Source organism: Acinetobacter sp. BEC1-S18-ESBL-01, assembly GCF_014169935.1.
GTDB lineage: Bacteria > Pseudomonadota > Gammaproteobacteria > Pseudomonadales > Moraxellaceae > Acinetobacter > Acinetobacter pittii.
The window spans coordinates 2,187,638-2,302,980 of the sequence record NZ_AP022302.1; the positions used below are offsets into that span (position 1 = coordinate 2,187,638).

108 protein-coding genes and 4 pseudogenes (2 of these 112 running past the window's edge) are annotated in these 115,343 nt (G+C 39.8%); 52 read left to right on the top strand and 60 right to left on the bottom strand.

What is annotated here, in order from left to right; genetic code table 11:
• The 3 genes in view from tauC to tauA are tightly spaced (at most 9 nt apart) and all read right to left on the bottom strand, a layout consistent with a single transcriptional unit that may run on beyond the window.
• Positions 1–80, bottom strand: partial view of a taurine ABC transporter permease TauC gene (tauC, locus tag H7R46_RS10280; protein WP_005069758.1) — the beginning only. It extends 790 nt beyond the left edge of the window; the window shows 80 of its 870 coding nt (coding positions 1–80); the start codon lies at positions 78–80; the stop codon falls past the left edge of the window.
• On the bottom strand, positions 77–871 hold the full coding sequence (locus H7R46_RS10285; RefSeq protein ID WP_005069761.1) for a taurine ABC transporter ATP-binding protein: 795 nt from the start codon (positions 869–871) through the stop codon (positions 77–79). The genes tauC and H7R46_RS10285 overlap by 4 nt, the downstream gene beginning before the upstream one ends.
• A gap of 9 nt (positions 872–880) precedes the next feature.
• Entirely contained in the window at positions 881–1,921 is a 1,041-nt protein-coding gene (gene tauA / locus H7R46_RS10290) for a taurine ABC transporter substrate-binding protein (RefSeq protein WP_025469831.1), read from the bottom strand.
• Positions 1,922–2,362: 441 nt separating this feature from the next.
• Between tauA and H7R46_RS10295 the strand changes: the two genes are divergently transcribed.
• Positions 2,363–3,547 carry a hypothetical protein gene (locus H7R46_RS10295; protein ID WP_005069765.1) on the top strand — a complete coding sequence of 395 codons (1,185 nt, stop codon included), beginning with the start codon at positions 2,363–2,365 and terminating at the stop codon, positions 3,545–3,547.
• Positions 3,548–3,608: 61 nt separating this feature from the next.
• On the opposite strand, the gene H7R46_RS10300 is transcribed toward H7R46_RS10295, so the two are convergent.
• The 4 genes from H7R46_RS10300 to H7R46_RS10315 form a co-directional block, all read right to left on the bottom strand.
• A complete protein-coding gene (locus H7R46_RS10300) occupies positions 3,609–5,075 on the bottom strand; it encodes an MFS transporter (protein WP_005069766.1) in 1,467 nt (488 codons plus the stop codon).
• 194 nt (positions 5,076–5,269) lie between these two features.
• Positions 5,270–6,661 carry an LLM class flavin-dependent oxidoreductase gene (locus H7R46_RS10305; protein ID WP_032012658.1) on the bottom strand — a complete coding sequence of 464 codons (1,392 nt, stop codon included), beginning with the start codon at positions 6,659–6,661 and terminating at the stop codon, positions 5,270–5,272.
• Between the two features lie 177 nt (positions 6,662–6,838).
• Positions 6,839–8,134, bottom strand: coding sequence for an acyl-CoA dehydrogenase family protein (locus H7R46_RS10310; protein ID WP_032012659.1), 1,296 nt, complete (start codon positions 8,132–8,134; stop codon positions 6,839–6,841).
• 134 nt (positions 8,135–8,268) lie between these two features.
• Entirely contained in the window at positions 8,269–9,087 is an 819-nt protein-coding gene (locus H7R46_RS10315; RefSeq protein WP_005069771.1) for a hypothetical protein, read from the bottom strand.
• A 643-nt stretch (positions 9,088–9,730) separates the two neighbouring features.
• On the opposite strand from H7R46_RS10315, the gene H7R46_RS10320 reads away from it, so the two are divergent.
• The 5 genes from H7R46_RS10320 (at position 9,731) to H7R46_RS10340 (ending at position 14,861) form a co-directional block, all read left to right on the top strand.
• On the top strand, positions 9,731–11,176 hold the full coding sequence (locus H7R46_RS10320; protein WP_005069773.1) for a cytochrome ubiquinol oxidase subunit I: 1,446 nt from the start codon (positions 9,731–9,733) through the stop codon (positions 11,174–11,176).
• Complete coding sequence (gene cydB, locus H7R46_RS10325) at positions 11,169–12,176, top strand: cytochrome d ubiquinol oxidase subunit II (RefSeq protein WP_005069775.1); 1,008 nt, start codon at positions 11,169–11,171, stop codon at positions 12,174–12,176. Before H7R46_RS10320 ends, cydB begins: the two co-directional genes overlap by 8 nt.
• Before the next feature lie 15 nt (positions 12,177–12,191).
• Entirely contained in the window at positions 12,192–12,326 is a 135-nt protein-coding gene (locus tag H7R46_RS10330; protein ID WP_031945302.1) for a DUF2474 family protein, read from the top strand.
• Between the two features lie 98 nt (positions 12,327–12,424).
• Positions 12,425–13,843 carry a PLP-dependent aminotransferase family protein gene (locus H7R46_RS10335; RefSeq protein WP_005069776.1) on the top strand — a complete coding sequence of 473 codons (1,419 nt, stop codon included), beginning with the start codon at positions 12,425–12,427 and terminating at the stop codon, positions 13,841–13,843.
• A gap of 100 nt (positions 13,844–13,943) precedes the next feature.
• The gene (locus tag H7R46_RS10340) at positions 13,944–14,861 is read left to right on the top strand and encodes a LysR family transcriptional regulator (RefSeq protein WP_005069777.1); all 918 of its coding nucleotides are present in this window, start codon (positions 13,944–13,946) and stop codon (positions 14,859–14,861) included.
• Positions 14,862–14,915: 54 nt separating this feature from the next.
• Here H7R46_RS10340 and madM read toward each other — a convergent pair whose 3' ends face one another.
• The 10 genes from madM to gcvA all read right to left on the bottom strand — a co-directional run bounded on the left by madM (position 14,916) and on the right by gcvA (position 23,283).
• A complete protein-coding gene (madM, locus tag H7R46_RS10345; RefSeq protein WP_031945303.1) occupies positions 14,916–15,677 on the bottom strand; it encodes a malonate transporter subunit MadM in 762 nt (253 codons plus the stop codon).
• Positions 15,678–15,721: 44 nt separating this feature from the next.
• A complete protein-coding gene (gene madL / locus H7R46_RS10350; protein ID WP_005069782.1) occupies positions 15,722–16,123 on the bottom strand; it encodes a malonate transporter subunit MadL in 402 nt (133 codons plus the stop codon).
• A gap of 53 nt (positions 16,124–16,176) precedes the next feature.
• Positions 16,177–17,112, bottom strand: coding sequence for a malonate decarboxylase subunit epsilon (mdcH, locus tag H7R46_RS10355; RefSeq protein WP_005069784.1), 936 nt, complete (start codon positions 17,110–17,112; stop codon positions 16,177–16,179).
• A 12-nt stretch (positions 17,113–17,124) separates the two neighbouring features.
• Positions 17,125–17,733 (bottom strand): malonate decarboxylase holo-ACP synthase, encoded by a 609-nt coding sequence (locus H7R46_RS10360; RefSeq protein ID WP_068791427.1) that lies wholly within the window; start codon positions 17,731–17,733, stop codon positions 17,125–17,127.
• Positions 17,724–18,551: a biotin-independent malonate decarboxylase subunit gamma gene (mdcE, locus tag H7R46_RS10365; protein ID WP_086260817.1), complete on the bottom strand. Its 828-nt coding sequence runs from the start codon at positions 18,549–18,551 to the stop codon at positions 17,724–17,726. Before mdcE ends, H7R46_RS10360 begins: the two co-directional genes overlap by 10 nt.
• Complete coding sequence (locus tag H7R46_RS10370; RefSeq protein WP_005069791.1) at positions 18,548–19,399, bottom strand: biotin-independent malonate decarboxylase subunit beta; 852 nt, start codon at positions 19,397–19,399, stop codon at positions 18,548–18,550. Before H7R46_RS10370 ends, mdcE begins: the two co-directional genes overlap by 4 nt.
• Positions 19,392–19,691: a malonate decarboxylase subunit delta gene (locus H7R46_RS10375; protein WP_000448955.1), complete on the bottom strand. Its 300-nt coding sequence runs from the start codon at positions 19,689–19,691 to the stop codon at positions 19,392–19,394. The genes H7R46_RS10370 and H7R46_RS10375 overlap by 8 nt, the downstream gene beginning before the upstream one ends.
• A gap of 2 nt (positions 19,692–19,693) precedes the next feature.
• Positions 19,694–20,578, bottom strand: coding sequence for a triphosphoribosyl-dephospho-CoA synthase (locus H7R46_RS10380; RefSeq protein ID WP_005069793.1), 885 nt, complete (start codon positions 20,576–20,578; stop codon positions 19,694–19,696).
• Positions 20,578–22,257 (bottom strand): malonate decarboxylase subunit alpha, encoded by a 1,680-nt coding sequence (gene mdcA / locus H7R46_RS10385; RefSeq protein WP_005069795.1) that lies wholly within the window; start codon positions 22,255–22,257, stop codon positions 20,578–20,580. Before mdcA ends, H7R46_RS10380 begins: the two co-directional genes overlap by 1 nt.
• 111 nt (positions 22,258–22,368) lie before the next feature.
• Entirely contained in the window at positions 22,369–23,283 is a 915-nt protein-coding gene (gene gcvA, locus H7R46_RS10390) for a transcriptional regulator GcvA (protein ID WP_032012663.1), read from the bottom strand.
• 145 nt (positions 23,284–23,428) lie between these two features.
• On the opposite strand from gcvA, the gene H7R46_RS10395 reads away from it, so the two are divergent.
• The 6 genes from H7R46_RS10395 to H7R46_RS10420 all read left to right on the top strand — a co-directional run bounded on the left by H7R46_RS10395 (position 23,429) and on the right by H7R46_RS10420 (position 28,549).
• A complete protein-coding gene (locus H7R46_RS10395; protein WP_005069798.1) occupies positions 23,429–24,199 on the top strand; it encodes an SDR family NAD(P)-dependent oxidoreductase in 771 nt (256 codons plus the stop codon).
• Between the two features lie 42 nt (positions 24,200–24,241).
• Entirely contained in the window at positions 24,242–24,583 is a 342-nt protein-coding gene (locus H7R46_RS10400) for a carboxymuconolactone decarboxylase family protein (protein ID WP_005069801.1), read from the top strand.
• A gap of 71 nt (positions 24,584–24,654) precedes the next feature.
• Positions 24,655–25,329 carry a cupin domain-containing protein gene (locus H7R46_RS10405; RefSeq protein WP_005069805.1) on the top strand — a complete coding sequence of 225 codons (675 nt, stop codon included), beginning with the start codon at positions 24,655–24,657 and terminating at the stop codon, positions 25,327–25,329.
• Between the two features lie 9 nt (positions 25,330–25,338).
• Complete coding sequence (locus H7R46_RS10410; RefSeq protein WP_005069807.1) at positions 25,339–26,526, top strand: MFS transporter; 1,188 nt, start codon at positions 25,339–25,341, stop codon at positions 26,524–26,526.
• A 160-nt stretch (positions 26,527–26,686) separates the two neighbouring features.
• The gene (locus H7R46_RS10415) at positions 26,687–27,517 is read left to right on the top strand and encodes an oxidoreductase (RefSeq protein WP_005069810.1); all 831 of its coding nucleotides are present in this window, start codon (positions 26,687–26,689) and stop codon (positions 27,515–27,517) included.
• Positions 27,518–27,556: 39 nt separating this feature from the next.
• Entirely contained in the window at positions 27,557–28,549 is a 993-nt protein-coding gene (locus tag H7R46_RS10420; protein WP_005069814.1) for an AraC family transcriptional regulator, read from the top strand.
• Positions 28,550–28,552: 3 nt separating this feature from the next.
• Here the strand turns inward: H7R46_RS10420 and H7R46_RS10425 are convergent, their stop codons facing one another.
• Positions 28,553–29,146 carry a GNAT family N-acetyltransferase gene (locus H7R46_RS10425; protein WP_005069817.1) on the bottom strand — a complete coding sequence of 198 codons (594 nt, stop codon included), beginning with the start codon at positions 29,144–29,146 and terminating at the stop codon, positions 28,553–28,555.
• A gap of 42 nt (positions 29,147–29,188) precedes the next feature.
• A complete protein-coding gene (locus H7R46_RS10430; RefSeq protein ID WP_086260816.1) occupies positions 29,189–29,824 on the bottom strand; it encodes an FMN-binding negative transcriptional regulator in 636 nt (211 codons plus the stop codon).
• A gap of 114 nt (positions 29,825–29,938) precedes the next feature.
• On the opposite strand from H7R46_RS10430, the gene H7R46_RS10435 reads away from it, so the two are divergent.
• A complete protein-coding gene (locus H7R46_RS10435; protein WP_182924201.1) occupies positions 29,939–31,429 on the top strand; it encodes a PLP-dependent aminotransferase family protein in 1,491 nt (496 codons plus the stop codon).
• A gap of 7 nt (positions 31,430–31,436) precedes the next feature.
• On the opposite strand, the gene H7R46_RS10440 is transcribed toward H7R46_RS10435, so the two are convergent.
• Together H7R46_RS10440 and H7R46_RS10445 are read right to left on the bottom strand one after the other, a co-directional pair.
• Positions 31,437–32,126, bottom strand: coding sequence for an LrgB family protein (locus tag H7R46_RS10440; protein ID WP_002114481.1), 690 nt, complete (start codon positions 32,124–32,126; stop codon positions 31,437–31,439).
• A gap of 12 nt (positions 32,127–32,138) precedes the next feature.
• Positions 32,139–32,570: a CidA/LrgA family protein gene (locus tag H7R46_RS10445; protein WP_005069824.1), complete on the bottom strand. Its 432-nt coding sequence runs from the start codon at positions 32,568–32,570 to the stop codon at positions 32,139–32,141.
• A gap of 110 nt (positions 32,571–32,680) precedes the next feature.
• Here H7R46_RS10445 and H7R46_RS10450 point away from each other — a divergent pair, with 110 nt between their 5' ends.
• From H7R46_RS10450 to yghU, 3 genes are all read left to right on the top strand, one after another.
• Positions 32,681–33,586: a LysR family transcriptional regulator gene (locus H7R46_RS10450; protein ID WP_005069827.1), complete on the top strand. Its 906-nt coding sequence runs from the start codon at positions 32,681–32,683 to the stop codon at positions 33,584–33,586.
• A 113-nt stretch (positions 33,587–33,699) separates the two neighbouring features.
• Complete coding sequence (yfcF, locus tag H7R46_RS10455) at positions 33,700–34,326, top strand: glutathione transferase (RefSeq protein WP_042783387.1); 627 nt, start codon at positions 33,700–33,702, stop codon at positions 34,324–34,326.
• Positions 34,327–34,358: 32 nt separating this feature from the next.
• Positions 34,359–35,207 (top strand): glutathione-dependent disulfide-bond oxidoreductase, encoded by an 849-nt coding sequence (yghU, locus tag H7R46_RS10460; protein WP_005069831.1) that lies wholly within the window; start codon positions 34,359–34,361, stop codon positions 35,205–35,207.
• 67 nt (positions 35,208–35,274) lie between these two features.
• Here yghU and H7R46_RS10465 read toward each other — a convergent pair whose 3' ends face one another.
• On the bottom strand, positions 35,275–35,682 hold the full coding sequence (locus tag H7R46_RS10465; protein WP_005069834.1) for a DUF2000 domain-containing protein: 408 nt from the start codon (positions 35,680–35,682) through the stop codon (positions 35,275–35,277).
• A 155-nt stretch (positions 35,683–35,837) separates the two neighbouring features.
• Here H7R46_RS10465 and H7R46_RS10470 point away from each other — a divergent pair, with 155 nt between their 5' ends.
• On the top strand, positions 35,838–36,440 hold the full coding sequence (locus tag H7R46_RS10470; protein WP_025469832.1) for a LysE family translocator: 603 nt from the start codon (positions 35,838–35,840) through the stop codon (positions 36,438–36,440).
• Between the two features lie 38 nt (positions 36,441–36,478).
• Here the strand turns inward: H7R46_RS10470 and H7R46_RS10475 are convergent, their stop codons facing one another.
• Together H7R46_RS10475 and H7R46_RS10480 are read right to left on the bottom strand one after the other, a co-directional pair.
• On the bottom strand, positions 36,479–37,297 hold the full coding sequence (locus H7R46_RS10475) for an AraC family transcriptional regulator (protein ID WP_002114483.1): 819 nt from the start codon (positions 37,295–37,297) through the stop codon (positions 36,479–36,481).
• Between the two features lie 59 nt (positions 37,298–37,356).
• Positions 37,357–38,259 (bottom strand): LysR family transcriptional regulator, encoded by a 903-nt coding sequence (locus tag H7R46_RS10480; protein ID WP_005069838.1) that lies wholly within the window; start codon positions 38,257–38,259, stop codon positions 37,357–37,359.
• Positions 38,260–38,384: 125 nt separating this feature from the next.
• Between H7R46_RS10480 and H7R46_RS10485 the strand changes: the two genes are divergently transcribed.
• The 5 genes from H7R46_RS10485 to H7R46_RS10505 all read left to right on the top strand — a co-directional run bounded on the left by H7R46_RS10485 (position 38,385) and on the right by H7R46_RS10505 (position 43,938).
• Positions 38,385–39,122, top strand: coding sequence for an SDR family oxidoreductase (locus tag H7R46_RS10485; protein WP_005069844.1), 738 nt, complete (start codon positions 38,385–38,387; stop codon positions 39,120–39,122).
• A 237-nt stretch (positions 39,123–39,359) separates the two neighbouring features.
• On the top strand, positions 39,360–39,869 hold the full coding sequence (locus H7R46_RS10490; RefSeq protein ID WP_000992245.1) for a rhodanese-like domain-containing protein: 510 nt from the start codon (positions 39,360–39,362) through the stop codon (positions 39,867–39,869).
• Between the two features lie 18 nt (positions 39,870–39,887).
• Positions 39,888–40,829, top strand: a complete 942-nt coding sequence (gene epsC / locus H7R46_RS10495) for a serine O-acetyltransferase EpsC (protein WP_080631121.1) — start codon at positions 39,888–39,890, stop codon at positions 40,827–40,829.
• Positions 40,830–41,069: 240 nt separating this feature from the next.
• A complete protein-coding gene (locus tag H7R46_RS10500; protein ID WP_001107594.1) occupies positions 41,070–42,002 on the top strand; it encodes a family 2A encapsulin nanocompartment shell protein in 933 nt (310 codons plus the stop codon).
• Complete coding sequence (locus tag H7R46_RS10505) at positions 41,977–43,938, top strand: family 2A encapsulin nanocompartment cargo protein cysteine desulfurase (RefSeq protein ID WP_005069850.1); 1,962 nt, start codon at positions 41,977–41,979, stop codon at positions 43,936–43,938. Before H7R46_RS10500 ends, H7R46_RS10505 begins: the two co-directional genes overlap by 26 nt.
• A 643-nt stretch (positions 43,939–44,581) precedes the next feature.
• On the opposite strand, the gene H7R46_RS10510 is transcribed toward H7R46_RS10505, so the two are convergent.
• Positions 44,582–45,220: a LysE family translocator gene (locus H7R46_RS10510; RefSeq protein WP_005069852.1), complete on the bottom strand. Its 639-nt coding sequence runs from the start codon at positions 45,218–45,220 to the stop codon at positions 44,582–44,584.
• A 91-nt stretch (positions 45,221–45,311) separates the two neighbouring features.
• Between H7R46_RS10510 and H7R46_RS10515 the strand changes: the two genes are divergently transcribed.
• Both H7R46_RS10515 and H7R46_RS10520 read left to right on the top strand, forming a co-directional pair.
• Positions 45,312–46,247: a LysR family transcriptional regulator gene (locus H7R46_RS10515; RefSeq protein WP_005069855.1), complete on the top strand. Its 936-nt coding sequence runs from the start codon at positions 45,312–45,314 to the stop codon at positions 46,245–46,247.
• Between the two features lie 76 nt (positions 46,248–46,323).
• Positions 46,324–46,443, top strand: coding sequence for a hypothetical protein (locus tag H7R46_RS10520; RefSeq protein ID WP_002114211.1), 120 nt, complete (start codon positions 46,324–46,326; stop codon positions 46,441–46,443).
• A 50-nt stretch (positions 46,444–46,493) separates the two neighbouring features.
• Here the strand turns inward: H7R46_RS10520 and H7R46_RS10525 are convergent, their stop codons facing one another.
• From H7R46_RS10525 to H7R46_RS10545, 5 genes are all read right to left on the bottom strand, one after another.
• A complete protein-coding gene (locus H7R46_RS10525) occupies positions 46,494–47,360 on the bottom strand; it encodes a cysteine ABC transporter substrate-binding protein (protein WP_000209980.1) in 867 nt (288 codons plus the stop codon).
• Positions 47,361–47,442: 82 nt separating this feature from the next.
• The gene (locus tag H7R46_RS10530) at positions 47,443–48,303 is read right to left on the bottom strand and encodes a transporter substrate-binding domain-containing protein (protein WP_000476783.1); all 861 of its coding nucleotides are present in this window, start codon (positions 48,301–48,303) and stop codon (positions 47,443–47,445) included.
• A 30-nt stretch (positions 48,304–48,333) separates the two neighbouring features.
• Positions 48,334–49,065 carry an amino acid ABC transporter ATP-binding protein gene (locus H7R46_RS10535; protein WP_001130361.1) on the bottom strand — a complete coding sequence of 244 codons (732 nt, stop codon included), beginning with the start codon at positions 49,063–49,065 and terminating at the stop codon, positions 48,334–48,336.
• 2 nt (positions 49,066–49,067) lie between these two features.
• Positions 49,068–49,733, bottom strand: coding sequence for an amino acid ABC transporter permease (locus tag H7R46_RS10540; RefSeq protein WP_005069858.1), 666 nt, complete (start codon positions 49,731–49,733; stop codon positions 49,068–49,070).
• Positions 49,723–50,382 carry an amino acid ABC transporter permease gene (locus H7R46_RS10545; RefSeq protein ID WP_005069861.1) on the bottom strand — a complete coding sequence of 220 codons (660 nt, stop codon included), beginning with the start codon at positions 50,380–50,382 and terminating at the stop codon, positions 49,723–49,725. The genes H7R46_RS10540 and H7R46_RS10545 overlap by 11 nt, the downstream gene beginning before the upstream one ends.
• 64 nt (positions 50,383–50,446) lie before the next feature.
• Between H7R46_RS10545 and H7R46_RS10550 the strand changes: the two genes are divergently transcribed.
• On the top strand, positions 50,447–50,560 hold the full coding sequence (locus H7R46_RS10550) for a hypothetical protein (protein ID WP_079748338.1): 114 nt from the start codon (positions 50,447–50,449) through the stop codon (positions 50,558–50,560).
• A gap of 106 nt (positions 50,561–50,666) precedes the next feature.
• Here H7R46_RS10550 and H7R46_RS10555 read toward each other — a convergent pair whose 3' ends face one another.
• The 3 genes from H7R46_RS10555 to H7R46_RS10565 form a co-directional block, all read right to left on the bottom strand.
• Entirely contained in the window at positions 50,667–50,951 is a 285-nt protein-coding gene (locus tag H7R46_RS10555; RefSeq protein ID WP_005069864.1) for a GNAT family N-acetyltransferase, read from the bottom strand.
• Positions 50,952–51,093: 142 nt separating this feature from the next.
• Positions 51,094–52,053 carry a response regulator transcription factor gene (locus tag H7R46_RS10560; RefSeq protein ID WP_005069867.1) on the bottom strand — a complete coding sequence of 320 codons (960 nt, stop codon included), beginning with the start codon at positions 52,051–52,053 and terminating at the stop codon, positions 51,094–51,096.
• The gene (locus tag H7R46_RS10565) at positions 52,050–55,514 is read right to left on the bottom strand and encodes an ATP-binding protein (RefSeq protein ID WP_025469833.1); all 3,465 of its coding nucleotides are present in this window, start codon (positions 55,512–55,514) and stop codon (positions 52,050–52,052) included. The genes H7R46_RS10560 and H7R46_RS10565 overlap by 4 nt, the downstream gene beginning before the upstream one ends.
• Before the next feature lie 195 nt (positions 55,515–55,709).
• Here H7R46_RS10565 and H7R46_RS10570 point away from each other — a divergent pair, with 195 nt between their 5' ends.
• Positions 55,710–57,326 carry a purine-cytosine permease family protein gene (locus H7R46_RS10570; protein ID WP_002114289.1) on the top strand — a complete coding sequence of 539 codons (1,617 nt, stop codon included), beginning with the start codon at positions 55,710–55,712 and terminating at the stop codon, positions 57,324–57,326.
• A gap of 57 nt (positions 57,327–57,383) precedes the next feature.
• Here the strand turns inward: H7R46_RS10570 and H7R46_RS10575 are convergent, their stop codons facing one another.
• Positions 57,384–57,839: an Lrp/AsnC family transcriptional regulator gene (locus tag H7R46_RS10575; RefSeq protein ID WP_000376211.1), complete on the bottom strand. Its 456-nt coding sequence runs from the start codon at positions 57,837–57,839 to the stop codon at positions 57,384–57,386.
• A gap of 156 nt (positions 57,840–57,995) precedes the next feature.
• Between H7R46_RS10575 and H7R46_RS10580 the strand changes: the two genes are divergently transcribed.
• A complete protein-coding gene (locus H7R46_RS10580) occupies positions 57,996–58,607 on the top strand; it encodes a LysE family translocator (protein ID WP_000885232.1) in 612 nt (203 codons plus the stop codon).
• 70 nt (positions 58,608–58,677) lie between these two features.
• Here H7R46_RS10580 and H7R46_RS10585 read toward each other — a convergent pair whose 3' ends face one another.
• Positions 58,678–59,289 carry a LexA family protein gene (locus tag H7R46_RS10585; RefSeq protein WP_005069871.1) on the bottom strand — a complete coding sequence of 204 codons (612 nt, stop codon included), beginning with the start codon at positions 59,287–59,289 and terminating at the stop codon, positions 58,678–58,680.
• Positions 59,290–59,575: 286 nt separating this feature from the next.
• Between H7R46_RS10585 and H7R46_RS10590 the strand changes: the two genes are divergently transcribed.
• A complete protein-coding gene (locus H7R46_RS10590; RefSeq protein ID WP_002114518.1) occupies positions 59,576–59,809 on the top strand; it encodes a hypothetical protein in 234 nt (77 codons plus the stop codon).
• Between the two features lie 63 nt (positions 59,810–59,872).
• Here H7R46_RS10590 and H7R46_RS19415 read toward each other — a convergent pair whose 3' ends face one another.
• Entirely contained in the window at positions 59,873–61,171 is a 1,299-nt protein-coding gene (locus H7R46_RS19415) for a KGG domain-containing protein (protein WP_005069874.1), read from the bottom strand.
• 474 nt (positions 61,172–61,645) lie between these two features.
• Here H7R46_RS19415 and H7R46_RS10600 point away from each other — a divergent pair, with 474 nt between their 5' ends.
• Together H7R46_RS10600 and H7R46_RS10605 are read left to right on the top strand one after the other, a co-directional pair.
• The gene (locus H7R46_RS10600) at positions 61,646–62,047 is read left to right on the top strand and encodes a DUF6367 family protein (RefSeq protein WP_002114331.1); all 402 of its coding nucleotides are present in this window, start codon (positions 61,646–61,648) and stop codon (positions 62,045–62,047) included.
• A gap of 139 nt (positions 62,048–62,186) precedes the next feature.
• Positions 62,187–63,065 carry an SDR family oxidoreductase gene (locus H7R46_RS10605; RefSeq protein WP_000432004.1) on the top strand — a complete coding sequence of 293 codons (879 nt, stop codon included), beginning with the start codon at positions 62,187–62,189 and terminating at the stop codon, positions 63,063–63,065.
• Between the two features lie 55 nt (positions 63,066–63,120).
• Here the strand turns inward: H7R46_RS10605 and katE are convergent, their stop codons facing one another.
• Both katE and H7R46_RS10615 read right to left on the bottom strand, forming a co-directional pair.
• Positions 63,121–65,265, bottom strand: a complete 2,145-nt coding sequence (katE, locus tag H7R46_RS10610; RefSeq protein WP_080631122.1) for a catalase HPII — start codon at positions 65,263–65,265, stop codon at positions 63,121–63,123.
• A 41-nt stretch (positions 65,266–65,306) separates the two neighbouring features.
• Positions 65,307–66,719, bottom strand: coding sequence for an iron-containing redox enzyme family protein (locus H7R46_RS10615; RefSeq protein WP_005069880.1), 1,413 nt, complete (start codon positions 66,717–66,719; stop codon positions 65,307–65,309).
• Positions 66,720–67,032: 313 nt separating this feature from the next.
• Here H7R46_RS10615 and H7R46_RS10620 point away from each other — a divergent pair, with 313 nt between their 5' ends.
• The 3 genes from H7R46_RS10620 (at position 67,033) to surA1 (ending at position 68,446) form a co-directional block, all read left to right on the top strand.
• Positions 67,033–67,509: a CinA family protein gene (locus tag H7R46_RS10620; protein ID WP_005069882.1), complete on the top strand. Its 477-nt coding sequence runs from the start codon at positions 67,033–67,035 to the stop codon at positions 67,507–67,509.
• A gap of 279 nt (positions 67,510–67,788) precedes the next feature.
• The gene (locus H7R46_RS10625; protein ID WP_005069884.1) at positions 67,789–68,013 is read left to right on the top strand and encodes a hypothetical protein; all 225 of its coding nucleotides are present in this window, start codon (positions 67,789–67,791) and stop codon (positions 68,011–68,013) included.
• A gap of 115 nt (positions 68,014–68,128) precedes the next feature.
• Positions 68,129–68,446 carry a surface antigen protein 1 gene (gene surA1, locus H7R46_RS10630; RefSeq protein ID WP_002114287.1) on the top strand — a complete coding sequence of 106 codons (318 nt, stop codon included), beginning with the start codon at positions 68,129–68,131 and terminating at the stop codon, positions 68,444–68,446.
• Positions 68,447–68,530: 84 nt separating this feature from the next.
• Here surA1 and H7R46_RS10635 read toward each other — a convergent pair whose 3' ends face one another.
• The 3 genes from H7R46_RS10635 to H7R46_RS10645 all read right to left on the bottom strand — a co-directional run bounded on the left by H7R46_RS10635 (position 68,531) and on the right by H7R46_RS10645 (position 69,687).
• Entirely contained in the window at positions 68,531–68,752 is a 222-nt protein-coding gene (locus H7R46_RS10635; RefSeq protein ID WP_002114549.1) for a hypothetical protein, read from the bottom strand.
• Between the two features lie 95 nt (positions 68,753–68,847).
• Positions 68,848–69,276, bottom strand: a complete 429-nt coding sequence (locus H7R46_RS10640) for a hypothetical protein (protein ID WP_005069888.1) — start codon at positions 69,274–69,276, stop codon at positions 68,848–68,850.
• A gap of 264 nt (positions 69,277–69,540) precedes the next feature.
• Positions 69,541–69,687: a hypothetical protein gene (locus H7R46_RS10645; protein ID WP_005069891.1), complete on the bottom strand. Its 147-nt coding sequence runs from the start codon at positions 69,685–69,687 to the stop codon at positions 69,541–69,543.
• A 905-nt stretch (positions 69,688–70,592) separates the two neighbouring features.
• Here H7R46_RS10645 and H7R46_RS19340 point away from each other — a divergent pair.
• Entirely contained in the window at positions 70,593–70,895 is a 303-nt protein-coding gene (locus H7R46_RS19340; RefSeq protein ID WP_016806122.1) for a hypothetical protein, read from the top strand.
• Here H7R46_RS19340 and H7R46_RS10650 read toward each other — a convergent pair.
• Positions 70,888–71,793, bottom strand: coding sequence for a LysR family transcriptional regulator (locus tag H7R46_RS10650; protein ID WP_005069893.1), 906 nt, complete (start codon positions 71,791–71,793; stop codon positions 70,888–70,890). The genes H7R46_RS19340 and H7R46_RS10650 overlap by 8 nt on opposite strands.
• A gap of 111 nt (positions 71,794–71,904) precedes the next feature.
• Here H7R46_RS10650 and H7R46_RS10655 point away from each other — a divergent pair.
• A pseudogene (locus H7R46_RS10655) lies at positions 71,905–73,142 on the top strand (SGNH/GDSL hydrolase family protein).
• 49 nt (positions 73,143–73,191) lie between these two features.
• Here the strand turns inward: H7R46_RS10655 and H7R46_RS10660 are convergent.
• From H7R46_RS10660 to H7R46_RS10675, 4 genes and pseudogenes are all read right to left on the bottom strand, one after another.
• Positions 73,192–74,547, bottom strand: a complete 1,356-nt coding sequence (locus tag H7R46_RS10660; protein WP_005069896.1) for an MFS transporter — start codon at positions 74,545–74,547, stop codon at positions 73,192–73,194.
• Between the two features lie 100 nt (positions 74,548–74,647).
• Entirely contained in the window at positions 74,648–75,931 is a 1,284-nt protein-coding gene (locus H7R46_RS10665) for a DcaP family trimeric outer membrane transporter (protein ID WP_080631210.1), read from the bottom strand.
• Positions 75,932–76,207: 276 nt separating this feature from the next.
• Positions 76,208–76,879 carry a class I SAM-dependent methyltransferase gene (locus H7R46_RS10670; protein WP_005069898.1) on the bottom strand — a complete coding sequence of 224 codons (672 nt, stop codon included), beginning with the start codon at positions 76,877–76,879 and terminating at the stop codon, positions 76,208–76,210.
• Positions 76,880–76,950: 71 nt separating this feature from the next.
• Positions 76,951–78,408: pseudogene (locus H7R46_RS10675) on the bottom strand (AMP-binding protein); the annotation flags it as partial.
• 75 nt (positions 78,409–78,483) lie between these two features.
• Here H7R46_RS10675 and H7R46_RS10680 point away from each other — a divergent pair.
• A complete protein-coding gene (locus tag H7R46_RS10680; RefSeq protein ID WP_000343018.1) occupies positions 78,484–79,692 on the top strand; it encodes an IS256-like element ISAba26 family transposase in 1,209 nt (402 codons plus the stop codon).
• Positions 79,693–79,728: 36 nt separating this feature from the next.
• Here the strand turns inward: H7R46_RS10680 and H7R46_RS10685 are convergent.
• Both H7R46_RS10685 and H7R46_RS10690 read right to left on the bottom strand, forming a co-directional pair.
• Positions 79,729–79,971, bottom strand: a pseudogene (locus H7R46_RS10685) (AMP-binding protein); the annotation flags it as partial.
• Positions 79,972–80,079: 108 nt separating this feature from the next.
• On the bottom strand, positions 80,080–80,697 hold the full coding sequence (locus H7R46_RS10690) for a TetR/AcrR family transcriptional regulator (protein ID WP_002114305.1): 618 nt from the start codon (positions 80,695–80,697) through the stop codon (positions 80,080–80,082).
• 144 nt (positions 80,698–80,841) lie between these two features.
• Here H7R46_RS10690 and H7R46_RS10695 point away from each other — a divergent pair, with 144 nt between their 5' ends.
• The 5 genes from H7R46_RS10695 to H7R46_RS10715 are packed head-to-tail and all read left to right on the top strand — an operon-like array spanning position 80,842 to position 87,358.
• Entirely contained in the window at positions 80,842–82,014 is a 1,173-nt protein-coding gene (locus tag H7R46_RS10695; protein ID WP_005069902.1) for an isovaleryl-CoA dehydrogenase, read from the top strand.
• 24 nt (positions 82,015–82,038) lie between these two features.
• Positions 82,039–83,640, top strand: a complete 1,602-nt coding sequence (locus H7R46_RS10700; RefSeq protein WP_005069906.1) for a carboxyl transferase domain-containing protein — start codon at positions 82,039–82,041, stop codon at positions 83,638–83,640.
• A 9-nt stretch (positions 83,641–83,649) separates the two neighbouring features.
• Positions 83,650–84,453: an enoyl-CoA hydratase/isomerase family protein gene (locus tag H7R46_RS10705; protein ID WP_005069908.1), complete on the top strand. Its 804-nt coding sequence runs from the start codon at positions 83,650–83,652 to the stop codon at positions 84,451–84,453.
• A gap of 11 nt (positions 84,454–84,464) precedes the next feature.
• The gene (locus tag H7R46_RS10710; RefSeq protein WP_086260814.1) at positions 84,465–86,456 is read left to right on the top strand and encodes an acetyl/propionyl/methylcrotonyl-CoA carboxylase subunit alpha; all 1,992 of its coding nucleotides are present in this window, start codon (positions 84,465–84,467) and stop codon (positions 86,454–86,456) included.
• Entirely contained in the window at positions 86,453–87,358 is a 906-nt protein-coding gene (locus H7R46_RS10715; protein ID WP_005069912.1) for a hydroxymethylglutaryl-CoA lyase, read from the top strand. The genes H7R46_RS10710 and H7R46_RS10715 overlap by 4 nt, the downstream gene beginning before the upstream one ends.
• 248 nt (positions 87,359–87,606) lie before the next feature.
• Here the strand turns inward: H7R46_RS10715 and H7R46_RS10720 are convergent, their stop codons facing one another.
• Positions 87,607–88,548, bottom strand: a complete 942-nt coding sequence (locus H7R46_RS10720; protein ID WP_005069913.1) for a LysR family transcriptional regulator — start codon at positions 88,546–88,548, stop codon at positions 87,607–87,609.
• A 204-nt stretch (positions 88,549–88,752) separates the two neighbouring features.
• On the opposite strand from H7R46_RS10720, the gene H7R46_RS10725 reads away from it, so the two are divergent.
• Positions 88,753–92,235 (top strand): indolepyruvate ferredoxin oxidoreductase family protein, encoded by a 3,483-nt coding sequence (locus H7R46_RS10725; protein ID WP_005069914.1) that lies wholly within the window; start codon positions 88,753–88,755, stop codon positions 92,233–92,235.
• A gap of 60 nt (positions 92,236–92,295) precedes the next feature.
• Here H7R46_RS10725 and H7R46_RS10730 read toward each other — a convergent pair whose 3' ends face one another.
• Positions 92,296–93,099 carry a thioesterase family protein gene (locus tag H7R46_RS10730; protein ID WP_005069917.1) on the bottom strand — a complete coding sequence of 268 codons (804 nt, stop codon included), beginning with the start codon at positions 93,097–93,099 and terminating at the stop codon, positions 92,296–92,298.
• 196 nt (positions 93,100–93,295) lie between these two features.
• Positions 93,296–95,098: an acyl-CoA dehydrogenase C-terminal domain-containing protein gene (locus H7R46_RS10735; protein WP_005069918.1), complete on the bottom strand. Its 1,803-nt coding sequence runs from the start codon at positions 95,096–95,098 to the stop codon at positions 93,296–93,298.
• Positions 95,099–95,403: 305 nt separating this feature from the next.
• Between H7R46_RS10735 and H7R46_RS10740 the strand changes: the two genes are divergently transcribed.
• Positions 95,404–95,853, top strand: a complete 450-nt coding sequence (locus H7R46_RS10740; protein WP_080631125.1) for a PaaI family thioesterase — start codon at positions 95,404–95,406, stop codon at positions 95,851–95,853.
• A gap of 20 nt (positions 95,854–95,873) precedes the next feature.
• Here the strand turns inward: H7R46_RS10740 and H7R46_RS10745 are convergent, their stop codons facing one another.
• The 6 genes from H7R46_RS10745 to H7R46_RS10770 are packed head-to-tail and all read right to left on the bottom strand — an operon-like array spanning position 95,874 to position 102,328.
• Positions 95,874–97,091: an MFS transporter gene (locus H7R46_RS10745; protein ID WP_005069924.1), complete on the bottom strand. Its 1,218-nt coding sequence runs from the start codon at positions 97,089–97,091 to the stop codon at positions 95,874–95,876.
• An 18-nt stretch (positions 97,092–97,109) separates the two neighbouring features.
• Entirely contained in the window at positions 97,110–98,426 is a 1,317-nt protein-coding gene (gene dcaP, locus H7R46_RS10750) for an outer membrane trimeric porin-like protein DcaP (RefSeq protein ID WP_005069926.1), read from the bottom strand.
• Between the two features lie 36 nt (positions 98,427–98,462).
• Positions 98,463–99,116 (bottom strand): 3-oxoacid CoA-transferase subunit B, encoded by a 654-nt coding sequence (locus H7R46_RS10755; RefSeq protein ID WP_002114302.1) that lies wholly within the window; start codon positions 99,114–99,116, stop codon positions 98,463–98,465.
• Positions 99,116–99,784: a 3-oxoacid CoA-transferase subunit A gene (locus H7R46_RS10760; protein ID WP_005069928.1), complete on the bottom strand. Its 669-nt coding sequence runs from the start codon at positions 99,782–99,784 to the stop codon at positions 99,116–99,118. The genes H7R46_RS10755 and H7R46_RS10760 overlap by 1 nt, the downstream gene beginning before the upstream one ends.
• Positions 99,785–99,831: 47 nt before the next feature.
• Positions 99,832–101,115 carry an MFS transporter gene (locus H7R46_RS10765; protein ID WP_197697250.1) on the bottom strand — a complete coding sequence of 428 codons (1,284 nt, stop codon included), beginning with the start codon at positions 101,113–101,115 and terminating at the stop codon, positions 99,832–99,834.
• Between the two features lie 58 nt (positions 101,116–101,173).
• Positions 101,174–102,328 (bottom strand): acyl-CoA dehydrogenase family protein, encoded by a 1,155-nt coding sequence (locus H7R46_RS10770; protein ID WP_005069932.1) that lies wholly within the window; start codon positions 102,326–102,328, stop codon positions 101,174–101,176.
• A 311-nt stretch (positions 102,329–102,639) separates the two neighbouring features.
• On the opposite strand from H7R46_RS10770, the gene H7R46_RS10775 reads away from it, so the two are divergent.
• The 6 genes and pseudogenes from H7R46_RS10775 to H7R46_RS10800 all read left to right on the top strand — a co-directional run bounded on the left by H7R46_RS10775 (position 102,640) and on the right by H7R46_RS10800 (position 109,213).
• On the top strand, positions 102,640–103,428 hold the full coding sequence (locus H7R46_RS10775) for an enoyl-CoA hydratase (protein ID WP_005069933.1): 789 nt from the start codon (positions 102,640–102,642) through the stop codon (positions 103,426–103,428).
• Positions 103,429–103,457: 29 nt separating this feature from the next.
• Positions 103,458–104,219 (top strand): SDR family oxidoreductase, encoded by a 762-nt coding sequence (locus tag H7R46_RS10780; protein WP_005069937.1) that lies wholly within the window; start codon positions 103,458–103,460, stop codon positions 104,217–104,219.
• 61 nt (positions 104,220–104,280) lie between these two features.
• Positions 104,281–105,804, top strand: a complete 1,524-nt coding sequence (locus H7R46_RS10785) for a 3-hydroxyacyl-CoA dehydrogenase (protein ID WP_005069939.1) — start codon at positions 104,281–104,283, stop codon at positions 105,802–105,804.
• Positions 105,805–105,818: 14 nt separating this feature from the next.
• Positions 105,819–107,024, top strand: coding sequence for a 3-oxoadipyl-CoA thiolase (locus tag H7R46_RS10790; protein ID WP_005069941.1), 1,206 nt, complete (start codon positions 105,819–105,821; stop codon positions 107,022–107,024).
• 109 nt (positions 107,025–107,133) lie between these two features.
• Positions 107,134–107,976, top strand: coding sequence for an IclR family transcriptional regulator (locus H7R46_RS10795; protein ID WP_000081480.1), 843 nt, complete (start codon positions 107,134–107,136; stop codon positions 107,974–107,976).
• A gap of 63 nt (positions 107,977–108,039) precedes the next feature.
• Positions 108,040–109,213 (top strand): annotated as a pseudogene (locus H7R46_RS10800) (MFS transporter).
• Between the two features lie 39 nt (positions 109,214–109,252).
• On the opposite strand, the gene H7R46_RS10805 reads toward H7R46_RS10800, so the two are convergent.
• Complete coding sequence (locus H7R46_RS10805) at positions 109,253–110,224, bottom strand: NAD(P)H-dependent flavin oxidoreductase (protein WP_005069948.1); 972 nt, start codon at positions 110,222–110,224, stop codon at positions 109,253–109,255.
• Between the two features lie 230 nt (positions 110,225–110,454).
• Here H7R46_RS10805 and H7R46_RS10810 point away from each other — a divergent pair, with 230 nt between their 5' ends.
• Positions 110,455–111,264, top strand: a complete 810-nt coding sequence (locus H7R46_RS10810) for an enoyl-CoA hydratase (protein ID WP_005069951.1) — start codon at positions 110,455–110,457, stop codon at positions 111,262–111,264.
• 65 nt (positions 111,265–111,329) lie between these two features.
• Here H7R46_RS10810 and H7R46_RS10815 read toward each other — a convergent pair whose 3' ends face one another.
• Positions 111,330–112,175, bottom strand: coding sequence for an IclR family transcriptional regulator (locus H7R46_RS10815; RefSeq protein WP_000996082.1), 846 nt, complete (start codon positions 112,173–112,175; stop codon positions 111,330–111,332).
• Positions 112,176–112,362: 187 nt separating this feature from the next.
• On the bottom strand, positions 112,363–113,580 hold the full coding sequence (locus H7R46_RS10820; protein WP_005069956.1) for a CaiB/BaiF CoA transferase family protein: 1,218 nt from the start codon (positions 113,578–113,580) through the stop codon (positions 112,363–112,365).
• Between the two features lie 331 nt (positions 113,581–113,911).
• Between H7R46_RS10820 and H7R46_RS10825 the strand changes: the two genes are divergently transcribed.
• Both H7R46_RS10825 and H7R46_RS10830 read left to right on the top strand, forming a co-directional pair.
• On the top strand, positions 113,912–115,063 hold the full coding sequence (locus tag H7R46_RS10825) for an acyl-CoA dehydrogenase family protein (protein ID WP_005069957.1): 1,152 nt from the start codon (positions 113,912–113,914) through the stop codon (positions 115,061–115,063).
• 61 nt (positions 115,064–115,124) lie between these two features.
• Positions 115,125–115,343 carry the 5' end (the start) of an MFS transporter gene (locus H7R46_RS10830; protein WP_005069958.1) on the top strand. The gene runs 1,032 nt beyond the window's last position, so 219 of the gene's 1,251 nt are visible here — the first part of the coding sequence; the start codon lies at positions 115,125–115,127; its stop codon lies off the right edge, out of view.

The window sequence follows — 115,343 nt, forward strand, 5'->3', positions numbered from 1 at the left end:
GAAGCATTTTCTGTTTGTACATCTGGCTTAAGTTTTAGCTCTGCTTTGTCATATTCATAGACGTTATCTTTAGTATTCATGTAGGTAACGCCTCCTTACCGTTTTGTTTTTGTGCCCTTAAACTTTCAAACAGCTGTTCTCTGAGCTGAATAAATTGAGGGTCCGACTTAATCGAACGAATAGACTCGCCCTGACGATATCGTTTAGCAAAATCGAGATGTAGAGTTTCTACAATTTTGCCCGGATGCGCTGTCATCAGTACTAACTGATTGCTGAGCAATAATGCTTCTTCAATGTCATGAGTAATCAAAAAGAAGCTTTTATTTTGTTGAATCCATAAATCGAGCACTAACTGCTGCATGTTTTCACGCGTAAAAGCATCTAATGCGGCAAAAGGTTCATCTAATAAAATAAACGGCGCGTGACTGATCAAAGCTCTGGCAATACCAACACGTTGTTTCATACCACCGGAAAGTTCCCAGATATTGGCTTTTTCAACGTGACTTAAACCCACAATTTTTAAAATTGCACTCACTTGTTTCTCGATCTCTGCACGCTTTAAACCTTTTAACTGCAAAGCGAAGCCAACATTATCTGCAACATTCAACCAAGGAAGTAAGGCATGATCCTGAAATACAACAGCGCGAGTTACATCTGGTCCAGTTACCACTTCATGATTTACAAGCACATCACCTGAACTCGGCTTTTGAAAGCCTGCCAAGATATTAAGCAAGGTTGTTTTGCCACAACCAGACTCGCCCAAAATTACGGTTAAAGAACCTTCTTCAATCGTTAGGTTAATGTCTTGTAAAACTGGCTTTTGCTGTTTAGGAAAAGTCAGATGAATATGTTTGGCTTCTAATACACTCATGACAACTCCTTAAGGCTGCAAAAATGAAGAATTCACATTGCCTTTATAATCGGCTTTAAGTTGATCGACTTTGCCCTGACCTTTTAAGAATTTCGCCGTATCAAAAATATTTTGCGCAAATTCACCATCTAACGTTTGTTTTTGCTGAGCATGATCAAGATAAATATTTCCACTTAATAAAAGCGGGATATCTTTTGGATCAGAACCTGTGAGCTGGGCAATTTTTTGCACGTTATCGGCATCTTTAACGTAAGCGGCTGGATCTTGATTATATTTTTCAAGCTGCTCAAGTGTGGTTTGCACAAAAGCTTTTAAAAAGTCAGGATTTTTCTCTGCAAAATCTTTACGCACAACCCATAAGTCATAAGTTGGGGCACCCCATTCACCGACTTGTTTCGAGTCAGTTAAAACCGTACCAGATGCTTTGGCTTTACTTAAAGCAGGTTCCCAAACATAGGCAGCATCAATATCACCACGTTCCCATGCAGCTGAAATTTCAGGTGGACGCAAGTTAATAATTTTTACTTTGTCTTCTGGAATGTTCCAATGTTTAAGTGCAGACAAAAGGCTGTAATGGGTTGTTGAAACAAATGGTACAGCAATGGTTTTGCCAATTAAATCTTGAGGGCTTTTTATGCCTGATTTATTACTTACCACTAATGCTTCAGACCCACCAAGTTTTGAAGTAATTAAGAATACTTCAATCGGTAAATCACGGCTTGCCGCAGCAGCAAGTGGACTTGATCCAATATTGCCCAGTACCACATCACCTGAAGCAAGTGCATTTACAACATCTGAACCCGCATCAAATTTTTTCCATTGAATGGTACGTTGACTATGTTTTTCATAGTCTCCATTGGCCTGCGCAACTTTGCTTGGGTCAACTCCGGTTTGATAAGCAATCACGACAGGTTTGTTGTCACGAACTGAAGCACCCGTATTATTATCTTTCTTATTTTGCCATACGATAAATGCAACAATTGCTACAACCACAATTGCCGTGATAATCAACGGTTTGGTTTTTGTGCTCATAATTTCATGATCTTTCAATAATATAAGCCCATGGTATGCAGCCGGCTTTATAATGAAAAATAAAAAAATATGAGTTGCTTATCTAATTTTTATAAATAACTTTTCCTTATAAGTTTTTATCTTTTGGTAAAAAGCAAATTCCAAGTAAACTTACAGATTAAAATAAAAATTAAAATACTTATATATCAATAATTAAAAACCATATTCACAAATCATATGATTAGGCAAGCCTGACAGACGGCCTCTAAGTATTTTATCCTCTCATATTTGATCATTTTTATTTTTGCTTATTGCATCCAGAGTTTTGCATCTAATTAATTTTCTTTCTTTTATATAAAGTTCAGATTTTATTATCTTTTTATCTTAAAACCTCTGCAAATATTAAGATTTGGGCAAATCTTTTTCTGGTTTATACATGACGCAAATTTAATTTTTATTTTTAAGAGGAGAAAAATTCTTTTGTTTAAACATTCTCAAATTTTGAAAAAAACATTAATTACAACGTCTTTAATTACATTTAGCCTCTCAAGTCATGCAGCGCTTACCTTTGGCAATGCTGAAGAAGGTGAACTTAAAGTAAGTGGTACTGTTCGGGCTAAATATGTTTATGACTTTGATTCTGAACCCACAACCAGTAAATTTTCTTTTAATGACGCCGTATTATGGCTAGATTACAACTCCCCGAAATGGATTGGCCACTTAGATTATCGGGTTTATGAATATTACGGGCATTTAGGCGATGCCAATTGGCTCACCGATGCATGGATGGGTTATAAAATTAATGACAACAGTAAAATTATTGCTGGTTTAAACCCCGTTCCTTTTGGCTTGGGGCGCTTTTGGGGAAATACTTATTATTTAGGCATTGCCAATAGTGCTGGTTGGGAAGATGTACACAATCTTGGGGTGAAATATGATTTCAATGATGGAATCAATGAAGCACAACTCGCCTTTTATCCTACCGATGGTGGCACCTATAGAGGTAAAAGCAAAGACTCGAGTCGATTTAGTATCAACCCTGTCAATGCGGATGACTCTGTACCACAAGGCACCAATACTAAAGAAAAGAACTCCATTGTTGTTCGCGGTGCTCATACCTTTAAAAATGTCTTAGGCCAAGAAAATTTCTCTACTCAACTGGGTGCCTCTGCATGGTATTCCACTATTGAAAATAAACGTTCAGGGCAAGATGGCGATCGCCAAGTCTATTCAGTTTTTAGCAATACCAATTATAACCAATGGAATTTACAGCTTTTGGCTGGTTATCAAGACATTGATAATGCCGACACTGAATATAAAGACCACCTAACTTTGGGCGGTTTCGATTATTCATTTAACTCGGCAACCAAAGGTCAGATTTATTCAGCCGAACTGAGCTATTTATTTCCTCAGCAATTTGGCCCTATTACCTCTGTTCGTCCATACCTAAACTATAGTTCTTATCGCAAAGAGCAAGATGGCTTTAAAGACTCCACCCGTTTTATTCCGGGTATTGCGTTTAATTATCAAAAATTGACGGTACAAGCCGAGTTGCTGATGGGTAAACATGACCCATATTTAGGCGATAGCGAAGGCCTTGCGGCTGGTGGAAGCAATGATAAATGGAACAAAAAAGCGTTTGTGATTTTTGCTTATTACTTCTAACTCCAAGAACAAAGGCCAACAATTGTTGGCCTTTGTTTTCATTTAGATATCTATTTTTACTCTAGTCGATTACAGGTGAATTATTGAGAGGAAGTTCTGTTTTATCTTCATCAATAACATCGACATCTTGGGCGGTAGGCTCAAACTTAATCAGCAATCCAATCACAATTAAAGGAATAAATGCAAAGATAGAAATAATCAGGTAAACATCGGTTTTATATCCCGCCATCCAGATTGGTAAAACAAACAAAGCGATTGCTTGAGCAACACCCGTTACTGCACGGTTAAAGCCAACACCAACGCCACGAATCGAAGCTGGATAAGCCATGGTTGGATAAACCATCATTTGTGCCCCTGGCCCAAAGCCTTCGGCAAAAAGCCATAAACCGAGCATGCCAATTGCGGTATAGAGTAAAAAGCTATTACCGGGTTCACCAATTAATGCTAAGGTAATAAGGGCTATAAATTGGAGTAAAAAGCCTGTAAGCAACACATGACGAGATTTAAATCTGCTAGCAACAAATACGCCTAACAACCCGCCCGTAAATGCAAATAGTAAATTGAGTCCGAGCGTTGTAGTAATCGTCGTCAAGACATCGGTATGAAAGAAACGCGTTAAAATAGAAGGTAAAAAGAAAGCAATGGTCGTGTACTGAAATGCCACCGAAATGTGAATCACAATTGCCACAATCGTTCTTGGTAAATAGGTTTTATTAAATAAAACTGCAAAACCCTCGCGCTTTTTCTTTTCAGCAGTTCTTTCTACTTTTTCAACTGTAGCGACTGCATTAATTGCATAGGATTCTTGTAGAACTTGAGCTGCCCCTTTTAAATCGCCTTGGTTTGCAAGCCAAATGGGTGACTCAGTTAAATATTTACCGCGAATAAAAATAATGAGTAACGCTGGCACTGCTCCAAAAATTAAAGATGCTCGCCATAACCAGTTGCTATGCTCAGGTGGTAAAAGAAAATAAAGTGCCAGAACTAGACCAAAACACACCGAAGAAGCGGCATACCACATTGGGCACCATGCAGCTAAACGCGCTGCCTTATTGCTACTCCCGTTAAATTTTGAAAACTCAGATAAGTATGACATTGCAACAGGCAAATCGATACCAACACTAATCCCCATAATAAATCTGGCTAAAATCAAAACCCATACATTCGGTGCAAAACCAGCAACAATTGCCGCAATAACAAAGAGCACCATGTCTGCCATGAAGACTCGATAACGGCCGATTTTATCTGTCAGCCAACCACCAATCAGATTACCTACAATGGTTCCGCAGACAATTGCTGAAGCCACCACACCAGTCATGACAGGGCTTAAGGAAAATTCTGAGATAACTTGCTCAATACCGAAAGAGAGCGTTGTTAAATCATAGGCATCAATAAACACGCCAATTAGTGCCAACCAAATAACTTTATTCGATTTACCCTTCCCTGCAAACTTGGAAATTAATTGTGAAACATCATCGGGAGATTTAATTTCATAACGATGGTTATGATCGAGTTCTTGTGTGCTCACTTAATAATTCCTAAACTTTAATAACAGGAACAAAATAATGATTATTCATATAATACAAAAACAAATTAATCTGATGTTTTAATCTAAATTATAGAATTATCTTTTCATTATTAACTCAGCAATAAAACCGATATAAAAAGACAAAATAAAAGCTGGTATTTAACCAGCTATTTATTTAAAGGCTTCCTAAAATATTAACTCGCCTCAGCAAGTTTTAACTCTTTTAGATTACGATATTTTGCACCGCGGTGATTTTCAGGCAAATATGGCCCGGCACCAAATAATTTTTCTCTTAATGTTCCTTGTGCATAAGAGGTTTGATATACCCCTCGTTTTTGCAACTCTGGAACAATAAACTCAACTACATCGGCAAAGGTTTGATGCGCCAAAATATAGGCAAGGTTAAAGCCATCGACATCGGTATCTTCAACCCATTGTTGTAAAGCATCTGAAACTGTTTCTGCCGAACCCACTAACACAGGTCCATTCCCACCTAAGCTGTTCCAATTTGCAATTTCTTCAATGGTCCAAACACGTTCTGGGTCCGCATTCACATAAGAATCCAATAAAGATTGAATGGCATTGGTTTGAATATATTCAACTTTATCGGTCGGTTGATATTGTGAAAAATCCACACCCGACCAGCCAGATAGCAATGTTAAAGCACCATCGTAACTTCCATAGCTTTGATATTCTTTAAACTTAGCCTGTGCTTTTGCATCGGTTTCATCAGTGACAATCGACAAAAGTGCATAAATTTTAACTGAGTACGGGTCGCGGCCTTCTTGAGCCAATTTTTGGCGAATGCCCTGTACCACTTTTTTAGTGGCAATTTTAGAAGGCGCTGCAATAAATACGCACTCGGCATTTTGACTAGCAAACTTCTGGCCGCGTGATGACGCACCTGCTTGGTAGAGTACAGGCGTCCGCTGTGGTGATGGTTCACAAATATGGATGCCCGGTACAGTAAAATATTTACCCTCGTGCTGAATTGGATGCACTTTTCTATGATCAGCAAAGATACCACTTTCACGATCACGAAGTACTGAACCTTCTTCCCAAGAACCTTCCCAAAGTTTGTAAAGGACCTCTAAGTACTCATCAGCAATATCATAACGATTGTCATGATTAACCTGCGTTTTTAATCCTAAGTTTTTCGAACCACTTTCCAAATAAGACGTCACGATATTCCATCCAACTCGCCCTTTGGTTAAATGGTCTAGTGTGCTAATACGTCTAGCAAAAGGATAAGGATGTTCAAAGGAAATCGAAGTTGTGACACCAAAACCCAAATGCTTGGTGACTGCGGCCATCGCTGGCACAATCTGTAGCGGATCATTGACCGGAACTTGTACTGCACCTGTTAAGGCATGTTCAGCACTTTGATGATAAACGTCATAAATACCAAGCACATCTGCGATAAAAATACCATCAAAAAAACCACGCTCAAGAATTTGTGCTAAGTCTGTCCAATATTCTAAATCTTTATATTCAACAGATCGATCTTGAGGATGCCGCCATAATCCAGGAGATTGGTGGGCAATACAATTCATTTCAAAAGCATTAAAACTAATTTTCTTAGTCATAAACTATCAACCAGCATTTTATTTAATTTTTATACTAAAGCAATTTTTAGGTTTTCTTTATAATATAAACCCCAAACAAAATATGATTTTATTCTAATAGGTTTTTATAATTTAATTTAAACAAATAAAATAACATTAAGCCACTAAAAATAGCAGCTTAATATCTAAAATTATAACTTATTGCTTAGCTACTTCACCAATACGCCATTGATAAGGTGGTAATGTGCCGTTTACACTAAAATCACCAATAATTCGATTTTTAAATACTCTCGGGTTATGTGAAGCTAAAGTTCGTACGTTACGCCAGTATCGATCTAGGCCTAAATCTTTGTCCGTTGCAGAAGCACCTAAAGCGTCAAATAAAATTGTAGAAGCATTTAAAATTAGATCGGTAATGACCGTTTGAGACTGCGCACTTTCAAGCTCGGCAAGTGCATTTTGTTCTTCTTCAAGCTGCTCATTATTTTGAAATGCGGCTAAGTAAGCACGTTGTAAACTTTGTGCGACTTTTTCAACAATCGCCCCTGCACTGTAAGCCGCGCCACGGATTTGCCCTACGACTTGTAAAATTTGCGGATCCTGTTTTACAAATTGGGCATTCGCATGCGTATAGTTTCGAGTACGTTTCGCGACAGCTTGAGAAACATCATAGGTTGCAGCACGTCCTAGACCTGTAATGATTGCCAGTTGAACCAGTTGATAGTAAGCTGCTGAATATTTAAAACGATCATCATCAGGTAAAATTTCAGTTTCGTCGACCACTACATCATGGAAATATGCTGTACCACTTGCAGTGAGCTGCTGTCCAAAGCCATTCCAGTCATCAACAATTTCGACGCCTTCATCTTCACGGCGAACAACGACCGAGCCAGATTCACCCTTTAAATCTGTTACACCAACATCAACCCAATCTGCATATAAACTCCCTGTGGTATAATATTTTTTACCCTTAACGCGAATTTTTCCGTCACTGTCTCGATATAAATGTGTTTCGAACTGATCAATTGACTCTTTCCCGCCTTCAGACCATGCACTACCGACTGTTTCCCCATTTGCAATTCGGCTTAACCAGCGCTGTTGAAACGTTTTGTCTTTACTTACCAAAACATCTTCAGTGAAACCAAAATGCACACGCAAAGCTTGCGGTAAGTTTGAATCGGCTTCTGCAAGTTCAACGAGTAATGCAAATAGTTCAGGAATGGTTGCATCAAAGCCCCCATGAGCTTTGGGAAGTCTTAGCCGTGTAAAACCAATATCTTTAAGCCACTGAAGTTGTTCATAGGGCAAAATATGCTGTTGCTCACGAATTAAAGCCCCTTCTTTAATACGGGCAAAAGTCGGTCTGAAATTTTTTGCCAATTCATCATAACGCTCAGTTGGCCCTTCACCCCACACACGAGAAATAATTGAGGCCTGACTAAGTGCTGCATGCGTTAGTGAACCGAGATGATGCTCAAAATTTAAATTTGTCATGTAAGTAAAACCAATATTGCTTTGCTTTTACCATAAAATATTTATTTCACATGAAAACGATTATTTTTTTATAACTGTATTCATTCTTTATATAAGAACCCAAACACAAAGATAAAAAGCTCGTATCTCAAAGACTAAGACGCCTCTTTTTGCCGAACGCTCTGCTGGCTTTGCAATAAGGTTTGTATATATTCTGAATAGACAGATAATTTTTCAAAAATATGTTCTGAATAAAACATATCATCAATTAGATGCGTCATTTGAGACGTTGTGAAAGTGTCACACAGCCCTACCAACTCTGCATTCATTTGAGCAAATTTCGTGCATAGCTTTACATAAGTTTCATCTTTATTTTTGAATAATAATTTCCGCATTTCTAAGCTATTTAGGTTTTTTAAGTCATCATCTTTTGTGGTTTTAATCCAATAAATTTTGACCTTTAAAAATTGCTCCAGTGCTTTTAAATGCTCGACATCTACATCTAAACTCGTAATTAAAAAAACGGTAGAGAGATCACTTCGGCACAGTGCCTTGATGAGGCTTAAATAAATAAACTCAACTTCATTAAGCTCCGTAAGTTCCAAATCTATATAAATTTTTAAGCTGTCTAAAACATCATCTACTTTGAATAGTGCTTTTTTTTCAGCTTGGTAATATTTATTCAGAATAGAAAGCACAGGCGTTGTCGCAGGCGTTGTATAAATAGCAGCCTTGTTTAAGTTGGCAAAAATAAATGGTGAAAATAGATAAGCCACACTACTTTGCTGTGGCTCAATATGAGATTGGATTAAATATACAGTTTCAGATTTAGAAAAGTCTCTGAGTACTTTCGCTCTTAATAAGGTAGCTTCAAAATTAACGTAAGTCTGCTCTAACTGAGCCAATATAGATACAGGAATAGGCTGATTTTTAATAATTTTATGCAGGACATTGAGTTGAGAAGTAATAAACATTTTTTAACATCCAAGCTATTTTAGAAGAGCTACACTTAAATCAGGTCTTTAATAACCTACGTAACAACCAGACCTCACGCAAAACAACAAAGGAATAAAAGAGAAGAAACTATTCTGCGCTTATTACCCAAAGTCGCATTCGCTGTATTTTGGAGAGTGATTTTGGCCATTCGTAAATCTTGTTCATTTATTTTGGACTTTTGAAGAATGGATACATAGCTACAGATATTTGAAAAAAAACTATAGCACACCTCATGAGTGCTCCAGACTGTTATAGTTTTATAAAAAATTTCTGTATCTACATATACAAAATTAGTAAGTGCATGATTAAGGAAACTTCTTAAGGTAGGTAGTTTTCATGAGACGATCTATTGCATATCGCCAGATATTTCATCAATGTTTCAATGCAACATGCATTTTTACAAATGCAACATCAAGCATAAACTTTGTTAACAGATTGAGAACAATCAATCAATCTATTCTATTGAAATATCAAGCAATTATATTGCTTAACCCTGTTGGCATTTTACTTGCTAAGAAGATCTATCACAGAAGTAAGTTTAATCGCCAAAATACTTTGTTGCCTGAAAATAAGTATTTAACTCATTCAATCATCATCAGCTAGTTCACAGGGGGAAAGTTTATGAGCCTCGGTCTAACCGCTCTAGAATTAGCGCGAATACAATTTGCTTTTACAGTATCCTTCCATATTATTTTTCCGGCCACTTCCATCGGTCTTGCCTGCTTTTTAGCAGTCTTAGAGTGGAAATGGTTAAGAACCAAAAACCCGATTTATAAAGATCTCTTTAAATACTGGATTAAGATCTTTGCCGTTGCCTTCGGTATGGGTGTGGTCTCGGGCGTGGTTATGAGTTACCAGTTCGGTACGAACTGGAGTGAATTTTCACGTGTCGCCGGAAGTATTACTGGTCCTTTACTTACCTATGAAGTCTTGAGTGCCTTCTTCTTAGAAGCAGGTTTCTTAGGCATTATGTTATTTGGTTGGGGACGTGTTGGTCCTCGAGCCCATTTCTTCGCAACACTTATGGTTGCGATCGGAACATGTATTTCCATGTTCTGGATTTTATCTTCTAATAGCTGGATGCAGACCCCTCAAGGCTTTGCTATCGAAAATGGCATTATTGTGCCAAAAGACTGGTTTGCAATTGTCTTTAATCCATCCTTCCCTTACCGCTTTGCCCACATGGGTGCAGCAGCCTTCTTAGTTTCATCATTATTGGTCGTCGGAACATCTGCATGGCATTTAGTAAAAGGCCGTCGTGATGAATTGGTGAAAAAATCGTTCTCGATGGGTCTCTGGATGGTGCTTGTGACTTCTTGTTTGCAAGTGGTGATTGGCGATAACCATGGTTTAAACACCCGTGAACATCAACCAGCCAAACTTGCGGCAATGGAAGGTCACTGGGAAACCAATCACAATGAGCCGATGCCATTATTGCTATTTGCAATTCCAGATATGAAAGAAGAACGTAACCACTTCGAAGTGGGTGTTCCTTATTTGGGTAGTTTAATTTTAACGCATAGCTTAGATGGCCAAGTGACAGGCTTAAAAGATTTCGCACCTGAAGATCGTCCAAATTCAACGATTGTTTTCTGGAGCTTCCGTGTCATGGTGGGTCTTGGTGTACTCATGGTCACCTTATCACTCATTGCTCTTTGGTTACGTAAAAGAGGAAAACTCTATGAAACATCATGGTTTCATAAATTTGCTGTAGTGATGGGGCCTGCAGGTTATGTGGCAATGCTGGCTGGGTGGATTACTACCGAAGTAGGCCGTCAACCGTGGGTTGTATACGGCATTATGCGCACTAAAGACGGGCTTTCACATACCGTGTCGGCAGATCAGGTGGGTCTAAGTCTCTTTATTTTTGTGGTGGTCTATACCATCGTTTTTGGTAGCGGTATTTACTACACCTTAAAACTCATTAATAAAGGCCCTGTATTTATCGATACACCAAATATTGAAACTGGTGGCGTTGGACACTTTAAAACACCAATGCGTCCACTCAGTGCTGTCGATGAAAACATTGACGATAATCAAAAATCTGGGGAGAAACATCATGATTGATCTTTCTTTAATATGGGTCGGTATTATTGGTTTAGGTGTTTTAATTTACGTGGTCATGGATGGTTTTGACTTAGGAATCGGGATTATGTTCCCGTTCATTAAGAACAGCCAAGAACGTGACGTCATGATGAATACCGTCGCTCCTGTCTGGGATGGTAACGAAACCTGGATGGTTCTCGGTGGTGCTGGTCTGTATGCAGCCTTCCCGCTGGTTTATTCAACAGTTTTATCAGCACTCTACCTGCCTATCATTTTCATGGTCATTGCCCTGATTTTCCGTGGAGTTGCTTTTGAATTCCGTTTTAAAGCTCATCGAACCAAGAACCTTTGGGACTTGGCTTTTATTTGGGGTTCAGTTTTAACGAGCTTCCTGCAAGGGATTATTTTGGGTGCTTATATTCAAGGAATCAAAACCGAAAATGGTATTTTTGCTGGTGGGTCTTTTGATTGGCTTTCTCCGTTTACCATCTTCACAGGTATTGGCGTAGTTGCCATGTATGCCACTTTAGGCTGTGGATGGCTGATTTTAAAAACCGAAAAAGGTTTGCAGCAACGTATGTATGAGCTTATGCCAAAGCTGATTATTGTATTGCTCATTATTTTTGGTGGTGTGAGTTTATATACGCCATTGACTCATCCTGAAATTGCAGATCGCTGGTTCTCGTTACCAAACCTGTTCTATTTTAGTCCTGTACCAATTTTGGTCTTGTTATTTGTTGGCCTGATTTTATCGGCATGTAAAAAGCAGGATCATGATCTCAAACCATTTGCATATACATTGGCTCTTGTTTTCCTTGCATTTACTGGTTTTGTGATTAGTTTATGGCCATATATTATTCCGCCATCAGTCACCATTTGGCAGGCTGCAGCGCCTCATTCAAGCCAGATGTTTGCTCTGGTCGGTGCACTTATTTTGATTCCAATCATTATTGCTTACACCATTGTTTCTTATTGGGTATTTAGAGACAAAGTGCGTGTAGGTGACGAAGGCTATCACTAAGTGTACGGGGGTTTTATGAAAAAGTTGTCCGATAAACTCACTCAAACCCAATGGTTTATCTTGCTATGGCTCGCTGGCTTTTTAGCTTTAGGTGTGATTGCGGGATTGTTTAAAGTGATATTGATTTATGCTGCCCCTTACTTAAAGTAAATCTATTGTTCTAAACAAATGCCGTTTGTAGATTCTGCAAGCGGCATTTATTATTAATTAAGTGCATCTTTCATTTTGTTATTTCGTGCAGCTCATACATGTATAAATCAGAACAACTCGCTCATAGCATTCGCCAACTCATTGAAAGCGGCACTTTAAATGCGCATGAAAAATTACCTTCCTTAAGAGATCAGGTACAACGCTCTGGTTTTAGCTTAATGACCGTAATGAATGCTTATCAGGAACTTGAATCACAAGGTCTGATCTATTCAAAAGAAAAATCTGGCTACTTCGTTGCCGAGCAAATTGCGCTAAAGCCACTCGAGCAATATTCAGTTGTTTCACTAAACTCTAAAATTGAAATTAATTCATTAGTTTTTAAATATCTTAAGTCAATCCAACACGAGTCCGTCGTACCTTTTGGTTCAGCTTTTCCAGACAGTCAGCTTTTAACAGCCCCCAAACTTATTCAAATTATGGGGCAACTTGCGCGCCAAAGACAAAGTTATGACCAGACCACAAGCTTGCCTCCAGGTAATTTAGCCTTAAGAAAACTGATTGCTCAGCGCTACTGTATGCAAGGTATACAGACCGATCCAGATGACATTGTAATTACATCTGGAGGTTTAGATGCACTGAACCTTTCTCTACAAGCTGTCGCTCAACCTGGCGATTATATTTTATTACAGCAAACTGTGTTTTATGGGGCGTGGCAAGCCGCTGAGCGTTTAGGACTTAAAGTGATTACGATTCCCGAGCATCCACAACATGGTTTTGACCTAGAGGCTTTCGAACAAGTTATTCAAACATATCCAATCAAGGTGTGTTGGCTGATGCTGAATGCCCACAACCCGATTGGTTTTACAGTCAGTGATGACATTAAATATAAAATTGCTAAGTTGCTTCACGAACATCAAATCTATTTAATTGAAGATGATGTCTATGAAGAGCTTTATTACGGTGGGCAAAAACCACTTTCAATGAAGTATTTTGACCAACAAAATCTGGTACTGCACTGCTCGTCTTTTTCTAAAACATTAGGTGCAGGTTTTCGGGTCGGTTGGGTTTATGCGGGTAAATTTTCAGATCATATTCAACACTTGCAACTCATGAGTACCATTTCAGTAAATGCACTTATTCAAAATGCATTAGTTGAGTTTTTATCTCATCATCATTATGAAAAGCACTTGCGTACACTTAGACTTTCACTTGAGCGTTATAAAAAGCAGTTTTATCACTATTTAAAGCAATATTTACCTAGCTCTTGCGAAGTGTATTACTACCCAAGTGGCTATTTTCTATGGGTCAAACTTCCTAGTACGCTAGACAGTATGCAAGTTTATGAAGCGTTGATTCAGCAAGACATTGGCGTTGCCCCAAGTCCTCTGTTTAGTGTTTTACCCGCACAGCAGCATTATTTGAGAATTAACTGTTCTTTTGAATGGAACACTAAAATTCAAAGTGCATTAGATCAGGTTATCAAAACCATTCAACAAAGAGTTGAAGCAAGTATCTAAAGAAATGCTTCGACCTAAGCACAATTTTATAGACTTTATTTTGTGGTAACTTTATAGCTCAAATCTATAGTTTTAAGGGAAACAGGTTCAAAGGCTTAATATGGAAATTGATGAAGAACTCACCCTTAAAAAAATACAGATTTTTTTAGCTTTTATGCGCTGTGGAAATTTGTCTAAAACAGCCACAGAAATGCAGCTAAGTAATGTCAGTGTTCACAAAGCACTGCACTCCTTAGAAAGCGCTTTACGTTGCCCTCTTTTTAAAAATGAAGGCCGTAATCTCATTCCTTTAAAAAGTGCTTATGTCTTTGAAGAACGGGCACAGAAAATCGTACAAGACATTTTTATTACCGTAAATAAAACCAGAGAAGCCGCAGGCTTTGCAGCCAAGGTTTTACATTTAGGTTCTCTTTATTCTTTGACAGTAAACACGATTCCAAATGTGATTAGCGGCCTTAAACTCAGACGCAGTGAGCTTGATATTCAACTTTTGCTGAGTTCGAATCAGGATTTGGTGAAAAAGCTTAAAGCAACTGAGCTGGATGCCATTATCGTGGCTTTAAATGAAACTACTCAAGATGATGACTTTGAAATTTTGCCGATGTTTTCAGACGACATTTTTTTGGCCGTCAATAAAAATTCAAAATATGCCGATTTTAAAGATATTGATTTAAGCCTTTTAAAAGAAGAAACTTTTTTAACTTTAACTAAGGGGTTTGCAACTCATAACGACAGCGACATCATTTTTAAAAAAGCTGGTTTTTCACCAAAAGTTGCTTTACAGGTGAATGATATTTTCACCTTAATTAGTATGGTCAGTTCAGGCGTCGGTTTTGCTCTACTACCCGGTCGTATTTCTGCTGTTTATGAAAGTTCAGTAAAACTTATTCCGCTAAAACAGCAATATCACATGCAACAAGAAATTGGACTGGTCTTTTTGAAAAGTAAGGAAAGAGACCCTAACTTACTTGCTCTGATTGCTGAATGTCGAATGTTCGCCACTAATTTTAAAAGATAAATATCGGCAACTTATTAAAGAATAATGAGTTGCCGTTGTGCGATTTTCAAAAATTTATCCAAAAATTGCATTAACCGTTAGGAAAAATAAAGAAGGTCCAAGTAAACAGCCAAGTCCTGTATAGAAGGTTGCAACCAATGCTCCATAAGGTACCAATCGAACATCAGTGCCAGCTAGGCCTGCTGCAGTGCCACTGGTTGTTCCTGCTAAACCGCCAAATACCATGGCAGAGCGTGGACTTTTTAGATACATAAATTTCGCAAGCAGCGGCGTACCAACCATAAAAAAAACTGACTTGATTAACCCAATTGCAATAGAAAGTGCGATTACATCAGAGCTTGCGCCAATTGCGGTTCCTGTAATTGGACCGACAATATAAGTCATTGCGCCTGCACCAATCGTTGTCATCGAAATTGGATCTCGATAGCCCATGCTCCATGCAACCAAAACCCCAATTGCAAAAGGCACAACACAACCAAGCATTAATGCAATTAGACCAATTTTGCCTGCTTTCTTCACTTCTTTAACATCAACTTCAAATGCAGTTGAAGCGATAGCTAAATCACGAATCATGGCTCCGCCCAACAGCGCAAAGCCAGAAAAAATAGCGATGTCCGAAACACCTTTGGTTCCTTGCGTATAAACTCCTGCAAAGTAAGCAACAACCAAACCTAAAGTAATCGCAATTGCAGAACTTTGTAGTTTTCCTTTCGTCAAATATTTTGAGAGTAGATGGGAAATGAACATCATTAAACCCGTTACTGCAAGAGCAGTAACTAATGCATTTTTTGATAACACAGCAATTATAGCGTCCATCATTTAAATCCTTTTTGATTGAACTTTTTGTAGTTTATGTTTGCTTAGGCTATTTTTTCTTTGGTTTCTATTGTCCATTCATAAGTTTCATAGTCACCACTAATTCTATTTAAATAACGGATGACTAAAACGGTGCCAATTAACGATGCAATAGAGACAATCAGCCCTAACATGCCACCCGATAATGCTGCAACGACATTTTGACCTGCCGACATCGCAACAACGATCGGAATATACATACCAGACCAATATAAAACACCAAATTGTGTGACTTGAGGTAAGTAACCTTTTTTTGCCAACAATTCTTTAGACAAAATTAAGAGAATCATTGAAATAGCAACGCCACCGACATTCGCTTTAACACCTAATAGCATGCCTAAGGTGTTACCAAGATAGTCGCCTAATAAATGGCAGATTGCTAATATTGCTGTTCCATATATAATCATTGTAAATCCCTCATATCCTTGGGTTATTACTCAATTTTTAATCTGTATTGTGGCTAAGAACCACTATCGGCATTTTGATGGCGCATTGCCATCTGAATGCTGTCTAGACGTGTTCCCTGAAATGACAATACAGTTCCTTCTTTAAATATTCGACGTGCAAGTGTAGTAAGCACCGTTCCCGGTAAAGCTTCTATCTGCAATCTCACACCTCTCTCCCATGCAGCTTGGATGGTACTTTCCCAATCTACGGTTCGACTCATATTAAAAGCCAAATCATCACCAATCTGTTCTGGCCTGCTAAGCGTACGAGCCGTTGTACCACTTAAATAACGTATTTTAGGCTGCTTTAAAGTCACTCCCTCCATAGACGTTGCAAGTTGCTTTGCTTGCTGACTTAATAATTCACAGTGCGATGGCACCGATACATCTAATTTTTTTGCCACCACGCCTTGTTGCCTTGCCAAAATAGCAACTTGGTTCATGGCTTCAAAGCTTCCTGAAATAACGATCTGGTTATGTGCATTAATATTTGCGACAAACACCTCTGGCGTTATTTCATAAATCTGTTTGACCCATGTTTCAACAGTTGCACGGTCTGTACCAATTAGGGCCGTCATACCATAGCCTGTTGGATAAGCGTTTTGCATGAGTTCACCTCGATAGGCAACCAAACGAACGGCATCCTCAAGGGCTAAAACTCCTGCTACAACCGCAGCCGACCATGCGCCAATTGATAGACCCGCTACATAATCAGGTGTTAAGTTTTCCGCTGTTAATAAAGCTGAACTCACAACACCTGAAATAAGTAAACAAAGCTGTACTGCACGTGTCGATTGCAATGCAGCCGAACTATCAAGCATCAAGACATCTTCTTTGAGTGCATCCGATGCACGCTCAAGGTATTCTTTAACCAGAGCGATTTGAGGTAAGTCGTGCAGCATATTGCTTCGTTGCACACCTTGCCCCGGATATACCCAAATTGAAGCCATGATATATATTCCCTAATTCCATGGGTTTTCTACTAAAACAGCACCGTCCGGACGTTTCAATAGAACTTTTCCACTGTTCCCAGCCCATTCTTTTAACGCCAACCCACCTTGTGGAAGTTGAAGCTGTATATCCACATTGAGCCCTACTTGCTGAAAATTTTCGAGTAGCTCAATCGCCTGCTTTTTGGTAAAAGGCTGTTCAGCTCGAATCAACAAATCTATGTCACTTTGCTGAGTTACTGTTTTAATGCCCGTTGCCAGTTCAAACCCAAAACTTCCTGTATATCCCCAACATCCTGAAAAGTTTTTCATAATGCTGGAAATACTCTGTAAACGCTCTGCCAAGTGTTCAAACTGCTGCTTATCTACATGAATCAGTGCTTCAGGTTTAAGTTGTCTGTTAATAGCAATTCTTGGCATTTGAGCTGCATATCGTTGATGACGAAATTGCCCTCTTACACCCACAGCCACCTGATCTACAGGAGTAATTGCCCGTCGAACTACAACAGGATCGCCTCGTTGCAAGACCTCTTTCACCCAAAGTGGAGCATCATCGGCCAAGCAATTAGCCGTCATGCCCCACAGTAAATCATGGGCTTCTAGCTTAAGTTTCATGACCATTGCTCACGCAATAATTCACGGACCTTTTTAGACATTTGACGGTTTTGGCCGTGAAGTCTTTGTTCCAGTCCTCTCGATTGATCAGCATTAATTTCTTTAAATGCTCGAGCAACTACCTGCTTCGCTAACAAAAGATCATCGTTTGTCGGTTGTTCAGGGTTTTCGACAGATAACAGTTCAGATAACAAACCAAGCGTGGCATAACTTTCAATGTCATAAGCCATTGGCGGAATGCTTGATGCTAATTGCTCTAACTCATCAACCGATCGCAAGGTAACGCGTGCAGCAGATTCCTTACCCATCGCATGCACCATAACACCTGAATCTTTTAAGGCAATAATACGATTGGCTTGGTATCCATGCGCCAGGAAAGCACCAGACATCGACTTACCAACCAATAAACTCACAATAGGATGACCTGCCAATCTGGCTCTACCATAGCTATCTACTGCACCCGCTAAAGCTTGATGAATACCTAATAATTCTTCGCGGCGCCCATAGGCCTGACTTGGAACATCAACCAAACATAAAATAGCGCGTTTAGTTTCCGAATGAATATCAGCTTGAATCACCTCATCGACTGCTTTTGCTAAACTCCAGCCTTCTAAGAGTCCAACTTCCCCTTGTTTTGCCCGAGGGAACAGATTATTGCTGTCTTGCACAACGGCAATTACACGTACCGCTTGCTGGTCAATCTGACCATCAGCTACCCAAACAGAAGCTGGAAAACCTTCAACTGTCTTAAAGTCCTGTGTAAATGCTTTAAACCAATGTGCACCACGAGTAGATGCTTTTAATGTATCAACGGCGATATTCATGCTTGCTCTCCTTGATACAAAGCTTGAACCTGTGCTGGGGTAATCTGCTCAGCAATATCGACTTGTTGTAGCTTCGCTAAATAGAATGAGTAGTTTGAACTACGGTGTTGCTGAGGCACGCCTTGAGTTAAATAATCGATGACTTGCTGACGAATTTTCTGGCGATCATCGTCAACATAAGCATCTGCCAAACCACTAGCGAAGCGCTGATTACCACCAGTAATACTCCATATAAATGGACGATCTTTAGCGTTATATTCTTGTACACCAGCTTCTTGTTCAATTACTTGCGGGCCGTTTAAGCCTAAACGTCCTTCTTGTGTCATTACAATATAGCTACATAGACCAGCCGCAATTGACATACCGCCGAAGCACCCTACACTGCCTGCAACTACAGCAATGACGGGTTGATACTGACGTAAGTTCACAATTGCAGCCTGAATTTCAGCAATTGCAGCCAAACCCAGATTTGCTTCTTGTAAGCGAACGCCGCCCGTTTCCAACAGTAAAATTGCCGCTGTTTGAATACCTTTCAGATTGTCTTCAAGTGCAAGCTCTAAGGCACCCGCAATTTTGGCACCGCCCACCTCGCCTAAACTTCCGCCTTGAAATAAGCCTTCAATAGAAATTAGAACCACTGGGCGTTCTTGAATAGATCCTTTTGCAATCACTACACCATCATCGGCTTGCGGGACAATATTTTGCTTAACGAGCCAAGGCGATATAACACGTGAAAATGGGTCGAGTAATTCTTTATAAGAACCAGCATCTAAGAATGCTTTGGCGCGTTCTCTTGCGCTGAGTTCAATAAAATCTTGTTTATTTAACAAACTTTGAATATCAGTCATGAGCAATCTCCTCCAATGCTTGTTCTAGACGTAAACGAACGACACCGGGAGTTGCACCAAAGTCATGAATATCAATATTGACCGCTGGCGGTATTTGCGCAGTAAAAATTCGTTCAAAAAGATTGTGCCAACGTGCTGCACTGCCATCTACCGAAGTCACCACGTGAATAGAAGCTTTTCCTGTTTCACCAGGTTCCATCAAAATTTCTAAATCACCCGAGCCAACACATCCTACTAGTGCTTTTTTTACAGGTGGCTCTGTGGCCACAAATTCAAAATGAAGTGTTTCCATAATCAAAATCCCTTTTTATTTTTTCCAGATGACTGTTCAGCACGATCTATAAACAATGTTGCTGCCAACAAATCTGCGGCACCACCTGCGGAAGCTTTCATTCGAAGCAGATCAATCTCTAAAAGATGCAAAGCACGTCGACCTTCCAAGCTTGAGCTGCCGCCCAAATCCAGTACTTGCTGAGCACCTTGTTGCATACGCTTTAAACCAGATGTTCCAGATCGATAAAGCACACAGGTATCAGTTAGATCAGTCATCATCGCAAGTAAGGCATCTAAACGAGCGAACTCTTCTTTCATTGGTTTACTACGACTTTGATGAAGTTGCTTTAAACCAAAATTCACAATAGTTGGAAAACCTTGTTGAGCCTGTTCTTTGGCACCTAAGATGCCTAATTTCTTTTGGACTTGCTGACCATGACTCAAGGTCTGCTCTGGAATAAAACGATCTTCAAGCTGAGCAATCTGCCCTGCTAACTGGCATAGTTCAACAGCCGATAAATATTGTTGATTGGTGCGCGCCAATGCTGCTGCCGTAGCCATTAAACCCAAGGCCCAAATTGCACCGCGGTGTGTGTTGACACCATCTGTCGCCAACATCATGGTCTTTTCACCTTGGCGGCCAATTTCTCCAATGTCTTCACGTAAAGCTAAACAGACTTTTCCATGATGCTTTGCAGCTTGAGCCATTGCATCAAACATAGGCCCTAAACTTTTCGCAGAGCGCTCCATTAGCTCCAAAGTCAGATCATTGTGTGCACCACTGCCACGGCGATCTACCAAAGCTGGTTTCGGTGTCAGATTAACTTCATCAATTAACGCTTCGACTGCCATATCTGCCAAAAGCTGAATATCGCTGAGCGTTTGATATTGAATTTGTGCCATCATTACCAACTCCTAAATTTTGCAGGTGGTTGATATAAGCCATCTGACCATGTCACCAAGTCGGCAATATTTTTTGCAGCTAAAAGTTCACGTGTTGCATCGGTGCGACGAATACCTAAATCTTCAGGAAATACCACCAAGCCTTCACTTCTCAAGCGCGCTGTCGTTTTCGGGTCTTGAGTTAAACCAATACTGGTCACACCTGCCACCGCAGCAATCATGGCTTGACGTTCTTCTTGGCTGCTTGCTTTATATAGATAAGCAATGCCTTCTTCGGTGAGTAAATGGGTAACATCATCGCCATAAATCATGATCGGTGCTAAAGGCAAACCAGCCGTTTTAGCCACATCAATCGCATCAAGGCGATCCACAAAAGTTGGTTTGCCTCCTTCTTGGAAGGTTTCCACCATTTGTACAACTAACTTTTTACCACGTGCCAAATAAGTTTCGGTTTCATTGGCACCTTGCAAACGCATATCTAACCATGCAGGTGTATCGTGACGACGTCCGCGTGGATCATGCCCCATGTTTGGTGCACCACCGAAACCAGCTAAACGACCTTTGGTGACAGTCGAAGAATGTCCCATTCCATCAACTTGCAAAGTTGCGCCGATAAATAGATCAACGGCGTACTGACCTGCGAGCTGACACATCATGCGGTTGGAACGTAGCGCACCATCACGACCTGTAAAGAACACGTCGGGACGAGCTGCAACATATTTTTCCATACCGAGTTCGGTACCAAAACAATGCACGCTTTCAACCCAACCTGTTTCAATCGCTGGAATTAAGGTTGGATGCGGATTTAGTGTCCAATTTCGGCAAATTTTTCCTTTTAAACCTAAAGATTCACCATAGGTCGGTAAAATCAGTTCAATTGCCGCAGTGTTAAAACCAATACCATGGTTTAATGATTGCACATTATGCTTTTCATAAATTCCGCGAATTGCCATCATGGCCATGAGTACATGCACAGGTTTGATATGTTTTGGGTCTCGAGTAAATAATGGTTCGATATAAAATGGCTGATCTGCGACCACCACATAATCAACCCAAGAAGCAGGAATATCGACACGTGGTAACTCTGTTACGTCATCGACCAGTTCATTGACCTGAACAATCACAATACCGTCACTAAAAGCAGCAGGTTCAATGAGTGCTGGAGAGTCTTCGGTACTTGGGCCTGTGTAGATATTGCCTTGACGGTCTGCCATAAAACCGGCAGAAAGCACCACATTTGGAATAAGATCGACTACAAGGCGTGAATAGAGTTCGATATAAGTATGAATCGCACCAATCTCTAGTAAACCATCTTCAATTAACTGACTAATACGCAAACTTTGTGGGCCAGCAAAAGAAAAATCGAGCTTACGTGCAATGCCTTTTTCAAACAGATCAAGATGTTCTGAACGCCCTACGCTTGGCATGATCATATGCAAATCATGCAAAACTTCTGGATTGGTTTGTGCCAAAGAACGCGAAAGGAAATCTGCCTGCTTTTGGTTATTCCCTTCGAGTACAACTCTGTCACCTGGTGTAATCAGCGTTTCTAAAACTTTAATAATGTCCTGAGTTGGAATCACCACACCGTCGGTATATTGGTTTGCCATCTCTAGTTTTAATTGTTTGGCATGACGCCGCTTTGTCCATAATCGTTCTTTATTCTGAACTGAGCCTTCCATGTGCTTACCTATATAGATCGCAGTTTTGTTATGAATCTATAAAAACGCTTTATGGACTTTCGATCAATCAACCTAGATGAGTCGTTATTAACCTCAGGTTAATGATTAATTTTATATTCGATGAATTTCTTCAAAAAACCATTCCAAACAGATTTTGACTTTAGGCAGGTTTGTATATTCTGGTCGGCATACCAAATAATAAGAAAAGGGCGATGAGAAGTGAATTTGAGGAAATAAACGCACCAATCGTCCAGTCTGTATGTCTTTTTGCACCATGACACTACGTGCTAATGCCACCCCATGTCCTTCCATTGCAGCTTGTAAAACTGCAGATGAACTGTTGATTTGCATACCACGGCTAATATTGATGTCATTCAAACCTACACTTTTTAGCCAAGATTGCCATCCTGGAAATTGTTGATGTTTTTCCATAGAAAGATCATGAATTAAAGTGATATTTTTCAGATCATTTGGGGTTAAGAGCGATGAATGTTCATTTAAGAATGCGGGTGAACATACGGGATAAACCTCTTCCTCCATAAGTTTAACTGCTTCTAGCCCTTGCCATTGTCCTTGACCATATCTGACCCCTACATCAACTTTTTGCTCTAAAAAATCTACGGCTTTAAGGTTAATGTCTAAACGAATATCAATATCTGGATATTGTTTTTGAAAATGATCAATTCTTGGTAATAGCCATTTTTCGGCAAATGCTGGACTGACCGCAATATTAAGCACACCTGATAGAGAATCTTGTTTTAATTTCTCCAAAGCCAAAGTGAGCTTATCAAAACCCGCCCGAATATCCGGTAAAACCGATTCAGCCAGTTCAGTAGCGACCAGTCGATTTTTACCGTTAGTTTGCCGATGAAACAACGGAAAGCCTAACCAATCTTCAAGTGTACGTACCAATTGCCCCACTGCGGCCGGAGTCACATTCAACTCTTTTGCCGCAGCAGAAAAACTTTTGTGGCGTGCGCTGGCTTCAAAAGCACGAAGTGCATTCAAATAAACTGGTGAATTCATAACGCTAAAGATTTTCTTTATTGGATAAGTAGATTATCTCATTTGTGATTAAAAAATACTATTTCTAAAATAAACCCATATTGATTGCAAAACCTCACTTTCACGAATCAATCAATTTATTTTTTTTAATCTTAAGGATATACACATGAGTAGATTTTCTTTAAAAGTTGCTATCGTTACTGGTGGCGGTTCTGGTATTGGTAAAGAAGTCGCAATTCGCTTGGTTCAAGAAGGTGCCAATGTTGTAATTGGTGGTCGCGATGAAAATAAATTGCAAAAAGCTGTCCATGAAATAGATCCGACAGGTGAAAAAGTTCGCTACTTTGCTGGTGATATAGCCGACCCTAAAACTGCAAAAAACTTAGTAAAAGTAGCTTCTGAAACATTTGGTGGTGTTGATATTCTTATCAATAATGCAGGTGTATTTAACCCAAAATCTTTCCTTGATATTACTGAAACAGAATATGACTGGTTTTTAGATACCATTTTGAAAGGCAAGTTTTTTATGGCGCAAGCGGCTGCTAAAGCCATGCAACAACGTGGAGGCGGCGCAATTGTACAAACTGGTTCGCTTTGGGCATTACAAGCTGTAAAAGCAACCCCGTCTTCTGCTTACTCAGCAGCAAATGCAGGGGTACATGCACTCACTCATAACTTAGCCATTGAATTGGCTGAATCAAATATCCGCATTAATACCGTTGCACCAGGTGTAGTGGAAACACCTGTTTACAACACGTTTATGAGCGAAGATCAGGTTAAAGAGGCCTTACCGACTTTTAACTCGTTCCATCCTTTAGGCCGCAACGGTCAACCGGCTGACATTGCCGAAGCGATTTTATTCCTTGCATCATCTAATGCCTCATGGATTACAGGAACTATTCTTCCTGTAGATGGTGGTGTGATGGCTGGTCACTAATTTGCAGTTAGTGATCAATCCCATTTATTTGGAGTATTTAATATGCAGAACTGGAATAGTTATCGAGACTCGTTGCTTCAATACGTCGCAAAATTTGCAAAACTAGCACCAGACACCATGCGTGGTTTAAGTGCAATGGAAGCAGGAACGAGTAAAATTGGTCAGCTTGATGCAAAAACCCATGAGCTTATTGCACTTGCCGTTGCAGTGACCACACGTTGTGATGGTTGCATTTCTATACATAGCAAAAAGGCAATTGAAGCAGGTGCAACCAAAGAACAAATTGCCGAAGCTCTTTCTGTCGCTATTTCTTTAAATGCAGGTGCAGCACTCACCTATTCTGCACGCGTATTAGAGGCAGTAGAAAATTTAGCAGAGCATTAATTTTACTTGCTAATTCATTCTATTTATTTTGTTATTGAATAAAGAGAATTTAGTTTACGAGGAAAGTATTCATGTTGATCCATGCCGATTTTTCACAGGCTGTGATTGTCAAACCTGAAGACTATCATTGGGTGAAATCTCCCCATGGGGAAGTTGATCGGGTCATGCTTGATCGTATTGGCGATGAAATAGCTCGTGCGACCAGTTTGGTGAAATATGCGCCCCATACAACCTTCCCTGAACATCGACATCCTCATGGTGAAGAAATCCTCGTACTTTCAGGCGTATTTACTGAAAATCAAAATCAACACTATCCCGCTGGATGGTATTTACGGAGTCCCCATCAGTCGGTACATCAACCGTCGAGCGAAGAAGGTGCATTGATTTTTGTCAAACTTATGCAAATTCCTACGTCAGAAACTCAAACCTTACGAATCAATACCAATGACCCAACACAATGGCAAGAAATAGGTTCGCATTTAATTTGCACATTGGTTGATGCAAGTTATGAACACACTTATTTAGAAAAACTCAAGCCGCAGCAACTTTTTATTGAAGAAGCTGAGGGTGGAATCGAAATTTTGATTACCCAAGGTCAGTTGGTTGATAAAGAAATGGTTTTTGACGCTGGAACATGGATACGCCTACCTCCAAAAACACCTGCCCATTTTCAAGCGGGTTTGTCTGGCGCTTGTCTTTATGTAAAAACCGGACACCTAGCCTCAGCCATTGCTGAATATAATTAAAGGCTCTTTATGCTTCAAAATACTATGCACCGCCAAGTATTAATTTTGGCGAGTTCCCAATCCCTTTTCCAAACCGTTTCTGTCATGGTCATGACCATTGGTGGTCTGGCTGGTGCCAATATTGCAAATACCCCAACACTTGCAACGCTACCCATCGCATCTATGTTTTTGGGTACGGCCTTGATGATGTTCCCTGCCTCAATGTTGATGGCACGCGTAGGACGGCGTAACGGTTTTCTATTCGGCGCTTTTTTAGGTGTACTTGGTGGCATTATTGCCGCAATTGGTATCTTTTATAGTTCACTTATCCTTTTAGCCTTAGGCACGTTATGTGTCGGAGCCTACCAATCCTTTGCCCAGTTTTATCGTTTTGCTGCCAGTGAAGTTGCAAATGATGCGTTCCGCTCACGCGCTATTTCTTGGGTTATGGCAGGTGGAATTGTTGCTGCACTGATTGGTCCAACTTTGGCGCGCTTTGGTGGGCCTTTATTCCAGCATTTAGAATATATCGGTTCATTTTTAATTATTAGTATTATCTCATTTGTTGCGATGGGGATTTTATCTAGCCTACACATTGCCAATACAGTTGAGCAAAAGTCTGACTTTACTGCTGGTCGTCCATGGCAACAGATTGTCTTTCAGCCTACCTATTTAGTTGCTCTGTTTGGTGCAGTCACAGGCTACGGCATCATGATTTTAGGTATGACTGCCACACCAATTGCCATGCGACATTCACACCATGAACTTGGATCGATTACGACAGTCATTCAACTACATGTGCTTGGTATGTTTCTACCATCATTCTTTACTGGAAATTTAATTGCTCGCTTTGGGGTGCTTAAAATCATGTTTGCAGGTCTTTTATTATTTGCCTGCTACATTGGATTTGCTCTATCGGGTATTCAGTTCGCCTCTTTTGCTATTTCTTTAATTTTATTAGGTGTGGGATGGAACTTTTTATTTATTGGTAGCACGTCTTTGCTTACCGGAACGTATACAGCGGCTGAAAAAGCCAAGGCGCAAGCCATTAACGACATGACGGTTTTTGTTGTCGGCTTAATTTGTTCTTTTAGCGCAGGTGCTTTACTCGATTTATTTGGCTGGGAAGCAATGAATATTGCTTTAATCCCGTGGCTAGTAATTGCAGCATGCTCATTACTATGGTTAAGCAAAAGACGACCAGAAGCTTTAATTTAACTTTGTGTATCTGCTCTTATTTCGAGGAAATAATATTTTAAAAATTTGGCGCACTTTGATTAAACATTGTCGCCATTCGATTTGGATAAATATCGTTCAAATTCCTATGATGTCTCTATCGAAAAGTAAGTTCCTTAAAACTTTAGTTGAGAGACAAAATATGAACACAGTTAAAGAAAAAATCGTTCTCATCACAGGCGCATCATCTGGTATGGGAAAAGCATTTACCAAAGCATTACTCAAAGAAGGTGCAACTGTTTATGCCGTTGCCCGTCGCGTTGATGCTATGCAAGAACTAAAAACACTTGGTGCTCACACATTAAAAATGGATATTACCAATCAGGATGATATCGACCAAGTTGTGAAAACTATTGAAAAAGAAACCCATGGTGTTGATATTTTAGTTAACTGCGCAGGCTTCGGCATGTATGGCGCCATGGAAGATACTTCCCTTGCCGATGCACGCTATCAATTTGAAGTGAATCTGTTTGGTATGGCCTATTTAACCCAAAAGGTTCTGCCTAGTATGCGTAAAAAAATGCAGGGGCGTATTATCAACATTTCATCAATGGGTGGGAAAATTTATACCCCACTTGGTAGTTGGTATCATGCGAGTAAACATGCAGTTGAAGGTTGGTCTGACTGTCTACGTTTAGAGTTAAAATCATTTAACATTGATGTTGTTGTCATTGAACCCGGCGCTATCGCAACTGAATTTGCAGATGTAATGGTCCAACCTATGCTGGAACGTTCAGGGCAAAGTGCCTACAGCCACATGGCGACGGCAGTTGCTAATGCAACACATACCTCTGTTGAAAAAGGTGCTCTTTCAGATGTGCAAGTGGTCGTTGATATGCTCATGAAAGCCGTCCATGCATCCTCACCTAAAACACGTTATGTGGGTGGAAAATATGCCAAACTGATGATATTTGTACGTAAATGGTTTGGCGACCGTGTGTTTGATCGTATGGTGATGTCAGTTATTAAATAAATGAAGTGACCCATATAAGTTTAATGTTGAGATGCTCAAATGAAATATGCTTCAAATTTTGCCTTGAATACCAACTGGAAATTATTACTGAATGACCTAGGCATAAATGTTGAAGATGCATTACGTTTGGCATCTCTACCGCTTGATTTGTTCAACCGTAAAGATGCAAGCCTTACGCCCGTTCAATATTTCAATTTTTGGCACGCAATTGAACAACTTGCTGGAATAAATGACTTACCTTTAAAAATTGGTCAAATGATTACAGTTGAACTGTTTGACCCAGCGATTTTTGCTTGTATTTGTAGTCCCAACTTTAATATTGCCATACAGCGTCTATCTGAATTTAAAAGACTGGTTGGGCCAATGCAGTTACAAGTAGTCATTGATAACGACACCACAATGCTAGAGCTCAAATTTTATAATGTATCTACGCCAACACCGCAAAGCCTTGCTATGTCAGAACTGGTCTTTTTTGCTCAATTAGCAAGAATATGTACAAGGCATCAGGTTATACCTTTGAAAGTTACTCTGCCCGATTTACCTAATCATCTGGCAGAATACAAAACATTTTTTGGCGTACTTCCACAAAAAAGTGAACACATTTCGATTGTCTTTTCACACCAAGATGCTGAACGTCCTTTTTTAACAGCCAACCCGACCATGTGGTCTTTTTTCGAGCCAAATTTGCAACGTAGTCTTATACAGCTTGATGAAGATGCAACAGTTAGCGAAAAAGTTAAAGCAATACTTTTAGAAAACCTACCTGCTGGACTGTGTACGATAGAAGATGTTGCTCAACGACTCGCGATGAGCAAACGTACGCTACAACGGCTACTTTTAGAAGAGCAAACTAATTTTAAAACGCTTTTGGATGCGACACGTCAATCTCTTGCCCAACATTATTTAGAAAAATCATCAATGAGCACGGGTGAAATTTCATTTCTATTGGGCTTTCAAGAGCACAATTCTTTTAGCAGAGCATTTAAAAACTGGACGGGTAATACTCCGCAAGAATATAGACTTATGCATTAATTCCTAACGCGGCTTGTTCAACATCCATTCCAAGTTTTGGTGAACCGCAGGCCACTCATGTTTTAAAATGCTGTAAACGTGAGTGTCCCGTAAAATATCATCTTTCACAATTTGATGACTTCTCAGCACACCATCAAGCTTTGCACCTAAACGTACAATTGCAGTTTGACTTTGAACATTTAAAGAAGATGTACGTAACTCAACCGCAATACAGTTTAAAGTCTCAAATGCGTGGGCCAGCAATAGCTTTTTACACTCAGTATTTACAGGTGAACGCTGTGCAGATTTTCTGTACCACGTCGAACCAATTTCTACACGGCGATGTGCTTCTTCAATATGCATTAGCGTCGTCATGCCAAGCGCTCGCCCTGTTTTTCGGTCTTCAATATAAAATGGCAACATAGAACCAGAACTTTGTAAACCGAGACGTCTTTCAATTTCAGCAGCCATTTGTTCAGGTCTTGGCACACGGGTATACCAAAGATTATAGAGTTCCCCATCGCAAACAGCCTCCGCCAGTGATTCAGCTTGAGTTAAGTCTAAGGGCTTTAAAATAACGTGCTCACCAACTAATTCAACAGGTGTAGTAAAAGACATCTTTGCCTCCTCAATTGATATTAAAGTTGTATATTTTCGAAATTATTTATTTAACTCAGCCACACTGTACATGGCATCGGCTATGATTTGATGACCAGCTTTCGATAGGCCATCTGCCGCGCCCAAAATGTCTCGACGTTCTTTGTTTTGCCCAAGTTTTGATTTGCCTCGTAACTTGGTAATTTCAATCTCAATACCTACAATGGCTTTTAACATCGGTTCAAGATAGTCCTTTAGCGCATCGGACATTTTCCATGGTTCAGGTTGAGATGCTTCATGGGTGCGGGTTAAACGAGCCACGACACTGCGAACGTAACATTCATCATCGTGAACTGTTACTTTGCCATGAGCATGCACAACCCTATAGTTCCACGTCGGCACTTGTCTGTGCTGTTCATGTTTGGATGGGTACCAGTTTGGTGAAATATAAGCATCGCCTGCTTGAAACACGACCAACACCTCATCTCCATTTTTAATATCCTGCCAGACTGGATTAACTCTAGACACATGCGCACGTAGTACACCCAATTCCCCTTCACCTGCCTGTAATTCAAATGGAAGATGGTTTGCATCTAAGCCACTACTTCCATGAGTAAAAAGCACACCAAATGGATATTTGGTAATAAGAGAATGCAATACATCCAAACGGTTTTCTGCATAATCATCGGGGATATACATGGCTAAAACCTCACTGTAAATATCAGGGTTATTTATATTTTGTGTTGTAAATTTTCTGGTTTCTGTGGTTTATTAAAAAGAACCACTTTGTATTTTTTTAAGTAGACCAGAATTATGGCAAGAATGGCAAAAGTTGTTGAACTTCCATCTATTACAAAGATTGATAAAAGCCAAGGAAAGATAAGTGCTCAACTGACCCAAGCTTTACGCGAAGCTGTACAAAGTGGTGATTTACAGCCTGGCGATCCGTTGCCTTCTTCACGCGAATTGGCTTTAACCCTAGGTGTCGCTCGCGGAACCATTATTGAAGCTTACGATCAGCTTTTAGCTGAAGGTGTTTTTGACTCTCAAGCACGAACGGGCACCTATGTGTCTCATGCTTTGGTTAAAACATCTGTAATACAACATTCATCAAAAGAAAATAAACCTAACTCGATATCTTTGACCAAATCGGCACGTTCTTATGCCAAAGTGCTTGATGAATTTAAGCCACTTTCTCATGTTCCTTTTGCGGTATCTGTCCCCGTCGGTCGTACTCAACCGAGCGACATCTGGCGTAAGTTTGGTAATAAATATAGATCACGAGGTGCTGGTGCCCCTTCGGGTTATGGCGAACCGCAAGGTGTATTATCGCTGAGAGTTGCTATAGCAGACTATGTACGACGGTCACGTTCTGTCCACTGCGAACCTGACCAAATTGTGATTACACCTGGTATTCAACAGTCACTTTATATTTGCAGCCAGATTTTATTTGCAGCAAAAGATGAAGTTTGGGTTGAAGATCCAGCTTATCGGGGTACAACAGCCATTTTTGAGCATACTGTGCAAAACATTCAAATGGTACGTGTTCCTGTTGATGAAGAAGGCATTCAGGTTGAAACTGGGATTAAGCTTTCTAAACATGCTCGTGCTGCTTTTGTGACACCGTCTCACCAATATCCACTTGGTATGCCAATGAGTCTAGCAAGACGTACAGCTTTATTAACTTGGGCAAAACAACAAAATGCATGGATCATTGAAGATGACTACGACAGTGAACTTCGTTATAACGGGCAGCCTTTCCCTTCTTTACAAGGTATGGCACCCGACCAAGTCATTTATCTTGGCACTTTCAGTAAGGTCCTATTTCCGTCTCTTAGACTTGGCTATGCTGTGTTACCTAAAGAATTAGTGGCACCTTTTTGTGGGCTTAGAGTCTTAATTGATCGACATCCACCTGCAGCTGACCAGCACGTTTTGGCTGCTTTTATTCAAGAGGGTTATTTGGAACGACATATTCGACGTACTCGAAATGTCTATGCAGAAGTTCGAGAATACATTATTGGCTTGATTGAAAAATATATACCTCAAGAACTGGCTTGGTTACAACCGGGCGATCAAGGTATGCATATGGTGTTATGGCTTGCTCACCATATTAATGATATTGACGTTGCAAGTTCGGCAGTCGATGCAGGCATTGCGATTAAAGCAATTTCACCGACATTTTCAAAAGAGCGGCAACGTTCGGGTTTAATTGTTGGCTTAGGCGATTTTGAACCCGAACTGATGAGACAAGCCATCAAAAAACTATCAAAGATTATTCAACAACATGACAAGCCGACTTAGATATAGCCTACAATAACAGCCATAGATGAATCGCAAATGGCCCAATCAGTACCATTAAAATACCTGCAATGACCATGGTTAAACTGGCAATCACCCCTTCTTCACTATTGCGCTGCTGTGCTCTGACTGTACCAAATCCATGGGCTGCATTACCAAAGGCTGCCCCATTGGCCACATTTGAACGAATTTTAGTAATCGCTAAAATTGCGTCACCACAAATCATACCGACCAAACCAGTAATAACGGTAAATAGTGAAACCAATGCTGCCGAACCATGAATATCTTCGGCTAAAATCATGGCAAAAGGTGTTGAAATAGAACGTGCCATTAAACTGTTGGTCACTTCTGGGCTAAAGTGGAACCACTGAGCCATCTCATAGGCTGACATCACACCTACACTCATCCCCACAATAATCGCAATTGAAAGGACTCCAAGGTTTTTACGAATCGTTTCCCGATAACGATAAATCGGTACAGCAAACGCAACCGTTGCAGGCCCTAATAAATTAACAATCCACTGCGTATCTTCTGAATAAGTTTGGTATGAAATTCCAAAAATCGTCATCAAAATGATGGTGAGTACAGGCACACTAATGGCGGGTGACAACCAAAGTTTTGGATTTTTCTGATAGATCCGCTTTGCCACAATATAGGCTGCCAAAGTCCAGATCAGACAAAGAATTGACCAGATATTCATGTCGTTTGCTCTTTAGATATGCTTATGTTGAAGACGTTTTCGAGCCTGTAAATAAGCTTTCAAACGATTGTAATAGTGAATCGTCAGGCACGTACTGAGCATGACCGAAATGGTCCCAACCGCAATGCTCAAGACAATTTGCCACCCTTCGGTCATAAACAAGGTTTTATACTGAACTACGGCAACGACTACAGGCACAAAAAACAGTAATAGCTCACCTAAAACCACAGTTGCTCCCATTGCCACCTGATCCATTTTGATAATTTTAAAGAACAGGCATAAAAGCAATAAAAACATACCTAAAATGCCTGCCGAGACAGGTACACCAAGTTTTTGATGTAATAGATATCCGACCCACCAAAATCCAGCCAAAATCAAAATTTGTTTAACTAAAACTAAAAGTGAAGGTTGTGTGGGTGTTCCAGAAGCAGATTCAGTACTCATTTTGCGAAATTAGATGGTTAACTACACCATTATGCTATCTTGGTTAAAGCTGCTAAATATGAATTATTCATGTTAATATTATTCTAAAATGGAATAATCTATTCTTTATTATGCTTTCTCTAAAATCATTACAGTGCTTTGTTACTCTGGTTAAAACTAAAAGTTTTACCCGTACTGCTGAAGAGTTGTATCTGACTCAACCCACTATTAGTAAAATATTACAGCAGCTTGAAGAGCAACTTCAGGTACAGCTTTTGGTTAAACCCGATCATGGACGAAAAAGACAAATTGAATTAACCGAAATTGGAGAGCGCATATATCAACATGCGGTCGAGCTTCTTCAGGCAGAACAGAACATTTTTCTTGAAATTGAAAACTACCAACAATTAAAAACTGGGACTTTAAAACTTGGTGTTCCACCTTTAGGTTCGCAGCTTCTGACGACTGCCCTGTTTGATTATCATCAGCAATTGCCAGATATTGAATTGGCTTTTATGGAGGTTGGTTCACGCGGTATTGAACAGGCTTTACTCAATAATGAGGTAGACGTTGGCGTTTTATTGCAGCCTTTTGATGAGCAAACTTTTAATAGCATCGAGTTATGTAACTACCCTTTAATGGTACTTTTACGTCGTGATGCGACTTGGGCAACCCGCAAAAAAATAAATCTAGAAGAGCTACAACACCAATCATTTTTAATGTTTCCAGAGAATTTTTCTTTAAACAGTATTATTCTCAATGCATGTAAGCAGCATGGTTTCTACCCAACCATTGCGTGCCGGACCAGCCAATGGCACCTCTTAGCAGACATGGTGTTACAACGTATGGGGATCGCGCTTCTTCCTCAATATTATACCGACATGCTTGACCCGACTTTATTTGCAGCAGTGCCACTCGAAAAACCAAATATTCAATGGCACTTAGTCATGGCTTGGAAAAAAAATCTTCCTGTTTCACCAGCAGTACAAGCTTGGCTTAGCATTGTCCGTCAACATTTTCAGCACATTAAGCCCTAACGTTGAAATAGCTTAATTCAAAAACCGATAAAGCTTTTCCACAAAAAAGCTACCCAATCTTGGATCAGCTCACTTAGACTAGATCCGATTGTTTTATGACATGGACAATAACAATGAATAACGAGCATTTTAAGCTGTATACAGATTCACAATTTCTAAGTCCCTATGCATTTACAGTTTTTGTAGGGCTACATGAAAAACAAATTCCATTTGAAATAGCGACCATCAACTTAGGCCAGCAAGGCCAGTTTGAAAAATCTTATGTAGAAAAGTCATTAACTGCCAAAGTGCCTGTACTCGAACATAACGATTTTGCCTTATCAGAATCTTCTGCCATTTTGGAATATCTTGAAGAACTTTATCCAAACACATCTATTTATCCAAAAGATATTCAAGCACGCGCAAGAGCAAGACAAATTCAGGCATGGCTCAGATCGGACTTAGTTGCATTAAGAACTGAGCGTCCAACCGATGTTATTTTTATTCAGCCCACCTTCACTCCACTTTCAGAAGAAGGCAAAAATGCAGCCGAGAAACTTTTCTTTGTTGCAGAAAAACTTCTTGCGTCTGATGCTGAATTTCTTTTTGGTTCATGGAGTATTGTGGATGCTGAACTTGCCCTGATGTTGCAACGCCTTATTCAAAATGGTGATGCTGTACCACAGCGTTTAAAAACCTATGCATTACAGCAATGGCAACGTCCGAGCGTACAAAAATGGCTTGCCTTGCGAAATAACTAAGCCTTTTATTTACACCAAACATGAGATAAAAAATGAGTGATTCAAACTATATTCCTCCACAAGTTTGGCAATGGACTGGAGAAAAAACCGATTTAAACCAACCTAGCTCAGGTGCGCGTTACGAGCATACACTTCCAGTAGGAAAACATCCGCTCCAACTCTACTCTTTAGCAACGCCTAATGGTCAAAAAGTTACTATTTTGCTTGAAGAGCTTTTAGCGTTAGGACATAAAGATGCTGAATATGATGCTTGGCTGATTAAAATCGGAGAAGGACAGCAATTTGGCAGTGGCTTTGTAGAAATTAATCCCAACTCTAAAATTCCAGCATTGGTTGACCATAGCCAAAACCCGCCATTAAGAGTATTTGAATCTGGCTCAATTTTGCTTTACTTGGCTGAAAAGTTTAAAGCGTTTATTCCGACTGATATTGCTGCACGTACTGAATGCCTCAATTGGTTATTCTGGCAAATGGGCAGTGCACCTTACTTAGGTGGTGGTTTTGGACATTTTTATGCTTATGCCCCTGTTAAAATTGAATATGCGATTAACCGCTTTGCAATGGAAACAAAACGCTTACTTGATGTATTAGATCAGCATCTGGCAAAAAACGAATATTTGGCTGGTTCTGAATATAGCATCGCTGATATTGCAGCGTTCCCTTGGTATGGCGGTCTTGTTAAAAACTGGGTATATAACGGCGCGGAGTTTTTAGGTGTCGATCAATATAAAAATGTTCAACGTTGGGCAGATGCGATTTTAGAGCGCCCTGCGGTACAACGTGGCCGTATGGTCAATCGTACTTTTGGTGATTTAACTACGCAGTTGCATGAACGCCATGATGCGAGTGATTTTGAGACCAATACTCAAGATAAAGTTTAATTATTATTTTTAAATAAAACCCACTTTTGCTCAAAAAGTGGGTTTTATCATTCTTCCAATAAAAATCTTATTGATGCAAAGAAAGTCCTTTAATTGCCTTATCAACTGCTTTTTTAGGTCCTCTTAATGCTAGCCCAACCAAATTTAATTGATTCGCATCTTCGGCCAAAAATACAGCTCGATTATCCTCATCATTGCCTGTAGAAAACATGGCATGTACATAGGGAATTATCGTTAAATCTTGCTCTATTACTTTGCGATGTGCTTTTTGTAGACCAGATAAATCCCCCTCAAATACCAACATCGGTTGCCCTAGCATGTTGCCATACTCATAGCCATTTGCATCGATATAAGGTTTCCCCAACATTTCAGGTACAGCAGAGGCAATCCCCGTTGCCAAAAAAGCCACCACATTTAATCTCTGCCACGTCGCAAGATCATTACGGACAATCAGCGCAATTTTTGTGTCAAACATAAATCTCTTTCCTGAATCATTTATTTTAGGTCGCTCATCATGACTCATTCGGATTTTTCTCGTCTTGTACGTTTGTGCAAGAGCCATTACAAACGTACAAGACCCTAAATTTACGAGTCACTATGCTGGGTTGTTTTTGTTTCAGTAGATACGTTATGGAAATCTTTTTTTATACCTTGAGTGTGATGTATAGCCCCGGTCCAGTAAATTTTATGGGGCTAAATGCTGGGCTTACCGGACAATTCAAAAAAACGATTTATTTTTTTATAGGCGTTGGTTGTGCAATGCTGATGTTATTCATGATTTTTGGATATCTTGGGGCTGCAATCATTCCACAAAATGCCTTGCACTATATTGCGTTGTTTGGTGCACTTTATACGTTTTATCTTTCATACCAAATGTTAAAGTCAGATATCGATCTGAGTAATGAGACCACTGAAGTTCAGGTGCTTTCGTTCTGGAATGGTTTTTGGATACAAGCTTTAAACCCCAAAGGGATTTTAGTCATTTTGCCTGTTACAACCATTATGTACCCTACTGCACATATCATTGGTGTACAAATCTTCTTCGTATCATTGCTCATTTCACTGGGTGCAACTGGCGCGCCCTGCCTTTACTCTTGGGCAGGTGCTGTGTTAGGTAAAAAAATTAAAAATAAAATCTGGTTTAATCGTATAAACCGAGCCATGGGATTGATGCTAATCATTTCCGGCATATTTATGCTTTATGATTTTTTGAAAGGTATGCAGCTAATTTAAGATAAAGTCTATGTCAGCCTAAACAGGCTGGCTTTTGTTTATGAAGAGAGTTTATTGATCATCCGCCATCTGGCTGGAGTCAATCCAAATGCTTTTAAAAAATGACGTGTCATGTGGCTTTGATCAAAAAATCCTGCAATCAATGAAGCTTGAGTTAAGGACTCTCCATACATCAAACAGGACTTCACAACTTCCAGTCTGCGCATAGTCATATATCGATGTGGACTTGTACCAAATAGCAATCGGAAGTCCCGTGAAAGGCTCCAACGGTCTCGTCCCACATTTTTTTCAATATCATCTAAAGAGATATTTTCATATAAAGAGGCATGTATAAATTCTCTAGCACGCTCCGCTGCAATATAGTCATAAGAATGTGAGGTTCGCTGATGATTACCAGAAATTTCGTAAAGTGTGGTTGCAAGATCATATAAAGCATCTTGTTTTTCTAATGGATCAATATGGTGATCCATCCCTTGTAATAGAACATCAGTTGCTTTAAATAATCGAGGATCCTGACTCAAGCCATTTTCAAAAAATGGTAAAGGTTTACCCTTCATAATTTCCTGTAGTGTTGCAGGTTCTACGTACACCATCCGATATCTAAAACCGTCTCGACTACCTGACTCGCCATCATGTTTTTCATCAGGATGCAAAACCATCGTCATACCCGGCAAGCTATGTTTCATCTCTCCACGATAATGAAAGCTTTGAACACCTGTTAATGTTCGACCAATGGCAAAAGTATCGTGGCGATGCGACTCATAAGCATGATCGGTAAAAAAGGCTTCGATTCGTTCGAGACTATTAGGGTCAGAATTTCTGACGATCCAATCATTTGCATTGGGTAATTCAATCACATATTCACCAAAATTTTATATGTGCTAGAGAGCATTCTACCTATACGTTTATGCTATCGTTATTTTGAAAAATAGCCTGTATATAACTCACTCAGCCAAGCGACAAAAACGCGTACGCGTGGCGAGAGCTGCCGATGCTGCGGATATAAAGCAGAAACTGACATCTTCGGGATTTCCCACTCCGATAAGACCTCAACTAGTTGCCCGTCTTTTAACTCATTTGCCACATGATAGCGTGGGACCTGAATTAAGCCAGCCCCTTGTAAGGCAGATAATACATAGTTTTCAGCGTCATTTACCGCGATCCAGCTTTTCAAAAAATAATCTTGCTTTTTGCTATTCACCATCAATTCAAATGGGTAATTTCGCCCGCCTGATGTTGAAAAGAAATTGACACAATAATGTGATAATAAATCTTCTGGTTGCTGTGGCGTTCCATGTTTATTTAAATAGTCAGGACTTGCACAAATGACTTGTGGCATATCGACCAAATGTCTAGCAATTAAAGTGGAATCATCTAAACGGCCCGCTCTCACCACACAGTCTATCCCTTCCCTAATCAGATCAACCAAGCGATCACCTGTACTGATTACCAGTTCAATGTCGGGGTATAACTCGTGAAATTGATCGATATTGGGTAAAACAATTTTAGTCGCATGAGCGCCTGATAAATCGACACGTAATAAACCACGGGGCTGAGCAATTACATTGCGTAAAGATGATTCGGCATCATCGAGTTCCGATAATATTTGTGTGCAGCGTTCATAAAATGCCTGTCCATCTAGTGATGGCCTTACATGCCGAGTCGTCCGCTCTAGTAAACGGCACTGTAAATTACTCTCTAACTCTTTAATGGCATTACTTGCTGTAGCACGTGGGATATTTAGCTGATCGGCTGCCTGACTAAAACTACCCAGCTCTACGATGCGGGTAAAAAGTTGCAAGGTATCAAATTTATCCATGGTGCTCGCTTTTAACTCTACCTATTATTAATTTATATGGAATTATCTTATCTAATTTTGATGATTTATCCCATATTTCTATATTATTAAAATAAGCCATACTTACTCAAACAGGCAATCTAAAAATGAATATTTCAAGAAAAACAGCTCTGGTTACTGGCGCATCACGTGGTATTGGCCGTGCTATTGCAGAACGCTTAGCTCAAGATGGGTTTTATGTAATTATTAATTATGCTGGCAATAAAGCGCATGCCCAAGCCACTGTAGAACACATTATTGAGCAAGGTGGTCAAGCCTTAGCTATTCAAGCGGACATTGCAAATGAACATGAGGTGAGCCGTTTATTTCAAGAGGCAAAGGCCATTAATGGTCAAGTATATGTGGTAGTTCATAGTGCCGGTATTATGCCTATGGCAAAAATTACACCTGAAAGCCTGCCAGATTTCGATAAAGTGATTCATACCAATTTACGTGGCTCGTTTTTAATATTGGCGCATGCGGCCGAAACAGTGCCAGATGGTGGTCGGATTATTGCGCTTTCAACCAGTGTAATTGCCAAATCTTTTCCGGCATATGGTCCTTATATTGCTTCAAAAGCAGGTGTCGAAGGTTTGGTACATGTGTTAGCAAATGAGTTACGTGGACGAAATATCACTGTAAATGCAGTTGCACCCGGCCCGACAGGCACTGACCTTTTTTACAATGGAAAAACTGAAGAGCAAGTGGCAGCTATTGCAAAACTTGCTCCATTGGAACGAATCGGAACACCTGAAGAAATTGCTGGCGTAGTGGCCATGCTGGCTGGTCCAGATGGGGGCTGGGTAAACTCTCAAGTCATTCGGGTAAATGGTGGGTTTGCTTAATATTTAAAACCGTGTAGGTTATTTTAATCTGCACGGTTTTTACTAAATAATAAAATTTCTTAAATCTATTTTATTTTAATAACTTTATAAGATTAACTAATACTATTTTATATAAAATATTCACCGCTCTTATTTATCAAAATAATATATATAAATAGATATTCCTTATTTTTGCTTATATTTAAAAACGCGTAAATTGAACCTTAACAATCTGAATCAAAGATAAGGATATATTCAATGAACGCTAAATTAAATACTGAAACTCCGCAAAGTTTTATCTCAAATGGTTCAAATACGTCCTTTTCAGCCGAAGATATCCTTGCTAAAGCACAGCAATATGCACAAGAACACGAATTAAATTTTAGTGGCAGTTTATCACCTGTTGATGCATGGCAGCTCGTACAACAAGGCGAAGCTGTTTTAGTTGATGTACGTACCAATGAAGAACGTAAATTTGTGGGTTATGTCCCTGAAAGTGTTCATGTCGCTTGGGCAACAGGCACATCGTTTAACCGTAATCCACGCTTTTTAAAAGAACTTGAATCAAAAGTTGGCAAAGACAAAACCATTCTTTTGTTATGTCGTAGTGGCAACCGTTCAGCACAGGCAGCAGAAGCCGCATTTAATGCAGGTTTTGAGCACATTTATAACGTTCTTGAAGGCTTCGAAGGCGACCTAAATGATCAGCAACAGCGTAATCAGAAAAATGGCTGGCGCATCCACCAACTTCCTTGGCAACAAGACTAATACTTCAATCAATTTTCAGTGAATCAAGGAAAGCTTGTGACTCAATGGAACATTAATGCGGTTGTACAAGGTTTACAACAAGCAAGGCATGACTGGCGTCAGCAACAGCACAGAACAAAAGAATTTGGGGGCCGCGAACTTCCATCTAAAGAAGCTTTAAAAGTCATTTTAGATGACTTGTGTGGAATTTTATTTCCAATGCGTTTAGGCCCTGCTGACTTACGTCAAGAAACTGAAGATTCTTATATTGCCTATACTTTAAATCGGGTGCTGACAGCCTTACATGCTCAAGTGCAACTGGCTTTGAATTATGAAGCAAAACGTCATTTAGGTCATTCAAGCCCAGTGCAGCACCCACAAGAATTTGCTCAAACAATTGTGCAGGATTTTGCCAACACCTTGCCCTCTATACGACGTCTTTTAGACGGCGATGTGCGTGCTGCTTATGAAGGTGATCCAGCAGCACATAGTGTAGATGAAGTATTACTCTGCTATCCGGGCATATTTGCGATCATTTATCACCGAATTGCGCATCAACTCTATGCCCAAGTGCCTTTATTGTCTCGCATTATTTCCGAGTTGGCTCACTCTGCAACGGGTATTGATATTCATCCGGGTGCGCAAATTGGCAAAGGATTCTTCATCGATCATGGTACGGGTGTAGTGATTGGTGAAACTAGTGTCATTGGGGAACGTGTTCGTATTTATCAAGCAGTGACTCTTGGAGCAAAACGCTTTGAAACCAATGATGATGGTGCTTTGAAAAAAGACTATACACGCCATCCAATTGTTGAAGATGATGTCGTGATTTATGCAGGCGCCACTATTTTAGGCCGTATTACCATTGGCCGAGGGTCAATTATTGGGGGGAATGTCTGGCTTACACATAGTGTTGCTGCAGGTAGTCAGATTTTACAGTCTCCTAATGAGTCTTATCAAAAAAATCATATAGCCGGTTAAAAACTATAGATGTGAAATAAATAGATAAGGAGATAAATAAACAAAGAACGTGCAGATTAATAAAATGCTTATTTCTAGTTTAAATATATTTTTATTTAGAAAATAGATAACTCATTAATAAGCTCTCTATTTAAAAAATTTATAACGCTATTTTAATTTTAAAACCAGAACTAATTCTAGTTTATATGCATCCTAGAATTTTTATTTTCAAAAAGCCAATGTAATAAGGAAAAATGATTCATGGCGAAAAATACTGACAAAGCCCAACTTGCGCTGGGGGACCACGCAGCCCGTCAACTGGCCAATGCAACAAAAACAGCTCCCCAACTTTCTACAATTACTCCCCGATGGCTGACTCATTTACTGCAATGGATTCCTGTTGAAGCAGGTATCTATCGCCTAAACCGTGTCAATAATACCGATGATATTCAAGTGGCTTGCACACAACGTGATGAAGCAACTTTGCCACAAACTTTTGTCGATTATGATCCAGAGCCACGTGAATACTTTTTAAACGGTGTATCTACTGTTTTAGATGTACATACACGTGTTGCTGACCTTTACAGCAGCCCACACGACCAAATTAAAGAACAGCTCCGTTTAACGATTGAAACCATTAAAGAACGTCAAGAAAGTGAGCTTATCAATAACCCTGAATATGGTTTACTGGCAAGTGTGACAGATGACCAACGTATTTCGACTTTAAATGGCCCACCGACGCCAGATGATCTTGATGATTTGCTACGTAAAGTCTGGAAAGAACCGGGATTTTTCCTAGCACACCCTGATGCGATTGCAGCATTTGGACGTGAATGTACACGCCGTGGTGTACCGCCTCCAACGGTTAGTCTGTTCGGTTCGCAGTTCATTACATGGCGCGGAATTCCACTTATTCCATCAAATAAAATTCCTGTAGAAGATGGCAAAACTAAAATCTTGCTGCTTCGTGTTGGTGAAAAGCGTCAAGGAATTGTTGGTTTGTTCCAACCGGGTCTTGCTGGTGAACAGTCACCAGGGCTTTCAGTACGTTTTATGGGCATTAACCGTAACGCAATTGCGTCATATCTAATCTCGTTATATTGCTCACTTGCAGTATTAACAGACGATGCTTTAGCAGTGTTAGATGATGTGGAGGTGGACAAATATCATGACTACCCAGTTAACTACAAGTAATCTGCAAGGTAGTTCAACGGGGCCTAAAGTGACTGGTGTTAACCCACCAGCCAACTTCCCTGATGAGTCCACCATTGCTCGACTTGCTAATGAGTTTTTTTCAGCAGTGCCAAGCTCAAGCAGTTCAGCTTCTCCATCGGGCCTTAACTTGGACTTACCAGTCGGAGCGCCACCGCATCCACCACAACCGGGTGAACCATTTTCTGCACTCAGTGGTCGTGCGCCCAATATCGCCTTTCAGAAAAGTCTCAATCCGGAATATCCTGAGCATATTCCAAATTTGCCAGACTACCCTGAACGCCGAATTGTAGCGTCTGCGCCTGTGGTTGGTGGAGCTAATTTGCCACGCCCACCATTTGAACCATATTTGCCACAAGCTGCTCATAGTGAACCCAATGTGCCACGCATTGAACCAAACTTACCCACTGGTGCAGGTGAATCACCTTATTATTTTTTAAATGATTTTTCTGCTCCCAATACAGCAGAACCGTCTGTTAAAGGTGTTGAAGATAATTATTCGGTTGCACAATCTTTTCAGTTACCACATGGTGATCAGCTGAAATCATTGCTGACAGAAGATCGTTTTGCAACGAACACGCCTCCCCAAAGTTCGGCAAGCTCTGCATTTTATTTTTTAGACTTGCCTCAAACTGGACAAAGTTATAGTCACTATCAACCATCGCAACCCACTTTTGTAGCAAGCAGTGCTCAACCACTCGATGTACATGCCATACGTCGCGATTTCCCAGTTTTACAGGAACGCGTCAATGGTCGCCCTCTAGTTTGGTTGGATAATGCTGCGACCACACAAAAACCGCAGCGTGTGATTGACCGGATTGCTTATTTTTATCAGCATGAAAACTCAAATATTCACCGTGCTGCCCATGAGTTAGCGGCTCGTGCAACCGATGCCTATGAGCATGCAAGAAATGTAGTTGCCCGATTCATTGGTGCACCCTCTTCTAAAGAAATTATCTTTGTTCGAGGAACAACCGAAGGCATTAACCTGATTGCAAAAACATGGGGTGAGCAAAATATTGGTGAAGGTGATGAAATTATCGTTTCTCACTTAGAACACCATGCCAATATTGTGCCTTGGTATCAACTCACTAAAAAAACTGGAGCAAAATTAAGAGTCATTCCTGTGGATGACACAGGCCAGATTATTTTAGAAGAGTTGCCAAAACTGATTAATGAACGCACTAAACTGCTGTCGATTACTCAAGTTTCGAATGCTTTAGGAACAGTCACACCTGTTGCTGAAGTCATTAAAATTGCGCATGCCAAAGGTGTACGTGTTTTAGTTGATGGCGCGCAATCTGTTTCGCACATCCCTACTAATGTACAAGCTCTTGATGCAGACTTTTTTGTATTTTCTGGACATAAAGTGTTTGGGCCAACGGGTATTGGTGTGGTCTATGCAAAACCAGAGTTGCTAGAAAGCATGCCTGTTTGGGAAGGCGGCGGTAACATGATTCAAGATGTGACCTTCGAACAAGTAGTTTACCAACCTGCACCCAACAAGTTTGAAGCTGGAACTGGAAATATTGCCGATGCTGTTGGCTTAGGTGCTGCACTTGAATATGTAGAAAGTCTAGGTATTCATAACATTGCTCGCTATGAACATGATCTACTCGAATATGGTCAAAATGCGCTGAGTAGTGTGTCAGGTTTACGCCTGATCGGAACCGCACATCACAAAGCCAGTGTGATGTCCTTTACCTTACAAGGTTATTCAACTGAACAAGTCGGTAAAGCTTTAAATCAACATGGTATTGCCGTACGTTCTGGGCACCATTGTGCACAACCAATTTTACGTCGTTTTGGTGTAGAACAGACCGTGCGTCCGTCTTTGGCTTTTTATAATACGACGGAAGAAATTGATTTATTGGTTTCGGTGTTACATCAACTCACGCGTAATCGACGTACGAGTTAAATTTATTAAAAAAGACTGCTTTCGAGCGGTCTTTTTTTATAATTAATTTGCCATCATTAAAATTCAATTTTTCAATGAGGAAACTATTAAAACTCAAATAGTCCTAGCACCACATTTACTCGAGCAAAAGTCGTCTGCAACCTGCGTAGCATCAAAAAGATTCTTTTTCTGTGAAACACTAGTTAAATGAAATAAGTCGACAGGTTTTGCAGATGACAATGCTTTTGCTCTTACGAAGCTTTAGACGCTTCTCAGAGCGAAACCAAAGTAAGTCCAGCCGAAGGCGACTGAAGAAATTAAAACTTTAAGCGATAATACTCTGTCGTGCTATGCAATAGTTCGCAGATGACTTTAGGTTGAGCTAAAAATTATTAGTGGTTATCACGGCGAAGTCTTACCGTTTTGCCTCCAAAGAAAGTAGCTAATTCTGTTACTTTTTTTTAAAAGTAACCAAAAACTTTCTCATCCACAGAACCTGTTCTCTGTTTTCATTTTTCAAAAAATATTGCAAATACATTATCTTTATAAATTATGGGCAGGCTGTGGATGAAATTTAGCACGAGTGAATATAGGTATGAACGCCTTGAACACTATAAGCAATCTAAAATCGTACTTCTGTACCCCCATTAAATACTCACGGCAATTAAACAAACAATCCCCAAATCAATCTCAATGCAATTCCAATCAATAACACTCCCATCACCCGCTCAAAATAAACTCCAAATTCTAAAAACCGTTTACGTACAATAGGCTGTGCAAACAGTACACTCACCACCATAAACCAAATGGCATTAACCATACACATCCACACACCATAAAAAACCTGAACTTTCATTGGTGTGGTTGTACTTACAATCGTTGTAAAAATTGCCAGAAAAAAGATAGTGGCTTTTGGGTTTAATGCATTGGTAAGAAAACCCATAGTAAAAGCTTTAAATAAACTTGGCGTATCACCGTTTGCTTGGCCATTAATTTCAATATTAGTATTCGGCTGGCTACGTAAACACTGCCATCCTAAATAAATCAAATAAGCTGCCCCTGCTGTTCTGATCAGTGACATGAGCCATTCACTTTGCTGAATCAAAAAGCCAATACCAACAAGTGTATAAAACACATGCACTGAAATCCCTACACCAATACCAATTGCGGTTAGACATCCAATTAAGTAGCCATAACGTACACTTTGTCTTACCGTAATCACAAAATCTGGTCCCGGTAAAATCACCGCCATAAAGTGAATAAGAGCTAGCGTTAAAAACTCATGTCCATACAACTGCCACATAATAATTTAGTTTCCTGAAAATCACCTAAAAGATTGTATTGCGATTTTTTAAACGCGATAATCCAATCAAAATCCAAATAACTTTTGTCTCATGAGCACAAATCAAAGTCTGGTTCTATTAAATGAAATGGCGACTTTCGTTAAGGTTGTCGAGTCGGAAAGTTTTTCTGAAACTGCCCGCCAGCTTGGTACAACACCTTCTGCTGTTAGTCGTGCGATTGCTCGTTTAGAGCGTGCTTTAGGCACCCGCTTACTCTATCGGACCACACGGAAACTTCGTTTAAGTGAAAGTGGACAACAGGTCTATCAACGCTGTTTAGATATGGTGAATGCGGCACAAGCAGTCATGGAAAGTTCGGGTCAATTTCATGTTGAGCCAGAAGGTATTATTCGTATGAGTGTTCCGAAAGCGGTGGGACATTTTATGATTCATCCGCATTTACCCGAATTTTTAGAACGCTACCCGAAAATTGATATTCAAATGCTTTTAGAAGATCGCTATGTAGATCTCATTGATGATGGAGTCGATTTAGCACTTCGAATTACAGAGCAACCACCGGGCGGCCTTATGGGTCGAAAACTCATTGATATTGATCACTTGGTTTGCGCTACGCCTGAGTATTTGGCCAAGCATGGCATACCGAGCCACCCTCATGATTTAAAGCAGCATGAATGTATTTACTTAGGTGAACAAGCCAGTGACTCAAAATGGAAATTTCAGCAAGGAAACAAATCGATCAGTGTGGCTGTGCGTGGGCGTTATGCAGCAAACCATACAGGTGTGCGTTTGAGTGCGGCATTACAGCATTTAGGTATTGCGAGCTTACCTTACTTCGTTGCACGCCATGCTCTACAACAAGGTACCTTAGTTCAGGTTTTACCAGATTGGTATTTTAAGACATATTATAGTGGTGGGCTGTGGTTACTTTACCCACCGACACGGCATGTCCCGCCTAAATTGAGTGTGTTGATTCAATATTTGGCAGATAAATTAGCAGCAGAGCCGACTTTGTTTAAGTTAAATTAATATAAATTCAAGGAATTAACACGATGGAATGCTATCTTTGAATCTCTAAAGCAATCAGCTAATTCTGTTACTTTTTTTGAAAAAAGTAACCAAAAAACTTTCTCATCTACAGAACCTGACCACTGTTTACATATATAAAAAATATTGCAAAAACATTATCTTTATAAATTATGGGCAGGCTGTAGATGAATCTTAGCTCGAGTAAATACTATCTAGAGTCCTGATCATTAGAGGCTATGAGTACAACTATTCAACCAATAAATCTTTTGGATTAATCGTATCGCCATAGACTGGTTTTAACGTTTTTTCATAAGCCTGATGAATCACACCTTCTTTTGCCAGTTTCTCTAAGTCTTGGTTCAACCAGTCCAGTAACTCTTTATCGCCTTTTTTCACTGCTGGTGCAATTAAGTCCTGCTCACCTAAATTAGTAATGCCAACAGTGTAATTTGGATTTTCTTTGGCCCAAGCTAAAACCAGCAAGTTATCATGTGCAAGCGCAGCACCACGACCATCTTTTAAAGCATCAAAAGTTTCAGTGTTTTGCTCATACTTTTGTAGTTTAATCTCAGGATGAGTCTTGGTGAAGAATGAATCAGCCGTTGTACCTTTGTTTACCAGCAAGGTTTTATCTTTAAGTTGAGCCACATCGGTAATTGGATGACTTTTAGGAGAAACCACACCGAGCGCCACTTTTAGGTAAGGCTTAGCAAAATCGACCACCTCTTTACGTTCTGGGGTAACAGTAAAGTTTGCAAAAATAATATCTACTTTATTGGCTTTTAAATATTCGACACGGTTAGCTGCTTCAGTTAAAACGAACTCAACTTTGTTTTCATCACCGAGTAGATCTTTAGCGACATGCTTGGCAATCTCTACATCAAAGCCTTGGTTTTTACCTTGAGCATCTAAATATCCAAACGGCGGTTTATCACTAAATACGCCAATTCGTACCACACCATTCTTTTTGATCTGTTCAATACTTGACGTAGTTTGTGTGGTATCGGCCGATTTTTCAGTAGACTGAGTTCCTTTATCACATGCAACCAAACCCAAACTCAGTAAAGATGCAGCCAAAATATGCTTCACGTTTTGAAATGTTAATGTTGTCATTATTTCACCCTATCGTTCTTGTAAAAGTCTTATTTAGAATCACAGCGCCTACTTTTAGGCACTGCTCTAGCGATATCGAAAATTATTGGCCTACGTCTAAAAACACATTCGGATTAACCGAGTCACCGTAAATTGGTTTCAAGGTTTCATCATAAATTTTCTTAATTTCACCGCTTGTTCTGAGCTGCTTGATTTCAGTATTGAGCCAATTCAATAGTTGGGTATTGCCCTTTTTAACTGCCGGTGCAATAAACTCTTGATCACCAATAGACTGAATACCCGCAACATAACTTGGGTTCTTCGCGGCCCATGCCAAAGCATACGTACTATCTTGTGAAATTGCGTCACCACGACCGTCGGTTAAAGCTTTGAAGGCATCCGAGTTTCTTTCAAACTTGAGTAAATTCACTTTCGGATAATGCTTGGTAAAGTAAGTATCCGAACTTGTGCCTTTATTTACGATTAAGGTTTTACCTTCTAATTGGGCAATGTCCGTAATCGGCTTGGCTTTAGGCGAGACAATCCCAAAAGCCCCTTTTAAATAAGGCTCGGCAAAATCGACAACCTCTTTTCGTTCAGGGGTTACTGTAAATGTCGCGAACACCACATCGGCACGATTTGATTTTAAAAACTCCACCCGATTTGAAGCTTCAGTCACAATAAACTCAACTTTCTTTTCATCACCAAGCAAATCTTTAGTCACTCGTTTTGCTAAAGCCACATCAAAGCCCTGATTATTACCCGCACTATCTACAAAACCAAACGGCGGATCATCGGCAAAAACGGCAACTCTTAGAACTCCATTTTTTTTGACTTGTTCTAAAGAATGGTCTGCTTGAGCATTACTTGCCTGTTCAGTTGATGGCGTTTTACTACATGCAGTTAACAACACCCCAGCAACGGCAAGACTGCTTAATATTTTTATTGAATTACGTTTAAACATTCACTTCCTCATGATTCAAATAATAAAAATTTAGTACGACAAAATATTTAAGAAAGCTTTCGCTCGTTCTGTTTTTGGCTGTTCAAAAAATTCTTCTGGTGAAGCCTGTTCAATAATCTTGCCCTTATCCATAAAAATGATGCGGTCAGCAACCTTACGGGCAAAGGACATCTCATGTGTCACAATCAACATGGTCATTCCTTCATTCGCCAATTTGAGTACTACATCAAGCACTTCTCTAACCATTTCTGGGTCAAGCGCAGCAGTGATTTCATCAAGCAAGATGACTTTAGGTTGCATGACCAGTGAACGAACAATAGCGATACGTTGTTTTTGTCCACCTGAAAGTTGGCGTGGATAATCGAGCTTTCGCTCATATAGCCCGACTCGCTTTAGCAATTCATCTGCTACTTGTTCAGCTTCATCACGGTGACGTTTTTGTACTTTGAGTGGTCCGAGCAAGATGTTGTCAATGACATTCATGTGCCCAAATAGCTCATAGTTCTGAAAAACCATGCCAATTTTTTGACGAGCGTTAGTCCAGTCCACATCTTTACCGAGTACACCTGAGCCAGTTAAACGAATTTCACCACCCTGAATCGGTTCTAAGCCGTTAATACAGCGCAATAAGGTACTTTTCCCACAGCCCGATGGACCTAAAATAACAACCACTTCTCCTTGTTCTACATCCAGATCAATGCCCTGTAAAATATGACTTTGTGCAAATGATTTCTGTAATTGTTGTATCGATAACAAAGGCATAATTACTCCCAGACCTTTTCTAAATGTGCCGCCAAACGAGATAAGGGATAGCAAATCAGAAAATACAAAATAAAAATAAAGCCATAAATCCAAAGAGAAGCGCTCGGCACGGTCAACAGCGAATTTTCAATAATTTGCTGGCCAACTTTAATGACCTCAACCACACCAATCAGGACTGCCAAAGAGCTGGTTTTCACCATTCGGGTAAATAAGTTAATCGCGCCTGGTGTTACTCGTTTTAGACTTTGCGGAAAAATGACATAGATCAAAGCTTGAACATGAGTTAGTCCGAGCGCATAGGCCGAATCGCGTTGATGTTGGTCAATTGAAGTAATGGCTGCACGAACCAAATCGCCCATTTCTGCTGTACCCCATAAAACAAACACAACAATGCAGACCCACATTGCGGAAAACTGCCAGTTAAACCATGTCGCAAAGCCGAAATAAAACACAAACAGCAAAACTAAAATTGGAATGATTCGGATCGCTTCTAAATACAGACGGCACATCGCTTTAACGACTATGTTCTTAGAAGTCATAATGACGCCGAAAACTGTGCCGAAAATTGCAGAGAAAAACACTGAAATAAATGCAATTTTTGCAGTGGCCCAAAGTCCCCACATTAAACGTTCGAGGTGACTCGCTTGAAATAGATAATCAAGCTCCATGGCTCACCTTCCGACTTCTGTGCTCCAGATAACTAGTTAAAATAGACACGGGCAATAAAATAATCAGATAAGCCATGATGAGTAAGAACAAAGCTTCTGTGGTTTTATAGTCCATGCCAATTAAGTCTTTGGTAACAAAAAGCAGTTCAACGACAGCAATTGCACTGACCACAGAACTTTCTTTAATTAGAAATAGGCAATTTGCCCCTATTGCCGGAATTGAAATAGCCAGTGCTTGAGGAAAAATGACATATCTAAAAATTTGAGTCGGTTGCAAACCAATACTTTTTGCAGAATCAATCTGCCCTTTTGCAACAGATTGCAAACCTGCTCGGAAAGCTTCAGCCATATAGCTTCCACCTAAAAAGGTCAGTCCGATCACACCACAAGCAAAACCATCAATTTTGATACCCAGCTTTGGCAAACCGTAATACAAAAAGAACAGTTGAATTAGTAAAGGGGTATTTCGAGATAACTCAATATAGAACTGGGCAATTCTATTTAGCACCCGCACGCGATATGTGATTAAAATGCTGCAAATTAGCCCTACAATAATTGCCAAAAAAATGCTGATAATTGAAATTTTCAGCGTGGTCAAAGTTGCAGAGAAAAATTGCGGCAACACACTATGGATATACTGCCAGTTCAAGGAAAATTCCAAAAAATAATATTAAAACGTTATAAATATTTAGCTTTCGTCAGCTATTAAATATTTGTGCAACGAGTTTATTTTTTTCCCAATTGGTCTAAAACTATTTTTATTAGATAAGCTTTTCTATAAGTTTGATAAATTCGATCTGGCAATCGAAAACCTTCGAATCAATTGAATACAACCGCTCAAAACATATTCACTAAAACAAAGATGAATAATAAAACCAATAAAAAATCGGACACCAACGCCCGATTTTTATTAAATAATTTTTAATCTACTGCTTATTTTCTAAGTACATCGCCAATGCTTGGGTCTTTATCAAAAACCGATTTAGCATATGGGCAAAGCGGAATTACTTTTACGTCTTTTTCACGAACAAAAGCCACCAAAGCATCCAGTAATTGGCGACCTACGCCTTGTCCCCGATAATTTTCATTTACATCTGTAGCGTCAATAATCAGCATGCCTTCGCCTGCCCATGTATAAGTCATTTCACCCGCAACGGTTTCACCATCAAGTAAGCTAAAGCTGCCGTGTTTTGCATCATCTTTTTGTTGAATATTCACAATGAATTCCTCGTATTATGGCTCAAATTTATTTAAAAATGACTTTATATATCTTTATCTATAAGAACAAATTTAAGTGTAAAAAAATAGACTATTTTTAGCAGTGAGTCTGTATGCTTTTTAAATACAATCGTCAATTAAATTAGTGAAACTCTTGCACCAAACTATTAATGTGCGCCACGGCAGCAGTTCGATTTTCAACGCAAAGTTTTTCAAAAATATGTTCTAAATGCTTGTTCACGGTCCGTGGGCTAAGCTCCAATATTTCTGCAATATCTTTATTGGTTTTCCCTAACAATAACCAGTGCATGACTTCTGCCTCACGTTGAGTCAACTGTGGGCAATATTTCAAAATATCAGCCATTTCCAAAGCCGGCGTAGAAGTCTTAATCTGTATCAGATAATTTTTTGCCACACTTTGCTCACTTTCCCACGGTGTAAGCAATAAAAGCTGTAATTGCTGAGATGGTGTCGAATAAGAACAGCTGGTTAATTTTTTGGGGTCTTTTTCTTGCTCTAAGTCTGAAAACCAAGCTTTTAAACCTGCCTCAAAACTCTCTAATTCGGGTAAATATTGATTCAGTAATTCACTGGCTTTTTGGGTTTTCCAAACAATTTTACCGTGAACGTCTAGCGCAAGAATGGCTGTTTCAGTTGCGTCAATCACCTGTTTTTGTTGTTGCAATAGTTTTGCATGTGCTAAATGTGTTTTTACCCTTGCTAATACTTCTTCAATATTCAAAGGCTTGGTTACATAGTCCACCCCACCGACCTGAAAACCTCGCACTATATGCTCTGTTTCCGACAAACCTGTCATAAAAATGACGGGAATAAACTGTGTAATTGGACTCGCTTTAAGTTGTATACAACTTTCAAAACCATCCATATGTGGCATATTGCCATCAAGCAAAATCATATCTGGTAAGCATCGGTGTGCTATTTCAATAGCACTCAATCCATCGGTTGTGACAAGCACGCGATAACCTGCCTGGTCCAGACTTTCATGTAGCAAGCCTAAATTTTCCGGTACATCATCCACAATCAGAATAACAGCCTGCTCGTTTGGCGAAGCTTGCTGAAAAGAAACATGTTGCGTACTCATTGCTTATCCTGAATTAATCGTTGCGCGTGTTTTAAATCAAACTTTTGAATAGCTTGTTCAAGCTGTTCCCATAACTCGTTATGCTCTGGAAAATTTTGACGGCATTGCGTTAAAGTCTGTTGAATTCCTCGAATATAACCCTGTCCAATTAAATCATTTAACTGTTGCAAGCTTTGCGGCAAATCGAGCAGATCATTATTTTCTGGTTGTTGAATTGGTGTATGAACAGCAGCTTGCTCTTGCTTATATATATTTAAATCGAGTACTTGAACTTCTTTATTTTCAAGGAGTGTCTCTGATTTGGAATCAATCCATACCAAGCCTAATTTGTCTCCAATTTTACTCAGCAACAAATTGAGGTCGATTGGTTTTAACATAAAGTCTTCACTTAAGACCGCATCTTGTGGATTGACTTCACGCTCACCTGCATTGGCGGAAATAATTAAGATCGGCACATTGGTAATATTATTCTGCCGCAATAATCGTGCTGTTTCCCACCCGCCCATCAAAGGCATATTTAAATCCATCAAAATCAGGTTCGGCTGAAAAATAGGTACACGTCTTAAACAGTCAATACCCGACTCGGCTTCTTCAATCATAAATCCCAAAGGTTTGAGAAAATTAGCGACTAAGCCTCGGTCCACAGCTTCATTATCGACAACCAAAATTCGTTTACGCTCGCCTTGATAACCCGTAATTTGGTTGGAGTAGACATTAGAAATTGGATGAACTACTTCTTTTGAAGGTAAGTAAAACTTAATCTTAAATTGTGAACCCTGATTGAGCTGACTAGTCACAGATAACTGGCCACCAAGTAAATCGACTAATAATTTTACAATGGGTAATCCGAGTCCTGTTCCGGTAAATCCGCCTTGAACCACATTACTGCCCCGTTCAAACGGATTAAAGATTCGCTCTAAATCTGCCTCGGCAATGCCGCAGCCTGTATCTCTAATTTCAAAATAAGCTGTTTGGAAACGGTACTCAACTTTCAAAGTAATTGTTCCGCTCGTCGTAAATTTTAAAGCATTGCCCAGCAAATTGATGAGTACTTGCTCTAAGCGTTTTTTATCGGTACGAACATAGTGCGGTAAGTTCTCTCCAATTTCATAAATAAACTGTAAATTCTTCTGTTCAAACTGTGGCTGAAACATTTGAATAATCTGTTCTATAAAATTTGGAAAATGCACATCCACCACATTTAAAGAAATTTTGCCTGTTTCAATTCGCGCTAAATCTAATAAACCGTCAATCAATGAAGTCAGATGTTGCCCACTACGGCTAATCACGCCGAGCGCCATTTTGCCTTGTTCTGAGAGCTGCTCTTGTTTTTGAAGCAATTGGCTATAGCCCAAAATACTATTTAGGGGTGTTCTTAATTCGTGGCTAATACCAATGACATAACGGCTTTTTGCATCATTTGCCCGTTCTGCTGAAATTCTGGCGTCTTGTAAGTCTTTTGAAGTGACTTCATGGGCAGCAATTTCATCAATCAATAATGCTGTTTGCTGGTGTGTTTCGATTTCAGCATTACGACGGCTTTCATCGTTTAATACGAGCCACCAAGCAGCAACACTCATCAATAGAAATAAAATGGTATAAATTTTGACAAATAGCATAAATAGCTGAGGAACGGCTGCCGCATTAATGGTTTCTAAATAGGTTTTTTCCTGGATATAAACCAGACTTAAACTCACTGCCAGAACAATAGACAGCCCTAAAGTCAGTAATAAATATAAACTGACCCGACTATTTAAACGGCTGGCCCAGCGTTCTGGTAGATAGTGCCAGATGGCTTTTTTAAGCTGTACCGACCAACGTGCATCGGGTTTACATAAATCGTGGCAGCGTGCTTCAAGTGAACAGCATAGAGAGCAAATCGTACCGTTATAGGCTGGGCAACCCGCCATATCAGCGAGTTCATAGTCCCTTTCACATACCACACAGGTAGCAACCGAAGTCGCCTGAATTTTTTCAGGCTGACGTGCAATGTAATATTTGCCTTTGGTTAGGTAAGCAATAACAGGAACGCATAACACAGCACTCCCCAGAGCAATAAAACTCGCCAAACCTTTTGCCATGAGTCCAAAAAAGCCCAAATAACTGAGCATCGATAACACTGAGGCAATCATTAAGGCACCCACTCCTACGGGGTTAATGTCATATAAATAAGCACGGCGAAATTCAATTCCTTTTGGGCTTAAACCTAAAGGTTTACAGATAATTAAATCGGCAACAACGGCACCAATCCATGCCAAAGCAATATTGCTATATAGCCCCAAAATGCGCTCAACTGCATGGCTAATGCCCATTTCCATCAAAACAATAGCAATAAAAACGTTAAAAAGAAGCCAGACAATTCGCCCCGGATGGCTATGAGTTAAGCGAGCAAAAAAGTTGGACCATGCCAATGAGCCAGCGTAGGCATTGGTCATATTAATTTTAATTTGCGCCAAGCAAACCAGTGCTAGAGTCAATATTAAAGCAAGCTGAGGGTTTGGAATAAACTGTTGATAAGCAACCCAATATAGATAAGTTGGATTGTCTAGTTCAGAGACAGGAATAAACAGCTGAAAAGCCAACACCATCAGCAGCATGCCCATCAAGACTTTTAGAAATCCAAAAATAATCCAAGATGGACCGCCTAAAAAAACAGCAAAACGCCATGCAGTTCTATTCTTTTCTTGTTGCGGTAAAAAACGTAAATAGTCGGCTTGCTCACCAATTTGGATCACAAATGAAAAAATAAGAGTGCACGCCGCACCAAAGTAATACAGATTAAAGTCAGTTGAGTTTGAAACTGCCCCAACAAAATGCAAGCTACTACTTAAAATTTGTGGTTGTTTCCATAGTACAAAAAACCACGGTAATAACAGCAATAAGAGCCAGATTGGTTGTGTGATCGCCTGAACTTTATTAATAAAACCAATGCCTTTGACTACTAAAGGCAAAATCACTAAGGCAGAAATTAAGTAACCAATAACTTGCGGAATGCCTAAAGCAAGCTCAAGTGCCATTGCCATAATTGCGGCTTCAAACGCAAGCAAAATAAAGGTAAAGCTGGCATAAATCAGAGACGTAATGGTCGAGCCAATATAGCCAAAACCTGCACCACGAGTAAGCAGATCAACATCTACATTATATTTTGCGGCGTAGTAACTAATCGGCCAACTGGTCAAAAATATGATGGTACATACGACAATTGCTGCCCATAACGCATTGCTAAAGCCATACTGCCAAAGCATGGTCGCCCCAATGGCTTCCATCGCTAAAAAGCTAACTGTCGAAATTGCGGTATTAGTTACCGTCCAAGGCGACCATTTTCGTACTGAGGTGGGTGCGTAGCGGAGCGCATAATCTTCGATACTTTCATCTGCCACCCAAATATTATATTCACGGCGTGTTTTGATCACACGTTGTGGCGCTTGTTGGGGACGAGAAGAATCTGGCATAACACTCATGTTTGGCATGTGGCTGCATTAAACCCAGCAATCCTTATGCCAAAAGTCATTTATCATGGCGATTTTTTCTAATACGCACATATACGCAAAATAACGTATTTTCAATTTTTCCCAAAAATCACACACTCAAAACCATCAAAAAACAATGATCAATATTTGTGTTGATTGACCGAAAATGATTGGGAGATTGATGTTATGAGTGTATCTGAACATCCAAATCTGGACACTGTGCAAGGTACAGATTCACAAAAAGCAGTGAATGAAACCTTAGAAGATTATACTTTACGTTATGCTCCACACAGCTTTCGGCGCTGGAGTCCCAAAGTTGTCGCTATTACTGCACTTGGTGGTATTGCCTATCTTGCTGACTTTTCTATTGGTGCCAGTATTGGTATGTCTTACGGAACAACTAATGCTGTTTTCTCCATTTTATTTGCAGCGATTATTATCTTCTTAACCGGCATTCCTTTAGCCTACTACGCAGCTCGCTATAACATCGACCTTGACTTGATTACTCGTGGCGCAGGTTTCGGTTATATCGGCTCAGTCCTGACCAGTATCATTTTCGCCAGTTTCACGTTTATTTTCTTTGCCCTTGAAGGTTCAATCATGGCGCAAGGGTTATTGCTCGGTTTAGGCATTCCGCTTTGGGCAGGTTACCTCATCTCAACAGTGATGGTCATTCCGCTGGTGATTTACGGCATGAAAGCCTTGAGTAAATTACAAGTTTGGACTACCCCGCTTTGGCTCGTTCTGATGATTGGTCCTGTGGCCTATCTGATTTATCAAGAACCAACATTAGTCAGCCAATTTGCAACTTTTACAGGTAACGAAGGTTTTGCAACCGTAGACATGGCCGCGATCATGTTAGGTGCTGGTATTTGTTTATCACTCATCATGCAAATTGGTGAGCAAATTGATTACTTACGTTTCATGCCTGCGAAAACAAAAGAAAATAGCAAAGCATGGTGGGCAGCCGTTATTTCAGCGGGTCCAGGTTGGGTGATTTTAGGGGCAATTAAACAAATTATTGGGGCATTTTTAGGTTTCTATTTACTCACTAAAATACCGGGCGTAAACAGCACCGAACCTGTTCAACAGTTTAATGCGGCGTTTCATGACATGCTTCCGGGCTGGGCTGCTTTAACACTTGCAGTGATTTTGGTGGTTATTTCTCAAATTAAAATTAATGTGACCAATGCTTACTCTGGTTCCCTTGCATGGACAAGTGCCTACACTCGTATTAGCAAACATTATCCGGGTCGTATTGTCTTTGTGATGGTGAACTTAGCAATTGCGCTTGCTTTGATGGAAGGCAATATGTTTGCGGTACTAGGTAAAATCTTAGGGTTCTATTCAAACTTTGCGATTGCTTGGGTTGTGGTTGTTGCAACAGACATTTCAATCAACAAATATGTGTTAAAACTTTCACCGAAAGAACCAGAATACCGTCGTGACATGCTATACAACGTAAACCCTGTCGGTATGGTTGCGTTCCTTGTATCAGCAGGCTTATCAATTGCAGCATTCTTCGGATTACTTGGTAGCTTCTTGGCACCTTACTCACCGCTTATCGCACTTGTACTTGCCTTTGTATTAACACCAATCATGGGCTTATTAACCAAAGGAAAATACTACATCAAGTCACATGATGACGGTATTAAAGAACCACGTTACGATGCTGAAGGTACACCAGTTGCAACGGTTTACCACTGCCGCGTATGTGAACAAGGTTACGAGCGCCCAGATATTATGTTCTCTCACAAACATAACGGTACGATCTGCTCTTTGTGTAAAACACTCGATGCTTAAATATTCTTAAAACTAAAAAAGAAGCTTTAAAGCTTCTTTTTTTATATCTGATGACTCTTAGCCAATCGGGAATAAACGTTCAGGCACTACATCTTTCATCACAATGGTTGAGATGAGTCGTTGTACACTTGGAATAGCAGATAATTTTTCATCGTATAAACGCTGGAAAGCAGGTAAATCTTTAGCCACCACATGTAGTAAATAATCTGGCTCACCAAACAAGCGTTGAGCCTGAATAATTTGCGGGATGTCTATTACAGCATTTTCAAATTTCTCGACTGCCTGTTTATCACCTTCTTTAAGCGTAATAAAAACAATCGCTGAAAATTCAAATCCCACTAAATTCGGGTCGAGCTCTGCCCGATAACCTTTGATGGCTCCAGACTCTTCTAAAGCCTTCACTCGTCTGTGACAAGGTGAAATGCTCAAACCGACTTTTTCTGCCAATTCAGTAATAGATAATCGGCCATTTAATTGCAATTCAGCAAGAATCTTTTTATCTGTGCGATCCATTTAGAAAAATTTACCCCAAATGAGTGTGATATGAGCAAACATTTAAAAGCACATTCTAAATACATGAGCATATTATTTTCAACAAGCTCGAATAAATAGGGATTTTTTCTAAACCACGAGTGAAACCTTTGGAAAATAGTTTGCCGAGATAAGCATATGGCTTTTAACATTTTTATTGCATTTTGGAGTGTCTCCATTCTTTTTATTATTACGCCAGGGGCAGACTGGGCCTATGCCATTTCGGCAGGGATTAAAGGCAAAGTCGTCGTACCCGCTGTCGCAGGCATGCTATTTGGGCACTTTATTACGATTTTATTGGTAGCAGCTGGTGTTGGTCTGCTTGTAGCAAATAATCCAACTGCTCTGATGATTCTTACTGTTGCGGGTTCTGCTTATTTGTTATGGATGGGAATAAACTTATTACTTACCCCTCCTACTCCGAACGAGTCTGGTTCTGAAAAAGCTCAGTCATGGTTGAGCTGGGCAACCAAAGGCGTTTATGTAAGTGGCTTAAACCCGAAAGTTTTTTTACTCTTTTTAGCCCTGCTTCCTCAGTTTATTGATACTACTGCTTCATGGTCAGTGACAACACAAATTCTTGCCTTTGGTGTTGTCCACATGATTAGCTGCGCAATTATTTACTTAATGGTGGGTTATGGTTCAGAGGCTATTTTGAAAACCAGACCACAAGCAGCACAGTTAGTCGGCCGTTTTTCAGGTGGTTTAATGGTCGTTATCGCAACGTGCTTATTGATTGGGCAAATTTAAAAGTCATTCAGCAAAAAGTTACTGGCCTCGATTTCAGGTCAGTAACTTAAATAATAAATATAAGAAAAAATTATCTCATTCGTTTGAGGTTATACGTCACGACTCCCCAAATAACCAGTTCTTGCCCCTCTTCAATATAAATATTCTGATAATCAGGGTTCTCTGCTTTCAGCCAAACTTTAGGTGGATGAAATTGACTATCAATCATTAAGCGCTTCACAGTGAAATCATTGTCGATAAGTGCAATCACAATATCACCCGATTTAGCGGGAATACTACGGTCCACAATAAGCGGATCATTAATATCAATTCCAGCATCTAACATGGATAAAGAGTTGGCTTTAACAATAAACGTGGCATTTTCATTTCTAATTAAATATTCATTTAAATCGAGTGCTTGCTCAATATCATCTTGCGCAGGTGAAGGAAAACCTGCCGCAACACGTTCAGTTGCCAAAGGAATGTGGTAAATTTTATCGTTATTCGGGTGGACCTGTTGGACATTAAGTTTTGAGTTAAAGTCGGTCAAGTTATTGGTTTTGACATTATTCAGTAACCAATTTTTGATAAAGTTAACTTGAGACTCAGGAACACGAATGACTTTGGTGGGTTCATTGAACTGTGCTTTACGTCCGGCATTTTCTCGTGCACCGCCATGCTCGAACTCTTTTTTCTTTGGCATATTGCCTCCATTCCACTGTTCAAATCCTACACAAACAATGTAACTTGAAAAAGTTACATTTTCAAGTTGACGAAATATTTTTTTTGCATAACAATAAATCTCATGATCAGATTTTAATCCATTTTGTTTTTAACAGGGATGTTTTAACCAAAATGGCAATTTGAAGAAAATCAAAACCTATTTCGAAATAGTCGTTATCGCTGACTGTTTTTTGATTTTTATCAAATGAGATTCTGAACACTTAACATTCTGGTTAAATTCAGTTTTTGGTATGGAGACATGCGAAATGAAAAATCAACGTGATGCGGTTTTAGGTTATGCAAATGAGCAACATGCTTACTATATCCGCCTAATTGAAAATGATGCGGTTTTAGGTGAAAGCTACGGATTATTTTGTGAAAATCCAGATAGCGAAGCAGCCGAAAGTATTATGACGACACTTTTTTTGAAAAAATCTTTTTGGTTAAACGGTTCTGAATACCTTGATATTGTAAAAGGCCTACAACCTCTCCCTCAGTAAATACAGTAAGTAAGCTAAAAAACAAAGGAGGCAAAAGCCTCCTTTGTTTTTAAAACATTCTGCTTAAGACGTAAAACGTCCGTAGGCATCACGTTTTTGATTACGAGAGTTTTGACCACGGCCATCATAATCATCATCGTCATCACGGCTGCGACCTCGACCTCGTCCACCTGAGCGGCCACGATCGTCATCATCATCGTCATCGCGGCTACGGCCACGGCCTCGTCCACCTGAACGGCCACGATCATCATCATCGTCATCACGGCTGCGACCTCGGCCTCGTCCGCCTGAACGGCCTCCGCGATCGTCATCATCATCGTCATCACGGCTGCGACCACGACCTCGTCCGCCTGAGCGGCCACCGCGATCATCATCGTCGTCGTCATCACGGCTACGGCCTCGACCACCTGAACGGCCACCGTGATCGTCCTCATAGTCGTCATCACGGCTGCGACCACGACCTCGTCCGCCTGAACGGCCTCCGCGATCGTCATCATCGTCATCATCACGGCTACGACCACGACCTCGTCCGCCTGAACGGCCTCCGCGATCATCATCATCGTCGTCATCACGACTGCGGCCACGACCTCGTTCGCCTGAGCGGCCACGATCGTCATCATCATCGTCATCACGGCTGCGACCTCGGCCTCGACCACCTGAGCGGCCTCCGCGATCATCATCGTCGTCATCATCACGGCTACGACCTCGGCCTCGACCACCTGAGCGGCCACCCCGATCGTCATCGTCATCATCATCACGGCTGCGACCACGGCCTCGTCCGCCTGAACGGCCACCACGATCATCGTCATCATCATCGTCATCGCGGCTGCGACCACGACCTCGTCCACCTGAACGGCCACCGCGATCGTCATCATCATCGTCATCACGGCTGCGGCCACGGCCTCGTCCACCTGAACGGCCACCGCGATCGTCATCATCATCGTCGTCATCACGGCTGCGGCCACGGCCTCGTCCGCTTGAACGACCACCGCGATCATCGTCATCATCGTCGTCGTAACGGCTTCGGCCTCGACCACCTGAGCGGCTACCGCGATCGTCATCATCGTCGTCATCATTACGACCGCGGCCACGACCATTACGGCCATCATTTTTATGGCTTAATGCACCCGCTTCACGCGCTTCTTCAGACGTAAATTCATGAGCGTTACCACTTGCATGGGCTGCTCGGCCAGCTTCACGAGCTTCTTCAGAGGTAAACTCATGTGCATTACCACTCGCGTGAGCAGCTCGCCCACCTTTGCTGGCTATTTCTCGTACTCTTTCAGGATCCATACTTGCAAATCCACGATTTGAAGTACCTGTTCTATTGTTATCATCATCTTCATATCTAGTATTAGCCATAGTTATATCTTCCTATATTTAATTATAGTCACTACCGCTTTTAGTTAACGGATTTAATAACAATAGAATATCTATAATATTTTCCCACCCAAGTGATGTATCAATCCTTTTAAATGTATATCAATCAAAAAATGAAATTTCTTATAAACATATTATTTTTAAAATATTTTAAAAATTTTAATTATTAATAATTTTACTCTTTAAATATTGGATATACTCATTATTACCTAAGGGCACACTACAATATATTTTTACAAACACAGTTAAAATATTTTAACTGATAACAAAAAATTTCAAAATGTACAAAACAGTAAACTAACACAACATCAGATCTATTGAGAAAATAACAAGCAAACAATTATTTTAATTAAAAAACAATAACATATATCATTACATTTTCAAAATTAATTTACTTGAGAGATTAATATGAATATTTAAAACTATTTTTAATAAGATGGTTTGAGTAACTTAACTATGCAATTAAAAAATCAACAGTCAGCTCTACAATATATCCATATTTCTATCCCTGAAATTTTACTAGGACATATTAAGTCCAAAAACTCATGGCAGGACTATGACAAAGAATGGAGCTATAGATTAGACCCACCTCATGCAAGTCATCCCTTCCAAAGAGACTTATATATTATTAAATCAAAAAATATAGAACATGAAGATATAAAACTGTTGCTAGATAATATAGCTATTAAAAATAATAAAAATTCAGAAAATATAGATGGAGCAAAAGAAATTATTAAAAAAATATTAGACTTATCTAATAATATACCGATAGAAAACTGGTTAGAGGATACAGGAAATAGGTCTATTATTGAAAGCATGATTGATAAAAACAAAATCAAGTTAATCGATATTATTTAGCCCTTAAATATAAAATATTTTTTTACATCCTTACAAATAAAATAACAAAGACAACTTATTAAAAAATTCATTTTACTCACATTTACGCGGTAACAGCTCACTATATGAAAATTAGATATTACAACCGAGGTATTTAAAAATGGAAAACTCAACAAACCAGTATCCAACATCTGCCCCCGCACAAGTTCAATCTCATCAACCAGGTGATCAGGAAAAAATGCATCCTGAACCTGAGATAATAAAAAGTACCCATAAAGGTAGCGATAAGCTAAAAGATAAAGTTGCCGTTATTAGTGGTGGCGATAGCGGTATAGGTCGTTCTGTCGCAGTATTGTTTGCTCGTGAGGGCGCTGATATTGCGATACTTTATCTCGAAGAAGATCAAGATGCCGAAATCACTAAACAACTCGTTGAAAGAGAAGGACAACATTGCCTTTTATTAAAAGGTGATATTTCTGACCCAGATGTTGCAAAACTCGATATTGATAAAGTTCTACAACATTACGGCAAAATTAATATTTTAGTGAACAACGCTGGTGTGCAATATCAACAAAAAGAAATTGAAAGTATTAGTAATGAGCAATTAGAAAAGACATTTAAAACTAATATTTTCCCAATGTTTTATCTTACTAAAGAAGCCATTCCTTATATGGAAGAAGGCGACAGTATTATTAATACAACCAGTATTACCAGCTATCAAGGCCATGATGAGCTCATTGATTATGCAAGTACTAAAGGCGCGATTACGACTTTTACACGTAGCTTATCGAACAATTTAATGAAGCAGAAAAAAGGAATTCGGGTAAATGGTGTTGCGCCAGGACCCATCTGGACACCCTTAATTCCAAGCAGTTTCGATGCAGAAACCGTTAAGGAGTTTGGTAAAGACACCCCAATGGGAAGAATGGGACAACCAAGTGAAGTTGCACCTGCTTATCTTTTCCTTGCCTCAGATGATGCAAGTTACATTACAGGTCAAGTCATTCATGTAAATGGTGGTCAAATCGTAAATGGTTAATCCGTAAGATATAAAAAAGCCCTGAAAATTAAAACTTTCAGGGCTTTTTTGTTTGTTAAGCCGGTATCTGAGCAGCTATTTGTTCTCGTGACCAAACACGATGAGCCATAATCAGGTTTTTGAAATTTTCAGCAATCGGCTGGAATTCATCTCCAACTAGAGTGCCTTCATCGGGAACTAAACCTAGCGGTTCAAGTAAATCAGATTTATTACCTAAAAACGCAATTGGTTTTAAATGCTTGTAAGCCTCTAATAGATAATGGCGCGCTACGCCATCTTGCAGCACGGCATTTAAGTTATCTCCATCAGGAATAATCACTGCATCATATGCAATTGACGGTTCAGCCATCTGCATGCCATCAGCCGTAATAATACTGTCTTGATGATCTTTTACAGGAGCTAAGCTTGGCGCTAATAAATGAAGAGTCACCCCTTCTTTAATTGCCCAGTTTTTCATCGCTTCTAATGAATCAGATTTCACTAAATTATGGATGAGTACTGCAACTTTTCGGCCTTGAATATCTTGGGGCGGGAAAGCCAAGAAAGATAATTTAGCCGATTTTTCAACTGCAGTTTTTTTATAATCTAGCGTCAAATCAGGCACTTCAATTCCTAAATTAGCGCCTACTTGTCGTGCTAAATCGAGATCAATATTTGCTAAAATTTGTTGAACTTGACGCTCACGGATGTGTTTTCGTTGCACTTTACTTAACTCAAAAGTATAGGCATCGACCACATGCTTTTGCTCATGAGGCGCAAGGCTCTTGTAGTAAAGGCGCGGTTGAGAAAAATGATCAGAAAAAGTTTCACTTCTTTGACGAAGTTTATGTCCGCTAATTTGTTCAGGATAGCTTTCAAAACCGCCGTTTGAAGCAGCAGGTGGGGTTTCGGCTGGCCAATCATTATCAATTGAGTTTGGTTGATATGAAGCCTGCCCTTTATGAATCGTATGCTGGTGAATACCATCACGTTGATTATTGTGGAATGGGCACACAGGTTTATTGATCGGAATTTGATGGAAGTTTGGTCCACCTAAACGGCTTAACTGTGTATCGGTATATGAAAATAGACGTGCTTGTAGAAGCGGGTCATTTGTAAAGTCAATTCCTGGCACAATATGTCCCGGACAGAAAGCCACCTGCTCTGTTTCTGCAAAGAAATTATCTACATTTCTATTTAAAACAAATCGGCCAATTGGTGTCACTGGAACCAACTCTTCAGGAATAATTTTTGTTGGGTCCAATAAGTCGAAGTCAAAGTTCATCTCGTCTTCTTCTTCAACAATTTGTACACCGAGCTCCCATTCAGGATAAACCCCATTTTCAATGGCTTCATAAAGATCGCGACGGTGGAAATCTGGATCTTTACCAGCAAGCTTTTGAGCTTCATCCCAAACTAGGGCACTTAAACCTTGTTTAGGGGTCCAGTGGAATTTCACAAAATGTGATTTTCCCTCAGCATTAATAAGACGGAATGTATGAACCCCAAACCCTTGGATTGAGCGTAAATTACGTGGAATTGCACGGTCTGACATAGCCCAAATCACCGCGTGTGCTGACTCAGGTACTAAAGACACAAAATCCCAAAAAGTATCGTGTGCAGTTGCTCCTGTTGGTATTTCTGTATCTGGCTCAGGTTTTACTGCATGAACAAAGTCTGGAAACTTAATTCCATCTTGCACAAAAAACACAGGCGCATTGTTGCCGACTAAATCAAAATTACCCTCTTGGGTATAAAATTTAATGGCAAAACCACGAATATCACGAACGGTGTCAGCAGAACCACGTGGTCCCTGCACTGTTGAGAAGCGTACAAAAATTGGAGTTTGAATGGTTGGGTCAGTCAAAAAACCAGCTTTTGTTAAGTGCTCATTTCCTTCATAAGCCTGAAAGTAACCATGAGCACCCACGCCACGTGCATGCACAATACGCTCAGGAATACGTTCATGGTCAAAATGAGTAATCTTTTCTCGTAAAATAAAATCTTCTAATAGTGTCGAACCGCGAATACCTGCTCTTAAACTATTCTGGTTATCAGCAATTTTAACCCCTTGATTTGTGGTTAAGGCTTCATTAGTTGCATCGTCTCTGACTGAGTCTAATTGTTCAGTTTTTTGGGTAGTATTGGCTTTATTTGCAGCGTCAGCACCAGCCATTTCACTTGTTTTATTTGTTGATTTAACATTATCAGTCATGTTCATTACCTATGTTTTAAAGTTAAACGTGGGGTGAATTAAAAACTTCAAGAGTTAGTTTTGTTAAAGGAACTTAAATAGGGAAAAAGGAGTTCGACATATTTACGTGTGCTCCAGAGACCAATGCTTTTATGGTGTGAATCTGGGGCCAAAAATGGAGTCAGCTTGCATATTTTTATGGCAAGATCGGGTGTCTGACGTATACGCTCTTGGAGTGCATCGAGTTCGCCATCAGAAATATAGCTAAACAGATAATCTTGAATACGCTGGCTATTCTTAAGTTCTCTACTGTAGGCCAAGTAGTTAGAAGAATGATCAGTACCAGCAATCCAGTCATGAATAATTTGACGTTCCACAGGGTTAAATACCCCAAACATTTTTCCATTTTCTTCATTAATCATCCGCCAGAACACGCTCTGCTCAGGGTCGGTATTAAATTTAATCCATTTGTGATCAATAAGATGTGTAACCAAACCTTTAACGTCTTCTGGGTTTGATAACCATTGGTTAATGGTTTTACATCCAAACTGTCTAGTTTCGTTATGAATAAGCTGCCCCACGAGCGCTTTTCTTTTTAAAATTTTAAGGACTAAATCTTCAAGATTTAAATTTTTAATAATTTTTGAAGAAGAAACACCATGATTATTAAGAGCAAAACCACGTTTTAATTTATTAAAGAAAGCTTCTTTATCTCTGTATTTATCGTAAATATTTTCTATAACTTTAATTGCTTTATCTGCATGTCCATTATCAATATTATCGATAGTAATGTGCAAATTAAAATATTTAGAATCAATACCCAGTTCTGCCAGCTCATAATTACTAATGAGTAAATGCAGTGGCAGTTGCTCATAACCTAAATTGAAGCCGACAATTTCGGGAATAAACTCAGGTGGAGCATAGCCAAGCGCCAGCTGAATCACGGCATTATGATAGTATTCATCCTCTAAAAGCAGATCAAAGCTATCGAGTCCTAGACTACGCAGCAAGTCTTCATAGATACAGACGTGATTTGCTTTCGGCTCACCGAGTCCAAGCTCTTCTAGATAGGTAATAATAAGGTCATGAAAAACCGGATCGTTCCAGTAGTGAACTGAACTATATAACCATGCACCATCTACCTTTTTAGTTGGAGAGACCTTAATTAAAAATTCAAATGCCTGACCGACATTCTGGAAGTATTCTCTCTCACCCCCACTTTGTCTACGATTTAAATAAGCCTGAAATAACTCACAATTTTGTTTATTGTCATTTACACACCATTCTTTAACCGTATTTATAGTTGCAGGAAAATCTATTTCATTTATTTTATCTATTTCTTTAACAAGGAAATCTCTTGCTTTCTTCTCTTTTTCAAAACTAGAAATATCAGGATCAAGGAAAAAAACGAATAATTCGTAATAGTTCTGTTGATTATCTTGTAATAGGTCTAATAATCTTTTTTTCACTACAACAGGCATTTCTATTCTCCTTTAGTGAGATATAAATTACCATACTTTAACCAAACTATAATCCCAGCCTATCTTTGTTATATTACGTTATTAAGAAATCTCATATATTTTTAAATCATTAAAATTCAATGACATAAAAAATAACACAAACTTACATTCTCAACTTTAGAATAATTTAACTATCTGTTTTTATAAAAATATATAAATAACAAACTAAATTTACATTTGTGTTACTTTTAAAATTATAAAGACTAAAAACTTAACAAAAAGAAATTAAAATTAATTTTATAAATAAATTAAAACAGTTTTAGGGAGAAAACAAATGTTTAACTCATGTTGCAAATTACTAGCACAAGAAAAAATTAAAATCGCTTTTTTTGAAAGTGCTTCGGCGGGTTATCTCGCTTATCGTTTTTCTGTAAGCCCCTATTCTGGTGACATTCTTATTGGAAGCTTAGTTAGCTACGACTTACGTGTAAAAGAAAATACACTTCACATTTCACCTGAACTCATTGAAAAATATACACCTGAGTCGATGCAAGTCACTGTAGAAATGATCAAAAAAGGTAAAGAACTTTTACATGCCGACCTTTATATTTCCTGTACAGGGTTATTAAAAAAAGGAGGCTCTGAAACTCAAGAAAAACCTGTAGGCACCTTTTTTTATTCTATTTATTATAAAGATAATTTTTATAATTTTAGACGTATATTTAAAGGACCTCCTAGCCTTAAACTTATACAATTACTCTATTACATTACACAAGATATTAAATGCATAATATCAGATAATAAAAAATAGAATTCTTTTATAAAAGATAACAAATACACATTTAGAAATGATCATAGTTTTTATTTAACCTCTATGTACCCAAATGTAATTTTAACTATATTCATATTAATTATGTTTAATCATTAAAATTACATTTTATAGAAATCAAGGTTTTATTTAATTTTTAAATTTACATTTAAATATAGGGTAACACCCCAACGCTACACATTAAAAATTTTCATGTTTTAATGAACCTATCTGAAGCTCTCAGATAAAACACACATCATAAATGATATGAGGTAATTAAAGATGAGCACTACTAATAATCAAAGCAATCAACGCAATAATCAGCAGCAACAACAGCAAAATGACAACCGTAACAACCAGCAGCAACAAGGCAACCAACAGCAAAACGATCAACAGCAACAAAACAATCAGCAACAACAGCAAAATGACAACCGCCGCCAACAACAAGGCTCTAATCAAAAAGATTCAGGCCAACAAAACTCAAATAACAATAATCAGCAACGCTAATCCGTTGTTGAATTAAATGTCATTTGATGCGGTCATTCATTTTATTTAGGAAGGTGCCCTCACCTTCCTAAATTTAACATAAGCATAAAATTAAATAAGAGAAGAGGAAAAACTGATGACAGATCAAAATACAGACCATGCTCAACTTGTAGCTGGCGACCATAATTATTCTGACTCTCGCTGGCGAGAAAGTTATCTTACTCGACCTTATTATCAAGAAGCTCAATTAACTACGCCAGATCTGGATTATGATCGTGATTTTTCTGCAGCTTATGAACTAGGTCATCGTGCCCGTTCAGAATCTAAAGAAGGCACTCAGTTTGAAGAGATGGAAGGTAGCTTGCAACAAAAATGGGAAGAGCTCAAAGCTGAATCCCGATTAAAATGGGAACATGCAAAACAAGCCATTAAAGATGCATGGGATGACATGTAACATCCTTAATTGGTCCAAAGCATATAGCTTATTTCCTATTGGCCCTGGGAAATAAGCTTTTTTATTATTTGAAATATTTATAAATTAGAAAAACGGCGGCATATTAAAATTATTACTAAGATATTGATTGGCTTGGTGCGGATCATCAAAAATTTCTTTTTTAAATTGTACATCTGGCGTTGTAGATAGTGTATGTGTTGGCTTGATCGTAACTTCTACTACATATCTGTTTTGTTCTTGCTTAGCTTTTACACCATAAATTTCAGAATCATTAATGCAAGTTCCATCAGTAAAATATACAAACATACCGCCACCTTATCTCTTAACTAAAGTTACTAGTTTTTCCCATTTATTTAACGCAAAAGCCTAACAATAGACTTGCGCCATACGTAAACAAAATATCAGTTTTGGTTTTTCTTAAAATATTCAATAATTTCTTCTCCGTTATTCACGGGAGTCTCTTTAGCAGGATATGTTTCTTCATAAGCATATGCAGGCAATGCAACTTTATCGCGAATTGGAGGTAACTTTTCTTGGCCACCTGTGGTAATACGCTCAATAAAACCTGCAAGCCATAACACAAATTCTTGTGTGTTTTTACTCTTCGGAATAATACTTAAATCTAATTTAATTTTAGATTCCTGAAGAGGCTTAATCAGCAATTCAGCGAAATCAATATAATTGTATAAAAGTTTAAGCTTTGTCCCCTTAATCTCATGTCTGAGCTCAATCATTAAATTGTTAAGATCTTCCATAGGGTCATCTGTAAACCCTTTTTTTTCTTTAACAATTTGATAGATTTTCTCAGCTATTTTTAAGTATTGGGGCATATCCTTACCTTTAAAAATTTGTCTTCACTAAAATGAATTTTGGATGACTATAAGTAATTTCTTGTGTTTATTTTATTAATTTTTTGAAACTATAATTTATTGGTGCAACAATTCAATAACAACAAATTGATCTAAAGACTATAACAGACTAATTTATTGATTAATTTTATATTTTATATAATTGCTTTTTTATTATGTTACATATTTTATAGAAAATAACGATAAGAAAACCCACATAAATGTGAGTTTTCTTAAGCGAAATAATTATGAGTTTTTTTCCATTTGTTGAGTAGTTGCTGGATCATTCGAGCCATGTGTTCCATCATCATCTGTTGAGTTTCGATCTTGGCATGCACTCATACCCATTGCGATTGCAACTACCATACTCACTGCACAAAAAATTCTTAACATTGAGGTCACCCTTATAAATCTTAAGATGTAGATTTATGAATAACATTATCTTATGTTGGCCTACCGCTGTGGTTCTCTTAAGTTTTGTAGGTTGTGCAAGCTTTTGTAAAAAGCTAAATAAAATAAATGTTAAAAAATTACTTTTCTTGCAATTGATATTTTAATTAAAATTTGGCAACAGCTATTTATTTGATTACGCCATATTCATAAAATCAAAATTCCCTACTCTTTTTTGACTTATGTTGAATCAAGTCAACAATTGCAAACACTATATAAATAAACAATTAATAAATATTTGATATATAAACATTAAAAATTATTTTTTAACCTCTATTGAACCATTATTCAATATTTTCAATTCTAAATAACTCATTATTTTATTAATGAAAATTTAAAAATATTAATATTTGTTTATATAAACCAATCTTTTATTTTTGCAATTGACCCGCTTTAAGGCTCAGCTTATGATGCTCCGGCTGACCTATTTTGTCAGTCGGTTTTAGCAGACCGTCTACCTAAGCGCACTAAAAACAAGTTTTTTGGTGTGTAGCCCCTCGTGCCTTTGACGGAGGAACGGGAGTGGGACACCTTCGGGTGTGCTGGTTTCTTAGGTATCAGTCTGCTAACCCTCTTTCGTTTCACCACCATAATTAATAGCAGTGATTGGGCGCAACTTCTTTCATCAAGGAGTCTCTAATGACTATTATTTTATATCGTGTTTTTTCTTCTACTCTTCATCACGTTATCGACTTCACTGAAAATATTTTCAAGAAAATATCCTACAGTTTTATGTTTCTGCTTTCCTATCTTTTCAGAGTAAATATTTCCATATTTAACGCTCGATAAAGACTAGAAAATTTCTATAAACATGACTTAACGATAACAACAACCAATGAAGAGCAATAATGATGTTTTTTTTATATCGTATTGTTTTAATCTGCACCCTATTAATAAGTTCTATAAGTTTATTAGGTTGCAGGTCTATCAGTAAAAATGAATTTAATACACATTGTGTTTGGGCAGGTCGTGCACTTTCACAATGCAACTGTATTTATAACTCTTTAGAAAAACATTATTCGCCGCAGTTTGTAGAGAACTTACCCAAAGTAAGCTTACAAAATATTAATGCGAATATGCACTTTGTGGAAACTATGAATGAAACTATGCACCAATGTCAATTAAGCGCAAGAAAAGACTCCATTAACTAACTTTTGTATGCTCTACCAAGAAATCTAAAAAAGCCCTTACGCGCTTAGGGACATATTTATCATGTCCTATCCAAACAGCATGAAATTCTTCTGAAGCCTTGATATTCCAGTCTTCAAGGATTTTGACCAACTGTTTTTGTTCTAAAGCTTTTTTGACTTGGAACTGGTTAAGCTGTGCAATACCAGCACCTGCAAGCGCTAACTGTAAGATGGCTTCTCCATGATTTACCCTTAAAATCTTAGTAGGAGCAAGTGTGATTTCTTGATCGTCTTTTTTAAAAAGCCACGTTTTATTTTGACGTTGGTAGCTTACGTCTAAAAGCTGATGTTCGTATAACTGTTCTGGGTGCTGCGGACAACCATTCTTTTCAATATATGTAGGTGAACATACATAATGTTTCTGAGTGCTTCCGAGTGAGCGAGCAACCAAATTTGAGCTTTTCAAAGGCCCTGTGCGAATTGCGATATCAATTCTTTGCTCAACTAAATTAATGACTTCATCACTCAAATGAGCTTCTAATTCAATTTGTGGATAGCACTCGTTAAATAGAGAAATATAAGGTAATAAAAAGTGTGTCCAATATGAAAGACTGGTATGAATTCTAATTCGTCCTTGCGGCATGTGATTTGAAGTAACAGATTGTTCTAGTTCATCTAAGTTATTGAGTATGTGAACGCCTTGCTCATAAAATTGACATCCTTCACTGGTGAGTTGAAACTGACGTGTTGAACGGTTAAGCAGTCTAACTCCAATTCTTTTTTCTAAGCGTGAAATTAACTTACTCACAGCAGACGGCGTCATGTCACAAGCTCTTGCGACTGCTGAAAAGCTTCCTAACTCGACTACCCGAATAAAAATTGCCAACTCACCAGACCGATTAATATCAAAATATGACATAACAAAATCTATTTATGAATTTCATTCACAAATCTTATTCCGCTTATGTTGCTATAACAAGCTAGTAATTTGTTTCAAGATAACTTTAATTTATTTTAAAGAGTTTACGAGATGAAACTTTATCAACCCGCCCTATTCTCTCTTGTTTTATTTACGAGCTTTGCACAAGCAGAAGTACAAAAGAGCCAGTGGGTTACCACTTGGGCAGCTAGTCCCCAAAAAGTCTGGAATAAAGATTTCGTTTTCCCGACCAATATTCCTGATCAAATATCGAATCAGACCATCAAACAAATTAGTCAAATTAGTTTAGGTGGTGAAGCTATTAGACTCGTTTTTACAAATCAATATGGCGATCAACCGCTTTATATTGATAAAACTACCGTGGGGCTAGTCAAAGGACAAAGTCTTAAATCAAAGAATGCTTATCCAGTTTATTTCTCTGGAAAGCTTAAAGCACAAATTTTACCTGGTAAACAACTGATGAGTGATCCAATCCAGCTCCCTGTTCCGGATCATGCACAGTTAATGGTAAATACCTTTATTCAAAAGCCCACTACATTTAAAACTTTTCATTGGGATGCGAAACAAACCAGTTGGCTCATTACGGGCAACCAGCTGCGAACTTAAATACGCCTAGCAGTGCCAAAACCACCACTGCGCGATTATTATTGTCGGCTGTAGAAGTAAAACCGAAGCGTAAAGCCCATGTTGTTGCAGTCATTGGAGACTCCATTACCGATGGAGCAACTGCAACTTTAGACGCAAATACTCGATGGACCGACTTTTTAGCTAAGCGCTTATCGCCACATCAAGTCGCGGTCATTAACAGTGGAATTTCAGGAAATCGACTACTCACAGACGGTATGGGTGACAATGCTTTAGATCGTTTGAAAAAAGAAGTATTTCAATATTCAGGTGTGAAAACATTAATTGTTCTGGTGGGTATTAATGATATTTCATGGCCCGGTACCGCATTTGCACCTAAACAACAAATACCGACTTTTGAAGCACTCACTCAAGGTTATAAACGTGTTGTAGATGAAGCACATCGCCAAGGTATTCAAGTGATTGGAGCAACCTTATTACCATTTTCGGGAGCTTTACCAAATACTCCTCTTGATAACTATTATCAGCCTAACAAAGATGAATTACGCCAGCGTATTAATCACTGGATCAGAACCAGCCATACATTTGACGGTGTACTTGATCTTGAGCAAGGCTTAAAAGACCCTAAACATCCTGATCGATTAAATCCAATTTATGATTCAGGAGATCATTTACATCCGAATGATCGTGGTAATCAACAAATGGCAAACCTAGTTGATTTAAAACAATTAGTTAATCAATAAAACGTCCAGATACGGATAGAAATTTTTTTCCTACCCGTATTCATATTGATTAATTCCCCTCTAACTCGGCGTTAAGCTTTGGTGTAATAGGCTGTTTTTCAGCTGCATATCGTCTTAAAACCATGACGGCGAAAAGCGCTAAAATTGCAGGGATTGCGATCATCACAAAATTCATTTTATGTGGTAATTCCAACCCTAATAACAGGCCCGTTAAGATAGGTCCAACAATAGCCCCAATTCGACCTACACCAGAAGCACAACCAATTCCAGTAGAACGCACACTTAGTGGATAATATTGTGCAACGTAACTATAAAGAAGAATTGAAGTACCAATCGTTGCTGCTCCTGCCACAGTCACCAAACCATATAAAACATAGGCTGGTGACTTAAAACCTAAACCGACTAAAGCAACAACACCTGCCAGTAGCATTCCCATAATTACAGGTTTTAGATGGAATTTATCAGACAAAATACCGCCACCGATTGAACCGATCATTGCGCCAACATTTAGAGCAAGCAAGAATAAAATACTCTTTCCGAGTGAATACCCTGCTGCCAGCATGAGTTTTGGTAACCAGCTACTTAAGGCATACACCATGAGTAAGCACATAAAGAACACGAGCCAAAACATGAGTGTATTGAAAGCACGGCCTTGTTGAAATAATCCCTTTACAGAACTACCTGTTGGAACATTATCTTCATTAAGCACTAATTGCGTATTGATCGTTAGGTTTTGTTCAGGTGAAATTTTTTGAATAATGCGCTGTGCTTGCTCAGTCTTACCTGTCTTAACTAAAAAGGTTAAAGACTCAGGTAAAAACTTCCAAATGATAGGTAATAAAAATAATGGAATACCGGCAATTAAAAACATAATTTGCCACCCCTGACTTTCAACCAAATAACTACCGATTAATGCTGAAAGAATTCCCCCAATTGCATAACCACTAAACATACTCCCCACCAAAGTACTTCTTATACGTTTAGGCGCATACTCTGATGTAAGTGCAACTAAATTTGGCATAACCCCACCAATGCCTAGTCCCGCCAAGAACCGAAGTACCCCAAACTCAAGTGGGCTTGATGCAAAAGCACCTAAAAAGGTAAAACCACTAAAAAAAGTCACACAGATTAAAATTACCTTTTTACGGCCTATTTTGTCTGCCAGTGTTCCAAAGAACATTGCCCCAAACATCATTCCGCATAGTGCTGTACTTGCTAACATCCCCGCCTGTACAGCTGTTAATGACCACTCTTGCATTAGCAAAGGCAGTACCACGCCATAAATCACCAGATCATAACCATCAAAAATAATAATTAATAAACACCAAAGTAAAATACTCCAGTGAAAAGGGGTAAATCTGGCCTGATCAATAACTTCATTTACATTTAATTTAGATGTTGTCATTTACTCACCTCCTTTGTGAGATAAATTCATATTCAATTTTTTAAAACGACATATTGCACCCTAAAGAAAAAACAAATTATTCAAGGTTTTATTTAATAAATTAAAAGTCATAACTCGCCATCATATTGAAGCGGTTATCAATCCCGTTACTTCCATCAAAAGTTTCTCGTTCGCCATACACATATTCGACGCCCAAGGTAATTGGTTTGTATGGGTTATAAAGTGCATTCACCCAGCCCTGCCAAAGCTCTTTATTTTGGGTGGTGCTATTACGTTGTAATTCAGCAAAACGGTTATCATCTTTGGCTTTCATATAGCCGTAGCCTAAAGTCGAGCGAATTTGCGGTGTAAATTGATGAGTAATACCTAAAGAAACGGTGTCAAATTCATTGCTATGCATATTGTTTTGATCATCTATTGCATAGCCACTGTTACTCCATAGCAAGAAACGCCCATCTCCTTTGACATGGTAGTAATCGGCTTTGAGTAATGTATCGGGCGTAATTTGGTATTTACCGCCCAAGCCTACGCCCCAAGCGACTTCCTCATCATTATTCGTTCTCTTTTCGGCGACAAAACTACGTCCCGACAACATCGAGCCATTGGTAAATTTATGATTTAAGCGCCCTACCAACGCTGGTAAACGCATTTTATTATCTGGGTCTGAAGTCGCAGTATATTTCGGATCTTCAACCGATATTGCAAAGCTTGTATTTGCCGTTAAGTTATCGCTATAGCGAACTAGTGGTGATCTTAATAATGCACTGCCTACAAATGTGCCCGCATCAATCGTTTCCGGATAATATTCGGGTGCAATAAATGTTGACCACGTTTGACCAATCAACCATTTATCAAAGGTTAAATAAGCATGGCGTATTCGAAACTGATCACGAGTAGCTGCCCCAAAGAAGTCCATTTCCAACTTTCCGCCCACATCACCCGCGGCTGTTGGGGTTTTAAAATTCAACCCGAAACGTGTCACATTAACCGTACTGTGCAACTGGTCTTTTTGTGCAGATTCTTCTGGCGTGTTTTCAAGTGGAACACCGCTAATATTGTTATACATGGTAGATGCCCCCTTCATTTGATAAGAAGCATCTGCCCGTATATAACCATATAAGTTAAATTCTGCACCAGACTTGGTTAAACCTTGTTTTGTAGGCTGAATAGCTTGGGGCGTTGCAGTAGTTGCTAACTCCACTCGTCCTTGCGATAAAGATTTTTGCGCCTGCATATTGGCTTGTAACATAGCCCGAAGTTCTTTCACTTCTTGGCGAAGTTGTGCTATTTCAGGATCTGTTTGACCTGCCAAAGCGGAAGACATAAACAGGGTCACAGAAACAGCCAACAGGCTTTTTTGAACCGTTGTATTTAAAACTTTCATCATGAAATTTTCCTTTTGATCTTTAAATAGACTTAAAGATCTCGACATCCTTTTTGTTATGTACCCATCTAAAATAGGTGCTTAAAATTTGTCTTTCTTTCACAAGAAAAACCTTCGCTCATATTTTTTAGACAAAACCTCCCTAAAGCGGCCTGAAAACCACTTTTAATTTGTTTTAAGTAAAGCCAAATCTTCTAATTCTTTTCAGTTTTTATATTCTCTTCCTCATTGAGAATATGCAGGTTTTATATCCGTATTAACGCTTTCCCAAATCCATTATTTTTTTGCAATAAACCCTTGATACGTCAAAATTTGCGTATAAGGATGCACACTTTCAAAACCAGTTTTTTCTAAAAGTTTTATATATCCTTCAGTGGTTAGGCTAAAAAAGTCTTGCGCCATACGCTCTAACATTTTTTGACATTGTTCTTCTGTTAAGCCTTGTGCCAAACATAAATAACGTAAAGCTTGAAGATGCTGTGGATTTACACACGTCATTAAATCGTAGGTCAGTAAAATCGCTTTTTCTTTTAAGCGATCATAAATACCCTTAAAAAAAACAGATTTTATGTCATCTGCAATAAAATGAGCCACGAGAATAGAAAGTGCAGCATCAAAGCAATTTTCAAGAGGTAAAGCTGACGTTTCACCGTGAACAAATGTGACTTGAGAAGATTTATCTAAAAGTTCAACCTGTTCCTGAGCTTTTTGCAGCATAGTCAAAGATGGATCAACTGCTGTAAATTTCCAGTTTGGATGACGTTTAAGTAAATATTCGAGTTCATACCCCGTGCCACAACCCACAATTAAGATATGAGCATTTGGCGGCAACACTGATTGCAAAATGGCATCCACCTGTTGATGGATCACTTCATAACCCGGAATTAATTTACGAATATGTTCGTCATATCCTTCGACTACCTTTGGGCTATTAAAGTCTTTTGCCATTTTGTTTATCCTCTATTTAAGCTGCCTTTCAACTTATAGTTTGCTGCACTTTGACCTGACTTTCGACTTCTTTAATCAAAGACATTTCCAGTTAAGTTAAGTTCAGCTCGCATAATTTCCTGCAATTTAAACTTTTGCGCTTTGCCTGAAGCAGTCATTGGAAACTCATTAAAGAATCGGACATAACGCGGCACTTTATTATGAGAAATATGCTCTTTGCAGAATTGGCGAATGCTGTCTTCATCAATTTGATGATGTTCATGCAAAATAATACAAGCACAGAGTTCTTCGCCATATCTGGCATCCGGTAAGCCAATGACTTGGACATCGCTTACATCGGGATGAGTGTATAAGAAATCTTCAATTTCTTTTGGAAAGAGATTTTCTCCGCCACGAATTACTACATCTTTAATACGGCCTTTAATTTTAATAAAACCGTCTTGATCCATTTCGGCAATATCACCTGTATGCATCCAACCAGCAGCATCAATGACCTCTTTGGTCTTTTCTTCTTCTCCCCAATAACCAGCCATCACGGAATAACCGCGAACACATAGCTCACCCAAAGTCCCTTGCGGAACAATCTGCCCTTCTAAATCGACAATTTTAATTTCAACATGCGGATGAACATGTCCAACTGTGCTTACTCGCTTATCAATCGAATCATTTACCGAACTTTGTACACTGACTGGTGAGGTTTCAGTCATACCATAACAAATCGTGATTTCAGACATGTGCATGCGGTCTATAACACGCTGCATAATTTCACGGGGGCAAGGGCTACCAGCCATAATGCCTGTTCTTAAGCTCGACAGATCAAACTCATTAAACTGTTCATGTTCTAAGGTGGCAATAAACATGGTTGGCACGCCATAAGCTGCCGTGCAACGCTCTTGATGAATCGCTTTTAAAGTTTCTAAAGGATTAAATACAGCCGATGGATAGACCATGGTTGAACCATGTGTAACGCAGGCCAAATTCCCCATCACCATGCCAAAACAATGGAACAATGGCACAGAAATACAGACTTTATCTTGAGGAGTTAAACGAATGCCTTCACCGACAAAATAACCATTATTTAAAATATTATGATGGGTTAACATGGTCCCTTTCGGGTTACCTGTTGTACCTGAGGTAAATTGTATATTAATAGTTTCATCAAACTGAAGTTGCTTGGTTAATAGTTTTAATTGTTCTAGCTGTTCAGAAGTTGGTGTAGTGACTAAATCACTAAAGCGATGAATACCCGTATGTTGTTGGTCATCAATTTTAATAACAAATTTTAAATGTGGTAGTCGTGCTGAACTAAGCACTTTATCTGCACTGTTAGTTAACTCAGGGGCAATTTTTGTGAGTAGTTCTTGGTAATCAGTCGTTTTGAATTGAGAAGCAATAATCAATCCTTTACATGAGACTTTATTCAATACATATTCAAGTTCATGGCTTTTATAAGCTGTATTGAGATTGACTAAAATAATCCCTGCTTTAAAGGCTGCAAATTGGGTAACTGTCCATTCCACACAGTTAGGGGGACTGTTCTAAATTTTGTGTAAGTACTTAATTTTCATTTATCCTTCAGAGGATAATTACAAAAGGTACTTCACATAGATGAAGCAACAATCAAAAGTATGGCTGCCGAATTGGCTAAAGGTCTAAAAACACCAGAAGACTTAAACCAAATGACAGCAGTCTTTAAAAAATTCATGATTGAAACTGCACTCAATACTGAACTTTCAGACCATCTCGGTTATGAAAAGCATCAGCCCAAGAAAGGCTCAAATAGCCGTAATGGGTTTAGTTCTAAAACCATTACAACTCAAGATGGACAACTGGCTTTAGATATTCCCCGTGATCGAGAAGGTTCATTTGAGCCACAAATTATAAAAAAGCACCAAACACGCATCACCAGTATGGATGACCAAATCCTCTCACTGTATGCAAAAGGAATGACTAATAGGGAAATTGTAGCCTTCTTCAAAGAAATGTACGATGCCGATGTGTCAGCATCTCTCATCAGCAAAGTTACCGATGCTGTGATTGAGCAAGTGACTGAGTGGCAAAATAGAGCCTTAGATAGCCTTTATCCTGTTGTCTATCTTGACTGTATTGTTGTCAAAGTCCGTCAGCACTCCAATGTGATTAACAAGTCCGTATACCTTGCTTTAGGCATCAATATGGATGGGCAAAAAGAATTACTGGGTATGTGGATTGCTCAGACAGAAGGTGCCAAATTCTGGCTGTCAGTCATGACAGAGCTAAAAAATCGAGGAGTACAGGACATTCTTGTTGCCTGTGTAGATGGATTAAAAGGCTTTCCTGACGCGATAGCCTCTGTTTACCCTCATACTGATATTCAACTGTGTATCGTGCATGTTGTACGCAATAGCCTGAGATTTGTAAGCTGGAAAGACTACAAAGCTGTTACGTCGGGTCTGAAAGCGATTTATCAGGCAAGTACAGAGGAAAATGCTTTAAAATCCCTAGACATCTTCTGTGATCAATGGAATCACCAGTATCCCAAAATTGGAGAATCCTGGCGGGCCAATTGGGAAAATATCCGAACGATCTTTAGCTATCCAGCCGAAATACGTCATGCAATTTATACAACAAATGCGATTGAGTCGTTGAATAGCGTAATACGCCATTCAACGAAGAAAAGGAAAATCTTTTCATCTGATGACTCAGTAAAGAAGGTCATTTACTTAGCAACATCAAATGCTGCGAAGAAATGGACGATGCCAATTCAAAATTGGCGTTTAGCAATGAATTGGTTTACGATTCAGTTCGATGATCGATTAAAAGATCATTTATAAAAAATGGAACTTACACAAAATAATTTACAGGCTCCAGTTAGGCGACCAGATCGCTAATCGATCACCTTTTTTTAATCCCAATTTTAAAAGGCTACAAGCAAAAGCATTTACTTCATTTTGTAAAGCTTTATAGGTTAATCGTCTGTTTTGGTGGAAACTGACGATTGCTTCCTTTTCAGCATATTGCCGACAAGCCTGATCAAATTGTTCACCAATGGTCATACCCAATAAGGGCTGTGTGCTTGGTCCCGAGGCGTAGCTTAACCGTTCTTGTTGCATTGAATCATTCTCCTTGATTCTTCTAATTCTCTTCTTACCTGATCTAATTGTTGTTACTGCAACTATTTTTCTAAACCGCCTTCTTTGTGTTTTTTTCCTTTATATGCCCTATTTCCTCTGCACAGCATCTACACAAAAATCAGCAATCTGTTTTGAAAAATAGTCTTTATGCGCATGATCAAACTTTGTATTTTGAGCTGGGTCTAGGGGTTCAACCACCACATAGGTCATGGCACCGACAACACAGAGTGCTGCTGTATTTAAATCATCCAAGACAAACTCACCACTTGCATTTCCATCCGCAAGTATTTTTTTAATACTTTGCTTAATCAATTGCTTCACACGAAAACGCTCATGTTCAACCGTTGAATCGACAGGTTCAAACATGAGTGAATATGCAAGCTGAGGACTATTGAGTGCCCTTTTTACAAAGGTTGCCACAGCCTTATGCAATTTCTGCTTTGCCGATAAATCACTTTCGGTAATCGAATCAATCACCAATAGCTCTGTATTAATGGCTTCGGACAAAACCTCAATCAGCACTTGGCTTTTATTGTCAAAGTAGCGATAAACCAGTCCACTAGATACACCCGCCTGCTCTGCAATTGTTTGTATTTGCGCGTCTTTAAACCCTCCCTCTGAAATTAACTTTCTGGCTGAACTCAGAATCGACTTACGATTTTGTTCCATCCGCTCTTGCATTAAAGATGATCGTTTATAGCTCATAATTTATTCTCTAACAAATAAAATGAATTGTAAATCATTTTATGAATCAGTATTCACTTTTTTAAAAAATCATTGTATGGTAATTATCAAATACCCACAAAATATTTTATGGACAACAAATATAACCAATAGGATGAAGATATCATGAACCTACGCAGCTTGAATTTCGGTCTAGATGAAACTTTAATTGCGCTTCAAGATTCAGTGGCAGCATTTTGTGCAAAGGAAATTGCACCAATTGCCCAACAAGTTGATCAAGACAACAAATTCCCTGCACATCTCTGGAAAAAATTCGGAGATATGGGCCTTTTAGGCATGACGGTTTCTGAAGAATATGGCGGTGCCAATATGGGTTATTTAGCTCATATTATTGCTATGCAAGAAATTTCGCGTGCTTCGGCAGCCATTGGTCTTTCTTATGGAGCTCATTCTAATTTATGTGTAAACCAAATTAACCGTAACGGTAACGAGCAGCAAAAACAAAAGTATTTACCAAAACTGATTTCCGGTGAATATGTGGGTGCCCTTGCGATGTCTGAACCGAATGCGGGTTCTGATGTCGTCAGCATGAAATTACGTGCTGAACAAAAAGGTGATCACTTCGTTTTAAATGGTTCAAAAATGTGGATCACTAACGGCGGCGATGCAGATGTACTCGTGGTTTACGCTAAAACTGACCCGCAATCTGGCGCGAAAGGTATGACCGCTTTCTTAATTGAAAAAGGCATGAAAGGCTTTAGTCATGGCAACCACTTAGACAAACTCGGTATGCGTGGCTCTAACACTTACCCCCTGTTTTTTGACAATGTAGAAGTACCTGCTGAAAACGTACTCGGCGGTGTTGGTAACGGCACAAAAGTACTCATGAGCGGCCTAGACTATGAACGTGCAGTTTTAAGTGCCGGACCTTTAGGTATTATGGATGCTTGTCTAGATGTGGTCATTCCTTATTTACATCAACGTGAACAGTTTGGTCAGGCGTTAGGTGAATTCCAGCTTATGCAAGGCAAACTTGCCGATATGTATTCAACTTGGTTGGCATGTAAAGCCCTCGTCTATGCTGTTGGTACTGCCTGTGACAAAGCTGATCATGACCGCAGCCTACGCAAAGATGCTGCAAGTGCCATTTTATATGCTGCTGAAAAAGCAACATGGATGGCTGGAGAAACCATTCAAAGTTTAGGCGGCAATGGTTATATCAATGAATTCCCAGCTGGCCGTTTATGGCGCGATGCAAAACTTTATGAAATTGGTGCCGGAACTTCTGAAATTCGCCGCATGCTGATTGGTCGCGAACTCTTCAATGAAACCAAATAATAATTATAAATAAGGACGCATCTTATGAACCAATTACAAAGCAAGATTAATGTTCGAAGTGAAGACTTCAAAACAAACCAGCAAGCCATGCAAACATTGGTCAAAGATCTCAAACAACTTGCCCAGCGTATTGCTTTAGGCGGCGGTGAAAATGCCCGTCAAAAACATTTGGCTCGAGGTAAACTTTTACCCCGTGAACGTATTGATCAACTGATTGATGTCGGCACGGCATTTTTAGAAATTGGTCAATTGGCAGCGTACAACGTTTATGAAGATGATGTTCCTGCCGCAGGTGTGATTGTAGGTGTTGGTCAAGTCAACGGCATCACTTGCATGATCGTTGCCAACGATGCAACGGTGAAAGGCGGAACGTATTATCCCCTTACGGTTAAAAAGCATCTACGCGCACAAGAAATTGCTGAACAAAATCACTTGCCTTGTATTTATTTGGTAGATTCAGGCGGTGCCTATTTACCAATGCAAGATGAAGTTTTCCCAGACCGTGATCACTTTGGGCGCATTTTCTATAATCAGGCACGCATGTCGAGCCTAGGGATTGCCCAAATTGCCGTGGTGATGGGGAGCTGTACCGCAGGTGGTGCGTATGTTCCTGCTATGTCTGATGAAACCATTATTGTCCGTAATCAAGGTACGATTTTCTTAGGCGGCCCTCCTCTGGTAAAAGCTGCAACGGGCGAAGTGGTGAGCAGTGAAGATTTAGGCGGTGGTGATGTTCACACACGTCTTTCAGGTGTGGCTGATCATTTAGCTGAAAATGATGAACATGCAATTGCGATTGCACGGAACATTGTTGCGAACCTCAATAAAAAGCCAAATGACTTAAATAAACATGTTGATGAACCATTGTTTGATGCATCGGAACTCTATGGTGTAGTGCCAAGTGATGCACGTAAACCTTTCGATGTACGTGAAGTGATTGCCCGTATTGTAGACGGCTCTCGTTTTGATGAATTTAAAGCACGATTTGGTTCAACACTGATTACCGGTTTTGCTTCTCTCTACGGCATGCCAGTCGGGATTATTGCCAATAACGGAATTTTATTTTCCGAGTCTGCACAAAAAGGCGCGCACTTTATTGAGCTATGCACACAGCGCAATATTCCATTGTTATTTCTACAAAACATTACGGGCTTTATGGTCGGTCGCCAGTATGAAAATGAAGGGATTGCAAAAAACGGCGCTAAATTGGTTATGGCAGTTGCAACCGCAAATGTACCAAAACTCACCTTGATTATTGGTGGTTCGTTTGGTGCAGGTAACTACGGTATGTGTGGCCGTGCTTATTCACCACGCTTTTTATGGACTTGGCCGAACTCTCGTATTTCTGTGATGGGCGGCGAACAAGCAGCAAGCGTGCTGTCAACTTTAAAACGTGATCAGATTGAGCAAAAAGGTGCCGAGTGGTCAGCTCAGCAAGAAGATGAATTTAAACAACCGATTCGTGAACAATATGAACGTCAAGGTCATCCGTACTATGCTTCTGCCCGCCTTTGGGATGACGGCGTAATTGACCCAGCGCAAACTCGTCAGGTACTTGGTTTAAGTTTGGCTGCGGCCATGAACGCCCCAATCCAGCCAACCAAATTTGGCGTGTTCCGCATGTAAGAGGTGTATATGAGCTATCAATTTTTACAACTCGAACAACAAGGTCAGGTTGCCTATGTTTGGCTGAACCGCCCTGAACTACACAATGCATTCAACACCACAGTCATTGAAGAACTACATGCTTGCTTTAAGCAAATTAATACCCGTGATGACATTCGTGTTGTGGTTTTAGCTGGTCGCGGCAAAAGCTTTTCGGCAGGTGCCGACCTCAACTGGATGAAACAGGCAGGTCAGGCATCTTCAACTGAAAATGAAGCAGATGCATTAAAACTTGCACAAATGTTAGATGCGCTTGCAACACTTAAACAACCGACCATTGCTCGAGTGCATGGCATTGCTTTTGGCGGCGGTATGGGCTTAGCATCGGCATGTGATATTTGCATTGCCAGCACTGATGCCAAGTTTGCAACCTCTGAAGTTCGTTTAGGTCTTGCTCCATCTACCATTAGTCCCTATGTAATTCGTGCAATTGGTGCAAGACAAGCTTCTCGTTACTTCTTAACTGCCGAGCGAATTTCAGCACGTGATGCTAAACATATTGGTTTGGCACACGAGGTTGCAGATGCCGAAGACTTAGATAGAAAAGTTCAAGAAATTGTTGATGCTCTACTACTCGGTGGCCCGCATGCTCAAGCGGCCTCAAAACAACTCATTCAAATGGTCAGCAACCAGACCATGAGCAATGACTTGCTGCAACAGACAGCACATCATATTGCTCAAGTTCGTCAAGGCAGCGAGGCAAAAGAAGGTCTGAGTGCCTTTTTAAATAAACAGCAGCCTGCTTGGGTTTCTAACTCGAAGAACAACAATTAAGGACGATCATCATGTTTGAAAAGATTTTAATTGCGAACCGTGGCGAGATTGCCTGCCGCGTAATTCGCACAGCTAAAAAATTAGGTATTAGAACGGTTGCCGTTTACTCAGATGCAGACGCAAATTCACAACACGTCAAACTTGCAGATGAAGCAGTTTATATTGGTCAGTCCCCTGCAACTCAAAGTTATTTACAGGTTGACCGCATTATTCAAGCTGCCATTGATACAGGTAGCCAAGCGGTTCATCCAGGTTACGGCTTCCTTTCGGAAAATGACCAGTTTGCACTCGCTTGCCAACAACACAATATTTGCTTTATTGGCCCACCAGTGGATGCCATTTTAGCAATGGGCTTAAAAGCGACCTCTAAAGCTTTAATGGAAAAAGCAGGTGTTCCTTTAACACCGGGTTATCACGGAACCAACCAAGATGCCGACTTTTTAAAACAACAGGCAGACCGAATTGGCTATCCTGTTTTAATTAAAGCCAGTGCTGGCGGTGGTGGTAAAGGCATGAGTCTGATTGAACGCAGTGAAGATTTTCTGCATGCCTTAGCCTCTTGTAAACGTGAAGCCAAATCGAGCTTTGGTAATGATGATGTCTTGATTGAGCGTTATGTGATTCAACCACGCCATATTGAAGTCCAAGTTTTTGGCGATACACATGGCAACTACGTGCATTTATTTGAACGTGACTGCTCTGTACAACGCCGTCACCAAAAAGTGCTAGAAGAAGCCCCTGCTCCACAAATGCCAAGCGAGAAGCTCGATGCAATGCGCCAAGCTGCAATTGATGCTGCACGTGCCGTAAATTATGTCGGTGCAGGTACGGTTGAGTTTATTGTAGAACAAGATGGTACGGCGTATTTCATGGAAATGAATACCCGTCTACAAGTCGAACACCCTGTCACTGAAATGATTACAGGTGAAGACTTGGTCGAGTGGCAACTTCGTGTGGCTTATGGCGAACCTTTGCCTAAACTACAAAATCAACTCCAAATTAACGGACATGCGCTCGAAGCACGGATCTACGCCGAAGAACCAGAAAAAGGCTTTTTACCTGCGATTGGTAAAATTAACTATTTGCATTACCCAACGCAAAACCAATATGTGCGTGTAGATAGCGGTATTGTTGAAGGCGATGAAATCACGACCTATTACGACCCAATGATTGCCAAACTGATTGTATGGGGTAAAAACCGTGAAGCAGCGCTCATTCAAATGCAACATGCTTTAAGCCAATTCCATGTGGATGGCTTAGGCAACAACATTGCTTTTCTTGAAAAAATTGTTCGTAGCGAATCGTTTAAACAAGCCAAGCTTGATACCAACCTGATTCAACGTGAACAAAACTTCTTGTTTAGCCCTGAAGAGATCAAACCCGAACTTGTGGTGGCAGCAGCATTTATTGAGTTTTTAAGCAAACTTAATAACAACAGCTCAAGCCAAAAACAGCTTTGGCAAGCTCAACCTCTATGGCGTTTAAATATTGCTTACCAGCACAGTATTAAACTGAATTATTTAAACCAAAATATCCAAATCAAGTTTGCCTCAAATGAACAAGGCTTCACCGCAGAATATAATGGGCAAAGCTACCCGATTTCTGGTCAATTGCTTGATGCGCATACTGCCTCTGTTCAAATTGGCGGGACTCAGCAAAAGCTATCTTTTAACCAAAGTCAGCAAGGCATTACCTTGTTCCAAAATGGACAAAGCTATAAGTTTGCTTATATTCGCCAAGACTTTAATCAAGCAGATAGCCAAGCCGATGAAGGTCATTTAAAAGCCCCTATGCCGGGTGTGGTCACACAAGTACTGGTGAGCGCAAATCATAGCGTGAAGAAAGACGATATTTTAATGACGCTTGAAGCAATGAAAATGGAATATACCATTCGTGCGCCTAAAGATGGCGTGATTGTAGATTCTTACTTCCAAGTCGGTGATCAGGTCAAAGCTGGCGATGAGCTTGTGGAATTTCAGCCTGCTCAGGAGGAAGTTGCATGAGTGAGTTTGTCAAAATCGTGGAGGTCGGTCCCAGAGACGGCCTCCAAAACGAAAAGCAGGCTTTGACTGTCGAACAACGCTTAAACTTTATTAATGACCTAATTAATGCAGGCCTAAAATCAATTGAAGTCGGTTCATGCGTTTCGGCAAAATGGGTACCTCAAATGGCTCAAAGTGACGAGCTATTTAAGCTGTTACCCCAAACAACCGATGTGCAATTTAGCCTGCTCACTCCAAATATTAAAGGTTTTGAAACTGCTCAAGCGGTAGGATGTAAAGAGGTTGCGGTGTTTACCGCAGCTTCTGAAAGTTTTACCCGTAAAAATATTAACTGCTCAATCGACGAAAGCTTTGAAAAATTTAGCGATGTCATGAGCGCGGCAAAAGCCCATAACATCCGTGTACGCGGTTATGTCTCTTGTGTTGTCGATTGTCCTTATGAAGGCGCAATTGCCCCTGAACAAGTGGTGAAAGTTGTTAAACGGCTCTATGACATGGGCTGCTATGAAGTGTCTTTAGGTGAAACCATTGGCACCGCAACACCAGATCGCGTTCAAAAGGTATGGCAAGCCTGTCTTGCTGAACTCGATAGCAAGGTATTAGCTGGGCATTTCCACAACACCTATGGCATGGCGATTGCCAATATTTATCAATCTTTACAGCAAGGTATTCGTGTTTTTGACTCGTCTCTTGCAGGACTTGGCGGTTGCCCTTATGCCAAAGGAGCTTCGGGTAATGTATCGACCGAAGATCTGTTTTATTTGCTTTCACACATGGGATTTGAAACTGGCATCGACTTAGAAAAACTGATGCAAGCCAGCCAAAATATTAGCCATGTATTAAACCGAAAAAGCTTGTCGAATTATGCAAATGCGTATTGGCAAACCAAGTGTGCATCGTAATCAATTAAAATAGCTCAGCATCTGGTATAAAGCTGAATATTAGGCGAAGTACCAGATCATCCTATCTAATCTTTATCTCATTTCATTCAGGAATTGGGACTAATTCCCTCATGCTATTTTTTTAAAATTTATCATTTATCTGTGTATTAAATGCCTCTCTCAACGGAAGCATTTTCTACCCTATTTTTATTCTAAATCCGTATTATTCTTCATCCTTTTCTAGTTTAGTCCTTAAAAAATTTATCTCATTATTTATAAAAATAAGATGCATCCATTTCAATTCTTGGGGAAATATATTCTTCCACCCAATCTAACCATGCACGTGTTTTGGCATCAATAAAATGGCGTGAAGGCAACAAGGTATAAACTCCGATATCGGGCGAACGCCACTCAGGCAAGATATGACATAATCTTCCATTTTGAACCGCATCTAAAGCTGAAAACATCGGCAATAACGCGATGCCCATATCCTGTTGCACCACATCTAATAATAACTCAGGGTTATCTGCAATGAGTTGTCCACCAATGTCGATTTGGTAAGACTCACCACTTGTATTTAATAAGTGCCAATCTGGTGTAATAGACGGGTTTACCAAGCGTAAACAGGCATGATTTTTTAAGTCTTCTGGGGACTTTGGCATACCATGTTTTTCGAGGTAAGCAGGTGAAGCACATAAAACAGAAAAAATAGTGCCAATTCTGCGTGCGACAAAACGAGAGTCTGTTAATGATTCGGTCAGATAGAGACTGACATCCACCCCTTTTGCCAACAAGTCTGGAACGTACTGTGAAGTCGTATATTCCACGGTTAATTCGGGATAATGCTTACAAAACTCGGCCATCACTGGAAAAACATAATGATGCCCAAAGCTTCCCATGCTTAATACACGTAAACGGCCTTTGGGTTTAGATGCTGTTCCTGTTACTTCCGACTCCGCTTCATCCACCATTGAAATGACTTGACGACAGCGTTCTGCGTAAGTCGCACCAATATCGGTCAGTGCCTGCTGGCGCGTTGAGCGTTGTATTAATTTTGTACCTAAGCGTGTTTCTAGCTCGCTGATAAGACGTGAAACCTGTGCTGTGGTCAGATCCATCTGCTCAGCTGCTGCTGTGAAACTCCCGCTATCAATCACTTTCAGGAATGCATGCATTGCATGCAATAGTCCACCATCGAGATTTTTGCGCATAACGTAAATATGTTTTCCTAAATTACGGATTGTTGCACCAGTTTAGATCAACCACAATGACTAAATGTACATACATTGGCACTAATTCTTTTTAAGAAGAGGAACCGATCTTTTTTTATTTCGTATGTCACTTGCTCCAAATATTCAACTGGATGTTGAAAAAAGAAAGTAGTCCGAGCTACTAAAAATTCTAAGGAGATATAAATGAATATAGCTACAAAAGTCACTCCAAATATTATTGCAACAAAGGATGTGTCACTTGAAGATAAATATGTAAGTGATAACGGCACAGCATATATGACCGGCATTCAGGCACTTGTTCGTTTGCCTCTTGCCCAGACTCGTCGTGACGCGATGAATGGTTATCATACTGCTGGTTTTATTTCTGGTTATCGCGGTTCTCCTGTTGGTAACTATGATAGTTTCCTTTGGCAAGTTCAAGGATTACTTAAATCCCATAATGTTGTATTTCAACCTGGTGTAAACGAAGACTTGGCTGCTACCGCTATTTGGGGTACCCAACAAGTTAATCTTTCAGGCCAAGGCAAATATGATGGAGTGTCTTCATGGTGGTATGGTAAAGGCCCGGGTGTTGACCGTTCAGGCGATGTACTCCGCCATGCTAACTTAGCTGGTACTTCTGAACGTGGTGGTGTGGTTGCTTTATTTGGCGATGACCACTCATGTAAATCTTCTACAATCCCTCACCAGTCCGAACATGTCATGATTGGTTGTGGCATTCCAATTTTCTACCCAACATCCGTTCAACAAATTTTAGACTTTGGTGTTCACGCCATTGCTGTTTCACGTTTTTCCGGCCTTTGGTCTTCAATGAAGCTAGTCAGTGAAATTGTTGAAACTTCTGCTTCTGTACATGTCGACCTAGACCGTGTTACTCCGGTTATACCAGAAGATGTCAATTTCCCAGAGGGTGGTGTCAATATTCGTTGGCCAGACCACGGCATTCAGCAAGAAGAACGTCTTTATAAATATCGCTTACCTGCTGTTTTGGCCTATGCCCGCGCCAACAAAATCAACACAGTTACATGGCCTTGTGAAAATGCCCGTATCGGTATTGCTGCAAGTGGTAAAGGTTATTTAGATACCATTGAAGCTTTACGCATTTTAGGTATTGAAGATGAAACTGCTCAGCAGCTTGGTCTACGTGTTTATCAAGTTGGTCTGATTTGGCCTTTAGAACCTCAAGGTGTTCGCGAGTTTGCTGAAGGTTTACAAGAACTGATCGTTATTGAAGAAAAACGTCCAATTATTGAAACACAAATTAAAGATGAGCTGTACTCACTGCCTGATGGCAAACGCCCACATGTGATTGGTAAAGCAACTGACGGTAAAGGTGAATGGAGTACCTCTATTGAAGAAGCACCTCTCATTGGTCACTATGAATACCAGCCTGAACCTATTGCAAAAATGCTGGCTGCTCGTTTCTTAAAACTCGATATTCCAGAAAGCTTAAAAGCACAAATCCAAAGCAGAATCGACTTACTGCTAAAAGCAGAGCAAGAATCCAAACGTGTTATTGATCTTGCTGAACGTAAGCCATATTTCTGTAGTGGTTGCCCACATAACTCTTCAACAGTCGTCCCTGAAGGTAGCCGTGCACTAGGTGGTATCGGTTGTCACTATATTGCAGTTTCACTTGACCGCGGTACCGAAACATTCTCTCAAATGGGCGGTGAAGGTGTAAGTTGGGTGGGTGCATCACCATTTACCAATGAAAAACACATTTTTGCTAACCTTGGTGATGGAACCTATTTCCACTCTGGTTACTTAGCAATCCGTCAGTCTATCGCTGCAAAAACCAATATTACCTACAAAATCCTCTATAACGATGCAGTCGCTATGACAGGTGGTCAGCATGTAGATGGTCATTTGAGCGTTGCACAGTTAACTCGTCAGCTTGCTGCTGAAGGTATTAAAAAACAAGTCATTGTTACTGATGAAGTTAAACTATTAAACGAAGAAGATGGCATTGCACCGGGTGTCGAAATTCGCCACCGTAATGAACTCGATACAGTTCAACGTGAGCTTCGTGAAGTTACAGGTGTCACCGCTTTAATTTATGTACAAACATGTGCCAGCGAAAAACGCCGTCGTCGCAAACGTGATGCCTACCCTGACCCAGCTGAGCGTTTATACATTAATAGTGATATTTGCGAGGGCTGTGGCGACTGTTCGAAAAAATCAAACTGTTTATCGATTGAACCAGTAGAGACTGCTTTAGGTACTAAACGTCAGATTAACCAAAGTAGCTGTAATAAAGACTTTACTTGTGCCGAAGGGTTCTGCCCAAGTTTTGTGACTGTTCATACACGTGATATGAAACGTCCAGCTAAATTTGAAGGTATTGGTGCAGGCTGGCCGACATCACCAGTTATTCCTCAGTTATATGACGTTCCAAGTCGTATTATGGTCGGTGGTATTGGTGGTACAGGTGTTGTGACTATTGGTGCACTGCTTGGTATGGCAGCTCACCTAGAAGGTAAAGCGACCCGTGTGATGGACATGGCTGGACTTGCCCAAAAAGGTGGTACAGTTTATTCATACGTTCAACTTGCAGCAACTGATGAGCAAATTTCTTCTACCAAAATTCCAGCGGGCCAATGTGAATTACTCATCGGTGCAGATGCGGTAGTTGCTGGTGGTAGTGCTGCTCTCTCTCGCTTAAAAGATGATGCGTTGGTTATTGTGAATGAAGACAGTACTCCTACTTCTGAGTTTATTAAATCTCGTGACTGGTATGCACCTATTAGCGATTTAATTGATCGTCTTCGTGGTCGTGTTCGTCAAGGTCAACTGGTTTCTCTGCCAGCGGCTCGCATTGCAACACAGCTTCTAGGTGATTCAATCTATACCAACCAGTTATTACTCGGTATGGCATGGCAATCTGGTCGTATTCCATTACTGCGTGAAAGCATTGAAAAAGCAATTCGCTTAAATGGTACTGCTGTTGAAAAGAACCTCGAAGCTTTCCGCGTGGGTTGTCATCTTGCAAGTGACCCAACTTTAGCTGCACGTTTAGTTGCGGCAATGCCAAAAACCAAAACTCCGCAAACTTTGGCTGAACTTATTGAAGACCGTTCTGCTCGTTTAACAGACTACTGGAATGAAGCTTATGCAGCTAAATACCGCACGCTTGTAGAACTTGCAGCTAAAAAGTTACCAGAAGAATTAACGGGTACCATTGCAACTCAGCTTTATAGAGTCATGGCTTATAAAGATGAATATGAAGTTGCTCGTCTTTTAACAGGTAAGAGCTTCAAAGAATCGATTGAAACCCAGTTTGGTAAAGGCTTACGGTTAACGTATCATCTTGCTCCACCAGCGTTGCTTGGTGGTCTGAAAAATGTCCGTAAACGTGCGTTTGGTTACTGGATGCGCTTCCCAATGATGATGCTTGCTCGCTTACAATGGCTTCGTGAAACTTTCCTTGACCCATTTGCACGTCAAGAAGAACGTCAACACGAACAAGCTTGGCGTGACCGTTACATCTCATTTGTTGAAGCACTTGTTGAAGCACCAGACAATCATAACTTGGCAGTTGCCGAGCAAATTGCAAAATTACCGGCAGAAGTTCGTGGTTATGGTCATATCAAAATGAAAGCAATGGACGCTGCAAAACAACGTTGGGATGAACTTACACCAACACTGCTAAAAGTCCGTAACTAAAATTAAATCTCAAAATAAAAAAGTCATCCTTAGGGATGACTTTTTTATTGGCTCAAAAATTTATTTAGTCATTTTACGTAACGTCAAAATCTGTTCACTTCGTCCAAATGGACCATACACATCATGTAAAACTGCACTAGTTAAACCAATGCCATCAGCCCCATATTGCTGAACGGTTTCTAAACCTAGCCATTTCCCTTGCGGATAACGGTGCATGTGAACTTGCAAATCAAGATTTGGGAAGCCCCACGTAAATTCGCCTTCTTGTCTAGGCACAATTCCGTTTGCTGTATCTATCATGCCAATCAAATGGGCAAAATCTGTCGTCGGCTGCCCTTCAACCATTTCTTTATCATTATTGAGCCAAACAATGCCTTTACCTGCGCGATGCTGATCATCCGTTTTAGTGACGAGTGTCTGGATAAAACCACCCGGCCATCTTTTCATACCTGTCCATTCTGTAAAGGTATCTGGATGATGAACTGGCTGATCTTCAAGCCCGGCAATATCGGAACTGTCTTGAGTACACATGCGCCATGCTCTAGCCACAATACAGGTTTTACCTTGTGCTTGCATTTCGGCTTCAATCAATTCAATGGTTTTACCGGCACGAATCACATGTGTCTTAATCGTAAATTCACCAAATGCAATCAATCCAAAAATATCAAAACTAATTCGACCAATTCGCATATCTTGTCGTGGTGAAAATTGCTCTAACTCTGCTGCGATTACACCACTTGCAGGCGCCATGTGCTGTTCATGAGGATTCCAAGCTCCTTGTGCATGAACAGTTGAGCAATAATGAGCAATAACTTCACCTTGAGGACCAATTGTTCTATTCAGTAATTGATAATAAGCATTCATGATTTTCTTTCCGTAGTCCTTGTCCAACATCAATATTTGATGAAAATTCACGTTTTAATGCTTATGTTAACCCTCTATTTCATTGGCTCAACTGGTTTTTCCTACCAAAAACTGATGAGTCTAAAATTACAAATTTAATCACTAGGTAAAATTTCGCATGTCGATTTCACCCAGTGATTCTAGAACTTATCATTCACTAAAAAGCAAAAGCATCTTGATCGAGCTCCATCACAGATTCAGCTCCTGACTCAATAGAAGCGGCATGGCTCTGTGTACGATGCAAAAGCTTTTGATAGAAAAACTTAGCTGTCGTTAATTTTGCTTTATAAAAATCTTCCTCTTGTGTACCCGATTCTAATTTTTCATGGGCAACTTGTGCCATTCGAGCCCACAAATACGCGAACACAACGTAACTGGAAAAATAAAGATAATCTACTGAAGCGGCTCCTATTTCTTCAGGGTTGTGCTTGGCTTTCTCTGCAATCGATTTGGTCAGTGACAGCCATTGCTGCTTAAGCTCAGCTAATTTTTCTAGATAAGGTTTCAGCACTTCATTGGATTGGTGCTGGCTAATAAACTGATCAATTAAATCAGTCATGTTCTTTAAAAGTTTGCCTTCCGACTTGAGGACTTTACGTGCCAGCAGATCTAGAGACTGAATCTCTGTTGTTCCTTCATACAATGTCGAGATACGTGCATCACGTACAATTTGCTCCATACCATGCTCAACAATAAAGCCGTGGCCGCCAAATACTTGAACGCCATGCTTTGCAGACTCATTACCCGACTCTGTTAAAAAGGCCTTAGCAATTGGCGTTAAAAAAGCCAGTAATTCGTCGGAGTGTTTTTGCTGTTCCTGATCGTTTGAGCTTTCGACAATATCGACATGCTGAGCCAGAAAATAAGCCAGCGCACGACCACCTTCGGAAAAAGCTTTTTGTGTCATTAACATTGAACGTACAGCGGGATGCACAATAATTGGATCGGCATTTTTGTCAGGATATTTAGGACCGGATAACGAACGCATAGCAAGGCGCTCTTTGGCATAACTTAATGCACCTTGAAATGAAATTTCAGAAGCAGCAAGCCCTTGTACAGCTGTTCCAATACGTGCGGTATTCATAAAGGTAAACATACAATTAAGCCCGCGATTTTCCGGACCAATCAAATAACCTTTGGCGCCATCAAAATTAAGTACACAGGTGGCATTGCCATGAATCCCCATTTTATGTTCAATCGCGCTACAGACGACTTTATTACGGTCTTCTAAATTACCTTCATCATCTACATTAAATTTAGGCACAATAAATAAAGAAATGCCTTTAGTCCCTGTAGGTGCCTGAGGCAAACGGGCTAAAACAATATGAATAATATTTTCAGAAAGATCATGCTCACCCGCCGAGATAAAAATCTTTTCACCTGTAATGGAGTAGCTACCGTCCGGATTTGGTTCTGCTTTCGTTCTAATTAACCCAAGGTCCGAACCCGCATGGGATTCGGTTAAACACATGGTTCCGGTCCAAGCCCCACTAATGAGTTTAGTCAAATACTGCTTTTTTTGTTGCTCGGTGCCATGATGCTCAATTGTTCTCATCGCGCCATGAGACAAGCCCGGATACATTGCCCACGCCCAATTAGAACCACATAACATTTCAGAAATTGCAATCCGCAGCAATGTCGGTAAGCCTTGCCCACCATATTCCGGATCGGCAGTTAACGAGGTAAAACCTAGCTCAGCATATTTTTGGTAGGCTTCTTTAAAACCTTTCGGGGTTGTGACTACGCCTTTATTTAAATGACAGCCTTCCTGATCGCCATTTTGATTTATGGGCGCCAACTCATTTTCACAAAAATCTGTTGCTGCTTCTAAATATTGATCAATTAATTCTCGATTTACACTTTCCTGATATTTACTTAAACCTTGGTAGTTCTGTTCTGTTTGAAGCATTTCATGCAGCACAAATTGCATATCACGTAATGGAGCTTTGTATAAAGGCATATTTTTTTCCTTTCACCTCTCTGCCTGTGTCATGGGCAGATATCGTTTTTCCTTAAAATGGACTTTTATTGTTTCAATCTCACCAAAATATCAAAAAATTTCTTATAGCAAAATATATTTTCACTAATTTAATAAAATTATCGTAACTCATAAATGGAGATAAAACATAAATTCATGTTTTAAAATAAAAATATAGTATTAAAAGTAATTAACATTGCTTAATCAAAAATAAATTTAAATTTTGTATTGCAAAATTTTATTCCGTAAAAAATCAATTTATAGTATCGTAATTAGATTGCTTAATAATCCAAGGACGATTCATGGAAAGCCCGAAATACACAGGTCTTGAGTTTTTAACCGCTTTAAAAAATGGTGAAGTTTCTCCATCACCTATGGCTCACACCATACCAATGGAACTCGTTGAAGTTTCCGAAGGTAAAGCAACTTATAAAGTTACTCCTCGCAAAGAACATAGAAATATACAAGGCGGTGTACACGGTGGCTTTTGCGCCACAGCTTTAGATACAGCAACAGGCAGTGCGGCCCATACATTACTTGAACATGGCGTTGGTTATGGAACCATTGATTTAAATGTAAAAATGATCCGTCCCATGCAAGTTGATACTTCGTACTATGCGACAGCCGAGTTGATTAACGCAGGCCGTAAAATTATTAGTACCCAAGGAAAAATCGTAGATGAAAACGGCAAAGTGTATGCTTTTGCTTCGGCAACCTTAATGATTATTCGCAAATAATAAAATATCTAAGCTCCTGTTTATGGAGCTTTTTCTTGGTTTGCAATCTTATTCATTTCATAAAAATCTAAGCGATCAATTATAAAACTTAATATTGCCATCGCTAAACCTAAGGCTACACACGCTTCCCATCCCCAGTGTTTCCATGCATACACCGCAATAAAAGAACCTAAAGCAGCCCCACCAAAATATAAGGTCATATAAATTGAATTAATACGAGAACGGGCCTCGGCCGAGATTCGGTAGACCAGATTTTGGTTGAGTACATGAAATGCCGACAAACCAAAGTACGCCATGATCACACCAACAGCATAGGCCACCAAAGACTGCTGCGCAAAAAATAGTGGTATCCATGCACTTATTAATAGGCCCATGCAAATCACTGCAATTTTATTTTCAAGTCCTGCTGCAATTTTCTTACCTGCCCATGGGGTCGCAAATACACCAGCCAACCCAACAATTCCAAATAAACCAATCTGGAAATCGTTAAAGTGATAAGGCTCATTCGCCAAAATAAAAGTCATGGTGGTAAAAATGAGGGCCAAAATTCCAAAGCCAATTCCCCCTGCAAGACCACGGCGCAGCAAATGAGGTTGATGCACAGCTAATGAAAATAGTGAACCATAGATCTGTAGAATATTGAGTTGATGGGATTTTCGCGCAACCGGTAACTTCACCCACATCACCCAAGCAAATACCAAAATGACAATTCCACTAATTAAATAAACCGCATGCCAAGACCAAACTGTAGAAAGTAAGCCTGCAATAGAACGTGCTAATAATATTCCCAAGAACAGACCACTCATGAGAGTGCCTACAACTTGAGGACTTTTTTTCGGGCTAGCTAGACCTGAGGCGAAAGGAACTAAAACTTGAGTTGCAATCGAAAAGAATGTCGCTAAAAAGGTAAAGCCATATAAAACTGGCAAGGTTTGACTTAAGGATAACCCTACTTGTGCAAGTCCCGTACAACACATGAGCAAGCAAATATAACTGCGCTTTTCAAAAAAGTCGCCTAAGGGAACCAATATAAAAAGGCCAACTGCATATGACAGTTGGCTAATCACAATAGTTAAGGCGACTTGATCGGCATTAACTTTTAATGCTTCTGCAATTGAATAGATTAAGGGCTGGTTATAATAGTTTGAACCCGCACAAATGCCACATGTCATTGCCATGATAAAAATAAAGCTTTTTGACAGTATATTTTCTGCATTGGGCTCAACTATTGTTTTCATCTTTAACTACGTCCCATTTTAGAATTTATACATCGATACAAAGTTTACACGTGATACATCAGCGGTTCTGCCATCAAACACTTCTCGTTTGCCTTGATGATATTCCATCCCAATATCCATTTGCTCAATTGGTGAATAGAAAACGTTAGCTGCGTAATCCGTTAAACGCTTGTTGGCGTCTGGGTTGAGTTTGGTATAAGCCGTGTCGTCATCATAATCAAACATTGAAGCCGATAAGTTTGCACGCCATTGCTCATTAAATTTATATGAATAACCAATATTGATGCTATTCAACTTATTCATAACCAAATCTGTTTTGTCTTCGTTTAAAGAGAAATCACCCGCGGCATTTAAACTTGCTGAATTTGCCAATCCACTTTGAGTGGTGTACGGCATAAATTTTTGATCACCGACAATATATTGATAATTTGCTTGTACCGATTGCTGAGGCGTTAATTGATATTTTAAGCCGCCTCCAGCGCCCCAGCTTACTTTCTTAACTGTGGCGGTTGCGACATCTGTAGACTTTTCATTAATAAAGCCTTGCGCAAGTGCTGTTAAAGGACCTTGTTTAAAGGTATAGCGACCCGTTAAAGTTGGAAATGCCGAGACTCTCGAACCTGTATATTCCAAAGCTACTTTTAAATCATTATGGGCATCAATTTTCCAGTCATAGCGAATTTGAGGAGTCCGCGTATAGGAAGTTCCCACAAATTGGGTGTAATCAACAGCTTCTGTACGAGTTTCCATATTAGACATGAGTGACCATGTTTGACCAAAAGTCCAGTCTTTATAGGTAAAAAATGCATGACGGATGCGGAATTTACCATCTCCCGTTCCCATGTTAGAGCTATCAAAGAAATCGGCTTCAATATTTCCTGTAACCGCTTTATTTGGGCTATTAAAATAAACACCTAATCGGCTTGCATTAATCATGGCATCAGAGCGTGCATGGTTTGAACGCTTTTCACTTTCAAAAGGTGTTCGGTACAAACTGCTGGTCGTTCTACCCCCCGAGTCAGGTGATGATTTAAAATCGACCGCTGCATCAACACGGGCAATACCGTAAACCTTCACATTATCTGTCCAAGTGACCCACGAAGGAGCAACAGGCTTCTCTGTTACAGTGGCTTTAGTTCTTTCAATATTTTCTTCGATCTTTACCTGTTTGGCCTGTAAATTATTTTGAGTTTGTTTCTGAGCAGCAAGTTCTGCTTTTAATTTTTGCAGCTCGGTTTCTAGCAAATTAATTCTTTGTTCTGTGGTATCTGAAGAATTTGCAAAAATAGTCCCTGAAGCCGCAGCGCAAGCTGCAGCTAATATTAATTTTTTCATCTTTTAATCCTTAAAGAAGCGTTTTTCCGTGTGTATTTAGGCTACACGTGCATCGATTAGTTCACAGTCTGTGACTGCCTGTAGCTCATCAAAAGTTAAGCCTTCCACCATTTCTGTGACATAAGCTTTTTGGTCTTTGAGTTCAATAATGCATAAATCGGTATAAATACGATTTACACACTGCTCACCCGTCATTGGATAGCTCAGTTCTTTTACAATTTTGGACTCACCTTTTTTAGTGACGTGTTCCATATAGACATAAATCGTTTTCGCGCCGACTGCCAAATCCATAGCACCGCCGACTGCAGGTACATCATCCGCTTTACCGGTATGCCAGTTTGCCAAGTCCCCATTTACCGCAACTTGGAATGCACCAATCACACAAATGTCCAAATGACCGCCTCGCATAATGTCAAACGAGTCGCCATGATGCATAAAGCATCCACCGTCTAACAAAGTGACAAGTTCTTTTCCGGCATTAACCAAATCTTGATCTTCCTCACCAGGCTGCGGCGGCGGCCCAAAAGCCAAAACACCATTTTCCGAATGTAAAAAGATTTCTTTGTCTTTTGGCAAAAATTTAGCAACGTTGGTCGGCAAGCCAATCCCTAAATTGACATAAGAACCTTCAGGAATGTCATTGGCAATGAGCTTGGCAATATCTTCACGAGAACGTTTTTGAACTGACATTAGATATCTCCTACTTTTACAACGTGCTGAACAAAAATTCCCGGTGTAATAATGCACTCTGGGTCAAGCGTTCCTAGCTCTACGGTGTTATTCACTTGAACAATCGTGGTCTTGGCGGCTTTTGCCATGATTGGGCCAAAATTACGGGCTGCTTTACGGTAAGTTAAATTGCCCCAGCGGTCGGCTTTATCGGCATAAATCAGTGCAAAATCAGCTTCAAGTGGATATTCAAGTACATAGTTTTTACCGTTAATGGTTCGGGTCTCTTTACCCTCGGCAACTTTGGTGCCATAACCAGTCGGCGTAAAAATAGCGCCTAAGCCTGCGCCAGCAGCCTGAATACGACATGCCAAATTACCTTGTGGAACCAGTTCCAACTCAATTTTTCCCGCACGATATAAGTCTTGAAAAACGGTTGATCCAGCAGATTTCGGAAATGAACAAATCATTTTTTTAACGCAACCCGCAATAATAAGCTTGGTTAGACCACGGTCACCAGAAGCCGCATTATTATTTACAATGGTGAGTTCTTTTTTTCCTAAATCGATTAAGGCTTCAATTAATTCAGCAGGTTGCCCCGTCACACCGAACCCGCCTGTCATGATGGTTGCACCATCAGGAATAGCTTTTAAAATCGGTTCAATGTCACTGGTGATTTTATTTATCATCTCACTTGTCCCTTTTCATCCTTAATTTAAGGTGATAGATTGATCTGTCACTCTGCCTTTTGCGGGTTAAATAGTCGGTCTTTAATAAATAACAATGGAATTACCCCGCAGATAAAATAAGCCGCAGCCATCACCAAGAGCCCTAAACCAATAGAACCATTTTGCGATAGATAACCAATTGTTAATGGAGAGAAAATTGAAAGCACTTTGCCAATGTTATAAGCACCACCCACTGCCGAGCCTCGAATAGAAGTCGGAAAGCTTTCTGTCATATAGGTGGCATTAATTGCGTATGGAATACCGTAAAGGAAACCGAAGAACAGCATCATCCATAAAATATTGGTCGGTGTATTTAAATAGACAATCACTGGAATAAATAAAGCTGTACCAATGGTTCCGAAAGCAAATACAGCGCGGCGTCCTAATTTATCGGCAACGATCCCTGCGATTACTTTGGCAAACATCATAATCAGGAAAGTACCGACCATATACATCGCCATTTCTTTAAATTTGATGCCAAGATCAGACTCTAAATAAGCGGGTAACCAGTTACTTACGCCGTAATAACCAAACTGCAATGCACCAGTACTAATAATCCAAAGCACAAACATGGTGCCATGTTTTTTATCTCTTAAAATCTCAAGATATGGATTTTGGCGTTTTTTAGGTTGGTTACTTTGAGCGACTTCTAGCGCTTTTAATTGACGCGCTTTTTTCCATGACTCAGGTTCAGGTACACAAAAGTGCATCAAAACTGACAACACCACGGGCGCAATTGCAATCCAGTAAAGGAAACGCCAGCCATGTTCAGGAATAATATGTCCTGCTAATAATGTCGCGAGTAAAGAACCTAAGGTGTAACCCGTCATGAGAGTAGCCAAAACAGTCGAGCGATGTTTGGTTGGCACCATTTCAGACATTAAGATATTACAGGCAATATAGAGCGCACCTAAACCCATCGCTCCAAATGTTCTTAAAACTGCAAATTGCATATAAGAATCAGTAAAACCCAGTGCGCTGGTTAAAACTGAAGAATAAGCAATAAAGAACACAATAATGCGAACTCGCCCAAAACGGTCACACGCCCAGCCACCAATCAAGCCACCCACTGCCGATCCAAAAAGCGTTAAACTGCCTAACGTTCCAGCTTGTACACCGGTTAAATGAAATTCTGTTTTAAGACTGGTCAGGCTCAATGCCAAAAAACCTAAGTCTGCCCCATCACACAACAATGTTAAAAAAGCGAATATAAATGCGGTAATCCAAATCTTTTTTGGTGTCTGGATAGCTTCACTGCTAGCCGTATTTTGGGTAAATGTTTCTGTTGTCATGTCCATATCCTCAGAAGGAACATGAGGCATCCAATGCCTCATGGCATTTGATTTTTTATTAGGCTGTAGCTTCCCTAATCATGTTTTTGGCAATAATAATTTGTTGAACTTGCGTGGTTCCTTCATATAAACGGAACAAACGCACATCGCGATAAAAACGCTCGATGGCATATTCACTGATATAGCCTGCACCACCATGAATCTGTACGCAGCGGTCAGCAACGCGTCCGCACATTTCAGTTGCAAACATTTTTGCGCATGATGCTTCTGTACTAATATTTTCGCCATTGTCACGGCGGCGAGCCGCATCTAAAACCATACATTTAGCTGCATAAATCTCGGCTTTAGAGTCGGCAAGCATGGCTTGAATAAGCTGAAAGTTTGCAATAGGCTGACCAAACTGCTTACGTTCAATCGCATAGTGTAATGCGTCGTTTAACATGCGTTCGGCAACACCCACGCTATAGGCACCAATGTGTAAACGCCCTTTATCAAGTACTTTCATGGCTGTTTTAAAACCAACACCTTCTACGCCACCAATCAATGCAGAAGCAGGCACACGGCAATTTTCAAAAATCACATCACAAGTGTGCGAGCCCTTTTGCCCCATTTTTTGGTCAATTTTGCCCAACGTAATGCCTGGTGTATTTGCCTCGACTAAAAAAGCTGAAATGCCACCTGACCCTTTAATTTCAGGATTGGTTCGCGCCATTACGGTAAAAGTTGCAGCATGGGGTGCATTGGTAATAAAACGTTTGGTGCCGTTTAACACATAAAAGTCGCCATCTTTCATTGCACTGGTTTTTAAAGAGGCAGCGTCAGAGCCAGATTCAGGCTCGGTTAAACAAAATGAACCAATAATTTCGCCACTTGCATAACGCGGTAAATATTTTTGCTTTTGCTCTTCTGTGCCATCAATCAAAATTGCACTTGAGCCAATACCGTTATTAGTACCAATTAAAGAGCGAAAAGCCGGTGAAGTTTGTCCAAGTTCAAATGCAACTCTGACTTCCTCTTCCATGGTGATACCTAAGCCACCATATTCTTCGGGAATTGTGAGGCCGAACAAACCAAGCTCACGCATTTGCTGCACAATGTCATCTGGAATTTTGTCTTTCTCTACCACTTCGTTTTCACGAGGGATCAATTCATTTTTTACAAAATCTCGAATTGTTGAAAGTAACTGCTCCAACATCCCTTCATCACGGATCATCTGTGATCTCCCTTTTTATGTATTTCCATCGCACCCATCAGCCATCTCCAGCTTGTCTGGATACCATGTTTTAAATCTTGTTTACTGCGGATGTGTTTCATAGTACGAGAACAAAAATACAAATTTCAAGCTTTTTTGAAAATTAATTTCGTTAAACGAAATTTAAAAATACGCCATTACATAATATCAAACACTTAGCTTATTTAATAAATCATAATTGCTCTAATGGACTAAATAATACTTGAAATAAATTCCAAAATAAGCATCATAAAAGGAATATAGTTTTGATGTGCGAAACAAGGAATTCAAAAATGAGTGTATCAACAGGGAATAATTTCGTAGAAGTCGACTTTTCTATTCAAAAAATAGCGATTGTAAAAATTAACCGCCCAGAAGCAAAAAATGCTTTAAACGGTGAAGTTCGCAAACAACTAGCACAAGCTTTTACCGAATTAAGTTTTAACGATGAGATCAATGCGGTTGTGCTCACAGGTGGTGAAAAAGTCTTTGCCGCAGGTGCAGATTTAAAAGAAATGGCAAACGCAACTTCCACAGAAATGTTATTGCGTCATACGGAACGTTACTGGAACGCGATTGCTCAGTGCCCTAAACCTGTGATTGCTGCTGTAAATGGTTATGCATTGGGTGGTGGCTGCGAACTTGCAATGCACGCTGACATTATTATTGCAGGTAAAGGCGCAACCTTTGGCCAACCAGAAATTAAAGTCGGTTTAATGCCGGGTGCTGGTGGTACACAACGTTTATTTCGTGCTGTGGGTAAATTCCATGCCATGCGCATGATTATGACAGGCGCCATGGTGAAAGCCGAAGAAGCTTATATCATCGGTCTTGTTTCACAAGTCACAGAAGATGACCAAACCATTCCAACTGCGATTCAAATGGCACAAAGCCTCGCAAAAATGCCTCCTATTGCCCTGCAACAAATTAAAGAAGTTGCACTAATGAGCGAAGACGTTCCATTAAATGCAGGCTTAACGCTAGAACGAAAAGCATTCCAGTTGTTGTTTTCTACCGAAGATAAAAATGAAGGCGTTCAAGCTTTTATCGAAAAGCGTAAGCCGTCGTATCAAGGTAAATAATTTAAAACCATAATAACAAAGGAATGAAAATGGCCAGAAAAGTATTGATTAGTGCAGGCGGTTCAGGGATTGGACGATGCATTGCCGAGGTATTTTTAAACAATCAGGATGAAGTTTTTGTTTGCGATATTAATGCTAAAAGCCTAGAACAATTTCAACAAGATTATCCAAAGCTACATATATATACCTGTGATTTGGCTGATCATAAACAAATTGAACTTATGTTTAGTCAAGCCATTCAGAAACTTGGCGGTATTGATATTTTAGTCAATAACACAGGCATTTCAGGTCCGACCGTTGCAGCAGATGAGCTAAGTTTTGAAGATTGGAATACGGTCATTAATTTAAATCTGAATAGCACTTTTTTAATTACCCAGTTAGCCATTCCCTATTTAAAGAAAGCACAAGCAGGCGTGATTATTAATATGTCGTCTATTGCCGGCCGCTTAGGCTATCCATATCGATTAGCCTATTCCACTTCAAAATGGGGGCTGATCGGTTTTACCAAAACGCTCTCTATGGAACTCGGTGCAGATAATATTCGAGTTAACGCTATTCTTCCGGGTGCAGTAGATGGTGATCGGGTTCAACGCGTATTACAGGCCCGTGCCGATGTAGCGCATACCTCACTTGAAGAAGTGACTCAAAATGCACTGAAAAATCAGTCGCTCAAATATTTTGTCAATCCAAAGCATATTGCAGATTTATGCCTATTTTTAGCGTCAGACAGTGGTCGCTCAATTTCAGGGCAAATCTTACCCATTGATGGTGATAAACAATGCTTAAGCTAAATCACCCAACCCTATTTTTCCGTTTAATTTCAAATATAGATTAATCATCAGGATGATCGACATGACTTATGATATTAAAAGCATGGCTGTGATTGGTGTAGGTGTTATGGGCAGTGGTATTGCTCAAATTGCTGCACAGTCAGGTCATACCACTTATTTATATGATGCCAAAGCAGGTGCAGCAGAACAGGCTAAAGAAAAACTGGCTGCTACATTTCAAAAGTTAGTCGACAAAAATAAAATTACATCTGAGCAAGCAACAGCAGCAAATAACCATTTAATTGTTGCTCATCAAATTGAAGATTTAAAAAATTGTGACCTGATTGTAGAAGCAATTGTTGAACGCCTTGATATTAAACAAAGCTTAATGCAGCAGCTTGAAGAGGTCGTTTCAGACAATACCATTTTAGCCTCAAACACCTCTTCTCTGTCTATTACAGCCATTGCTGCAAACTGTAAAAAGCCTGAGCGTGTTGTAGGCTATCACTTCTTTAACCCAGTTCCACTCATGAAAGTGGTCGAAGTCATTCGTGGTTTAAAAACAGACCCACTTATTATTGATGCTTTAAACGATTTATCTCGTGCATTTGGTCACCGCCCTGTCGTAGCGAAGGACACCCCTGGATTTATTATTAATCATGCAGGTCGAGCTTATGGCACCGAAGCACTCAAAATTTTAAATGAAAACGTCTGTGATATTAGTGAAATTGACCGAATTTTACGTGACGGCGTTGGTTTTAGAATGGGTCCTTTTGAATTACTCGATTTAACTGGCCTTGATGTCTCGCATCCTGTGATGGAGTCGATTTATCACCAATACTATGAAGAAGCCCGCTACAAACCAAACCCGCTCACCAAGCAAATGCTAGATGCCAAGCAACTTGGACGTAAGGTCAATCAAGGTTTTTATAACTATGAAACTGGTTCAAAAACAGGTGAACAACCTGCAAAGTTTGTAGAGCGTTTAGCACAATATCCAAAAGTTTGGATTGCGGCAGATTTTTTAGATGATAAGAAACAGCTCGAAGATTATTTAACTCAGCAAAATATTACCCTAGACACCAATTCTGAACCACAAACAGATAGCTTATGTTTACTTGCTTGTTACGGTGAAGATACCACTCAAGCGGGGACCCGCCTAGGGGTTAACCCCGAACAAGCTGTTGCTATAGACATGCTTTATGGCATTGCAAAGCATCGCACCTTGATGCCTTCACTCATTACTAAATCTGAATACCGACAAGCCGCTCACTCAATTTTCAATTTAGACGGAAATGTGGTGAGCATGATTGCTGAAAGTATTGGCTTTGTTGCGCAACGCGTTTTAGCAATGGTCATTAATTTAGGCTGTGATATTGCCCAGCAAAATATTGCCACTGTAGATGATATTAATGCCGCGGTACGTCTTGGCTTAGGCTATCCATTTGGACCAATTGAATGGGGAGATCAAGTCGGCAGCGAAAAAGTTTTACTCATTCTAAACCGTATAACCGCACTTACGCATGACCCACGTTACCGCCCTAGCCCTTGGTTACAGCGCCGTGTCGCACTTCATTTACCTCTTACTTTTACTCACGAGTCTTGAAAAGGAATTTCTCAATGTTAAACGCATATATCTATGATGGTTTACGTAGTCCATTTGGCCGTCATGCGGGTGAACTTGCCTCAATTCGCCCTGATGATTTAGCAGCAACCGTTATTCAAAAATTACTTGAAAAAACAGGTGTACCAGGCGCGGATATTGAAGATGTGATTTTAGGCGACACCAACCAAGCGGGTGAAGATAGTCGTAATGTGGCACGAAATGCACTATTGCTTGCCGGTTTACCTGTCACTGTGCCGGGCCAAACGGTAAACCGCCTATGTGCTAGTGGTTTAGGTGCTGTGATTGACTCGGCACGTGCCATTACTTGTGGTGAAGGTGAACTGTATATTGCAGGTGGTGTAGAAAGTATGTCACGTGCTCCCTTTGTGATGGGTAAAGCAGAAAGTGCTTATAGCCGTGATGCAAAAATTTATGACACCACCATTGGCTCTCGCTTTCCAAATAAAAAAATTATTGCTCAGTACGGCGGACATTCAATGCCTGAAACAGGTGATAACGTTGCAGCCGATTTTGGGATTAGCCGTGAGCAAGCAGACTTATTTGCAGCCCAATCACAAGCCAAATATCAAAAAGCCAAAGAAGAAGGTTTCTTTGCCGATGAAATTACCCCAATTGAGGTTTTCCAAGGCAAAAAATTACCGCCTAAACTCGTTTCTGAAGATGAACACCCTCGTCCAAGCTCAACTGTTGAAGCGCTCACAAAGTTAAAACCGCTATTTGAAGGCGGCGTTGTCACTGCTGGTAATGCCTCCGGGATTAATGACGGTGCAGCAGCACTTTTGATTGGTTCTGAAGCGGCAGGTCAAAAATATGGCTTAAAACCAATGGCTAAAATTTTGTCAGCAGCAGCTGCGGGTATTGAGCCACGCATTATGGGTGCAGGTCCGATCGAAGCCATTAAAAAAGCTGTTGCGCGTGCTGGCCTTACTTTAGATGACATGGACATTATCGAAATTAATGAAGCCTTTGCTTCACAAGTTTTATCTTGTTTAAAAGGTTTAAATGTTGATTTTAATGACCCGCGTGTGAACCCGAACGGTGGTGCGATTGCTGTTGGTCATCCACTTGGTGCATCTGGTGCTCGTCTTAGCTTAACAGTAGCGCGCGAGTTAATTCGCCGTAAGAAGAAATATGCCGTGGTGAGCCTATGTATTGGTGTAGGTCAAGGTCTTGCGATGGTGATTGAAAACGTTTCATAACCATTGAACCAGATATCCATTCATCACAACAGCGCAGTGATGAATGGATTTATTTTGCAGAGCGAAATATAATGGCAAAACTATTGCTTTAATTATATTTGAGGATCGAATGTCTCAAAACACGGAAACTGAAAAACCAATAAATTTTGATGAGATACGTTTGGATCCTATTTCGCATATACATCGGGAAAATAACCCGCAATTTATTGCTTCTTTAGCACGCGGTTTAGAACTTTTAAGATGCTTTTCTGCAAACAATCAGGTGCTTGGTAACCAAGAATTAGCAAAAATGACAGGTTTACCTAAACCGACCATTGCACGTATTACCAATACCCTTGTGTCATTAGGTTATTTAAAACAATTGCCTAACTCGACCAAATACACACTAGATATTGGTGTCTTATCTTTAGGATACGCAGCATTATCTAACATCTCGATTCGTAATATTGCTCATCAATATATGGAAGAGATGAGTCAGTATGTTCAAGCGCCTGTAGCAATGGCAACGCGTGATCGCTTAAATATGGTGTATATCGATGTTGTGCAAATTGAAACTGCATTAAATATGCGCCGTCCAATTGGTTCGACTTTGCCAATTCATAGTAGTTCTATGGGCCGAGCATGCTTGGCTGCGACCCCTGAACGTGAGCGCAATTTTCTACTTGATGCGTTGAAACAAAAAAATCCCGAAAACTGGCCAGCCATAAAACGCTCATTAGAACGAGCTTTCCGTGATTACCAAGATTATGGATATTGTTTGTCTTTAGGTGAGTGGCATAAAGAAGTGAACTCAGTGGCTGTACCTTTGGTCAGCTCGAAACACGGTCTTTATGTTTTTAACTGTGGTGCGCCAAGTTTTCATTTAAATCCGGAAAAACTTGAAGGTGAAATTGGACCACGTTTAATCCACATGGTGCACAATATTCAAGATGCTTTGAATGAAACGCACTAACAGTCGTGCTTAAAACAATCATGGTTGTGTTGATTAAAGTTCCACTTTCATTATGACTAAGGCATGATGAAAAACGCACTCTATACCCCCAACCATTATTTTAATGGCAATTGCCGCAGGCATTTGTACAGGTGGAAATTATTTTAGTCAGCCACTTATTCATTCAATTAGTGTAAGCCTAGATTTAACTGAAACAACTACAGCGTGGGTGCCAACTCTAGCCCAAATCACCTACGCATGTGGCTTACTCTTTTTAATGCCGTTGGGTGACATATTAGAAAAGCGCAAGCTGCTATTTGTCTTTATGTTATTGGCTTCAAGCGGATTAATTATTAGCGGGTTTTCGCACAATATTTATCTTTTACTGCTTGGTACTGTCATTACTGGCCTATTTTCTAGTGCAGCCCAACTGTTGTTACCGCTTGCTGCAAGTCTGGTTCCAATTCAACAAAGCGGTCGTGTCGTTGGCTTTCTACTGAGTGGACTGATGACGGGGGTTTTACTCGCCCGCTCCCTTTCTGGGCTAATGTCTACACTTTTTGCATGGAATATTATTTATCTGGTCAGTGGTTTTCTGTTACTCATCATTGCCATTATTTTGCATCGTAATATCGGGTTATTTCCACCAACCAAAACTGAAAACTATGCAAAAACTATTCGCTCTTTACCACAGATTTTTATTCAAAATCGGCGGTTAAGAACCAGAACTTATATTGGTGGTTTTACATTTGCTTGTGTAAGTTTAACCTTTACCACCATGTCGTTGCTTTTGGCTCCAGCACCCTATTTTTTTAGCGACTTTACCATTGGCCTTTTCAGTTTTGTTGGGGTATTAGGGACGTTCGTTGCCAATTTTTCAGGTAAATTTATTGATCAAGGCTACATTCATAAAATTTCAATTTATTGCGGCATTGGCCTTATTTTAAGTTGGATTCTTTTTTCACTTTTACCCTACCATTTCGCTTTTTATATTATTGCCTTACTCATTCTCTACGCTTCTCTTTCTGCTGTGCATGTCACCAACCAAAGTATTGTATTTAAACTTAATCAAGAACTACGCTCACGTTTTAACGCGATTTATATGACGGGTTACTTTGCTGGCGGCGCTTTAGGCACAACGGCAGGAAGTTATGCTTGGAAACACTTCGGATGGACAGGTGTCTGTATTTTGGGTTTAATTTTTGCCGTTTTATGTCTTTATTATTGTGTACGTGATGCAAAAAATCAGCACAATTAAAGCTTGTGCTGATCTTATATAAAGTAGGTTAATGGTTCGTTATAAAAGCCCTAATAATCGACCACGAATAATGTCTTCTGCCTCTTTGACAATCCGGCTAACCAGTTCATCGCATGTCGGAATATCATGAATCAAGCTAGCCACTAACCCACATGACCATGCACCTGCATTTACATCGCCATCAATCATCACTTTTGGATAAACCCCTGCAACTTCTTCAATAATATCTTCAAATTTAATGTTATCGCCAAGTGCTTTTTCTTTTGCCACGATTTTTTCTACAGCAGCATTATTCATGACACGTTCTGTATTTCGCAAAGCACGCATAATTAAACGCGTGTCTCGTTCGGTTGCATTCAAAATCGCCTGTTTCACATTTGCATGTACGGGAGCTTCCTGAGTCGCAATAAAACGTGTGCCCATGTTAATCCCATCTGCTCCCATCGCTAATGCAGCAGCGACTGAGCGTCCGTCTGCCATTCCACCTGAAGCAACAAACGGAATTTCTAATGCATCGGCTGCTAAAGGCAATAAAATCATATTGGGCACATCATCCTCACCGGGGTGACCACCACACTCAAATCCATCTACAGAAACCGCATCACATCCAATTTGCTGAGCTTTTAAGCTATGTCGAACCGAAGTACATTTATGAATTACTTTAATACCAGCAGCCTTTAAATATGGCATGACTTGTTCAGGATTACGCCCCGCTGTTTCTACAACCTTTACTCCGCCTTTAATGATTGCTTCTACAAAACCCGGATAATCAGGAGTATTTACCGTAGGCAAAAAGGTTAAATTCACCCCAAAAGGCTTGTCGGTCATTTCTCGGCAACGTGCAATTTCTTTTGCCAGATTTTCAGGCGTACGCTGAGTTAAGCCAGTAATAATGCCTAATCCGCCCGCGTTAGAAACCGCAGCAGCCAGCTCTGCAAAACCAACATAATGCATACCGCCTTGAATAATTGGATGCTCGATTTCAAATAGTTCTGTAATTTTGGTCTTCATATTATTCCCACTCACTGTTCTATAGCTAGCTTCTCATTTCCTTAGCAGAGCTAGATGCTTATTTACACATAAATCTTATCATCATTTAAAGTGACTTAAGGTAAAAATTTCACAATACAAAATTATATACCACAATATAAAACAAAATAATTGATAACGGAATAATTTTTCGATAGCATTATTTTAATGAGTTTAATTTTTAGACAGAAAGTTAGTTAAAGGAATGAATGATGCAGCAGGACAACAAAACTCAAAACCAGCTTAAAACAGGCACAATTCATGAGTATTTTGATAGAAATATACTAACGCTCACCATGAGTAATCCCACTAAAAAGAATGCAATTAATTACGAAATGTATGCGGCCCTAAGTCAGGCATTAGATGAGGCTTCAACTAATCAAGACATTCATGTGGTTGTGCTGACTGGTGAAGACTCCGCATTTACCAGTGGTAATGATGTAAACGCATTTGAAAAACGCGATACCACCAGTTCCGAACCACCCGCTTCGATTGTTTTCTTAAAAAGCTTAGCAACGTTTCCAAAACCGATTATTGCTAAAGTAAATGGTGTAGCAATTGGTATTGGCAGCACCATGCTTCTACATTGCGACCTTGTGTATGCAAGCCAAAACTCTATTTTCCAATTCCCCTTTGTGAATTTGGGACTTGTACCTGAAGCGGGTTCAAGTTACATCTTGCCAAGACTATTGGGCTTTGCTCGTGCTTCTGAGATTATTTTATTGGGTGAAAAGTTTTCGGCAGACCAAGCAAAGAATTATGGTCTGGTAAATGAAATATTTGAGGCAACTGAGCTGGATCAAGCGGTTGAAGATGTGGCTATTAAACTTGCTCACAAACCAAGCCAAGCCTTACAACTCAGTAAAAAGTTACTAAGAGATATGCCAATTGATGATCTACTCAATCGTATTGATCATGAGTCGACTATTTTCTCGCATTGTTTGCAAGGTTCTGAGTTTAAAGAAGCATTAAATGCTTTTAAAGAAAAAAGAAAACCGAACTTTCACAACCAAACAGCTTAAAGCTCACCCATTAAAAAGCCAGCATTGAAAATCAAAGCTGGCTTTTATAAGTAAATCAGATTGGTTTAGCTAATCTCAGTACGAATATTATTCACCATGTGTAAAAGACGCGGTGCAATATCTTCTTCGAGTTTTTCACGATTCATAATAAAGCTTGGGCCGCCACAGTTGAATACCAGCAAACCATGTTGTTCATGAATCAGTGGAACTGCAACTGAATTGACATCTTTATGCCATTCACCGATTGAAAAACAGTATCCAAAATCTTGGTAGTCTTTAAAAGCTTTGTCTAGATCACGGTTAATTTTGATCCAGTCTTCTTTGTGCTTGCTACGAATGGCATCAAGTAAAAACTCTCGCTCATCTTCAGGCATTGCCGCTAAACATGCACGCCCCATCGAACTTAAATGAATCGGTAAATAAGTTCCAACTTGACGACGCATGGTCATATTGCCTTTGCCTTGCACCACATCAAGATAAATCATGTTCAATCGATCACGTGTTGCCATGGCTACAGCAGCGCCAGCATAGTCTGCCAAATTTTTCATATATGGATGAGCAATAGAGCGAATCGATACGTTAGACAGCATGGAATAACCAAACGCAAGAACACCAACTGAAAGCTGGAATTTGCTTGAGTTAGGTACTTGTTTGATATAACCCAAACGCGACAAGGTATGTGTAAGGCGAGTAATGGTTGGTTTTGGTAAACCTGTCATTTGAGCAAGCTCTTGGTTGCCCAAATGCTGATGCTTCGGTGTAAAACAACGTAATAGCTCTAAACCACGTGCTAATGCAGTAATAAATTGGCGATCATTTTCATCCTGCATGTCTTCAATCGGATGTAATAATTCATGCCTTAAAGGCGCTAATAATTTTTCTGTCTGTTCTGCATCAACTGCATCGTTCATTGTCATACCAATCCATATTTTGTTTCGCACTGCGAAAATTATAATCTATTTTTTCTATAAATAGCAAAAGAGCAAACATCCGAGTCTGCACCTAAAAGATAACTTCATTTAACTCATTAAAGCGAAAGATTAAATATTTTATTTTCTGATTTTAAATATAATTTTTAACCTTCCGCTTTTAAATCAATTACCCAATTACGCCCTTTTCTTTGAGCTCAGCTAGTTTTTCAGGAGAAACTACTCGACCTAAAACCGCCTGCGTATGTTCCCCCAACAGCGGAGGTGCTGTTTTGTATTCAACGGGTGTTCTAGAAAGTTTGATTGGCGAGCCAATTACCTTCAATTTTTTACGTTGAGGATGGTTCATCTCGACCAGCATTTCTCGGGCAATGACTTGCGGCTCTTGAAAAGCTTGTTCCAAGTTATTAATCACACCGACGGGAACTTTAGCGGCATAAATTGCACCTACCCATTCATCTGCTGTTTTTGTTAAAAAGTGAGTTTGTAAAATTCCGATAATTTCATCACGATGCTTGATTCGGTCCGCATTTCGAGCAAAACGTGCATCATTTGGTAAATCGGGTAAACCAATACTACGACAGAGTTGAATAAACTGAGTGTCATTTCCACATGCAATAATAAAATCACGGTCAGAAGCTTTGAACACTTGATAAGGCACAATATTGGCATGTGCGTTGCCATAACGCTTAGGGATATTACCCGATGAAAGATAGTTCATTCCCTGATTTGCCATTGTGGCAATTTGAACATCAAGCAAAGCCATATCAATGTATTGGCCTAAACCTGTCACATGGCGGTTGAGTAAAGCAGCCTGTATGGCAATCGTAGAATAAAGACCCGTGGCTAAATCGGAAAATGCGACCCCTACTTTTTGTGGTCCACCACCTGGCAAATCATCACGCTCACCTGTGACCGACATGAGTCCGCCCATGCCCTGAATAATAAAGTCGTAACCGGGTTCTTCTGCTCTTGGGCCATTTTGTCCAAAACCTGTTATCGAGCAATACACCAGTTTAGGGTTAATCGCAGATAAAGACTCATAGTCCAAGCCGTACTTTTTTAGAGACCCCGCTTTGTAGTTTTCAATCACGACATCGGTGTTTTGAATGAGGGCTTTAATCAATTCTTGACCATCAGGACTCGCAATGTCGATGGCAACCGATAGTTTATTGCGGTTGGTCGACTGATAATACGCAGCTTCTTGAGTGTCTTGGCCTGAGTCATCTTTCATCCAAGGCGGCCCCCAAGAACGGGTATCGTCACCGACTTTTGGTCGTTCAATCTTGATTACTTCTGCGCCTAAATCGGCAAGAATCTGCCCACACCAAGGCCCAGCCAATACCCGACTTAAGTCAAGCACCCGAATTCCATTTAAAGCACCCATCTTTATCCCACTATATTTTGTGACTTATTTCCTATAGGAAAACTTATCCATTTAAAATTTCGCATAGCGATATATATTTTTAATATACACAGCTCTTTTGAAAAATCAAACTTTAATTTCCCACTAAAAATAATGATTTTTTATAAGAAAATATAGCTTAAATAAATCAATAAATTAGCCAAACATAAACCAACAACATAGTATCGCATTGCGAAATTAATTTTCAAAATATATTGTTTTGCATTCATCCTTTGATTACTATCGCTTCAAATATTGGTGATTTTACGAACATCACATTGATGTTTTCTGCATGTAGTAAAAGGACGAGACTATGATTCGAGATCAGGAAACCTTAGATCAACTTGTTGATATGATTCGACAATTTGTTGAAGGTGTATTAATTCCTCATGAGAATGAAGTCGCTGAAACGGATGAAATTCCTCAAGATATCGTTGAGCAAATGAAAGCTCTCGGTTTATTTGGTTTAACCATTCCTGAAGAGTACGAAGGTCTTGGACTAACAATGGAAGAAGAGGTCTACGTGGCTTTTGAATTGGGTCGTACCTCTCCTGCTTTTCGTTCTCTCATTGGGACCAATAATGGCATTGGCTCAAGTGGCCTGATTATTGATGGGACCGAAGCACAAAAATCATTTTTCTTGCCACGTTTAGCACGTGGTGAAGTGATCAGTTCGTTTTGCTTAACCGAACCAGATGCAGGCTCTGATGCAGCCTCTTTAAAAACCAATGCAGTAAAAGACGGTGACTTTTATATTTTAAATGGCACCAAACGCTTTATTACCAATGCCCCGCACGCTGGTGTATTCACAGTCATGGCACGTACAAACTCTGATATTAAAGGCGCTGGTGGCATTTCTGCTTTTATTGTCGATAGCCAAACTCCGGGCATTTTTCTTGGCAAACGCGATAAAAAGATGGGGCAAAAAGGCGCCCATACCTGTGACGTCATTTTTGAAAATTGTCGCATCCCTGCTTCAGCACTCATTGGTGGTGTTGAAGGTGTTGGTTTTAAAACTGCCATGAAAGTGCTGGATAAAGGCCGTTTGCATATTGCAGCTTTGAGTGTCGGTGCAGCAACCCGGATGCTAGACGATTCTTTAAATTACGCCATCGAACGTAAGCAATTTGGACAACCGATTGCCGAATTCCAGCTCATTCAAGCCATGCTTGCCGACTCAAAAGCTGAAATTTATGCCGCTAAATGTATGGTCTTAGACGCTGCACGCCTACGCGATGCAGGACAAAACGTTAGCACTGAAGCCTCATGCGCAAAAATGTTTGCAACCGAAATGTGTGGCCGCGTTGCTGATCGCTGCGTACAAATTCACGGCGGTGCGGGTTACATCAGTGAATATGCCATTGAACGTTTTTATCGAGATGTTCGTTTGTTCCGTCTCTATGAAGGGACCACTCAAATTCAACAAGTGATTATTGCCCGAAATATGATTCGCGCTGCGTCTTAATCAAATTTTAAGCACTTCAAAACGACTTGAAGCGCTTTTTATCAAATGTAGGTAATGGATTATGGCTACAAATTACAAAGAAGGTCTTTCTCGTATACAGCCTCATACGTGGAAAATAGCTTTTATTTTTGCTTTTCTAGCACTGTTGGTAGATGGTGCAGATTTGATGATGCTGTCTTATAGCTTAAATAGTATTAAGGCAGATTTTGGATTAAGTTCAGTACAAGCAGGTATGCTTGGCAGTTTCACATTGGCAGGCATGGCTGTTGGTGGGATTTTT

Bases quoted from the DNA above. Each gene is read 5' to 3' on its own strand.
- H7R46_RS10635 (WP_002114549.1), bottom strand. From the start codon at position 68,752: ATGTTTGTATATTTTACTGATGGAACTTGCATTAATGATTCTGAAATT.
- surA1 (WP_002114287.1), top strand. From the start codon at position 68,129: ATGACAGATCAAAATACAGACCATGCTCAACTTGTAGCTGGCGACCAT.
- H7R46_RS10730 (WP_005069917.1), bottom strand. From the start codon at position 93,099: ATGAATGCTTATTATCAATTACTGAATAGAACAATTGGTCCTCAAGGT.
- H7R46_RS10320 (WP_005069773.1), top strand. From the start codon at position 9,731: ATGAGCCTCGGTCTAACCGCTCTAGAATTAGCGCGAATACAATTTGCT.
- H7R46_RS10620 (WP_005069882.1), top strand. From the start codon at position 67,033: ATGTTTAACTCATGTTGCAAATTACTAGCACAAGAAAAAATTAAAATC.
- H7R46_RS10310 (WP_032012659.1), bottom strand. From the start codon at position 8,134: ATGACAAATTTAAATTTTGAGCATCATCTCGGTTCACTAACGCATGCA.
- madM (WP_031945303.1), bottom strand. From the start codon at position 15,677: ATGGACGCTATAATTGCTGTGTTATCAAAAAATGCATTAGTTACTGCT.
- H7R46_RS10410 (WP_005069807.1), top strand. From the start codon at position 25,339: ATGCTTCAAAATACTATGCACCGCCAAGTATTAATTTTGGCGAGTTCC.
- mdcE (WP_086260817.1), bottom strand. From the start codon at position 18,551: ATGAATATCGCCGTTGATACATTAAAAGCATCTACTCGTGGTGCACAT.
- H7R46_RS10775 (WP_005069933.1), top strand. From the start codon at position 102,640: ATGAGTGTATCAACAGGGAATAATTTCGTAGAAGTCGACTTTTCTATT.
- H7R46_RS19415 (WP_005069874.1), bottom strand. From the start codon at position 61,171: ATGGCTAATACTAGATATGAAGATGATGATAACAATAGAACAGGTACT.
- H7R46_RS10760 (WP_005069928.1), bottom strand. From the start codon at position 99,784: ATGATAAATAAAATCACCAGTGACATTGAACCGATTTTAAAAGCTATT.
- H7R46_RS10340 (WP_005069777.1), top strand. From the start codon at position 13,944: ATGGAAATTGATGAAGAACTCACCCTTAAAAAAATACAGATTTTTTTA.
- H7R46_RS10645 (WP_005069891.1), bottom strand. From the start codon at position 69,687: ATGTTAAGAATTTTTTGTGCAGTGAGTATGGTAGTTGCAATCGCAATG.
- H7R46_RS10515 (WP_005069855.1), top strand. From the start codon at position 45,312: ATGAGCACAAATCAAAGTCTGGTTCTATTAAATGAAATGGCGACTTTC.
- H7R46_RS10500 (WP_001107594.1), top strand. From the start codon at position 41,070: ATGGCGAAAAATACTGACAAAGCCCAACTTGCGCTGGGGGACCACGCA.
- H7R46_RS19340 (WP_016806122.1), top strand. From the start codon at position 70,593: ATGATGTTTTTTTTATATCGTATTGTTTTAATCTGCACCCTATTAATA.
- H7R46_RS10470 (WP_025469832.1), top strand. From the start codon at position 35,838: ATGGAAATCTTTTTTTATACCTTGAGTGTGATGTATAGCCCCGGTCCA.
- H7R46_RS10825 (WP_005069957.1), top strand. From the start codon at position 113,912: ATGATTCGAGATCAGGAAACCTTAGATCAACTTGTTGATATGATTCGA.
- H7R46_RS10525 (WP_000209980.1), bottom strand. From the start codon at position 47,360: ATGACAACATTAACATTTCAAAACGTGAAGCATATTTTGGCTGCATCT.
- H7R46_RS10570 (WP_002114289.1), top strand. From the start codon at position 55,710: ATGAGTGTATCTGAACATCCAAATCTGGACACTGTGCAAGGTACAGAT.
- H7R46_RS10465 (WP_005069834.1), bottom strand. From the start codon at position 35,682: ATGTTTGACACAAAAATTGCGCTGATTGTCCGTAATGATCTTGCGACG.
- H7R46_RS10450 (WP_005069827.1), top strand. From the start codon at position 32,681: ATGCTTTCTCTAAAATCATTACAGTGCTTTGTTACTCTGGTTAAAACT.
- H7R46_RS10690 (WP_002114305.1), bottom strand. From the start codon at position 80,697: ATGAGCTATAAACGATCATCTTTAATGCAAGAGCGGATGGAACAAAAT.
- H7R46_RS10540 (WP_005069858.1), bottom strand. From the start codon at position 49,733: ATGGAGCTTGATTATCTATTTCAAGCGAGTCACCTCGAACGTTTAATG.
- H7R46_RS10770 (WP_005069932.1), bottom strand. From the start codon at position 102,328: ATGATCCGTGATGAAGGGATGTTGGAGCAGTTACTTTCAACAATTCGA.
- H7R46_RS10530 (WP_000476783.1), bottom strand. From the start codon at position 48,303: ATGTTTAAACGTAATTCAATAAAAATATTAAGCAGTCTTGCCGTTGCT.
- H7R46_RS10375 (WP_000448955.1), bottom strand. From the start codon at position 19,691: ATGGAAACACTTCATTTTGAATTTGTGGCCACAGAGCCACCTGTAAAA.
- H7R46_RS10335 (WP_005069776.1), top strand. From the start codon at position 12,425: ATGTATAAATCAGAACAACTCGCTCATAGCATTCGCCAACTCATTGAA.
- H7R46_RS10705 (WP_005069908.1), top strand. From the start codon at position 83,650: ATGAGCTATCAATTTTTACAACTCGAACAACAAGGTCAGGTTGCCTAT.
- H7R46_RS10725 (WP_005069914.1), top strand. From the start codon at position 88,753: ATGAATATAGCTACAAAAGTCACTCCAAATATTATTGCAACAAAGGAT.
- yghU (WP_005069831.1), top strand. From the start codon at position 34,359: ATGAGTGATTCAAACTATATTCCTCCACAAGTTTGGCAATGGACTGGA.
- H7R46_RS10575 (WP_000376211.1), bottom strand. From the start codon at position 57,839: ATGGATCGCACAGATAAAAAGATTCTTGCTGAATTGCAATTAAATGGC.
- H7R46_RS10315 (WP_005069771.1), bottom strand. From the start codon at position 9,087: ATGTTTATTACTTCTCAACTCAATGTCCTGCATAAAATTATTAAAAAT.
- H7R46_RS10805 (WP_005069948.1), bottom strand. From the start codon at position 110,224: ATGAAGACCAAAATTACAGAACTATTTGAAATCGAGCATCCAATTATT.
- H7R46_RS10700 (WP_005069906.1), top strand. From the start codon at position 82,039: ATGAACCAATTACAAAGCAAGATTAATGTTCGAAGTGAAGACTTCAAA.
- mdcA (WP_005069795.1), bottom strand. From the start codon at position 22,257: ATGGAAGGCTCAGTTCAGAATAAAGAACGATTATGGACAAAGCGGCGT.
- H7R46_RS10415 (WP_005069810.1), top strand. From the start codon at position 26,687: ATGAACACAGTTAAAGAAAAAATCGTTCTCATCACAGGCGCATCATCT.
- H7R46_RS10580 (WP_000885232.1), top strand. From the start codon at position 57,996: ATGGCTTTTAACATTTTTATTGCATTTTGGAGTGTCTCCATTCTTTTT.
- H7R46_RS10790 (WP_005069941.1), top strand. From the start codon at position 105,819: ATGTTAAACGCATATATCTATGATGGTTTACGTAGTCCATTTGGCCGT.
- H7R46_RS10565 (WP_025469833.1), bottom strand. From the start codon at position 55,514: ATGAGTGTTATGCCAGATTCTTCTCGTCCCCAACAAGCGCCACAACGT.
- H7R46_RS10430 (WP_086260816.1), bottom strand. From the start codon at position 29,824: ATGTATATCCCCGATGATTATGCAGAAAACCGTTTGGATGTATTGCAT.
- H7R46_RS10435 (WP_182924201.1), top strand. From the start codon at position 29,939: ATGGCAAGAATGGCAAAAGTTGTTGAACTTCCATCTATTACAAAGATT.
- H7R46_RS10650 (WP_005069893.1), bottom strand. From the start codon at position 71,793: ATGTCATATTTTGATATTAATCGGTCTGGTGAGTTGGCAATTTTTATT.
- H7R46_RS10720 (WP_005069913.1), bottom strand. From the start codon at position 88,548: ATGCGCAAAAATCTCGATGGTGGACTATTGCATGCAATGCATGCATTC.
- H7R46_RS10665 (WP_080631210.1), bottom strand. From the start codon at position 75,931: ATGAAAGTTTTAAATACAACGGTTCAAAAAAGCCTGTTGGCTGTTTCT.
- H7R46_RS10615 (WP_005069880.1), bottom strand. From the start codon at position 66,719: ATGCCTGTTGTAGTGAAAAAAAGATTATTAGACCTATTACAAGATAAT.
- H7R46_RS10785 (WP_005069939.1), top strand. From the start codon at position 104,281: ATGACTTATGATATTAAAAGCATGGCTGTGATTGGTGTAGGTGTTATG.
- cydB (WP_005069775.1), top strand. From the start codon at position 11,169: ATGATTGATCTTTCTTTAATATGGGTCGGTATTATTGGTTTAGGTGTT.
- H7R46_RS10660 (WP_005069896.1), bottom strand. From the start codon at position 74,547: ATGACAACATCTAAATTAAATGTAAATGAAGTTATTGATCAGGCCAGA.
- H7R46_RS10485 (WP_005069844.1), top strand. From the start codon at position 38,385: ATGAATATTTCAAGAAAAACAGCTCTGGTTACTGGCGCATCACGTGGT.
- H7R46_RS10505 (WP_005069850.1), top strand. From the start codon at position 41,977: ATGACTACCCAGTTAACTACAAGTAATCTGCAAGGTAGTTCAACGGGG.
- H7R46_RS10285 (WP_005069761.1), bottom strand. From the start codon at position 871: ATGAGTGTATTAGAAGCCAAACATATTCATCTGACTTTTCCTAAACAG.
- H7R46_RS10745 (WP_005069924.1), bottom strand. From the start codon at position 97,091: ATGAAAACAATAGTTGAGCCCAATGCAGAAAATATACTGTCAAAAAGC.
- H7R46_RS10625 (WP_005069884.1), top strand. From the start codon at position 67,789: ATGAGCACTACTAATAATCAAAGCAATCAACGCAATAATCAGCAGCAA.
- H7R46_RS10400 (WP_005069801.1), top strand. From the start codon at position 24,242: ATGCAGAACTGGAATAGTTATCGAGACTCGTTGCTTCAATACGTCGCA.
- mdcH (WP_005069784.1), bottom strand. From the start codon at position 17,112: ATGGCTTCAATTTGGGTATATCCGGGGCAAGGTGTGCAACGAAGCAAT.
- katE (WP_080631122.1), bottom strand. From the start codon at position 65,265: ATGAACATGACTGATAATGTTAAATCAACAAATAAAACAAGTGAAATG.
- H7R46_RS10360 (WP_068791427.1), bottom strand. From the start codon at position 17,733: ATGGTCATGAAACTTAAGCTAGAAGCCCATGATTTACTGTGGGGCATG.
- H7R46_RS10380 (WP_005069793.1), bottom strand. From the start codon at position 20,578: ATGATGGCACAAATTCAATATCAAACGCTCAGCGATATTCAGCTTTTG.
- H7R46_RS10330 (WP_031945302.1), top strand. From the start codon at position 12,192: ATGAAAAAGTTGTCCGATAAACTCACTCAAACCCAATGGTTTATCTTG.
- H7R46_RS10590 (WP_002114518.1), top strand. From the start codon at position 59,576: ATGAAAAATCAACGTGATGCGGTTTTAGGTTATGCAAATGAGCAACAT.
- H7R46_RS10440 (WP_002114481.1), bottom strand. From the start codon at position 32,126: ATGAATATCTGGTCAATTCTTTGTCTGATCTGGACTTTGGCAGCCTAT.
- H7R46_RS10755 (WP_002114302.1), bottom strand. From the start codon at position 99,116: ATGTCAGTTCAAAAACGTTCTCGTGAAGATATTGCCAAGCTCATTGCC.
- H7R46_RS10600 (WP_002114331.1), top strand. From the start codon at position 61,646: ATGCAATTAAAAAATCAACAGTCAGCTCTACAATATATCCATATTTCT.
- madL (WP_005069782.1), bottom strand. From the start codon at position 16,123: ATGATTATATATGGAACAGCAATATTAGCAATCTGCCATTTATTAGGC.
- H7R46_RS10670 (WP_005069898.1), bottom strand. From the start codon at position 76,879: ATGGCAAAAGACTTTAATAGCCCAAAGGTAGTCGAAGGATATGACGAA.
- H7R46_RS10480 (WP_005069838.1), bottom strand. From the start codon at position 38,259: ATGGATAAATTTGATACCTTGCAACTTTTTACCCGCATCGTAGAGCTG.
- dcaP (WP_005069926.1), bottom strand. From the start codon at position 98,426: ATGAAAAAATTAATATTAGCTGCAGCTTGCGCTGCGGCTTCAGGGACT.
- gcvA (WP_032012663.1), bottom strand. From the start codon at position 23,283: ATGAATTCACCAGTTTATTTGAATGCACTTCGTGCTTTTGAAGCCAGC.
- H7R46_RS10795 (WP_000081480.1), top strand. From the start codon at position 107,134: ATGTCTCAAAACACGGAAACTGAAAAACCAATAAATTTTGATGAGATA.
- H7R46_RS10490 (WP_000992245.1), top strand. From the start codon at position 39,360: ATGAACGCTAAATTAAATACTGAAACTCCGCAAAGTTTTATCTCAAAT.
- H7R46_RS10510 (WP_005069852.1), bottom strand. From the start codon at position 45,220: ATGTGGCAGTTGTATGGACATGAGTTTTTAACGCTAGCTCTTATTCAC.
- H7R46_RS10715 (WP_005069912.1), top strand. From the start codon at position 86,453: ATGAGTGAGTTTGTCAAAATCGTGGAGGTCGGTCCCAGAGACGGCCTC.
- H7R46_RS10420 (WP_005069814.1), top strand. From the start codon at position 27,557: ATGAAATATGCTTCAAATTTTGCCTTGAATACCAACTGGAAATTATTA.
- H7R46_RS10425 (WP_005069817.1), bottom strand. From the start codon at position 29,146: ATGTCTTTTACTACACCTGTTGAATTAGTTGGTGAGCACGTTATTTTA.
- H7R46_RS10305 (WP_032012658.1), bottom strand. From the start codon at position 6,661: ATGACTAAGAAAATTAGTTTTAATGCTTTTGAAATGAATTGTATTGCC.
- H7R46_RS10560 (WP_005069867.1), bottom strand. From the start codon at position 52,053: ATGAGTACGCAACATGTTTCTTTTCAGCAAGCTTCGCCAAACGAGCAG.
- yfcF (WP_042783387.1), top strand. From the start codon at position 33,700: ATGAATAACGAGCATTTTAAGCTGTATACAGATTCACAATTTCTAAGT.
- H7R46_RS10765 (WP_197697250.1), bottom strand. From the start codon at position 101,115: ATGACAACAGAAACATTTACCCAAAATACGGCTAGCAGTGAAGCTATC.
- H7R46_RS10820 (WP_005069956.1), bottom strand. From the start codon at position 113,580: ATGGGTGCTTTAAATGGAATTCGGGTGCTTGACTTAAGTCGGGTATTG.
- H7R46_RS10710 (WP_086260814.1), top strand. From the start codon at position 84,465: ATGTTTGAAAAGATTTTAATTGCGAACCGTGGCGAGATTGCCTGCCGC.
- H7R46_RS10370 (WP_005069791.1), bottom strand. From the start codon at position 19,399: ATGACTGATATTCAAAGTTTGTTAAATAAACAAGATTTTATTGAACTC.
- H7R46_RS10395 (WP_005069798.1), top strand. From the start codon at position 23,429: ATGAGTAGATTTTCTTTAAAAGTTGCTATCGTTACTGGTGGCGGTTCT.
- H7R46_RS10695 (WP_005069902.1), top strand. From the start codon at position 80,842: ATGAACCTACGCAGCTTGAATTTCGGTCTAGATGAAACTTTAATTGCG.
- H7R46_RS10640 (WP_005069888.1), bottom strand. From the start codon at position 69,276: ATGCCCCAATACTTAAAAATAGCTGAGAAAATCTATCAAATTGTTAAA.
- H7R46_RS10585 (WP_005069871.1), bottom strand. From the start codon at position 59,289: ATGCCAAAGAAAAAAGAGTTCGAGCATGGCGGTGCACGAGAAAATGCC.
- H7R46_RS10405 (WP_005069805.1), top strand. From the start codon at position 24,655: ATGTTGATCCATGCCGATTTTTCACAGGCTGTGATTGTCAAACCTGAA.
- H7R46_RS10815 (WP_000996082.1), bottom strand. From the start codon at position 112,175: ATGAACGATGCAGTTGATGCAGAACAGACAGAAAAATTATTAGCGCCT.
- H7R46_RS10780 (WP_005069937.1), top strand. From the start codon at position 103,458: ATGGCCAGAAAAGTATTGATTAGTGCAGGCGGTTCAGGGATTGGACGA.
- H7R46_RS10605 (WP_000432004.1), top strand. From the start codon at position 62,187: ATGGAAAACTCAACAAACCAGTATCCAACATCTGCCCCCGCACAAGTT.
- H7R46_RS10445 (WP_005069824.1), bottom strand. From the start codon at position 32,570: ATGAGTACTGAATCTGCTTCTGGAACACCCACACAACCTTCACTTTTA.
- H7R46_RS10735 (WP_005069918.1), bottom strand. From the start codon at position 95,098: ATGCCTTTATACAAAGCTCCATTACGTGATATGCAATTTGTGCTGCAT.
- H7R46_RS10810 (WP_005069951.1), top strand. From the start codon at position 110,455: ATGCAGCAGGACAACAAAACTCAAAACCAGCTTAAAACAGGCACAATT.
- H7R46_RS10535 (WP_001130361.1), bottom strand. From the start codon at position 49,065: ATGCCTTTGTTATCGATACAACAATTACAGAAATCATTTGCACAAAGT.